The 87,308-nt window shown below is 46.6% G+C and carries 82 protein-coding genes and 1 riboswitch; of the genes, 7 read left to right on the forward strand and 75 right to left on the reverse strand.

Features of this window, described 5'->3' with window-relative positions:
- Window positions 1-358: 358 nt before the first annotated feature.
- The 15 genes from HP568_RS20340 to uvrB form a co-directional block, all read right to left on the reverse strand.
- Window positions 359-907 carry a GNAT family N-acetyltransferase gene (locus HP568_RS20340; RefSeq protein WP_309142231.1) on the reverse strand — a complete coding sequence of 183 codons (549 nt, stop codon included), beginning with the start codon at window positions 905-907 and terminating at the stop codon, window positions 359-361.
- 177 nt (window positions 908-1,084) lie between these two features.
- Window positions 1,085-1,729 (reverse strand): bifunctional phosphoribosyl-AMP cyclohydrolase/phosphoribosyl-ATP diphosphatase HisIE, encoded by a 645-nt coding sequence (gene hisIE / locus HP568_RS20345; protein ID WP_173630063.1) that lies wholly within the window; start codon window positions 1,727-1,729, stop codon window positions 1,085-1,087.
- The gene (gene hisF, locus HP568_RS20350; protein ID WP_173630064.1) at window positions 1,726-2,484 is read right to left on the reverse strand and encodes an imidazole glycerol phosphate synthase subunit HisF; all 759 of its coding nucleotides are present in this window, start codon (window positions 2,482-2,484) and stop codon (window positions 1,726-1,728) included. Before hisF ends, hisIE begins: the two co-directional genes overlap by 4 nt.
- A complete protein-coding gene (gene hisA, locus HP568_RS20355) occupies window positions 2,474-3,223 on the reverse strand; it encodes a 1-(5-phosphoribosyl)-5-[(5-phosphoribosylamino)methylideneamino]imidazole-4-carboxamide isomerase (RefSeq protein WP_173630065.1) in 750 nt (249 codons plus the stop codon). Before hisA ends, hisF begins: the two co-directional genes overlap by 11 nt.
- A complete protein-coding gene (hisH, locus tag HP568_RS20360; RefSeq protein ID WP_173630066.1) occupies window positions 3,220-3,834 on the reverse strand; it encodes an imidazole glycerol phosphate synthase subunit HisH in 615 nt (204 codons plus the stop codon). The genes hisA and hisH overlap by 4 nt, the downstream gene beginning before the upstream one ends.
- A 1-nt stretch (window position 3,835) precedes the next feature.
- Window positions 3,836-4,435 carry an imidazoleglycerol-phosphate dehydratase HisB gene (gene hisB / locus HP568_RS20365; protein WP_173630067.1) on the reverse strand — a complete coding sequence of 200 codons (600 nt, stop codon included), beginning with the start codon at window positions 4,433-4,435 and terminating at the stop codon, window positions 3,836-3,838.
- On the reverse strand, window positions 4,432-5,730 hold the full coding sequence (gene hisD, locus HP568_RS20370) for a histidinol dehydrogenase (protein ID WP_173630068.1): 1,299 nt from the start codon (window positions 5,728-5,730) through the stop codon (window positions 4,432-4,434). The genes hisB and hisD overlap by 4 nt, the downstream gene beginning before the upstream one ends.
- A 19-nt stretch (window positions 5,731-5,749) precedes the next feature.
- Window positions 5,750-6,397 carry an ATP phosphoribosyltransferase gene (gene hisG, locus HP568_RS20375; RefSeq protein WP_007718296.1) on the reverse strand — a complete coding sequence of 216 codons (648 nt, stop codon included), beginning with the start codon at window positions 6,395-6,397 and terminating at the stop codon, window positions 5,750-5,752.
- Between the two features lie 3 nt (window positions 6,398-6,400).
- A complete protein-coding gene (locus HP568_RS20380) occupies window positions 6,401-7,576 on the reverse strand; it encodes an ATP phosphoribosyltransferase regulatory subunit (RefSeq protein ID WP_048034977.1) in 1,176 nt (391 codons plus the stop codon).
- A 181-nt stretch (window positions 7,577-7,757) separates the two neighbouring features.
- Entirely contained in the window at window positions 7,758-8,261 is a 504-nt protein-coding gene (locus HP568_RS20385; protein ID WP_048034978.1) for an acyltransferase, read from the reverse strand.
- A 15-nt stretch (window positions 8,262-8,276) separates the two neighbouring features.
- Complete coding sequence (gene hprK / locus HP568_RS20390; RefSeq protein ID WP_007718288.1) at window positions 8,277-9,212, reverse strand: HPr(Ser) kinase/phosphatase; 936 nt, start codon at window positions 9,210-9,212, stop codon at window positions 8,277-8,279.
- Between the two features lie 155 nt (window positions 9,213-9,367).
- Window positions 9,368-9,736 (reverse strand): phage holin family protein, encoded by a 369-nt coding sequence (locus HP568_RS20395; RefSeq protein WP_047069714.1) that lies wholly within the window; start codon window positions 9,734-9,736, stop codon window positions 9,368-9,370.
- A gap of 39 nt (window positions 9,737-9,775) precedes the next feature.
- A complete protein-coding gene (locus HP568_RS20400; RefSeq protein ID WP_173630069.1) occupies window positions 9,776-10,405 on the reverse strand; it encodes an HD domain-containing protein in 630 nt (209 codons plus the stop codon).
- A gap of 66 nt (window positions 10,406-10,471) precedes the next feature.
- Window positions 10,472-13,339: an excinuclease ABC subunit UvrA gene (gene uvrA / locus HP568_RS20405; RefSeq protein ID WP_048034980.1), complete on the reverse strand. Its 2,868-nt coding sequence runs from the start codon at window positions 13,337-13,339 to the stop codon at window positions 10,472-10,474.
- A gap of 15 nt (window positions 13,340-13,354) precedes the next feature.
- Window positions 13,355-15,331 carry an excinuclease ABC subunit UvrB gene (uvrB, locus tag HP568_RS20410; protein ID WP_048034981.1) on the reverse strand — a complete coding sequence of 659 codons (1,977 nt, stop codon included), beginning with the start codon at window positions 15,329-15,331 and terminating at the stop codon, window positions 13,355-13,357.
- Window positions 15,332-15,511: 180 nt separating this feature from the next.
- On the opposite strand from uvrB, the gene HP568_RS20415 reads away from it, so the two are divergent.
- Window positions 15,512-16,444 carry a flagellar hook assembly protein FlgD gene (locus HP568_RS20415; RefSeq protein WP_173630070.1) on the forward strand — a complete coding sequence of 311 codons (933 nt, stop codon included), beginning with the start codon at window positions 15,512-15,514 and terminating at the stop codon, window positions 16,442-16,444.
- Between the two features lie 64 nt (window positions 16,445-16,508).
- Here HP568_RS20415 and HP568_RS20420 read toward each other — a convergent pair whose 3' ends face one another.
- The 6 genes from HP568_RS20420 to ftsE all read right to left on the reverse strand — a co-directional run bounded on the left by HP568_RS20420 (window position 16,509) and on the right by ftsE (window position 24,082).
- On the reverse strand, window positions 16,509-18,209 hold the full coding sequence (locus HP568_RS20420; RefSeq protein ID WP_309142232.1) for a hypothetical protein: 1,701 nt from the start codon (window positions 18,207-18,209) through the stop codon (window positions 16,509-16,511).
- Between the two features lie 131 nt (window positions 18,210-18,340).
- Window positions 18,341-19,702: a PDZ domain-containing protein gene (locus HP568_RS20425; RefSeq protein ID WP_173630072.1), complete on the reverse strand. Its 1,362-nt coding sequence runs from the start codon at window positions 19,700-19,702 to the stop codon at window positions 18,341-18,343.
- 15 nt (window positions 19,703-19,717) lie between these two features.
- Window positions 19,718-21,187, reverse strand: a complete 1,470-nt coding sequence (locus HP568_RS20430) for a S41 family peptidase (RefSeq protein ID WP_048034985.1) — start codon at window positions 21,185-21,187, stop codon at window positions 19,718-19,720.
- A gap of 92 nt (window positions 21,188-21,279) precedes the next feature.
- Window positions 21,280-22,482 (reverse strand): murein hydrolase activator EnvC family protein, encoded by a 1,203-nt coding sequence (locus tag HP568_RS20435; protein WP_048034986.1) that lies wholly within the window; start codon window positions 22,480-22,482, stop codon window positions 21,280-21,282.
- A gap of 27 nt (window positions 22,483-22,509) precedes the next feature.
- Window positions 22,510-23,406, reverse strand: a complete 897-nt coding sequence (gene ftsX, locus HP568_RS20440; RefSeq protein ID WP_048034987.1) for a permease-like cell division protein FtsX — start codon at window positions 23,404-23,406, stop codon at window positions 22,510-22,512.
- The gene (gene ftsE / locus HP568_RS20445; protein WP_007718270.1) at window positions 23,396-24,082 is read right to left on the reverse strand and encodes a cell division ATP-binding protein FtsE; all 687 of its coding nucleotides are present in this window, start codon (window positions 24,080-24,082) and stop codon (window positions 23,396-23,398) included. Before ftsE ends, ftsX begins: the two co-directional genes overlap by 11 nt.
- A gap of 332 nt (window positions 24,083-24,414) precedes the next feature.
- Here ftsE and HP568_RS20450 point away from each other — a divergent pair, with 332 nt between their 5' ends.
- The gene (locus HP568_RS20450; RefSeq protein ID WP_173630073.1) at window positions 24,415-25,572 is read left to right on the forward strand and encodes an iron-containing alcohol dehydrogenase; all 1,158 of its coding nucleotides are present in this window, start codon (window positions 24,415-24,417) and stop codon (window positions 25,570-25,572) included.
- A gap of 57 nt (window positions 25,573-25,629) precedes the next feature.
- Here HP568_RS20450 and HP568_RS20455 read toward each other — a convergent pair whose 3' ends face one another.
- Entirely contained in the window at window positions 25,630-26,730 is a 1,101-nt protein-coding gene (locus HP568_RS20455) for a GerAB/ArcD/ProY family transporter (protein ID WP_048034989.1), read from the reverse strand.
- 139 nt (window positions 26,731-26,869) lie between these two features.
- Between HP568_RS20455 and HP568_RS20460 the strand changes: the two genes are divergently transcribed.
- On the forward strand, window positions 26,870-27,781 hold the full coding sequence (locus HP568_RS20460) for an acetamidase/formamidase family protein (RefSeq protein WP_173630074.1): 912 nt from the start codon (window positions 26,870-26,872) through the stop codon (window positions 27,779-27,781).
- Window positions 27,782-27,845: 64 nt separating this feature from the next.
- Here the strand turns inward: HP568_RS20460 and argH are convergent, their stop codons facing one another.
- Window positions 27,846-29,291: an argininosuccinate lyase gene (gene argH / locus HP568_RS20465; protein WP_173630075.1), complete on the reverse strand. Its 1,446-nt coding sequence runs from the start codon at window positions 29,289-29,291 to the stop codon at window positions 27,846-27,848.
- Window positions 29,288-30,547, reverse strand: coding sequence for an argininosuccinate synthase (locus HP568_RS20470; protein ID WP_056487125.1), 1,260 nt, complete (start codon window positions 30,545-30,547; stop codon window positions 29,288-29,290). The genes argH and HP568_RS20470 overlap by 4 nt, the downstream gene beginning before the upstream one ends.
- A gap of 277 nt (window positions 30,548-30,824) precedes the next feature.
- On the opposite strand from HP568_RS20470, the gene HP568_RS20475 reads away from it, so the two are divergent.
- Window positions 30,825-31,364: a histidine phosphatase family protein gene (locus HP568_RS20475; RefSeq protein WP_048034993.1), complete on the forward strand. Its 540-nt coding sequence runs from the start codon at window positions 30,825-30,827 to the stop codon at window positions 31,362-31,364.
- A gap of 28 nt (window positions 31,365-31,392) precedes the next feature.
- On the opposite strand, the gene HP568_RS20480 is transcribed toward HP568_RS20475, so the two are convergent.
- From HP568_RS20480 to HP568_RS20525, 10 genes are all read right to left on the reverse strand, one after another.
- Window positions 31,393-32,730 carry an HD-GYP domain-containing protein gene (locus HP568_RS20480; protein ID WP_173630076.1) on the reverse strand — a complete coding sequence of 446 codons (1,338 nt, stop codon included), beginning with the start codon at window positions 32,728-32,730 and terminating at the stop codon, window positions 31,393-31,395.
- Window positions 32,714-33,265 (reverse strand): DUF5317 family protein, encoded by a 552-nt coding sequence (locus HP568_RS20485; protein ID WP_048034995.1) that lies wholly within the window; start codon window positions 33,263-33,265, stop codon window positions 32,714-32,716. Before HP568_RS20485 ends, HP568_RS20480 begins: the two co-directional genes overlap by 17 nt.
- Window positions 33,266-33,694: 429 nt before the next feature.
- Complete coding sequence (gene argF, locus HP568_RS20490) at window positions 33,695-34,666, reverse strand: ornithine carbamoyltransferase (RefSeq protein WP_048034996.1); 972 nt, start codon at window positions 34,664-34,666, stop codon at window positions 33,695-33,697.
- Window positions 34,611-37,853, reverse strand: a complete 3,243-nt coding sequence (gene carB / locus HP568_RS20495) for a carbamoyl-phosphate synthase (glutamine-hydrolyzing) large subunit (RefSeq protein WP_173630077.1) — start codon at window positions 37,851-37,853, stop codon at window positions 34,611-34,613. Before carB ends, argF begins: the two co-directional genes overlap by 56 nt.
- Complete coding sequence (locus tag HP568_RS20500; protein ID WP_173630078.1) at window positions 37,846-38,952, reverse strand: carbamoyl phosphate synthase small subunit; 1,107 nt, start codon at window positions 38,950-38,952, stop codon at window positions 37,846-37,848. The genes carB and HP568_RS20500 overlap by 8 nt, the downstream gene beginning before the upstream one ends.
- 148 nt (window positions 38,953-39,100) lie before the next feature.
- Window positions 39,101-40,282, reverse strand: a complete 1,182-nt coding sequence (locus HP568_RS20505) for an aspartate aminotransferase family protein (RefSeq protein ID WP_173630079.1) — start codon at window positions 40,280-40,282, stop codon at window positions 39,101-39,103.
- A gap of 17 nt (window positions 40,283-40,299) precedes the next feature.
- On the reverse strand, window positions 40,300-41,097 hold the full coding sequence (gene argB, locus HP568_RS20510; RefSeq protein WP_173630080.1) for an acetylglutamate kinase: 798 nt from the start codon (window positions 41,095-41,097) through the stop codon (window positions 40,300-40,302).
- A gap of 13 nt (window positions 41,098-41,110) precedes the next feature.
- On the reverse strand, window positions 41,111-42,151 hold the full coding sequence (gene argC, locus HP568_RS20515; RefSeq protein WP_173630081.1) for an N-acetyl-gamma-glutamyl-phosphate reductase: 1,041 nt from the start codon (window positions 42,149-42,151) through the stop codon (window positions 41,111-41,113).
- Between the two features lie 136 nt (window positions 42,152-42,287).
- Window positions 42,288-42,677: a c-type cytochrome gene (locus HP568_RS20520; protein ID WP_026043384.1), complete on the reverse strand. Its 390-nt coding sequence runs from the start codon at window positions 42,675-42,677 to the stop codon at window positions 42,288-42,290.
- 76 nt (window positions 42,678-42,753) lie between these two features.
- On the reverse strand, window positions 42,754-43,023 hold the full coding sequence (locus HP568_RS20525; RefSeq protein ID WP_047069739.1) for a YciI family protein: 270 nt from the start codon (window positions 43,021-43,023) through the stop codon (window positions 42,754-42,756).
- A gap of 143 nt (window positions 43,024-43,166) precedes the next feature.
- On the opposite strand from HP568_RS20525, the gene HP568_RS20530 reads away from it, so the two are divergent.
- The gene (locus HP568_RS20530; protein ID WP_048035002.1) at window positions 43,167-44,603 is read left to right on the forward strand and encodes a PAS domain-containing sensor histidine kinase; all 1,437 of its coding nucleotides are present in this window, start codon (window positions 43,167-43,169) and stop codon (window positions 44,601-44,603) included.
- On the opposite strand, the gene prfB is transcribed toward HP568_RS20530, so the two are convergent.
- From prfB to hpf, 4 genes are all read right to left on the reverse strand, one after another.
- Window positions 44,593-45,706, reverse strand: a protein-coding gene (gene prfB / locus HP568_RS20535; RefSeq protein WP_113732290.1) for a peptide chain release factor 2 whose coding sequence is annotated in 2 segments (ribosomal slippage) — window positions 44,593-45,624 and window positions 45,626-45,706 — 1,113 coding nt in all. Because the reading frame shifts where the segments join, the coding sequence is not laid out codon by codon here. The genes HP568_RS20530 and prfB overlap by 11 nt on opposite strands.
- 114 nt (window positions 45,707-45,820) lie before the next feature.
- On the reverse strand, window positions 45,821-46,282 hold the full coding sequence (locus HP568_RS20540; protein ID WP_048035004.1) for a hypothetical protein: 462 nt from the start codon (window positions 46,280-46,282) through the stop codon (window positions 45,821-45,823).
- A 245-nt stretch (window positions 46,283-46,527) separates the two neighbouring features.
- Window positions 46,528-49,047, reverse strand: a complete 2,520-nt coding sequence (gene secA / locus HP568_RS20545) for a preprotein translocase subunit SecA (protein ID WP_048035005.1) — start codon at window positions 49,045-49,047, stop codon at window positions 46,528-46,530.
- Window positions 49,048-49,245: 198 nt separating this feature from the next.
- A complete protein-coding gene (gene hpf / locus HP568_RS20550; protein ID WP_173630082.1) occupies window positions 49,246-49,809 on the reverse strand; it encodes a ribosome hibernation-promoting factor, HPF/YfiA family in 564 nt (187 codons plus the stop codon).
- A gap of 208 nt (window positions 49,810-50,017) precedes the next feature.
- Here hpf and HP568_RS20555 point away from each other — a divergent pair, with 208 nt between their 5' ends.
- A complete protein-coding gene (locus HP568_RS20555; protein WP_048035007.1) occupies window positions 50,018-51,070 on the forward strand; it encodes an HD-GYP domain-containing protein in 1,053 nt (350 codons plus the stop codon).
- 74 nt (window positions 51,071-51,144) lie between these two features.
- Here the strand turns inward: HP568_RS20555 and HP568_RS20560 are convergent, their stop codons facing one another.
- From HP568_RS20560 to HP568_RS20580, 5 genes are all read right to left on the reverse strand, one after another.
- The gene (locus tag HP568_RS20560; protein ID WP_048035986.1) at window positions 51,145-51,342 is read right to left on the reverse strand and encodes a cold shock domain-containing protein; all 198 of its coding nucleotides are present in this window, start codon (window positions 51,340-51,342) and stop codon (window positions 51,145-51,147) included.
- Between the two features lie 81 nt (window positions 51,343-51,423).
- Window positions 51,424-52,098, reverse strand: a complete 675-nt coding sequence (locus HP568_RS20565) for an amino acid ABC transporter permease (protein WP_047069746.1) — start codon at window positions 52,096-52,098, stop codon at window positions 51,424-51,426.
- 88 nt (window positions 52,099-52,186) lie between these two features.
- Window positions 52,187-52,978 carry a basic amino acid ABC transporter substrate-binding protein gene (locus tag HP568_RS20570; RefSeq protein WP_048035008.1) on the reverse strand — a complete coding sequence of 264 codons (792 nt, stop codon included), beginning with the start codon at window positions 52,976-52,978 and terminating at the stop codon, window positions 52,187-52,189.
- A 288-nt stretch (window positions 52,979-53,266) separates the two neighbouring features.
- Window positions 53,267-54,052, reverse strand: coding sequence for an OmpA family protein (locus HP568_RS20575; RefSeq protein ID WP_173630105.1), 786 nt, complete (start codon window positions 54,050-54,052; stop codon window positions 53,267-53,269).
- Window positions 54,045-54,854 carry a motility protein A gene (locus HP568_RS20580; RefSeq protein ID WP_048035010.1) on the reverse strand — a complete coding sequence of 270 codons (810 nt, stop codon included), beginning with the start codon at window positions 54,852-54,854 and terminating at the stop codon, window positions 54,045-54,047. Before HP568_RS20580 ends, HP568_RS20575 begins: the two co-directional genes overlap by 8 nt.
- A gap of 160 nt (window positions 54,855-55,014) precedes the next feature.
- On the opposite strand from HP568_RS20580, the gene HP568_RS20585 reads away from it, so the two are divergent.
- The gene (locus HP568_RS20585) at window positions 55,015-55,206 is read left to right on the forward strand and encodes a polyribonucleotide nucleotidyltransferase (RefSeq protein ID WP_106656826.1); all 192 of its coding nucleotides are present in this window, start codon (window positions 55,015-55,017) and stop codon (window positions 55,204-55,206) included.
- Between the two features lie 55 nt (window positions 55,207-55,261).
- Here the strand turns inward: HP568_RS20585 and fliT are convergent, their stop codons facing one another.
- From fliT to HP568_RS20745, 32 genes are all read right to left on the reverse strand, one after another.
- Complete coding sequence (gene fliT / locus HP568_RS20590; protein WP_173630083.1) at window positions 55,262-55,633, reverse strand: flagellar protein FliT; 372 nt, start codon at window positions 55,631-55,633, stop codon at window positions 55,262-55,264.
- An 8-nt stretch (window positions 55,634-55,641) separates the two neighbouring features.
- Window positions 55,642-56,019: a flagellar export chaperone FliS gene (fliS, locus tag HP568_RS20595; protein ID WP_173630084.1), complete on the reverse strand. Its 378-nt coding sequence runs from the start codon at window positions 56,017-56,019 to the stop codon at window positions 55,642-55,644.
- Between the two features lie 28 nt (window positions 56,020-56,047).
- Window positions 56,048-57,571, reverse strand: a complete 1,524-nt coding sequence (gene fliD / locus HP568_RS20600) for a flagellar filament capping protein FliD (RefSeq protein WP_173630085.1) — start codon at window positions 57,569-57,571, stop codon at window positions 56,048-56,050.
- Between the two features lie 12 nt (window positions 57,572-57,583).
- Entirely contained in the window at window positions 57,584-57,940 is a 357-nt protein-coding gene (gene flaG / locus HP568_RS20605) for a flagellar protein FlaG (protein WP_173630086.1), read from the reverse strand.
- Between the two features lie 112 nt (window positions 57,941-58,052).
- Window positions 58,053-59,159 (reverse strand): DegT/DnrJ/EryC1/StrS family aminotransferase, encoded by a 1,107-nt coding sequence (locus tag HP568_RS20610; protein ID WP_173630087.1) that lies wholly within the window; start codon window positions 59,157-59,159, stop codon window positions 58,053-58,055.
- Window positions 59,156-59,767, reverse strand: a complete 612-nt coding sequence (locus HP568_RS20615; protein ID WP_305852945.1) for an acyltransferase — start codon at window positions 59,765-59,767, stop codon at window positions 59,156-59,158. The genes HP568_RS20610 and HP568_RS20615 overlap by 4 nt, the downstream gene beginning before the upstream one ends.
- Window positions 59,742-60,722 (reverse strand): Gfo/Idh/MocA family protein, encoded by a 981-nt coding sequence (locus HP568_RS20620; protein WP_173630089.1) that lies wholly within the window; start codon window positions 60,720-60,722, stop codon window positions 59,742-59,744. The genes HP568_RS20615 and HP568_RS20620 overlap by 26 nt, the downstream gene beginning before the upstream one ends.
- 23 nt (window positions 60,723-60,745) lie before the next feature.
- Complete coding sequence (locus HP568_RS20625; protein ID WP_173630090.1) at window positions 60,746-62,086, reverse strand: nucleotide sugar dehydrogenase; 1,341 nt, start codon at window positions 62,084-62,086, stop codon at window positions 60,746-60,748.
- Window positions 62,087-62,121: 35 nt separating this feature from the next.
- On the reverse strand, window positions 62,122-62,775 hold the full coding sequence (locus tag HP568_RS20630) for a NeuD/PglB/VioB family sugar acetyltransferase (protein WP_173630091.1): 654 nt from the start codon (window positions 62,773-62,775) through the stop codon (window positions 62,122-62,124).
- Window positions 62,772-63,884 carry a DegT/DnrJ/EryC1/StrS family aminotransferase gene (locus HP568_RS20635; protein WP_173630092.1) on the reverse strand — a complete coding sequence of 371 codons (1,113 nt, stop codon included), beginning with the start codon at window positions 63,882-63,884 and terminating at the stop codon, window positions 62,772-62,774. Before HP568_RS20635 ends, HP568_RS20630 begins: the two co-directional genes overlap by 4 nt.
- Window positions 63,884-64,849 carry an NAD-dependent epimerase/dehydratase family protein gene (locus tag HP568_RS20640; protein WP_173630093.1) on the reverse strand — a complete coding sequence of 322 codons (966 nt, stop codon included), beginning with the start codon at window positions 64,847-64,849 and terminating at the stop codon, window positions 63,884-63,886. The genes HP568_RS20635 and HP568_RS20640 overlap by 1 nt, the downstream gene beginning before the upstream one ends.
- Window positions 64,850-64,860: 11 nt before the next feature.
- On the reverse strand, window positions 64,861-67,854 hold the full coding sequence (locus HP568_RS20645) for a glycosyltransferase (protein ID WP_173630094.1): 2,994 nt from the start codon (window positions 67,852-67,854) through the stop codon (window positions 64,861-64,863).
- Complete coding sequence (locus HP568_RS20650; RefSeq protein ID WP_173630095.1) at window positions 67,847-68,182, reverse strand: DUF8042 domain-containing protein; 336 nt, start codon at window positions 68,180-68,182, stop codon at window positions 67,847-67,849. The genes HP568_RS20645 and HP568_RS20650 overlap by 8 nt, the downstream gene beginning before the upstream one ends.
- Before the next feature lie 69 nt (window positions 68,183-68,251).
- A complete protein-coding gene (locus tag HP568_RS20655) occupies window positions 68,252-69,400 on the reverse strand; it encodes a flagellin N-terminal helical domain-containing protein (RefSeq protein WP_106656017.1) in 1,149 nt (382 codons plus the stop codon).
- Window positions 69,401-69,589: 189 nt separating this feature from the next.
- Complete coding sequence (csrA, locus tag HP568_RS20660; protein ID WP_106656018.1) at window positions 69,590-69,820, reverse strand: carbon storage regulator CsrA; 231 nt, start codon at window positions 69,818-69,820, stop codon at window positions 69,590-69,592.
- 35 nt (window positions 69,821-69,855) lie between these two features.
- Window positions 69,856-70,257 (reverse strand): flagellar assembly protein FliW, encoded by a 402-nt coding sequence (locus tag HP568_RS20665; RefSeq protein ID WP_173630096.1) that lies wholly within the window; start codon window positions 70,255-70,257, stop codon window positions 69,856-69,858.
- 17 nt (window positions 70,258-70,274) lie between these two features.
- A complete protein-coding gene (locus HP568_RS20670; RefSeq protein ID WP_173630097.1) occupies window positions 70,275-70,850 on the reverse strand; it encodes a DUF6470 family protein in 576 nt (191 codons plus the stop codon).
- Between the two features lie 27 nt (window positions 70,851-70,877).
- Window positions 70,878-71,765: a flagellar hook-associated protein FlgL gene (flgL, locus tag HP568_RS20675; protein WP_173630098.1), complete on the reverse strand. Its 888-nt coding sequence runs from the start codon at window positions 71,763-71,765 to the stop codon at window positions 70,878-70,880.
- A 32-nt stretch (window positions 71,766-71,797) separates the two neighbouring features.
- Window positions 71,798-73,360 carry a flagellar hook-associated protein FlgK gene (gene flgK, locus HP568_RS20680; RefSeq protein ID WP_173630099.1) on the reverse strand — a complete coding sequence of 521 codons (1,563 nt, stop codon included), beginning with the start codon at window positions 73,358-73,360 and terminating at the stop codon, window positions 71,798-71,800.
- A 12-nt stretch (window positions 73,361-73,372) separates the two neighbouring features.
- Complete coding sequence (locus HP568_RS20685) at window positions 73,373-73,864, reverse strand: flagellar protein FlgN (protein ID WP_026134183.1); 492 nt, start codon at window positions 73,862-73,864, stop codon at window positions 73,373-73,375.
- Between the two features lie 72 nt (window positions 73,865-73,936).
- The gene (gene flgM, locus HP568_RS20690) at window positions 73,937-74,212 is read right to left on the reverse strand and encodes a flagellar biosynthesis anti-sigma factor FlgM (protein WP_106838057.1); all 276 of its coding nucleotides are present in this window, start codon (window positions 74,210-74,212) and stop codon (window positions 73,937-73,939) included.
- 110 nt (window positions 74,213-74,322) lie between these two features.
- Window positions 74,323-74,751: a TIGR03826 family flagellar region protein gene (locus tag HP568_RS20695; RefSeq protein ID WP_048035033.1), complete on the reverse strand. Its 429-nt coding sequence runs from the start codon at window positions 74,749-74,751 to the stop codon at window positions 74,323-74,325.
- Between the two features lie 87 nt (window positions 74,752-74,838).
- Window positions 74,839-75,618, reverse strand: a complete 780-nt coding sequence (locus tag HP568_RS20700) for a ComF family protein (protein WP_173630100.1) — start codon at window positions 75,616-75,618, stop codon at window positions 74,839-74,841.
- A complete protein-coding gene (locus tag HP568_RS20705; protein WP_173630101.1) occupies window positions 75,615-77,603 on the reverse strand; it encodes an ATP-dependent helicase ComFA in 1,989 nt (662 codons plus the stop codon). The genes HP568_RS20700 and HP568_RS20705 overlap by 4 nt, the downstream gene beginning before the upstream one ends.
- 149 nt (window positions 77,604-77,752) lie before the next feature.
- Window positions 77,753-78,118, reverse strand: a complete 366-nt coding sequence (locus tag HP568_RS20710; protein WP_048035036.1) for a glycosyltransferase family A protein — start codon at window positions 78,116-78,118, stop codon at window positions 77,753-77,755.
- Window positions 78,119-78,188: 70 nt separating this feature from the next.
- Window positions 78,189-78,896 (reverse strand): response regulator, encoded by a 708-nt coding sequence (locus tag HP568_RS20715; RefSeq protein WP_017252297.1) that lies wholly within the window; start codon window positions 78,894-78,896, stop codon window positions 78,189-78,191.
- Between the two features lie 33 nt (window positions 78,897-78,929).
- Complete coding sequence (locus HP568_RS20720) at window positions 78,930-80,072, reverse strand: sensor histidine kinase (protein WP_048035037.1); 1,143 nt, start codon at window positions 80,070-80,072, stop codon at window positions 78,930-78,932.
- Window positions 80,069-81,085, reverse strand: a complete 1,017-nt coding sequence (locus tag HP568_RS20725) for a polysaccharide deacetylase family protein (RefSeq protein WP_173630102.1) — start codon at window positions 81,083-81,085, stop codon at window positions 80,069-80,071. The genes HP568_RS20720 and HP568_RS20725 overlap by 4 nt, the downstream gene beginning before the upstream one ends.
- 151 nt (window positions 81,086-81,236) lie before the next feature.
- Complete coding sequence (gene metK / locus HP568_RS20730; protein ID WP_048035039.1) at window positions 81,237-82,442, reverse strand: methionine adenosyltransferase; 1,206 nt, start codon at window positions 82,440-82,442, stop codon at window positions 81,237-81,239.
- A 132-nt stretch (window positions 82,443-82,574) separates the two neighbouring features.
- A riboswitch (SAM riboswitch) is annotated at window positions 82,575-82,676 on the reverse strand.
- A gap of 61 nt (window positions 82,677-82,737) precedes the next feature.
- Window positions 82,738-85,296 carry a S8 family peptidase gene (locus HP568_RS20735; RefSeq protein ID WP_375154943.1) on the reverse strand — a complete coding sequence of 853 codons (2,559 nt, stop codon included), beginning with the start codon at window positions 85,294-85,296 and terminating at the stop codon, window positions 82,738-82,740.
- A gap of 199 nt (window positions 85,297-85,495) precedes the next feature.
- Window positions 85,496-86,491, reverse strand: coding sequence for an SLAP domain-containing protein (locus tag HP568_RS20740; RefSeq protein ID WP_048035041.1), 996 nt, complete (start codon window positions 86,489-86,491; stop codon window positions 85,496-85,498).
- A 40-nt stretch (window positions 86,492-86,531) separates the two neighbouring features.
- On the reverse strand, window positions 86,532-87,308 hold a 777-nt coding region (locus tag HP568_RS20745), incomplete at its 5' end, for an SLAP domain-containing protein (protein WP_173630104.1).

Raw genomic sequence — 87,308 nt, forward strand, 5'->3', positions numbered from 1 at the left:
CAACGCTTTCGCTGTTCAGTTTTCAAAGAGCATTTTTTGTCGAACGTTTTATATCTTATCACGTTCGTTATTTGCGAGTCAAGAAGTTTTTTATCGAATCTCGTTTTCTTTTCTCGCATTTTGTCGTCGTTCTTGGCGACAAGAAATAATCTATCACATATAAAATTCTAAATCAAGAGTAATTTTAAAAGTTTTTTTATCGGCAAACGAGAAACAGCTAAAATATCGCGATACGAAAGGAAAAAGAGCGAGAATACTATCTCACTCTTTTTCAAATAGTAGGAGCCAGTCCTGCGCCCATCGCCAATCATTCCAGGAAGATGAGCAAGCTGCCGCTAGCGAAAAAGAAACAAGGGAACTATTCCTTTACTCGCTGGTAAAACTCTTCGCGCAGCAGTCCCATCATAATAGTGTCGTAATACTGCCCATCTACATATTCATTTTGGCGCAGTCGCCCTTCTATCACAAAGCCTGTTTTTTCATAGGCGCGAATGGCACGCATATTTCCGCTCCACGTATCCAACTGCACCCGATTCAAGTTCAGCTTGGAAAAGAGGAAGTCGAGCAAGAGGCGCAACGTATCTGTACCGTAGCCTTTGCTCCAATACTCTTTCGCCATGATCGCAATACCAATTGTGGCTGTCCGCGTAATCGGATTCACATCTCGGTAATCACAATTGCCGATGTGCTCTCCGTCCAACGTACAGACAGAGAATACAAAACTCTTAAATTTATCATCCGGCCGTGAAGCACGAACGTTTTCCTCATACATGGCTCGTAGTGATTCGAGCGAAACATAACTATAGGTTACCAGGCTTGAGCCCGCTGCCCATTTGGCCGCCTCTTCATCGTTGCGCCACTGGAACAGTCTCTCCATATCCTCAGCAATAACTGGTCGTAATTGCACTAAATTCCCTTTGATCATTAAGTATCCTACCCTTCGATTGGTGTTTGAAAATAGAGTCTCTTTGATTTGAAGTGAACTTGAATTTGTTCATGGTCACCACACCTTTCGAAGTAAGATACCGATTATTCTAACAAAATAACCACGCTCTGGAAACAGAGGTGGTTATTACTTTATGGGTTAACGACGCCTCTGGAGCTCCGTCAGCACTTCATCCAGCGGCAGCTTTTGCTCCCGTAACAAAACCATCAAGTGAAAGATCAGATCTGAGGCCTCATACCGCAGCTCCTCACGACTTCGATTTTTCGCTGCAATAATGACCTCGGCTGCCTCTTCTCCGACCTTTTTCAGGATTTTGTCTACGCCTTTTTCGAACAAGTAGGTGGTGTAGGAGCCTTCCGGACGCTCTGCCTCCCGCGCAGCAATCAGTTCTTCGAGCTCACTCAGGATCGCAAACCGATCTGTTTGTACTGACTCATTATCTGTATTGGAGAGAACTTCCTGCGAGAAACAGCTGTACACTCCCGTATGACAAGCAGGCCCATTCGGCTCGACCATCACAACCAGTGCATCTCCGTCGCAATCATACCGCATAGAGACGATCCGCTGTGTATGTCCCGAGGTCTCACCCTTGTGCCACAATTGTTGTCGGGAACGACTCCAAAACCATGTTTCTTTGGTCGCCAATGACTTTTGTAGCGATTCTTCATTCATATAGGCAAGCGTCAAGACTGCCTTGCTTCCGGCATCCTGCACGATGACAGGAATCAAACCCTTTTCATCAAAACGCAAATTTTCCAATGCAAACGCTTCTGCTCCTGTCATGGTCGTACGACAACTCCTTTGGTTTGCAAATACTCTTTCACCGATTGAATCGACGTCTCATCATAGTGAAAAATGGAAGCAGCCAACGCGGCATCTGCCTTTCCTTGCGTCAGCACATCGTAAAAATGCTCCCTCGAGCCCGCTCCACCAGAAGCAATGACCGGAATCCCGACCTCTTCTGATACCCACTTGGTCAATTCGAGTCCAAAGCCTTTCTTTTCCCCATCGTCGTCCATGCTGGTCAAAAGGATTTCGCCCGCTCCCAACGCTTCTGCCTCCTGTGCCCAACGGATGACGTCCCTCCCCGTCGCATTCCGTCCACCGTGAGTATACACTTCCCAGCGATCTTCCCCGACACTTCTCGCGTCAATCGCCACGACAATACATTGTGAACCGAAGACCGTCGCTCCCTCGCGGATTAATTCCGGACGCAAAACAGCCGCTGTATTCAACGAGATTTTGTCCGCGCCCGCACGCAATATCCTTTTCATATCGTCGACGCTGTTAATGCCACCACCGACCGTGAAAGGAATCGTAATGTTTGCAGCCGTTTTTTCGATGACATCCACCATCGTCTTGCGCCCTTCGTGGGACGCAGAAATATCGAGAAAAATCAGCTCGTCTGCTCTCTCCTCGCTATACTTTTTTGCCAGTTCAACCGGGTCTCCTGCATCGCGAAGTCCGACGAACTGCACACCTTTTACCACCCGTCCATCTTTTACATCGAGACACGGGATGATTCGTTTAGCCAGCATTCGCTTCACGCCCCTCCATACGCTGGAGCGCTTCTTCCAATGTAAAAGCGTCCGTGTAGAGTGCTTTTCCGACAATGGCGCCAGAGACTCCGCCCGAAGCATGGGCAGCCAACGTCAACAAATCGTCCAGTTGGCTGACGCCTCCCGAGGCAATCACCGATTTACCTGTAGCCATCGCCAACGCTGCAATTTCTTCTACATTAGGTCCTGTCATCGTGCCATCACGGGCGATATCGGTGTAAATAAACGTCTCAGCGCCATACGTAACCAACCGCTTGGCAAGCTCTGTCGCTTGCACATCTGTCGTGGTCAACCAGCCTCTGGTAGCCACCAGCCCATTCCGGCAGTCCAGACCGATCGCAATCTTGTCTCCATCGTTTTGAAGAATTCGCTTCGTAAAAGGCTCGTCTTCGATAGCAGCAGTCCCGACGATCACTCGCGCAACACCCGCTTCCAAATAGTCCGCGATCTGCTCTTCTGTTCGAATGCCGCCTCCAACCTGCACGGGTACAGGGATCGAGCGCGCTATTTCTTTGATGAGCGCTGCATTTGCAGGCTTGCCTTCCTTTGCTCCGTCCAAATCTACGAGATGAACCCAGGACGCTCCTTGCTCTACCCAGCGCTTCGCCATCGCTAGCGGTGAATCAGCGTACACTGTCTCTTGCCCGTAATCTCCTTGAAAAAGCCGAACACACTTGCCACCGCGAATATCGATCGCCGGATAAACGATAAAGCTCATGTCAAAACCCCCTCGCATTGAACGGCAAAGTTACGCAGCAGCAGCATTCCTGTCTCTCCGCTCTTTTCCGGATGAAACTGCATACCGTATACGTTGTCACGATTCACAATGGCTGTGACCTCCTGGTGATAGTCACTCGTCGCAAGCAAGACATCAGGCTCGCACAAGACATGATACGAATGGACAAAATAGACGTAATCGCCATCCTGCACACCGTTTAGTAACGGTTGCTTTTGCTTGATCATCAGTTGGTTCCACCCCATGTGCGGTACCTTGTAATCACCGCGAAAACGAATAACCTCACCACCGAGCAGCCCCAAGCCCGTATGCTCGCCATGCTCCGCACTTTTCTCAAATAAAAGCTGCATGCCGAGACAAATGCCCAAGATCGGACGACCTGATGCTGCGTATCCCTTAATCGCTTGCTCTAATCCAAGCTCACGTATGTTGGCGATAGCATCCCCGAACGCCCCGACTCCAGGCAAAATCACCCCGCTATATTCTTGCAGACGCTCTGCTTGAGAGACGAACTCGTACGAATAGCCCAGCCTTTCCAACGCCTTGCTCAAGCTGTACAGATTCCCCATGCCGTAATCGATGATGCCGATCATGTTACAAAACCCCTTTTGTGGACGGGACCCCTTTTACACGCGGATCGATCGTCGTCGCTTCATCCAGTGCCCGGCCCAGCGCTTTGAAAATCGCCTCGATCATGTGGTGTGTATTGTGACCGTAATGCAGGATCACATGCAGATTGATCCGCGCCTCCAGCGCAAGTTTCCATAAAAATTCATGTACCAGCTCCGTCGGAAACTGACCAACCATATTCGTAGGGTACGTAGCGCGATATTCCAGATGAGGACGGTTGCTGATATCAATAACGACCTGCGCGAGCGCGTCATCCATCGGGACAAACGCATTTCCATAACGCTTGATGCCTTTCTTGTCTCCCAAGGCTTCCCGCAGAGCATGCCCAAGACAAATCCCGATATCCTCCACTGTGTGATGATAGTCGATTTCGATATCTCCCTTTGCCTTGACAGTCAGGTCAAAATGTCCGTGTCGCGTAAACAGGTCTAGCATATGATCCAGAAATGGAACACACGAATTTTGCTTGCTCTCACCTGCGCCGTCTACACCAAAGGAAAGCGCGATCTGCGTCTCATTCGTATTACGCTCGATCTGTGCTGCACGTTGTTTCCCTTCACTCATCTCTTTTCACTCTCCTGCTCTTCGGTCTCAAAATCTCGCAATCGCGCAAGGATCGCTCGACCGTGCCCAGACAATCCTTCCTGCTCTGCCAGTGCCACAATTTTATGTCCATTTTCCCGCAAATCTCGCTTGCTGTAGGAAACAACACTCGACTTCTTGATAAAATCGTCGACGGATAATGGCGAGGAAAAACGCGCCGTTCCATTCGTAGGAATCACATGATTGGTACCGGCAAAATAATCGCCGACTGGCTCTGAGCTGTATGGGCCGAGGAAAATCGCACCTGCATTTTCTACTTTGCCGAGATGCTCAAACGGCTCCGCCAGCATGATTTCCAAATGCTCGGGTGCAATCCGGTTGATGACGGCAAATCCTTCGTTCAAATCATCGACGAGTAAAATAGCGCCGTAGTCGCGTATCGCCGCTTCCGCAATCGATTTGCGTGGGAGATCGGCAAGCTGCCGCTCAACTTCCTGTGACACCTGCTCCGCCAACGCTTGCGATGTCGTAACCAATATAGCGGCTGACATCGGATCATGCTCGGCTTGAGACAGCAGGTCTGCCGCAACATATCGCGGGTTGGCCGTCTCATCTGCGATCACCGCAATTTCACTAGGACCTGCCACCATGTCGATACTGACCAATCCGAAAACTTCTCGCTTTGCCAGTGCCACGAAAATATTACCGGGCCCAACGATCTTATCGACTGCTTTGATTTGCTCCGTTCCATAGGTCAATGCCGCGATCGCCTGGGCCCCACCTACCTTGTATATCTCGGTCACACCTGCAATTTGGGCAGCAACGAGTATCGCAGGGTTGATTTTCCCATCCGCTCCTGGTGGTGTCGTCATGACGACTTGTGGAACACCTGCGATTTTGGCAGGGATGGCATTCATCAATACACTGGAAGGATAAGCTGCCGTTCCGCCTGGTACATACAATCCAACTCGCTGCAATGGACGTATCAGTTGGCCCAGCAATGTGCCACTCTCTTTGGTGCTAAACCAGGACTGACGCACTTGTCGCTCGTGAAACGCCCGAATATTATCGGCTGCTTCCTTCAATGCCGCTTTGACTTGTGGAGAAACGAGATCACTTGCTTCTGCAAATTCGTCTTCGCTCACACGGAAATTTTGCAGAAACACACGATCAAATCGTTCCGTGTAATAGCGCAGCGCTTCGTCCCCTTGCTGGCGAACCGAGGTGAGGATCGCCTTCACTACGTCTTGTTGTTCTCTCGTCCCTGCGTCTACCGATCGTTTTCCGTCATACTGGCTGGCTGACATGATACGCATGGTTGTCTCCCCTTTTTCTCTAGTTCCCGCGAGGAATGACCTCTAAAAATTTTCCGGCGATCTCGTCCACCGCTTCACTTTTCATCCGATAGCTGGCTCGATTGGCAATCAGCCTCGTCGTTATTTCACAAATGCTCTCCAGTTCGACCAAGCCATTTTCCCGCAATGTCCTACCTGTCGAAACAATATCCACAATCCGATCAGCCAGCCCAATCATCGGGGCAAGCTCTACTGAACCATTCAGTTTGATTACCTCAACCTGCTGTCCCTGCTCACGAAAATAACGTGACGCAATCTTCGGATATTTCGTTGCAACACGCAGGGCTTCCGTCGGTTTCCAGTCTGGCAGACCCGCTACCATCATGCGACAATAGCCGATATGCAAATCCAACAGCTCGTAAACATCTCGTTCTTCTTCCAATAAAACATCCTTGCCGACCACGCCAACGTCAGCCACCCCATACTCGACATAAGTAGGAACATCGGTAGGCTTCGCCATAATGAATTCAAGCTTGGCATTTTCCACAGGGATGATCAGTTTACGAGAATCTTGCAGATCCGCAGTGACCTGCAAGCCAGCCTGCTGGAGGAAATGGACAGCCTCTTCAAAAATCCGTCCTTTTGGCATGGCGATCGTCAGCTTTTGGTCGTTTTTCGTGAGTGCCATCTCCTACTCCTCCTGTTGTGTCATGCAAATGACCTTGGTATATCCCGCTTCTTGTCCAACCTGTTCCTCATCTATTTTGGAAACGAGACGTGTCACCACCACGAGCCCGTTCTCACGTAATTGCTGTGCTTCTGCCAAAGCGGCGCCGCGGCAATCCTCGGTGTAAACAAGCAAAACTCGCGTAGGTGTATGCTCTTTTACGAAAGGAGTGACCTGAAGCAGTCGATCCATCTTGATCGCAAAGCCTGTAGCGGATGCCGCACGCCCAAATTGGGAGAGCAATTGATCGTAGCGTCCTCCGCCCAATAGCGGGGAGCCCAAATCTGCCGCGTACCCTTCGAAAACGACGCCTGTGTAGTAGTTCAAATTGATGATCAGATTGAAATCGATCAACAAATCTTCCGTCACCCCGTAGGCTTCTAACGACTGCCACAAGGAAGCAATCGTCTCGACTGCCCTCCCTGCTTTTCCGTTGCCAGCCAGTTCGCGAGCGGCCTCAATCTTCCCTTTTCCCCCTTGCAGGCGTAGCAAGGCTTCCAATCGGCTTTTCGCCTCCAGAGGGATGTCTACTGTCGCGAGTAGTTGCCGGAAGCCAACGAAGTCCCGTTCGTACAAAAACTGGCGGAATTGATTGCGAATAGGCTCATCCTCAATCTCTTCCTCCAAAAGACCGTCTACGAAGTCGACATGCCCAATCGCAATACGAAACGTCTCCACACCCGCTGCCCTCAAGCAAAACACAGCAAGCGCGATGGCTTCCGCATCCGCATCGACAGACGCATCTCCGATCAGCTCGATCCCGGTTTGGGAAAACTCCGCATTCCGTCCCGCTTCCTTTTCTTGTGCCCGAAACACATTTGCCTGGTAATACAACCGAATCGGCAATGGAACATCTTTATAAAGGGAGGAAACAACCCTTGCAATTGGCGTTGTCATATCCGGACGCAGGACTACGGTGTGGCCTTGTTTATCCAGGAGGCGAAACATCCGGTCTGTGAGTGTCGCACTTGCTGCTCCTACCGTATCGAAGTATTCCAGAGAGGGTGTGGATATTTCGTCATAACCCCATCTCTCGATACACTTACGCAGCTCCCGCTCCAAGCGCCGTTGTTTCGCCAGTGATTCCGGCAGTATGTCCCGCATCCCGAGCGGCTTTTCGAATCCCAAGGGTTTTGCCATCCTTGTTCCCTCCATCACATTCGCTTTACTATGCTAATATGGTAACAAACTAAAGTGTTATGAAGAAGATTACCACGTCGAGAATCTTAGGTCAACCAAGATGAGAATAGTCGGAAAATTTCACACAAAACAAAAAACCGCCAGGATAAACACCTGACGGCTGATTAAAAGGGAAGAGACGCTACATGCCTTCTTCTTCTGAAGCTTTCGTTCGAATGAGCTGCATGGGATTCCCACCTACAAAGGCGCCAGGCGGGACATCTTTATGAACAACTGTTCCCGCTGCGACAATGGCCCCTTTGCCAATCGTTACCCCAGGCAAAATGGTAGTGTTGGCCCCCACCAGGACTGCATCCTCAATAATCACTTCTCCCAAACGGTATTCATCTATCAAATATTCATGGGCGAGTATCGTCGTATTGTACCCGATCACGCAATTACGGCCGATCTTGATTTTCTCGGGAAACATGATATCCATCATCACCATCAACGCAACTGCACTATGCTGCCCTACTTCCATACGCAAAAATGTGCGGTACATCCAGTTCTTCCACGAAACGATCGGCGTATATCTGGAGAGCTGGATGACGATAAAATTTTTCATGACTTTCCAGAAGCTTACCGTTTGATACATGTGCCAAAGCGGGTTTACCCCATTTACGGGATAACGTGTTGTCTTCCTCATATGCGTCTCTTTCTCCTACAAGTCAGAATCGGCATCTTCTAAAATGGCATTCGACTGTTTTCGTGTGAAGTGCATCGCAGCGTTGTAGCCCATCCGTTTCAGACGGAAGTTCATCGCTGCAACCTCAATGATGACTGCCAAATTTCGTCCTGGTCGAACAGGAACGGTAATAATCGGAATTTCGGTATCCATGATCTTCAATGTTTCCTCATCGAGTCCCAACCGCTCGTACATTTTATGTGGCTCCCACAGCTCTAGCTGAACAACCATCTCGATGTTCTTTACATTGCGCACGGCACCTGCACCAAACATCGTCATAATGTTGATAATCCCCACTCCGCGGATTTCCAAGAGATGCTGAATCAGCTCAGGAGCGCTACCGCTTAGCTGCCCGCCCTGTGTCTGCTTAATCTCCACGGCGTCATCTGCTACGAGTCGGTGTCCGCGCTTTACAAGCTCAAGTGCAGCCTCACTCTTCCCGATCCCGCTCGATCCCATAATCAAAACGCCGACGCCGTAAATGTCTGTGAGTACCCCATGAATCGTCGTCGTTGGTGCAAGACGATTCTCCAGGAAGTTGGTCACTTTCCCGACTAGCGTCGTCGTTGCCAGCGGGGACTGAAGTACAGGTACCCCCAAGCGATTGGAAACATCAATCATCTCTTCAGGCACCATCTGATTACGGGTCACACAGAAGCAAGGAACCTGACTTTGCATGAGAAAATTCATCCGTTCCAGCCGTTCCTCTGGAGTAAGCGTTTGAAAAAAGTTGATTTCCGTCAAGCCGAACAATTGAATCCGCTCTTCCGCATAGTAAGAGTAGTAACCGGCTAACTGTAGGCCGGGACGACTCAAATCCGTTACGGTAATCTCACGCCCCAAGCCCTCTTCCCCGCTCAAGATCGTCATATTGAAATGATCCACTAAATGGCTCACATTCGTCTTACGCATGAAGCTTCCCCCTCACATGGGATTTTCCGTCCCTATGGTTGTGTCTCTATTGTATCGAAACCTTTGTACCTACGACAACCTAATAAGACCGACCATCCTGATTAGACAAAAACCCCGCGACTCGTTTGAGAGAATACGGGGCTTTTTCGAACATACTACCTCTTTTCTTTTTTCATCCCTACCACAACTTCAATGAGGTAGCCAAAAATACTCATCAGTGCTGCTGCCACGATGACAGTGCCAATGTTGTCAGGCCATGGCCCCACTTCAAAGCCGTCAATAAAGTAGGCAGTCAACGCAAACGTCACGGCATTAATGACAAACCAGAACAAGCCGATCGTCAATACTTGCAAGGGAAAAGTAAAAAACAGCAGAATCGGCCGAATCACTGTGTTCACCATCCCCAAAATCAACGTAGCCCATAGTGCTACAGTGAAATTCGCGACATAAATGGAATGGAACCAATTGCTGATCAAAAGCAGCGCAGCCCCATTTAAAAGCATTTTGATTATCCAGCGGCTCATGGTGCATTCCCCCTATACAGTCTAGCCTTCGCGCAACGACTATCGAACCCCCGTTACTTCCCATTCCCATTGCTCAAAAAACGTTGTCATGAATCGATGCCTGTCATCGGCGATTTTCTGGGCAGTCTTGGTGAAAAGCTTGTCTTTGATGCGCTGCAGCTTCCACGTGTATTCCTTATAAGGTGTATGCTGATTGGGGTCATCCGATTGTATGGGTTGCCCAATAACCCCAGTATAAGCAAAAACCCGGGCCACTCCAATAGCCCCAATCGAATCCAGCTTGTCGGCATCAAACAGGATCTTTTCTTCCAAGGTATGTGGAGGTCGTTCTTTGCGAAAACGATGGGCGAGAATTGCAGACTGTACACGTGAGATGAATGCTTCCGTCATACTGCGTTCGGCGAGCCATTCCCCTGCTAGTCTTGCACTGATTTCGGCATGGCACTCGCCTGTTTGCCGTTCTTCTGCTCTCCCGATGTCATGCAGCAATGCAGCGAGGCGCAGCACTTCCATATCTGCCCCTTCCTCGCGGCCAATTCGCTCACACATCGCCATGACACGCAAATTATGCTGCCAATCGTGAGCAGGATCTTGTCCATCAAAGCACTTCTGTGCTTCGCCCACCAGGTCGGCAGGTAGTACGGCAAGAGAAGCCTTCACGTAATCCATCTTTTCCTCCCCCTTTGCGTCCACCTAGCAAAGACGCCCCCCTGAATCAGGGAGGCTGTCTCTCGATTACTTCGAAACGAATTGCTCTAGCTTGGCATTCGTCCGTTCTCTATCACGTTCCAAAATCGGCTTCAAATAGATACCCGTATAAGAGCCTTCCATCTTCGCCACTTCTTCCGGTGTTCCCGTTCCGACAATTTCTCCGCCACGGGTACCACCCTCAGGCCCCAAATCTACGATGTAATCAACCGTTTTGATCACATCGAGATTGTGCTCGATGACCAGCACTGTATCGCCGTTTTCTACCAATCGTTGCAGCACCTTCAGCAAACGATCGATATCATCCGTATGCAGACCGGTTGTCGGCTCATCCAAAATGTACAAGGTACGTCCTGTGCTGCGTCGATACAGCTCGGAGGCAAGCTTGACGCGTTGTGCTTCCCCGCCAGAGAGCGTGGTAGCAGGCTGCCCAAGTTTCATATATCCCAGTCCTACGTCTACGATGGTCTGCAGCTTGCGCTCAATCTTCGGCAAATTGCGGAAAAACTCTACCCCGTCCTCGATCGTCATTTCCAAGACATCAGCAATGCTCTTGCCTTTGTATTTCACATCGAGCGTCTCGCGGTTGTAGCGCTTGCCGTGGCAAACTTCGCAAGGCACATACACATCCGGCAAGAAGTGCATCTCGATTTTAATAATCCCGTCACCGCTGCACGCTTCACAACGGCCGCCCTTGACGTTAAAGCTGAAGCGACCTTTTTTATAGCCGCGCACTTTGGCTTCGTTGGTGGAAGCAAACAGGTCGCGAATATCGTCAAAGACACCTGTATATGTCGCCGGATTGGAACGTGGTGTACGTCCAATTGGAGATTGGTCGATGTCGATTACCTTGTCCAAATGCTCCAATCCCAGGATGCGGCGATGCTCACCTGGCTTCACCTTTGCCTTATTTAAATCGCGAGCCAGTGTCTTTTGCAAAATTTCATTGATCAGCGTACTTTTTCCTGAACCAGATACACCTGTTACGGCAACAAAAACACCTAAAGGAAGCTTCGCAGTAACGTTTTTCAGGTTGTTTTCCTTCGCGCCCTCAATCTTGATCCATTTGTCCGAAGGCTTGCGACGCTCCATCGGAACAGGGATGAATTTGCGCCCGCTCAAATAAGCGCCGGTCAAGGAGTTAGGGTCCTCCATGACTTCTTCCGGAGTCCCTGCCGCTACGATTTGACCGCCATGTATGCCAGCTCCCGGTCCAATATCGATAATATAATCGCAGGCCATCATCGTATCCTCGTCATGCTCGACGACGATCAATGTATTCCCCAGCTTGGTCATATGCTCCAACGTCTTGATCAGACGCGCGTTATCCCGCTGGTGCAGTCCGATACTCGGCTCATCCAAAATGTAGAGAACGCCCATCAGACTAGAACCGATCTGCGTAGCCAGTCGAATCCGCTGCGCTTCTCCCCCGGACAGTGTTCCCGCCGCACGGCTCAGCGTCAAGTAATCCAGTCCGACATCAATCAAGAAGTTCAGTCGCGCCTTGATTTCTTTTACGATCAGGTTCGCGATCTTCGTTTCCCGCTCTGTCAGTTCCAGCCCATCGACAAACTGATGTGCATCGAGAATCGACAGCGTAGTCAGCTCGGAAATGCTGCGCTCTCCGACCTTTACCGCCAAGCTCTCCTGACGCAAACGTTGGCCTTTGCAGACAGGACAAGCCTTTTGGCTCATAAATCCTTCGATTTGCTCGCGGATGTAATCCGAGCTCGTCTCCAGATGACGTCGTTGCAGGTTGATGACGACACCTTCAAACGGTACGACCGCCTCGCGCACTTGCCCGAACTCGTTCTCATAGCGGAAGTGAATTTTTTCGCCCTCACTGCCGTACATCAGGATTTGTCGGTGCGCTGCAGTAAGCTCCTCATATGGCACATCCATCCGAATGTTAAAGTGGCGGCAAGCTGATTCCAACAATTGTTGATAGTACGTCGAAGTCTTCGGCTCCCATGCGCCAATCGCCCCGTCATCAAGCGTCTTCGTCACATCGGGCACGACCATATCCGGATCTACCTCTAGCTTGACACCCAGTCCATCACACTCCGAGCAAGCACCAAACGGGCTGTTAAAGGAGAAAATCCGCGGCTCCAGCTCCCCGATGGAGAATCCGCATACCGGGCAAGCATGTTTTTCACTGAACAGCAGCTCCTCTTGCTCCATCACATCGACGATGACCTTGCCATCTGCTAAACGAAGTGCCGTTTCCAAGGAGTCTGCGAGACGCGCCTGTACATCCGGCTTCACAACGACCCGGTCCACAACAACTTCGATGTTATGCTTCTTGTTCTTTTCCAGTTTGATGTCTTCGGACAGATCGGTAATTTCACCATTGACCCGCACACGGACGAAGCCTTGCTTGCGGATGTCCTCGAGCAGCTTGACGTGCTCTCCCTTGCGTCCTTGCACCATGGGAGCTAGAATCTGCATTTTCGTGCGCTCAGGATACTCCAATAGGCGATCGACCATTTGTTCAATGGTCTGGGACTGGATCTCGATGCCATGCTCCGGGCAAACCGCTCTACCGACACGCGCATACAAAAGGCGCAAATAGTCGTAGATTTCCGTAACCGTACCTACCGTGGAGCGAGGGTTGCGGCTCGTCGTTTTCTGGTCAATCGAGATCGCAGGGGACAGTCCCTCAATCGAATCCACGTCCGGCTTGTCCATTTGCCCGAGAAATTGACGGGCGTATGCAGACAGAGACTCGACATAGCGTCGTTGTCCCTCTGCGTAAATCGTGTCAAAAGCAAGCGAGGATTTACCCGAGCCAGACAAACCCGTCAGAACGACGAATTTGTCCCTCGGAATGACTACATCAACATTTTTCAGGTTATGGGCACGTGCACCCTTTACGACAATATGTTCTAATGGCATGAAAAAAACCTCTCCTTAGAGTTCCGCCTTCAGCTCAAGAATCAAATCACGCAATTCTGCCGCACGCTCGAACATGAGGTTGCGTGCCGCTTCCTTCATTTCTTCTTCCATACGTTCTATAACAGCCACGCGATCCTTCTTCGGCATTTTCTTGAAGTCTGCATGTGGCAAGTAATCCGCTTTTTCCTCCGCTACCTTGGTCGCCTCGATCACTTCGCGGACGGACTTTTTCACGGTTTGCGGCGTGATGCCGTGCTCTTCATTGTAAGCCATCTGAATGGAACGACGACGCTCTGTCTCCCGGATCGCAGAGGTCATCGAATCTGTCATTTTATCCGCGTACATGATAACGCGTCCCTCTGCGTTCCGCGCAGCCCGACCAATCGTCTGAATCAGCGAGCGCTCATTACGCAGGAAGCCTTCCTTGTCCGCATCCAATATCGCTACGAGCGATACTTCCGGCAAGTCCAAGCCTTCCCGCAAGAGGTTGATCCCGACCAGCACGTCAAACTCACCCAAACGCAACGAACGTAAAATTTGCATCCGCTCAATCGTTTTAATATCCGAGTGAAGATAGCGGACCTTGATTCCGATTTCTTTCAGATAGTCCGTCAAATCCTCAGACATTTTCTTCGTCAGAGTCGTGACGAGAACCCGCTCATTTTTCGCAATCGTGGCTTGAATTTCGCCAATCAAATCGTCAATCTGTCCCTTGATCGGACGTACCGTTACCGTCGGGTCAATCAAGCCTGTCGGACGAATCACCTGCTGCACCATTTCCGGGCTGTGCTCCAGCTCATAAGGTCCAGGTGTAGCTGAAATGTAAATCGCTTGTTTCAGCTTTCCTTCAAACTCTTCGAACTTGAGTGGGCGGTTATCGCGAGCAGAAGGCAGACGGAATCCGTGCTCGACCAGTACATCCTTCCGTGCGCGGTCACCGTTATACATCCCCCGAACCTGCGGCAAGGTCATATGCGACTCATCCATCATGACGATAAAATCCTCTGGGAAGTAATCCAGCAAGGTATATGGAGCATGCCCGGCAGGCAGTCCTGTCAGATGGCGCGAGTAGTTCTCAATACCGGAGCAAAAGCCCATCTCCATCATCATCTCAATATCGTACCGTGTGCGTTGCTCCAGTCGCTGTGCTTCCAGGAGCTTGCCCGCATCACGGAATTCTTTCAGTCTTTCTTCCAGCTCGGCCTCAATGCTTTGGACAGCCAGCTTCATTTTCTCCTCACGCGTCACATAGTGAGATTTAGGGAAGATGGCAATGTGATCACGCTGTCCCAAAATCTCGCCGGTCAGTACGTCAATCGAAGTAATCCGCTCAATTTCATCTCCAAAAAACTCAACGCGAATCGCCTGCTCACTCTCCGAGGCAGGGAAAATCTCCACGACGTCACCCCGCACACGGAAGGTACCGCGCGTGAAGTTGATGTCGTTGCGTGTGTACTGGATATCGACCAGACGATGCAAAATCTCGTCCCGTCCTGTTTCCATGCCAACACGTAAAGACAAGAGCAGCTCCCGATACTCCTCGGGCGAACCCAATCCGTAAATACAGGAGACGGAGGCAACGATGATCACATCTCGGCGTTCAAACAACGCACTGGTAGCGGAGTGACGGAGCTTGTCGATCTCGTCGTTAATGCTCGAGTCTTTTTCAATAAACGTATCCGATTGGGGAATGTATGCTTCGGGTTGATAGTAATCGTAGTAGCTGACGAAGTATTCCACCGCGTTGTTCGGGAAAAACTCCTTAAACTCTGCACAAAGCTGCGCGGCCAGAGTTTTGTTGTGTGCCATCACGAGTGTTGGCCTGTTCACCTGAGCAATTACCTGGGCAGCCGTAAAAGTCTTTCCCGTTCCCGTCGCACCCAGCAATGTCTGGTGTCGCTTGCCAGCCTTTAACCCTGCCACCAGCTCGGCAATGGCGGTCGGCTGGTCACCGGATGGTTGAAACTCCGATACCAATTCAAAACGCTCCATTCCCTCGTTCATCTCCTCATAGCATGACTGTTTCTACTTCCATTATAACACAATTTCGGCTAGTTTAAGCCCAAAATTCGAACAAACGTTTGTCTTCATCTTTTCGCTGATTTTTCCGATATAAGATGAAAGAAGTGCAAACATGCGCAGATAGACTCGCCACCTTCAGGGAGGATTGACATGTCAGATACCGGAACAACCGTTAAAAATAACCCTTATATACAACCGCACATGAGCTATAAAGGCAAAAAAGAATTCACCACCGAGCTCGACCAAAATGCCTTTATGAAGCTCATGCTGGAGCAGTTAAAGCATCAAGACCCTATGTCCCCAATGGACAACTCTCAGTTCATCCAGCAAACAAGTATGCTGACCATGGTAGAAAAAATCACAAAAATGACCACGCTGATGGAACAATCGAACAACAGCATGGTTACTTTGGAAAAGTATGAAAAGCTGGTAGGTCGTACAGCCTCGTATTCCCTTACTACAAAAGACGAGATGACGGGAGAAACTAAGACGGAGAAGAAAGAAGGCGTCCTTGATGCCGTCTACATGGATCAAGGCAAAATCTACTTCCGTGTCGCAGGCGAATCGACACCGATTCCACTGGCAGACGTCTCCGGACTGGAATCGCAAGGTCTGGCTGGCAATACGCTCGATAATAGCGTGAAGTACATGGAAATGATCGGTCGAGAGATTTCCTATAAAGTAACCAAGGATGTCGACCGGGATGGCAATCCAGCTACCACACACGACGTTTCCAAGGTGGATGAAATCTTGAATGGCGTCATCACTGGCTTTACTACCAAAAACGGTACCGCACAATTCCAGCTGGATAATGGATCAACCGTAAAAGCCGAAGAAATCGTAGGCATGACGGTAAAACCTGAAAACAGAACAATGGGCAACTCCCTTGCCTACGCGCAAATGATCGGCTACAACATCATGTACAACCAGTCTCAAACAAATCCAGACGGCACCTCTACCAATACGCCTCTTACCGGAGTGGTCAAAGCTGTCAGCATGAAAAACGGAGTAGTCGAATTCGTCCTCCAGGATGATAAGAAAGTCGGTCTCAATCAAATCACAGGATTCGAAGCAACTGCCTAGAATCCTATACAAAAAGCCGCACATCTTCGAAATCGGAGAAGGCGGCTTTTTCACATACAGAGTTCTATTCGTTTACGATCACTTTTCCGGTTATCGCATCCACATAAAACGTATCATCTACTTTAAATTCTCCCCCACAGAAGCAATGCGAGCGAGTTTGGCGAAACGAAAGGTCATAGCCGAGCTTCCAGGTAATCGTGTCTTTCTCGTAATCTGGCTTGTGGATGTAGGTCAGCTCAAGTGGAAAGGTTTGCAGTAAACGGGTCATGGCCACTTGTTCTTTAAGCGCTTGGGAACGGGCCGGGTATTTGACACTGACCGGTTTGTTTATGCTCACCTGCTCCCATGTACCCGTCCATGAATCGATTCGAATCGTATACATCCCGTCCTCCACACTCTGATTGATCCCATAAACCGGAATGCCGTTCACAAGAGGATCAGCTACGATCGAGGTGTACCTTTCATCTCCATCCTCCGTTACTAGTATCTGATTACTTCCAGACGGAGTTAGTCTTTTCAAAAGCTTATCCGCTTCCATCCGATCCCGCTTCTTATCCGTTTTCACGTTTGACCATTGCGGATTGTTCTCCTTTGTGGAAAATTCGAGCAGTTGACCTGTCTTTGCATCCGTCACGAGGAGATGATGCTGCTCGCCGTTACTGCTTCCCTCAGGAAAGGTAGCCAATCTAGATATCTTGTCAGCATCGGATAACCCCTCACCAAAATTTCCCCATATGAAATACCGACGGGCTGAACCATCGTCGTAACTCGCCTCGTAGACGGACAGCGGCAGCTTTTCTGTTTCAACGCTAAACAACAAGCGTAACAAATCTCGCGCTTGCGTCTCGGTTTGCGCTACCCACTTCTCACCTGTTCCAGTCACATTGATGGTCTGAGACGGCGGGGTTGTCGCTCGGTTATTCTTTGTTATCAATTGTTTGCCACTAAAAGCATCCAATGCACTACCTGTATGTTGTTGCGTTATGATTCCATTTTTCAGGACATAAGCGAGCTTTGCATCTACCTGATCACTTTGATTATGAATGGGCAATAAATAAACAAGTTCCAATGGACGGCTTTCTTGCCACTTTCGTACAGCTTGTTCGGCTGAGATGACGCGCTGAGGAGATGGGAGTGAAGAGGGACTTACTTTTTCATATAATCTGCCATCAAACGTAGAAAACCAAACGATTCTTCCCGATGCATCAAAACTGACGAGACAATCATAATCGTCATCGAGTACCACATTATTCAGAACTCGCACCAGTCGAACCGTCAACAAGTCCTTATTTTTATAAACCTCCCTCGCTTGATAGGTGTTGCCTGTACCTGTTCCCTGCAAACCAGCAACAAAAGCCAACGCACGTGTTTTGGCTTGCTGCTCAGTTGGGTAGGCAGGCTTTGTTGTTGCTTTCGGGGTAAGATTCAGTCTGAGCAGCTCCCCTGTCTGTCCGTCAAAAATCGCATTATCCATGGACGATTCGGCCTCAGAAGCAGATTGTGCAAACGTGACCACCACCCCGCTAACACCGGGTCCATCTACATCGCCACCGTAAACGACATAGCGCGAAGATAGTTCCGGTAAAAGCTTGACTAGCTTTTGGACACCTTTCGTCACATGCATCGGCACAGCCACAACCGCTTGAGCCTGCGCTACGCTCACAGGACTCGTTGCACCTGCTCCTGATAAGGGGGCAGCAAAAACCGTGGCGGCAGCTAATGCACCCGACAAAAACCACGAGACCGTTCTTTTCACTTTGAACACCGAACCCACTCCCTCTTTTTTCCTCCTACATAGAGACGTGACAGCCACCCGTAAGTTTCCGAATGGACAAGCTTTTCTCGAAAAAAAAGAAGATATGCACGTTTGACTGCATACCTTCTCCCCAACTATCCTTATGCTCCTACATTCAGCTTCTCCAGCTTTTGCTTGATCAGCTCGACGACACTGGCGCGTTTCAAATCAACAAATGCACGGGTATTTGCATCCGGAACCACAATGATCCCCAGTTGGTGATGATTGCCCGCATAGACCGCACACTGTACGAACTTCAGCTCGCCTTCACGGGTGAGTACTTCCATTTTGCAAAAGGCAGGATTGGCTTGTAGTGCTGGATATAAATCTTCTTTTTCCCGCACCGAAATGCCATTTACTTTCACGATAATCTCACCAGGCGTGATACCGATCTCCTCTGCTCTCGTCCCCGGAATGACACCCATTACCTTTACACCACGCGAAGACTGGATGAAATAAGGCGAACGCTTTCTTTCTTGATACTGACTCCAGAAAAACAGCGCCTCATGACCGAATAGTGCAAAGATCGCGGCCAGCAGGATCAACGGATAAAACCATACTACCAGAGCGCACAAACCCAACAAAATGAGCGCATACAGCGTCAAATTTTTCGCAATCTGTGTTGCTTTTCTATACGGAGTCATCGTTTGCGTCATATCAGAGAATCCGGTCACTGTCGGCAGAAGCATCAGTCCGAATGAAGCGGCTTCTGGCGAAAAGAACGGCCACCCTGGATACAACGCACCGCTGATCGCACCTGGCTCCATCTGTACGAACAGCACGGCTGGCGTCAGCCAAAAAGAATGAAGCAAATAGGCACCCACGATCCGACCACGTTGCCCTTCTACGAACAGCGGTGAAGCATCTCGCCCGCCATTCCAGCGTACGAGCATCGCTTCAATCAGATGCATGATCGCAACTAACGCAAGCAAAGGCAAAGGTTTCGCCTGACGAATCATTTCCCAGACATAGCTCAATCCAGGAACATCCGTGACCGGTGGAATGACCTGTGTGATCGCGTGTAAAATCGCCAAAATTCCTGCAGCATATGCGAAACAGAGAAACCGTAAACGAATCAACGCCAAGATGAGCGCCAATCCCCATAGTATCCACAAATCTTGTGCTTGCACGACCACGCCGAGTCCTGCACTAAGAAGAGAAATTAACAAGCCTCCCACCAAGCCCATCCCTACAGCACGTATCGTCGAGAGCAAGGGGGACTGAATGCGCGCAGAAAAAAGCTGTCTTTCTAGGTTCATCTGTCTGCGGTAATGCAAATAAATAAAAACTAGAAAGAGATAGAAGACAGGATTGATAAAAAATGCGGCAAAGCCATATGCAATGGTAAGCATATCTGCCTGTATCGCCAATTGCCTCACCTCATCTAAAAGAAAGAAAAACCACGGCATTTGATTTGCCGTGGTTATCATTTCTACGGAAAGCAGGGAATTACCTGCTTCCATTTTCTTGATTATTCATTACTTGCCCGTGACTACATCCAGAGCTTTTTGCAATTGCAGGTCATTCTCTGGCTTCGTCATCGTTTTACGGAGACTTTCTTCCAGTGAAGAGCGTGTCTTCGCGTCTACTTTACCAGTTACCTCAAGCTTGTTGGAGGTTTGGAACTGCTTGATTGCGTCTTCTGTCTTTTCATCAAAATAGCCATCTTCTCGTCCTGGGGAAAGATTCAAGCCCTTCAGGATGAGTTGCAGGTTTTTCACGTCAGTGCCAGCCATATCGCGCTGCAACACTTTATCTGCCGGTAGCAGAGTTGCGTTGAAATAGTCTGGTTGCTTGACTGCAAAGTCTGGCGTAATGCCTTTTTTATGGACCCATTCACCCTTCGGTGTGACCCACTTGGCAATCGTCAGCTTCAATTGGCTCTTGTCGTTCATTTCCATTGTACTCTGAACGGTTCCTTTACCAAAGGTCTTCTCACCGACAAGCTTGTAATTGCCGCTATCCCGCAGGGCACCCGCTAGAATCTCCGAGGCACTAGCGCTTCCGCCATTAATCAGTACCGAGATTGGGTAAGGCTTAGCAGCTTCTGTAGTCGAGAAATACTCTTCTTTTTGCTGTCCGCCATTTCCATACTCGATTTGCACGATCTTACCTTTTTTCGGTACGAGGATTTCTCCGATTTCTTTCACAGCTAACAAATACCCGCCCGGATTGCCTCGAACGTCAATTACCAAACCGCCAATCCCCTTCTGCTCAAGAGCAGCCAGCTGATCTTTGAAGTGCTTAGCTGTTTCTGTAGAGAATTGGGTAATGTTGATCACGCCTACCTTAACACCGTTCTTCTCAAGTATCTGACTGTTTACCGTCTCAATCGGAATATCGTCCCGCACACACACGATAGTAAGAGGCTCTGGCACTCCTGCCCTCACTACTTTGAGAACCGCCTTTGTACCTTTAGGCCCGCGAATCTTCGTCACTGCCTGATGCAGGTCCAATCCTTCAAGGGATTCGTCGTTTACGCTCAAAATTTGGTCGTTTGGCCGTAGCCCTGCACGCTCCGCTGGAGAGTTTTTGAACGGCGAAACAACTGTTACCCGACCATTTTGCATCGTTACCTCTGTCCCGATCCCTTGGAAAGTCGAGTGCAGGGTAGATGTGAACTCCTCAGCAGAACGAGGGTCCATGTAATCACTGTACGGATCTTCAAGCGACCCGACCATTCCGCCAATTGCACCCTCTACTAACTGCTCATTGGTGACATTTTGGATGTAATCTTTCTTGATTGCTGAAAACGCCTCGTACAGCTTCTGGAACTCTTTCGGATAATCTCCGCTCCCAGAAAACAGCGCCATACTCGATGCTGTTAAAGCCCCACCTTGACTCGAACTGGCGCTAGCCGATGTCTTCATGATTGCCATCGTAATAAAACTACTGGCTACCATCGAGATGAGTACAAGCGCGATTACGGTACGTCCTTTCCATCTCACTGTTACGTCACCATCCTTTGTGCTACCGGAAAAAGATATGCTGCTAGTGTATGCATGTTCCGTTAACAATATTTGTCTGGTCGCACGAGGGTCTACTTCAAGTACGGCATTGGGTTAACTGCTACGTCATTTTTATAGACGGTAAAGTGTACGTGATTTCCGGTTGAGCGACCTGTTGATCCTACCTCTGCGATCTTTTGACCTCTCGATACAGCTTGCCCAACAGAAACCTTGATACCTCCCTCGCGAATATGACCGTACAGAGTGGTATATTCCGCGTTATGCTTGATCATTACTGTATTCCCGTAGCCGCCGTTATATCCTGCAAAGAGAACGATTCCGTCAGCCGCTGCCATAATTGGCGTACCCTTCCGTGCTGCCATATCTAAACCATTATGCCCAGCCGAGCGGCCTGTAAACGGGTCTGACCGCATTCCGAAGCCTGAAGTGAAGCGGAATTGTCCACTTGCGACAGGCAAGGCAAACTTTCCACCCTTGTAGCCTGTACTAGATGCGCTCATCGCACGTACTCGCTCTGCATATTTAGCTGATTCCTGTTTGGTGATAGCCAAAAGCTCCTGTCCATACTGCTCCAAATCCACTTCAAGAGCAGATTCTTTCTTATCCAGTTCAGCCTTGACCACTAGACTTTGCTTGTACTGCTTGTCCAATTCGACTTTGAGCTCCTCAGCCTCATCGAACATCCCGGCGTACACAGTCAGTTGATGATCAATTTCTTTCTTTTTTGTCTCGATGGTGTCCTTATCGCGAATGTTATCCTCTAAAATACGCGTGTCCTGCTCTAAAATAAGCTGCAAGGCCTGCATACGCGTCAAAAAGTCCCCAAAGTCAGAGGAGCCGAGAAGTACATCCAAGTAAGAGATCGTGCCGCGTTCATACATTGCTGTCACACGTGTTCTGAGCAAGGCATCCCTTTTCGCCACGCGGTCTTTTGCCTCATCCAGTTGATCCTGCGCATGTGCTGCTTTTTCCTTGGTATCATCCATTTGCTGCTCAAGCTTGTCCAGCTTTTTCTGTGTATCGTTGCGTCGCAAATCGATTTGCATCAATTGCGTTTCCAAGCCCTTTTTCTCTTTTTGCACGACATTGATCTGTTCTTCGGTCTTCTTCAATTGCTGCTGCTGGCTTTTCTTCTTCTTTTGGATTTCTTTTAGCTCTCGATTAATCTTGTCCAAAGAAGCCTTACTAGGCGCTGCCAAGCTCACATTTGTCGGGATCACAGTACCGACTACAAGCCCAGTGATTACGAGTGCTAGCAGGATTCTCTTTCTCATGATACTCCTCCCACGCTCTTCAAATTATTAAACTCGCAAGAAGCGACGTACGGACACCAAACTTCCCCAAATCCCGATGAATGCACCAATCGCCAGCAAAGCCAACGCAACTTGATACACGAGCGGGAATAGCGGCAACAGTTTAAACAGTTGGGAAGCTTCAAAACTGGAGTGAATTGCATCCAGAAGGTAGTAATATCCAACCGTTAACATAATGGTCGGAATCAATGCCCCTGCCACACCCATCATGAGCCCTTCCACAAAGAATGGCCAACGGATAAACCAGTTCGTGGCACCAACCAGCTTCATGATTTCAATCTCTCTGCGACGTGCCACAATTGTCAGCTTAATCGTGTTGGCAATCAAGAACATCGCTGTAAAGCCAAGTCCAATAATAAAGGCAATCCCGACATTACGGACTGCTCCTGTCAAGGAAAACAGCTTTTCCACAGTGCCTTCCCCATAGGTCAGGCTTTTGACATACTGGAGATTTTTAATTTGAGCGGCAACAGCAGCAGTATCTTGCGGTTGCTTCGTTTTTACGACAAACGCATCCGGCAGAGGATTGCTTTCCTCCAATCCTTCAAACAAATACGCTTTTTCTCCAAGGCTCTCTTTAAATTGCTTCAGCCCTTCGTCTTTCGGTATAAATGAAACGGACTCCACTTGCGGAAGTTTCTTGATGTTATTCTCAACCTGTGTGATGTTTTCTTTCGTCGCCAGCAAGTCCATGAAGACGCGAATTTCTACTTGCTTTTCCACGGTTTGCGCAAAGTAATTGACATTCATCGCCAGAATGAGGAAAACGCCCAAGATAAAGAGGGTAATGGTCACGGCACTAATTGAAGCGAACGACATCCAGCCGTTCCGCCCGAGGTTTTTGACCCCTTCACGGACATGGCGCCCCAGCGTCCTAATCTTCATAACCGTATTCCCCTCTCTGCTCATCACGGGCAATCTGGCCTGCTTCGATCGCAATCACCCGTTTTCTCATGGTGTTGACAATTTCTCTATTGTGGGTAGCCATGACGACTGTCGTTCCACGCTGATTGATTTCTTCAAACAGCTTCATGATTTCCCAAGAGGTCTCAGGGTCCAAGTTCCCCGTCGGCTCGTCCGCGATAATAATTCCCGGACTATTTACCAGTGCTCGTGCCAAGGCAACACGTTGCTGCTCACCACCGGACAGCTCGTTTGGCAGCATTTTGGCTTTATGCTTGAGCTTTACGAGTCCTAAAACATCCATCACGCGCGGCTTGATTTGTTTAGGATTGCTCTCGATTACTTCCATCGCAAAGGCGACGTTTTCAAACACAGTCAACGTCGGCAGCAGCTTGAAGTCCTGGAACACGACACCGATACTGCGGCGGACCAATGGAATTTGACGCTCTTTGATTCTACTGACATTAAAGCCACCCAAGAAGATTTGTCCTTTTGTTGGCTTCTCTTCACGATACATCAATTTGATAAACGTAGATTTACCCGCACCACTGGGGCCTACTACGTACACAAATTCACCTTTCTCAATCCGAATGTTGATACCTTTCAAAGCATTCGTTCCATTCGGGTATGTTTTCCACACATCGAACATTTCGATCAAGCCAATCACATCCTACTTCGTCAGATCCTTGTCTATGTATCTTGATCCTGAATTTTAAAGTGAAAATCGACAAAACCCCTCTACCCTCTAGCAACCGCTGCCATACCTTGTTGAAAAACAGCGGGATTTCCCATCTTATCCATTATACCACCACGTTTCACGGATGGTATCCACTAAATCTCTCATTTCTTGTCGAAACAGCTTCGATTGTTAACAACTGTCACGAATTAGGGAGAAAATAAGATTGCACATTCCCAACTAGCATCATGGAAAACAGTTGGCTACAATGAGTGTGACAAGAGGGGCATCATAAAAAAGGAGCTGGTTATCTCGTGGAAAATTTTGCTTACCATAACCCGACACAACTGATTTTTGGACGGGGTCAATTGGCCCAGCTCGAGGAAAAAGCAAGACAACTAGGTCCCACTGTTCTTTTGGTATATGGTGGTGGCAGTATAAAGCGAACTGGTCTCTACGACAAAGTGATTTCTCTCCTCCAGTCTGCGGGCTGCCGCGTGCATGAGTTGGCAGGAGTGGAGCCAAATCCGCGTCTGAGTACCGTGAACAAAGGAATTGAGCTATGCCGCCAAGAGGGCGTAAATTGGATTCTCGCGGTAGGTGGAGGTAGTGTAATCGACGCGGCCAAAGCAGTCGCGATTGGTGTGCCTTACGAGGGAGATGTATGGGATTTTTATACGCGCAAAGCGGTCGCACAAGCGGCTCTACCCCTCGGTACCGTACTGACACTTGCGGCTACTGGTTCGGAAATGAACCGGGGAAGTGTCGTCACCAACTGGGAGACACAAGAAAAGCATGGAGCTGGTACGACGTTTCCGGCGTTTTCGATTCTGGACCCTGAGCATACATTTAGCGTACCTCGCGACCAAACGATCTACGGAATCAGCGACATTTTGTCCCATGTATTTGAGCAGTATTTCACGCATACAACCGAAATTCCATTGCAAACACGTTTTGCTGAGTCGATCATGAAGACCGTTATCGAAAATGCAGAACGTGTCCTCACCAATCCGGAAGACTACGATGCCCGCGCCAACATCCTGTATTGCGGAACAATGGCATTGAACGGCACTCTCCCGGTTGGCGTCACAACAGACTGGGCAACCCACTCCATTGAGCATGCTGTCAGCGCTGTTTACGACATCCCGCACGGTGGCGGTCTGGCGATCATCTTCCCGAAATGGATGCGCTATGTGTACCGTGAAAACGTTACTCGCTTCGTGCGCTTCGCAACAGAGGTATGGAATGTCGATCCTGCCAGCAAGACAGATGATGAGATCGCCTTGGAAGGGATTGCCGCTACAGAAGCATTCTTTGCGCGTATCGGTGCCCCTACTCGCTTGGCTGATTACGGTATCACCGACGAGCACTTGCAGCTCATGGCCGAAAAAGCCACTCCGTTTGGCCCGATCGGTCAGTTTAAGACGTTGACGAGTGACGATGTGGCACAGATTCTTCGCATGTCTTTGTAAAACACAAACAAACGCCGCCTTCCAGAAATGGGAGTACGGCGTTTGTTACTTTAGTCGTCAGTCTTGATTCAGCCATTTTTTCCGAATAAGATTTCCGCATAACAGCAACAACGGTACACCGATGCTGTAGGTAAAATCATAGAATGGCCAGTACTTCGAAATGATGTCGCCAAAGACGACGATATTGGGCGAGAAAATCGTGGACATCACCATGAGCAAAACGATGTACGGCAAGATCAAAACCTTAAAGTTGTCGATTCGAAAAACATGACGGATTCCCAAATGAAAAAACAGACAATACAGCGTAATTTTGACGCTCACCGCGATAAACCAGATCACCGCGATAATCGCCTCTAGCCGCTGAATGAAATTTCCGAGCTTCAGTTGTTTGATGAGAACATAGGTCGGATAAAAATGCCGCGAAGTCTGATCTGCCCCCAAAACAAGGATACACATCAGCATGATGATGAACAGCACAATTCCCCCAAGCAACGTCCCCAAGAAAAACGATCTCATCCGTTTCTGGATGGGCGAGACAAACGGAAGAACCGCCATAAAAATGACCAGTTCTGAATAAGGAAAGGCAATTGCCGCCGTAGATCCCTGCAAAATAGGCTTCCACCCATTTTCAAATACAGGTTGAATTCTCGATATTTCCGCCTGTGGCAGTAGAGTAATCATGAGTAAACCAAAAAAGAAAAAGAACCAGACAAAATAGATTTCTGCCGATTCTGCGACTGTTTGCAGCCCCAAACTCACACCAAACATAATCACTATGACAAACAACAGCTGTATCGCGAATCTTGGAGTCGCGACTAATAGATGCGTGCCAACAAAGTCGCCAATTTCCATCACATGCGCCCCTGCTGAAAAAAGAGTATAGCTAATAAACGAGAGTGTAATGATCGTTCCCAACACTCTTCCAACGGTTTGATCAACGAAGGTGAAAAAGCTTTGATTCGGATAAAGCTTCCCCACAGCTATGAGTAAGACAATATTGAGCAGTCCCACCCCAAGCCCAACCAGGACGGATATCCATGCATCTTGTTTAGCGAGTGCAGCCGTCATGCCTGGCAGGACGAGAACGGAGTCCCCAATGGTAACAAGGGTGACGAGCATCAATAGTTGACGGGGACTGATCTTGTAGCTCTCTTGCATGATTGCTCCCTGCTCTCTTTAGGCCTTCGATCCCTTTGTACAATTATTTCCTCCATGATTCGGCGCTAAACACGTGGGCATTTCATGCTATGATAAAGAAATATAGGTAAATTTGGAAATGGACTGGAGGACTACAACCATGTACAGAGTAAAAAAGCAGGACGTGATTTATGCCATGTCTCCTGAGAATCGGCCGGTCTTGAGGGTAGAAGCAGGCAGTATCGTAACATTTGAAACCTGCGATTGCTTCGAGGACCAAATCCAATCGGCTGACACCGTGTTTCAAGAGCTTGATTGGAATCGGATCAACCCTGCTTCCGGCCCTATTTTTATAGAAGGAACAGATCCAGGCGATATTTTGGTTGTTCATATTCAGAAAATTGAGATTAAAACTCAAGGCGTAATGGTTACCGGACCAGAACTAGGTGTAATGGGATTCGACCTGCAAGAAAATGTGATCAAAATGATTCCGATACATGATGGAAAAGCTGTCTTGTCAGACAAGCTTCAGGTTCCGATCAATCCCATGATTGGCGTAATTGGAACAGCTCCTGCCAATGAAGCCATTTCATGCGGTACGCCAGGCGATCACGGCGGCAACATGGACTGCAAGCAAATGCGTGAAGGTACTACATTGCTTTTACCCGTAAATGTTCCCGGCGCATTATTTGCCCTGGGTGACCTTCATGCTGCAATGGCTGACGGCGAAGTAGCTGTTTGTGGTGTGGAAATTGCGGGGGAAGTAACCGTAAAGCTCGATGTGATCAAAGGAAAGCAGTGGCCGTTACCGATGGCAGTCAACCAAGAGCACCTGATCACGATTGCGTCGGAAAAAGAGTTGGACAAGGCTGCCGATCGAGCGGTAATCAACATGGTACAATTTCTACACGAAGAGCTGGGGGTAGAAAAGGCCGAAGCCACCTTCCTGCTCTCCGCTGCGGGAGATTTGCGTATCTGTCAAGTCGTCGATCCTTTAAAGACAGCCCGCATGGAGTTGCCTCTAGCGTACACAACCGCGTTAGGCTTTGATTCGAAAATAGTCGGTAGATAAGGATGGATAGAACGCAAAAAAACCCCAAAGCTTTGGGGTTTTTGCTTTTCCTGCATGTACGTTTTTATGCAGGTGAACCGACATCGATCAGGGATTCAATCATGACCTTTTGACTGTTTTTGTCCACCCAAGCATGTGTTTCTACCAGTTGCTTGCGGTACCAATCAATTTGTACTTCTACCTGATTACGCGCAGTCCCACCCAGCACGTTGCGTGCATTGACAACGGTCTCAACAGCTAGCGCGTCATAAACATCCGCCCCAATATCCTCTGAGAAGCTCTGGAATTCTTCCAGGGTCAGATCGAGAAGATACTTTTGCTGCTCGATGCAGTACAAGACAGTTCTCCCCACGACTTCATGCGCCTGACGGAACGGCATGTCTTTGCGAACCAAATAATCTGCCAAGTCTGTCGCATTGGAAAAATCGTTGGTAACTGCTTGACGCATGCGATCTGCCTTGACTTGCATTGTCTTAATCATCGGAGTGAGCAACGCTAGTGCCCCATGAATGGTCGCTACCGTATCGAACATACCTTCCTTATCTTCTTGCATGTCCTTGTTGTACGCCAGCGGCAAACCTTTCAATACGGTCAACAATCCAAACAGATTGCCGTAAACACGCCCTGTTTTTCCGCGAACCAGCTCTGCTACATCAGGATTTTTCTTTTGCGGCATGATACTGGACCCCGTACAAAACGCATCGTCTAGCTCCACAAAAGAGAATTCCTGACTGCTCCAAATGACGAGCTCTTCGCACAGACGGGAAAGATGGGTCATGACCAAAGAAGCGTCTGCCAAAAATTCGACGATGAAGTCACGGTCACTCACCGCATCCATGCTGTTTTGATAGATACCGTCAAATTGCAACAATTCTGCTACAAACGAGCGGTCGATTGGGAATGTCGTACCTGCTAGGGCACCTGCTCCAAGCGGCAGTACGTTCACACGCTTCCACGTCTCGGTCATCCGCTCGATATCGCGTTGCAGCATGGACACATACGCCATCAGGTGATAGCCGAACAATACCGGTTGCGCACGTTGCAAATGTGTATAGCCTGGCATGACGGTATCGAGATGCTGGCTCGCTTGCTCAAGCAATGCCTCTTGCAAATACATCGCCAATTGGATAATCTCCATCAGCTTTTCTCTGAGGTACAGGTGCATATCCAACGCAACCTGATCATTACGGCTGCGGCCGGTGTGGAGTTTGCCCCCCACCGGACCGATCTCTTCAATCAGCATCTTTTCAATATTCATATGCACATCTTCGTGCGCTACGAGAAACTCAGCTTGCCCGCGCTCAATTTTCTCTTTAACCTTTTTCAAGCCAGCGATGATCTGTCTTACTTCCTCCATCGGCAGGATGCCGCACTTGCCCAACATGGCAACATGAGCCAGGCTTCCGACGATGTCCTGTCGCCACATTTTCTGGTCGAAAGAAATAGAAGCAGTATACTCTTCTACGAGTTGATTCGTCGGCTTCGTGAAGCGTCCTCCCCAGAGTTTCATTGCTTGATCGCATCCTTTTCATCCAAAATCTTAATGGCCGTGTTTTTATTCTCGTGCAGTACACCCTCGTTTACCTGTGCGTACACCTTTGTAGGCAGACCCCACAGCTTGATGAAACCAAGTGCTGCTTTGTGGTCGAATTGGTCACCTGCATTGTAAGTCGCCAGCTCATGGCTGTAGAGAGACGATGCAGAGGTACGGCCTACAACGATCGCATGTCCTTTGTGCAGCTTCACGCGTACAACACCCGTTACGTGTTTTTGCGTTTCTTCAATGAACGCCTGGACAGCATTGCGAATTGGTGAATACCAGAGACCCTCGTAAATCACTTGCGCCAGTTTTTGCTCAACAATCGGTTTGAACTGAGCGACCTCACGAGGTTGCGTCAAAAATTCCAGCTCACGGTGAGCCAAAATCAAAGTAGTCGCAGCCGGTGTCTCATAAACTTCACGAGATTTGATGCCCACCAAACGGTTTTCCACATGGTCGATACGGCCTACGCCATGGTTTCCAGCGATTTTGTTCAGCTTGAGGATCAGCTCAGCAAGTGGGAGCTCTTCGCCGTTCAATGCAGTTGGCTTCCCTTGCACGAAAGTAATTTCGATTTCTTCTGCCTCGTCTGGAGCATCCGTGATCGACTTCGTCAGATCGTATGCACCTTCTGGAGGAGCTGCCCATGGATCTTCCAGAACACCGCACTCGCAGCTTCTGCCCCACAGGTTTTGGTCAATGCTGTATGGATTGTCCAGATCGATTGGGATCGGGATATTGTTCTTTTTCGCATATTCAATCTCTTCGTCGCGCGTCCATCCCCATTCACGAACTGGAGCCACGATTTTGATATCCGGGTTCAGCGCTGTAAAGGAAACATCGAAACGCACCTGGTCGTTTCCTTTTCCTGTGCAACCGTGTGCGACAGCTACTGCGCCTTCTTTTTCCGCGATCTCAACCAGCACGCGCGAAATCAGATAACGCGACAGTGCAGACACTAACGGATACTTCCCTTCGTACATCGCGTTTGCCTTCAGAGCTGGCAATACAAATTCCTCTGCGAATGCATCTTTTGCATCCACTACGATGGATTTCAATGCTCCTACCTGCAATGCTTTTTTCTGTACGAAATCGAGATCTTTCCCTTCCCCTACATCCAATGCAACTGCAATGACATCGTAGTTATACGTATCTTGCAGCCATTTAATTGCTACTGATGTATCTAAACCGCCTGAATAGGCCAACACAATTTTTTCTTTTGCCATCATTCTCTCTCCCCGTTTCGAAGTTTCTCTTATGCGAGTAATTATACAAACGAACTAATAAAAATACAACTATTTTTCTTGTATATTTCTTGTGAATTCGCAGAAAAAAACGGAGATGCAGAGGAATTATACATTTTCCGCATAAAGAGTTTCTTGTTTTTATGCATACTCATCATCTGTTTATGCATAAACGTTTGCGTAACCAAAAGGGAAACTTATCCAGGGTAGAGAATGAGTGAAAGGAGGAATTCCATAGAAGAAGTCTGTTGGAGGGACTATGAAAACAATTTATTTGGTACGTCATTGTCAGGCTGCTGGCCAAGAACCCGAAGCCCTGCTCACGGAAAAGGGAGAAGTACAAGCTCAGGAGCTTGCCTCCTTCTTCGCTGGTTCTCCCATTGATCGAATCATTTCTAGTCCGTACCATCGGGCGATTGCCACCATCCAGCCTCTTGCACAGGAGCGTGGAATCGTGGTTGAAGAAGACACACGTTTGGTCGAGCGCGTCCTTAGCGGAGTACCACGTGAAGATTGGTTTGAGCGACTGCGCGATACGTTCGATGACATGACGCTTGAATTCGAAGGGGGAGAATCCAGTCTTGCTGCTATAAACCGGGCAAATTCGTTACTCACTGAGATTTTAGCAGATGCGCATAAAGAAATCGTGCTTGTTAGTCACGGATGCCTGCTAGCCTTGCTCATGAAATCAATGGATGACCGCTTTGGCTTTCACGATTGGGAGAAATTAAGCAATCCAGATGTATTCAAGCTTACCTGTCATTTCGAAACCAGAGAGCTCATCCGCATATGGTCGTAAACGAATAAAAACAGTTACAAGGGGCAGCTCATCTGATTGCCTCCTGTAACTGTTTTTGTGGGATGGACTCCATTCCGATAATGCTCTGCAACTCTTCGTACGGCAGTCGCTGAACGATTCTGATAAAATGCTCCGCCAATATCGGATCAAATTGGGTACCGGAGCCCCGTCTGATTTCTTGAAGCGCTTCCTCCACAGGCAAACCTTTTCGATAAGGCCTGTCCGCGACCATCGCATCGAAAGCGTCTGAAATAGCTAAAATTCTCGCCATCAGTGGAATCTCATCCCCGGCTAAACCATCCGGGTATCCCCTTCCGTCTATTCGCTCATGATGGGAGCGGATCGCAGGGAGCAATTCATTGAACATCCCTGCTTGCAAAATAATTTCGTAGCCAATGACCGTATGCTGCTTGATCTTGTCGTACTCTTCCGGGGTCAGCTTTCCTTTTTTATTGAGAATTTCGTCTTCGATGCCGATTTTTCCAATGTCGTGCAGGATTCCCCCGATATAAACATCCTCCACTTTTCTTTCGGACAACCCAATATCTCTCGCAATTTCTCTTCCCCAGTAAGCTACACGCTGAGAATGCCCACTTGTGTATCGATCTCGTGCGTCAATGGAAGCAGCCATTGTCGTTAAGAAGTTGTGATTGAATGACTTGACCTCTTCTACTTTTTGCTGAAGCCTTTGAAGGTTGTCATAGTAATGATGAAATACGTAGCTGATCGTAATAAAGGCAATCATCATAGGAATTAGTGTGAGCGGTCCATATGACTCTACTAACCGCGAACCTACTCCGGCTAGAATTAAAAGCAGCAAGTAAGTCGAGGTAAAGCCTTTTGCCATCATCTTTACGGTTCGCGCCCAAGTCATTTGATGAAAATAGGAGATACCCAATCCACATAAAATCAGGTTCACAAACCAATACACAACAGCCAAAAACAAATCGCTAATAATGGGAGAAACAGTTCCGAAGCCCTCGATCCAATCCTTCAAAAACGCTACTGTCCATATAGTCATTAACAATTGCCCAATATTAATGATGGCTTTTAGTGGATTAAACCTTACCAGGAATGCAATGATTAAAGATTCAATAACAGCAGCCCATACTCCGACCCATACTCCGTACAACAAGATACCCGAAAAGATTACAGCATTGTTCACTGTTAAAATCGTATTCGATATGCGCACGGGAGCAAAACAGGAAAAAATGGTCAGGAGGGTATAGGTAGATAATACCCCCCAATGCTCACGAAGAGCCCATTCAGATGAAGATGTGTAAAAAATATAGATTGCTGCAATGACAAATCCAATCTGTACAACAATCCCCTTTATCCAAACCGCATAATTAGTTTTTTGTCGCATAACTTTTACCTTCGCGAAGTTGTAGTAATGAAATAGGTTTATTCATCAATCGCTGAACAAGTAAAAAGGCGCCTAACATAATAAAAATATCGCCGATGCTAATAATCCGAGGAATGATAGATGGCATGTAGATGACATCCGTCAAAAATGGGAAATTTGAACTTTCCGTCAATACACTATGCTTGAAATTGGTTCCGTTAATCACTGGTTCCAAATCATAAGGAAGCTTTGCTGCTTGGACTAAATCAATTGGCATTTTTCCATTGTTAGACCAAATTGCAATCGCATTCAGAAACCAGCCGATTAAAAATATCCGCATATCTTCAAATTCTCGATTAAAAACGAGGAAAGCCAAAATAAACACATACGCGATCGATATGAAAAGGCCACCGATCGTAGGGAAGAAGACTGCACAAGCCTGCAGCAATATGGTAACGATAAGAAGTTTTATTTGATTGAATTTAGGGAATTCCTTGATTCTCCCCCCTCGCAGCAATGCTACGAGAAAAGATAGGGCAATGACATCCAATAGCATGTTGTTTCCTCCAAGCTTGAAGAAAAAACACCACTCAGCCAAGCGGTGTTTGTTTCTCCAATACGCTTATTATCCAATATGGAAGTTTGCAGAAGTAGCTGCTACGATTGCTACCACCATCATAATTGCCGCGAACCATTTTTTCATTTTCTTTTCCCCCCTTCAGGCATAGTGGAGAAAGCTGGCTTCGCTACTGTCCGTGATGCAGAGGCCAAGCGACCAAGTACAGCCCCTGCTCCCTTTCCTTTTCCATTACGGAAAAGGTTGGATTCGCTACTGGCTCCATACGGACCAAGCGACCAGATACAGTCCGTACTTCCTTGCTTCTTTCCTACCTTTATTTTACACATAAGTGACAAAATTCGGCAATCATAGATTCATAGTCTATTCGATTTAATTACGGCTAGTTCTATTTAACTAGAACTATGTTCACACCAGCGCCGCCAATATCGCCTTTTGTGCGTGCAATCTATTTTCAGCCTGATCAAAAATGACAGAGCGAGATCCGTCGATGACCCCGGTTGTCACTTCTTCCCCACGATGTGCTGGCAAGCAGTGCAAGAAGAGATAATCACGATCTGCCGCTGCTACCAGTTTTTCGTTCACTTGATAGTCGGCAAATGCTTTCAATCGTACCTCATTTTCTTCTTCAAAACCCATACTAGTCCAAACGTCCGTGTATACAGCATCTGCCCCCATGACAGCCTCTATCGGATCAGTGGTTACCATCATTTTTCCACCGCTTTGATTCGCGTATTCTGTAGCCTTTGCGACAATTGTTGCATCCATTTCATAGCCTGCCGGAGTCGCCACCCGCACGTCCAAACCTAGCAGAGCTGCGCCCAGCACCAGTGAGTTCGCCACGTTGTTTCCGTCTCCTACATAGGCGAGCTTGACTCCTTTCAGCTTGCCTTTATGCTCCCAGATTGTCAGCAGATCAGCCAACGCCTGACACGGATGGTACAGATCGGTCAAACCATTGATAATAGGGATCGACGCGTGCAGAGCAAGCTCTTCTACATAAGAGTGGGAAAAGGTGCGAATCATGATGGCATCCACGTACCGAGAGAGAACTTTCGCAGTGTCGCTGATCGGTTCCCCGCGTCCGAGCTGTAGCTCTTTTCCGCTCATGAACATCCCTAGGCCACCCAACTGATGCATCCCTACTTCAAAGGAGACGCGCGTGCGGGTCGAAGCCTTGTCAAAGATCATCCCTAACGTCTTGCCTTGCAAAGGCTGGAATGGCTGTCCCAGCTTTTGCAATTGCTTGACGTGAGCAGACAGATGGAGCAGCTCCATCAATTCTTCCCCGTTGAATTCATCGACGCGCAGGAAATCTTTCCCTTTATGCTTTTGTAACGGCAAGTTTTGAAAGTGTTCCAATATCTTCACTGGCTGCATGCAAGCCACCTCTTTTCTTCATAATAGACTTCACGTATAACTCGAACGTATCGACAGCGGAGAACAACGGCACACCTTGTTGTACCATACGACTTCGCAGAGCAAATCCTGTCCGGCCCTGACGATTGCCTTTCGTCGCAGTTACAAGTGCGAAGGCCGCTTCTTCCTTTTGCAACAGCTCGATCCACGCCTCTTCATCTGCCACGACATGCTTCACGACAATTCCATCGGCTGCAAGCCACTCGGCCGTTCCCGGAGTTGCCGCCAGATTGGCACCATCTGCTTGAATTTGTCGAATCGACTCTCTTATGCCGTCCTGCTTATCTCCATCTGCCAGAGAAATCATGACCAACTGACCTTTTTGCCAGTCGCCGTACAAATTGTCCTTGAAAGCAAAGGCTTTGCCTGCTGCCTCTTCGAAAGAATGCCCCAAGCCGAGAACTTCGCCTGTCGATTTCATCTCTGGACCTAATACCGGGTCTACACCGTTCAGCTTGATCGTGGAGAAAACTGGCGCTTTGACGACTGCAAAAGGAATCTCTGGCAAAAGCCCTGTGCCGTAGCCCATCTCCGACAGCTTTTCACCCAATTGTGCGCGAACCGCCAATTGAACCATCGGGATGCCAGTCACTTTGCTCGTAATCGGTACTGTCCGTGAAGCACGAGGATTTACTTCCAGTACATAAACTGTTTCGCCATCAATGACGAACTGGATATTGATTAACCCGACCGCTTCCATTTCCCTCGCGATTGCTTCTGTATACCTCGCGATTTTGTGCTTGATGTCATCCGTCAGCTGAGGAGCCGGGAACAAGGCTACACTGTCGCCTGAGTGGATACCCGCTCTCTCCACATGCTGGAAAATCCCTGGGATAATGACAGATTGTCCGTCGCATACCGCGTCTACTTCTGCTTCCTTGCCTGGAACGTATTTATCCACGAGGAGTGGGAAAAACATGCTCATGTCCGGATGGTTTAACCAGTCTTGAATGGTTGCTTGCAGTTCGTCGATATTGTGGACTACTACCATACCTTGCCCGCCGATGACGTACGAAGGCCGCATCAAAACTGGGAAGCCGATTTCCTCCGCTATTGCGGTCGCATCCTCCAAAGACGATACTCCTTTACCGGGGATATGCGGAATATCCAGCTTGCGCAGCATGGCGTAGAACAGCTCGCGATCCTCCGCACGTTCAATGGCTGTAAGCGACGTACCCATTACTTTCAGCCCCGCATGCTCCAGCTTGGCTGCCAGATTGATCGCGGTTTGACCGCCGAACTGAACCATGACGCCCTCAACCTGTTCGCGTTCTGCGATATGCAGCACGTCTTCTACGTGAAGCGGTTCAAAATAAAGGTGGTCGGCTGTTTCATAATCAGTGCTGACCGTCTCTGGGTTGTTGTTCACAACGACAGCCGCAATACCGCTTGCCTGAAGCGCTTTGGCCGCATGCACGGAGCAGTAGTCAAACTCGATACCCTGACCGATGCGAATGGGGCCTGAGCCAAGTACCAGTACTTTGCGGCCAGACAATGACTCCACCTCATCTATTCCTTGCCAATCTGAATAGTAGTAAGGGGTTTGGGCATCAAATTCTGCTGCACACGTGTCCACGATTTTATAAGTAGGCGTAATGCCTGATTCTTGACGAATTGATTTGATTTCGGCAGGTGTAGCATCAACCAGTGAAGCGATGGTTTCATCAGCAAACCCGCGACGCTTTGCTTCCAGCAACAGCTCTGGGGTCAGTGTTGTCCTGTCGTGGCAAGATAGCTCTACTTCCAAGTCCACGATTTTACGCAAGCTCCGCAAGAAAAACGGATCGACACCAGTCAGACTGTGCAGCTCACTTTCTGTAAAGCCTTTGCGGATCGCCTCGGCAAAAACAAACAGTCTGATATCAGTCGCTTCCTGCAAGGAATGTGCAAGCTCCTCACGTGTCCATGATGCCAGCTCTGGTCGAGTCAAATGTGTGCAACCCTGTTCCAGGGAACGAACTGCCTTCAAAAGTCCTGCTTCCAGATTGCGGGCAATCGACATGACCTCGCCAGTCGCTTTCATTTGCGTCCCCAGCTTCCGGTCTGCCAGTGGGAATTTGTCAAACGGAAAGCGCGGGATTTTGACAACGATGTAGTCCAACGCTGGTTCAAAGCTAGCGTACGTGTATCCCGTGATTGGATTGAGTACCTCATCCAGTCCGTAGCCTAATGCGAGCTTGGCGGCGATCCGCGCGATTGGATACCCAGTTGCTTTGGACGCCAACGCACTCGAACGGCTTACACGAGGATTTACTTCGATCAGCACATACCGATCGGAATTCGGATCAAGCGCAAATTGAATATTGCAACCGCCTACTACCCCAAGCGAACGAATCACTTTCGTTGATACGCTGCGCAGCATTTGGTACTGGCGATCTGTCAGCGTCTGAGAGGGCGCGACGACAATACTGTCTCCCGTATGAATACCTACTGGGTCCAAATTTTCCATATTGCACACGATGATGCAGGTATCATTTGCGTCCCGCATGACCTCGTATTCAATCTCTTTCCAGCCTTTTACACTGCGCTCAATCAGTACCTGACCAATTGGGCTAGCTGCAATGCCACCGGCTGCAACCTTTCGCAAGGACGCTTCATCCCCCGCGATCCCGCCACCTGCTCCACCGAGTGTATAAGCAGGACGGACAATAACGGGATAGCCTATCGCGTTCGCAAACTCGATTGCTGCTTCTACAGATTCGACTGTATCGCTCTCAGGAACTGGCTCTCCGATTTGTTGCATCAATTGCTTGAACAGCTCACGGTCTTCCCCGTTTTGAATGGCAGCCAGCGGCGTACCCAACAGTTGGACGCTGTACTTTTCCAGCACGCCCGCTTCTGCCAGCGAAACAGCAAGATTAAGTCCCGTTTGGCCGCCTAACGTAGGCAAGAGGCCATCGGGACGCTCTTTTGCGATAATAGCTGTCACGGATTCCACCGTGAGCGGCTCCAGATATACTTTGTCGGCTACTTGTTCATCTGTCATGATTGTCGCCGGATTGTTGTTCACCAGCACGACCTGCACGCCAGCTTCTTTTAGGGAAAGGCAAGCCTGTGCACCTGCATAATCGAACTCCGCTGCCTGCCCAATGACGATCGGGCCAGAACCAATAACCAATACTTTATGAATGTGTGGCAATTTAGGCATATCTCTTCGCTCCTACTACGCGCATCGACTGCAAGAATTGGTGGAAAATGTGGGATGTATCATTAGGGCCCGGATGTGCTTCCGGATGGAACTGCACACTGAAAACAGGCAGACTGACGTGACGCAATCCTTCGACTGAACCGTCATTGACATTGCGGTAGGAAACCGTTAACTGACGTTTGTCCAGAGACTCTTCCTTGACCACGTACCCGTGATTTTGTGAACTCATATATACTTTGCCAGTCATCAGATCCTTGACCGGATGATTGCTGCCGCGGTGACCGTATGCGAGCTTTTCTGTCTTGCCGCCGTACATCAATGCCAATACTTGATGCCCCAAACAAATGCCCAATGTCGGGTACTGCTCCACGGCTTTGCGCCACTCGCTGCAATACGCAAGCAAGTGCTCCGGATCGCCAGGCCCATTGGAAAACAACAAGCCGTCTGGTGCGAGCGCATTGATTTGGGCAAAACTCGTATCAAAAGGAACGACCGTGACACGGCAGCCCTGTTCGAGAAGGGCATCCAAAATCGATTGCTTCATGCCGAGGTCAATCAAGACGACATGCTCCCCTGTTCCCGGATACCGCTCCACTTGTTGTCTGGATACATTGGCAACTAATGATTTCTTGGCGTGCTTGTAGCGTAGGGACACAACTTCCTCTACCTGCATAGGCTGATCGGAAATGACACCGAATACGGTACCGTCTTGACGAACGCGCTTTGTAATCGTTCGCGTATCAATCCCTGCAAGGATCGGGAAACCAAATGCTTCTGCCGCTTGGGCCAAAGTCATGTTTGATTCGTAATGGCTTGGCTCCGTGCATAGCTCGCTGACAATCATCCCTGTCAACGCTGGCTTGGCTGCCTCATAATCCTTTTCGTTAATCCCGTAGTTTCCGATCAAGGGATACGTGAAGGTAACGATTTGCCCTGCAAAAGAAGGGTCTGTCATCACCTCTTGGTATCCCGTCATTCCTGTATGAAAAACCACTTCTCCGAATCCGTTAATTGGAGCGCCATACAGCTTCCCTGTAAAAACCTCGCCGCTCTCCAGCGTTAAATACCCTGTTCCTAACGATTGCTTCTCTCTATTCATCTATAAAGCCACTCCTCTCCAATGGGCACCGGCCTGATCGCTCTTAACGAAAATTTATGCAACCTTTTGTATTAATATACATTTGAGATTATAAAAATGCAACGAGTTTTTTGGCCACTTCCACCCGTTGCATTCTTTTCTTTTTCATCTAAACCTGAGATAGTGCCTCGCTTAATACAGCAATAGCCTGCTTTACTTCCTCATCGGTCGTTACAAACGATGGCAAGAGTCTCACTACTTGTGGGCCAGCCATCAGCAGAATGACTCCTTTTTCCCGTGCATACGCAACCGGCTCACCAGCAGGAATCGTTAGCTCCACACCGAGAAGCAATCCTTTTCCCCGAACCGTAACCACTTTGTCTGGATGCTCTGCCTTGAGCTTCTCTAGCTCTTTGATCAATACGTCATGGATATGGGCTACCCGCTCCAAAGTCTGCTCCTCTTCCATCGTCGAAAGCGTCGCAATTCCAGCAGTTGCTGCCAATGGATTCCCTCCAAAAGTAGTACCATGCGTACCCGGAGCAAACGCTTCTGCTACTTCTTTGGTCGCGACGACCGCTCCAATCGGGAACCCACTTCCCAAGCCTTTTGCCAATGAAATCGCATCTGGCTTCACGTCATATTGCTGGAAGGCAAACCATGTACCCGTGCGACCAATCCCAGTCTGAATCTCATCGATTAACAGGAGCAATCCGTGCGCATCGCACAATTCACGCAGCGACTTCACCCACGCTTCTTCTGCCGGATGTACACCGCCTTCTCCCTGAACCAGCTCCAGCATGATCGCGCATGTTTTGTCTGTAATGGCTGACTTGACTGCATCGAGGTCGTTGTAAGGAACGGTGACAAATCCTTGCGGCAATGGTGCGAATCCGTCCTTCACCTTTTCCTGTCCAGTAGCCGTCAGGGTAGCCAATGTCCGTCCATGAAAAGACTGTTCAAAGCTGATGATTTCGTAACGATCGGTCCCTTTTACTTTTTGTGCATAGCGGCGGGCGAGCTTGATCAAGCCTTCATTCGCCTCCGCTCCACTGTTACAGAAAAAAGCCTGATCCAGCCCAGACAGACGGCTCAGCTTTTCCGCCAAAATCTCTTGTTGGGGAACATGCACCAGATTCGAGCAATGCCACAACGTATCGAGCTGTTCGTGCAGCTTTGCCGTTACTTTTGGCGGGACATGCCCTAACGAGGTCACAGCAATTCCTGACGTAAAATCGAGATATTGCTTGCCTTGATCATCCCACACCTGGTTTCCTTGTCCTTTTACCAAACTGATTGGCCATCTCGCATAGTTATTCATGAGATGCACAGGCGCTGTTGTTGTATGCATTTTCATTTCCCTCCTACCTAAACGTAATTAACATTCATACGAACGGTTGTCCCAACTGTTTGCCCCGCACAAACACCGAGCAGATCTTCAGCGGTTCCCCGGCAGATGACAACCTGCTCCACGCCCTGTCCGAGAGCGTCGAGAGCTGCCTGAACCTTCGGAATCATTCCACCAGTAATAATCTCTGCCTGAATCATTTCCTGTATCCCTTCTGCACTTGTAGCTGGCACTACTGCCTTGGTTCCATCTGGCTGTGGCTGCATGATGCCCGGAACGTCTGTCACCATGATCAGTTTTTCGGCGCTGAGTGCTGCTGCAATCGCGCCTGCGGCTACATCAGCATTGACGTTAAATGTCTCTTTCCCATCTTCACTAACGGAAAGGGGTGCGATCACCGGGACGTAATTCTGCCCAAGAATCGCTTTCGGAATGGTCGTATCAGCCTTTTTGATTTCTCCTACCCACCCGAGTGGCTTTGGCGTTTTAGTTGCCAAAAGAGTCTGACCATCGATGCCACTAACTCCCCATGCCTTGGCTCCTGCCTGCGTTAGCCTTTTTACGAGCGCCTTGTTGATACTGCCGCACAAGACCATCTCTACAACTCGCAGCGTGTCCTCGCAGGTAACACGAAGCCCATCGACAAATTGCGGTGTGATCTGAACTTGATCGAGCATACTGTTAATAGCAGGTCCGCCCCCATGGACAATGACGATCTTTTGTCCTTGTGCCTGCAGTCCAGCAATCGCCTGAAAGAAGGAGTCCGGTAGCTGATCCATGGTACTTCCGCCACATTTGATCACGACAATTCCTTGCATCTGCTCTCCTCCTCTACGGGTATACGGGTACAAGCGGCAAGCCCGTTTTCTCAGGCAAATCAAACATGACATTCATGTTTTGTACGGCTTGACCGGCTGCGCCCTTCATCATATTGTCGATTACCGACAGCAAGATAACACGCTTCGTGCGCTGATCAACATGAATAGCGATATCGCAGTAATTAGAGCCATAGACTTCTTTTGTATGTGGATGACTGCCTGCAAGACGTACACGCACAAAAGGCTTATCCGCATAAGCAGCTTCGTATAGCTCCTGGATTTGTGCTTGTGTGACATCAGTCGTTAGTTGTCCATAAGCCGTGACTAAAATCCCTCGGGTCATCGGCACCAGATGCGGCGTAAATTGAACAAGTGTATCTTCCCCGCTTTGTTTTTGCAGCTCCTGTTCAATCTCTGGTGTATGCTGATGACTCGCAACTTTATAGGCATGAATGCTTTCATTAATCTCGCTGTAATGAACACCGAGCGATACTCCACGTCCAGCGCCGGACACACCTGATTTGGCATCGATGATCCAACTGTTAGGTTGCACCCAGCCTGTCTTCACCAGCGGAAGCAGGGCGAGGAGCGTAGCAGTTGGATAGCAGCCTGGATTTGCTATGAGACTGGCACCCGCCACTTTCTCTTGATTCCACTCGGTTAAACCGTAAACGGCTGTTTCTACCCATTGGGAAGGGGCCGGCTCATGTTTGTACCACTTTTCGTAAACCGCACCATTTTCCAGACGAAAATCCCCGGATAAATCAATGACCTTTACGCCTTTTTCGACCAGCTTTGGACTCAGCCCGCTACTTACTCCCGCAGGCGTAGCAAGGAAGATCAAATCGTTCACACCGCTCATGCTGTCTGCATCAATTGGTGATAATGTGGGCAACCCGAGCCCCGCTGCATGTGGAAACGATTTTTCCAAGCTCTCTCCTTCTGATGAACTTGAATATAAATTGGCAATCTCAACATGCGGATGCCCAGCCAAAAGACGGATCAACTCCGCGCCACCATACCCCGTTGCTCCAACAATCCCGACCCGAACCATGCTCTCTCCCCTTTATTCCATTCTGTATTTTTATACATGAATAATAATAAAAATCCACATAGAATACAACAGAAAAACTTTTTTACGTCCAAAGAAAAAAGCGCCCGATTGCTCGAGCGCTGGTTTGTTGCCCTGTTTACTTTTTGTCCGCTAACCATGCAGCGATGTTTTCTGCATCTTTTCCTTTGACGAGACCCGGAGGCATTGATCCTTTTCCTTTTTCCAAAATGCCCAGAATCTGCTCCTTGTTCAACTGACTACCGATCTTTTGCAAGTTCGGTCCAACTGCCCCTTCCAACGTCTGTCCGTGGCAGCCTGCACAGGTATTTTTGAACATAGTTTCTGCAGTTGCTGCATCATAGCTGCCAGATGGCGTCGTCGAAGGTGTTTCTGTTGCTGGTTTTTCAGCTGCCGGCGTTTCTGTTGCTGGTTGTTGTGCTGGTGGCTGTGTTTGCTTGCTGGTACCACAGGCACTTAGCGAGAATGCGAGTACAGCCGCTGTTAAAACGAGTGGAATGCGTTTCAAGGCTGTTCCCTCCTTTTTTCGGATTTCTTCGCTAAGTATGCCTCCGACTACCACTTCTCATTCTTGCTATAGCCATTTAGGATAAAGGAAACTCTAACGGGCTCCATTCACGTAGCTCCAACGTCCGTGCGCCTTCCACGACAACTGGATCAGCTTCAGCCAATTTTCGAGCTTCTTCCAGAGAATCCGCTTTGTAAATAACCAATCCGCCAAGCTTATCTGTGAAGGGTCCTGCCATGAACACTTTTCCCTGCTTGTACAAATCATTGATATACGTAAGATGCGCAGGTCTTACTTGAGCATTCAGCTCTTGATTGACGATTGGCAAAAATGCGGCATATAACATGGACGGTTTCTCTCCTTTTTCATGACCTTGTTCTTTCATGAAGTATAACATAATTATGAATACGGACTTTGGTCTGGTAGGATTTTTCCTTTCTACAGCGAACGATTCAAAGGTAGCAAGTAGCAACAGAGAGGCGGATAGGTATGGGCACGCAGATACAGTTATATACATCTCTCTTCCACAACAATCCTGACGCTGTTTTCATGTTCGACATGCAGGGCAGATTCACAGGAGTAAACGCTGCTGGTGAAGCATTGGTAGGATATACCTCTCAAGAATTGCTGCGGATGAAAATTTGGGAAATTCTCGCTTCTACAGAAGGTCTCGACAGTAAGAAACAACAACAAATCCTTTCTACAGGAATCAGAAAAAATAAGCATTATCAGTTGCTCCATAAAAGCGGGCAGGTTGTGGAAATTATCGCTTCCAGCTTTCCCATTTTTCAAAACGGCGAAATCATCAGTCGCTATTCCATTGCAAAAAACGTCACGCAGCAAAAGAAAATGGAAGAGGCTCTTCACCAGATGCAAGAGAACTTTCGGTTAATCTCCGAAAACATTATGGATTTGATTTTTATTGTAAATGTGGATGGAATTATTACCTACGCTTCCCCTTCTGTTCAGGCGGTTACTGGTCTCACGATTGATCAAGTGATCAACCAGCATTTTTCGATCTTGATTCATCCTGAGCAAGTAACCAACGCCAAGAGCGATTTTGCTCGAATGATGAAGCAGAAGATCACACTCGACGCCGAGTACCATTACCTGCACCCAGACGGTAGAATGTTGCTGTTCGATGTGAAAGGAACACCTGACATTTGTTCGAACGGTAATATTCTCAGCACGGTTTTTGTAGCACGTGATATTACAGAACGTCGGCAATCAGAGGAATTGCTTCGTTACTCTGACAAGCTGTCTGTTCTAGGGGAGCTTGCCGCAGGAATCGCCCATGAAATTCGCAATCCACTTACGGCTTTGAAAGGGTTTATTCAACTCATGGAAGGGGACGAGTTCGCCAATCAGCAATACTTGCAAATTATGCGATCGGAAATCGAGCGGATCACTTCGATTACCAGTGAGCTTTTGATTATGGCCAAGCCGCAAGCGTTGCGATTTGCTCCCAACGGCCTTTTGCCATTGCTTTCGTCTGTCATTAAGCTTTTGGAACCACAAGCACTTCTAAAAAATGTATCCATTCTTACTGATTTTCCGCAAGTTACGTCCCTCATATTGTGTGAGGAATATCAAATCAAGCAAGTCTTCATAAACATCATAAAAAACGGCATGGAAGCCATGCCGTTAGGTGGAAATCTCACAATCAAGGTTGTAGAGCGCTCTTCCGATGTTGTCATCCGAATTAGCGATCAAGGACAAGGCATCCCTGCCGAGCTACTTCCCCGATTAGGAGAGCTTTTTTATAGTACAAAAGAAACAGGAACTGGCCTGGGGTTAATGGTAAGCACAAAAATTATTCGCGATCACGGCGGTACAATCAACATCGCAAGCGATGTCGGCAAAGGAACCACCGTATCGATTTCCATACCAAAAGCCTTGAAGCCTTCTGTTTCGTTTAACGATTAATCTGCGCGCGCAGATAGGCATCGATAAACGAATCAATATCACCATCCATGACTGCTTGAACGTTTCCTACCTCCATATTCGTCCGGTGGTCTTTTACCAGACTGTATGGGTGGAAGACATAGGAACGAATTTGGCTGCCCCATGCAATATCTTTTTGTTCACCTTGAATCGCGGCCAACGTTTTCTCTTGTTCTTCCCGTTTTTTCTCAAACAGTCGTGCCGTCAGCATTTTCATCGCACGCTCCCGGTTTTTAATCTGGGAGCGTTCTGTTTGACACGTCACCACAATTCCAGAAGGCAAGTGAGTAATCCGTACAGCGGAGTCAGTCGTGTTGATATGCTGACCACCCGCACCACTGGAACGATACGTATCGATTTTCAGGTCTTCTGTACGTATGTCTACCGCATTATCGTCTTCGATCTCCGGCAGGACGTTGCAAGACACAAACGATGTGTGACGACGTCCAGAGGCATCAAACGGAGATATCCGCACAAGACGATGAACCCCTTTTTCTGATTTGAGGTAGCCATACGCATTGTAGCCCTTAATGAGTAGAGTAACACTTTTTACACCGGCTTCATCCCCAGGCAAATAGTCCAATGTTTCAACCTTGAAGCCCTTGGCATCCCCCCAACGTGTATACATACGTAGAAGCATGGACGCCCAATCCTGGGACTCTGTACCACCCGCTCCCGGATGCAGCTCCAGAATGGCGTTGTTTTTGTCGTATTCATCACTCAAAAGCAATTCCAGCTCAAAGCTCTCAAATGACTTCCGCAGCTCCTGCGTACTGTCATACAAATCTGGAATGAGGGACGTATCCCCTTCTTCGATAACGAGCTCCAGCATTACCTGGAGATCCTCGTACTGAGAATCCAGCTTGGTCATCGTCTCTACCAGGCTTTTGATTGCATTCAGTTCACTGATTGTCTTCTGCGCTGCATCATTGTCATCCCAAAAATCGGGTGCCAGCATGCGCTCTTCCAGTTCACCGATTCGTTCCTGTTTTACTGGGAGGTCAAAGAGACCCCCTAATATCCGCTAAACGCTTAGCCATGCTAGACATCTCTTGTTTGATGTCCGCAATATCGATTAATGCCATGTTGCGAATCACCTTCTCTTTACGTAAGCTATGTTTTATTGTAACGTAATTTGCCAGATGCGCAAATACGGCAGCTTGTCACGTTTAGAAAAGGGACTTCGCCGCTACACTTTGTCACGTTGCCACCGGTGGTGATGGCGAGGATCTGAGGTCTCGGATTTCATGTGGTTGTTTATTTTCCGCCTGTGGTGCGGTAACCAAATAGAGATGCGTACGCCGAGCTTGGCTTGTTTTCAGCTGGTAGGCTTTCTTGATGAGGGCTTGTCGCTTCCAGTTGTGTGTTTTTCGATATTTTTTGGCTAGCGGACTTTCACGCGTCCGATCCACCATTCCATTCGGCGGTGCAATCAAGGCCTCATTCCAATTCGGCTCCGGAATTTCCTCTATCAGTCGCTTGTCCTCAAAGACCGGATCTTGCGCTGAGATGACTCTCGGTAATTCAAATCCCTCCTCCTTTTCAATCAGCTGTACTTTTTTATTTTCTTTTCCTGTCTTTAGCACTGCTTTTAAAGTAACGGAAATGCGCTCCATAATATTCTTCGTTTGTATCCCCATCACGTTCACTGACGTTCTCATTTGTTCATTCCCCCGTCTTCGTGAATTTTTGGTAAAAGTGTTGTACTTACGATTCTATTTATTTTTCAGATAATTACCACTTGAATCGTTCGATCACATCTACCAGTGTTAGACAAATAGATCGTTAATATCAGACGAGGAAGAATAGATGAGGACGAATACTGTCAAGGCATTAGGAATGGGCAAGAAAAAAACATTCCCCTCGTACCGAATTTGCCGATACGAGAAGAATGTTCTGTTCTTGCTTATTGTTTCTTATTTTGACGTTTGCGTTCCTGCTCCTGAGCGCGACGCTGTGCACGGTTTTTCGGATCAGCATCACCGGAGGTCTCCGGATCTGGACGATCAGATGGACCGGATGTTTGCAAGTTGTCCGGGTCGATTCCTTGACCGCGAATGACATCCTGACGCTCCAGGTTTTGGCTGACTTCGGCTTTCATGATATACATAGCGACTTCTTCCTGAACAGCAGCCAGCATACCTTGATACATTTCGTATCCTTCGAACTGGTACTCACGAAGCGGGTCGTTTTGTGCGTAAGCGCGCAGGTGAATACCTTGACGCAACTGATCCATCGCATCGATGTGATCCATCCACTTGCTGTCGACAGCACGCAGAATGACGACTTTTTCAAACTCGCGAATCGATTCGCCGATTTCTTCTTCACGCTGTTTGTACTGCTTATCAACTTCTGCTTTTAACAGCTCGAGAATTTCTTCTGCTTCCATGCCTTTCAGCATTTTAGCTGTAATCGTTTCTTCATGGAGGAACCCATTATTGGCAGCATCGGCCAATGCTTGCAGATCCCAATCCTCTGGTACCTCTTCTTTTGGACAATGCAGAGATACTGCACGCTCCATCACTGCGTAGATCATATTCAAAGCAACATCGCTGAGATTTTCCTGTTCCAGGATGTCTTTACGCTGTTTGTAGACAACCAGACGCTGCTGATTCATCACGTCGTCGTACTGGAGAACGCCTTTACGTGCATCGAAGTTCGATCCCTCTACACGCTTCTGCGCGGATTCTACCGCACGAGTAACCAGGCGGCTCTCGATCGGCATATCCTCTTCCATACCCAGGCGATCCATCATATTCATGATATTGTCCGCACCGAAACGACGCATCAGCTCATCTTGCATCGAGAGGAAGAACTGGGATGAACCCGGGTCCCCCTGACGACCGGCACGACCGCGCAGCTGATTGTCAATCCGACGGCTCTCGTGACGTTCTGTACCGATAATATGGAGACCGCCTATATCCGCAACACCTTCGCCGAGCTGAATGTCCGTACCACGACCCGCCATGTTTGTCGCAATGGTAACCGCTCCGTACACACCTGCACGTGCAACGATTTCCGCCTCGCGCTCATGCTGCTTCGCGTTCAATACGTTATGCGGTACGCCTTTTTGCTTCAGCATTTGGGACAAGCGCTCCGAGTTTTCGATAGAGATGGTACCTACCAGGATCGGCTGGCCCTTTTTGTGTCGCTCGACAATGTCGTTTACAACTGCACGATATTTAGCTGCCTCTGTTTTGAAAACAAGGTCAGGTGAATCGACACGCTGTACGGGTTTATTCGTTGGAATAACCACAACGTCGAGACCGTAAATCTTTTTGAACTCTTCTTCTTCCGTCTTCGCTGTACCTGTCATACCCGCCAGCTTCTCGTACATACGGAAGTAGTTTTGCAAGGTAATGGTCGCCAGTGTCATGCTCTCGCTTTGGACACGCAGACCTTCTTTGGCTTCAATGGCTTGATGCAAGCCATCACTGTAACGACGTCCAACCATCAGACGGCCGGTGAACTCGTCAACGATCACAACTTCGCCTTCCTGTACCACATAATCGACATCGCGCTTGAATAGCACTTGTGCTTTCAACGCCGCCGTAATGTGGTGGTTCAACGTGATATGTGCCGTATCGTACAGGTTGTCGATGTTGAATGCCTGTTCAACCTTGCTTACACCTTCATCTGAGAGATTGACGATTTTCAGCTTCTCATCGATGGTGAAATCCTTTTCTTCTTCCAGGCGCTTCACAAAATGCGAGCAGATGTAGTACAGCTCTGTCGATTTGTTAGCAGAACCGGAGATGATCAACGGCGTACGTGCTTCGTCAATCAAAATGCTGTCCACCTCGTCAATGATAGCGAAGAAGAGCGGACGTTGTACCATTTGTTCCTTGTACAGAACCATATTGTCACGCAGGTAATCGAAACCAAACTCGTTGTTCGTACCATACGTAATGTCACACGCGTATGCTTCGCGTTTTTCTTCAGGGCTCAGTCCATTCTTGTTCAAACCGACTGTCAGTCCGAGGAAGTTATACAGCCTACCCATGATGGTCGAGTCACGCTCAGCCAAGTATTCGTTCACGGTAACGACGTGGACGCCTTTGCCCATCAAGGCATTCAGGTATGTCGCCAGTGTCGCAACCAGCGTTTTACCTTCACCCGTCTTCATCTCGGAGATACGGCCTTCCTGAAGAACCATACCACCAATCATCTGGACGTCGAAGTGACGCATGCCCAGAACACGGATCGATGCTTCACGTACAACGGCAAACGCTTCATTCAAGATTTTGTCCAGTTCTTCTCCATTTGCCAAGCGAGCCTTAAACTCAGCTGTCTTCTCCCGCAGTTGGTCATCCGAGAGTGCCTTAATCGTTGGTTCCAGCGCATTGATACTTTCTACGCGCTTAAACATTTTCTTTACTTCACGTTCATTGCTATCGCCGAATATCTTTTTAACGAGTCCTAACATGAGGACACCCCTTCCATATACTGCCAAACAAAATGCACAAGCCGGCATGAGTCCAGATAATAAAAAAGGATACCGATTCTACGAAAATAATACTTTCTAAAAAGATATTTTATCAAATAGAGCATCCTCTACACAAGTAAAGGGAGTTGCCAATAGCAACTCCCTAGTCTTATACGAATGAGAATGTGTAAAGTTTCGTTATTTTGGTTCAATCAATCCGTAACGCCCATCATTGCGGCGATACACCACACTGACGTCATTGGTGTCACTGTTTTGGAAAACGAAGAAGCTGTGTCCCAGCATATCCATCTGCATGACCGCTTCCTGTGCATCCATCGGCTTCAGATCGAAGCGTTTGGTTCGAACAATATCGATGTCTATGTCGATATCATCCTCATCCACATCCGGGATCATGACTGCTACTGGCTGACTCTCACGCTGTGCGATTCTTCCTGTCGAATCAACCCGAAGCTTCCTCATCAGCTTCGTTTTGTGTTTCCGAATCTGACGTTCCAGCTTTTCTACTATCAGATCGATAGCAGCATACATATCTTCGTGTGTTTCCTCCGCTCGGATAATGACCCCACTCAGTGGGATAGTTACCTCGATCGTGCCTTCTCCGCGATGTACATGCATGGTGACTTGTACTTCTGTAGGCTGTGGAGTTTCAAAATATTTTTCCAGACGGCCGACTTTCTTTTCGACATATTCTCTAAGTGCACCGGTGACTTGAATGTTTTCTCCACGAATGTTAAATTTCATGGTTCCAACCTCCTTCCGTCTATACATACGTATTCGCCACTTCTGTAAATAATCCTTCCACTCAGCTTAAAAAAATCTTTGCAAATCTTTTACAAACCATCAATATCCGACATTATTTTACCAATACTTACTAGATTCCCTATGCTATAATAGGACAGGTAGTCATCCAATCCTATATCGCGGTCGTCATCGCACTGGAGGAATCCTCATGGCCGAGGTTAAACCTTCCCATTCACTTATCGGAACAACGCTCGCTCAAGACGTCTACAATGAGTACGGTCTGCTTTTACTACCCGCTGGTGCAAGCCTTCACCTAAGTGATATACGACTGCTAGAGGCTCATCAGGTGGAAGCCGTACACGTTACTACTGACTCGGAAGCACCCGAAATGCCTTTTCCGCTCCTTCATTGGAGTGAGACAGAGGCTGCAAAGGCCTATATGATGGCCGTACAAAAAACCGAGTATTTATTTAACCAGCTCGCAAATGGGGATACCCCCCGACTGCAACAATTTAGCGATGCTGTTCATCCTATGCTCGATCAAGTTCTTCATCACATGAGATTTCTGCGCTTCATTTATTTGAGTGAAGGAACAGAAGGTTATACGTATCGCCATTCTCTGCATGTAGGTATCGTGGCAGCTTTAATCGGAAAAATCATAGGATTGCCGCAACGTGATGTTCATTTTTTAGGCCTTGCAGGTCTTCTCCATGACGTCGGCAAGATGAAAATCCCCGATGAGCTGCTGTCCAAACCAGGACGCCTGACAGACGAAGAGTATACGATTATGAAAAAGCATACCGTATACGGCTACGAGCTCCTGCGCACCATGGACGATGCCGACAATTTGCTGGCACAATGCGCTCTCATGCACCACGAACGTTGGGATGGAAGTGGATATCCCCTCGGACGAAAAAAAGATGGCATCCCTTTTGAATGCCAAATCATCAGTGTCGCAGACGTGTTTGATGCGATATGCGCAGATCGCGTGTATCGGAAGGGAACCTCTCCCTTTGAAGCAGCGAATGTTCTGTGGGAGCTAGCTTGTTCAGGCCAGTTAAATCCGATGATTGTATCTCGTTTTATTCATTACATTATCTTGCTTTACGTCGGCTCCCATGCGCTTTTGAGCAATGGCGACCACGTCGAAATCATTATGATTCATACAGATGAGCCTATGCGCCCTCTCGTTCGTAGAGGTAATGATTTTATTGACCTGAGACTGCAGCGCTCCCTACACATTCAAAAAATGATCAGTTAAACGCGTTGAAAAGTTGAAAAAACGAATCCCCCTGTCCTACTCAAGGAACCAGGGGGATTTTGCTATTGTTTCGTTTATAACTTCACGACGTTCGCCGCTTGTGGACCGCGGTCCCCTTCTACAATGTCGAATTCTACAGCCTGTCCCTCATCTAACGAACGAAACCCTTCCGACTGAATCGCCGAAAAGTGGACGAATACATCATCACCGTCTTCTCGTTCAATAAATCCAAACCCTTTTTCTGCATTAAACCATTTTACTTTGCCTTGCATGAAACAGCACAACCCTTTCTTTTGTGAAAATAAAATCAAGTCTAGCTTCCCCCAATTCAGGCGAATCATTCTACACGCTCATTACCGTGTGGAATATTTTTTCTCAAGTCCTCGCACGACTACACGGGACAAGAACAACGTAAGTACCAGGTAAACCGCCGCTTCTGTTAAATACGGGGGGTAGCGCTCAAATGTACTTTTCGCTACGTTCATGGCTGCGTAGTTTAATTCCGGTGTCGCGATTACTGCCAGAAGAGACGAATCCTTTAAGAGAGCAATAAACTCATTTCCGATTGCGGGCAGCATTCGTGTAAACGCTTGCGGAAGGATAATTTGGCGCATCGCAAGGCCCTTGTTCATGCCAAGTGATCGTGCCGCTTCCATCTGTCCCGGATCAATGGATTGGATGCCAGCCCGAAAGATTTCCGCCATATAAGCAGCTGCATTGAGTGAAAGCGCGACGAAGCCTGAATAAATTGCTTCCGGGCTGCTCGCTCCCGGATACAGAATACCCCAAATCGACGGAATCACCGCAAAATGAATCAGCAAAATTTGGACCAGCATCGGAGTTCCCCGAAACAGCTCTACGTAAATCGAACAGGTCCAACGCAAGATTCTCTTGGAGGACATTTTGCCCAAGCTGATGAACAACCCCAAAAATGTTCCGCAAACCGTAGCCACTGCTGTTAGTAAAATCGTATTAATAATGCCTCGGATAAACAATTCACGGTAGTCGTAGATGACACTCCAGTCCAATGGCTAATCCTCCCTTCTTCATGTCAGCAATCCAAGTTGCGAACAAACGCCGGCTACGTCGTAGGGACGCACCCGGCCATTTTGCTGCCTACTTATTGCCAAAGTACTGGGTGTAAATTTCCTGCAGCTTTCCATTTTCTTTTATCTTTTTCAATCCGTCGTTGATTTTGTTCATCGCATCGGCATTGCCCTTTTTCACGATAATTCCGTAAAATTCCTTTTCAAAGGAATCATCCTTAATCAGCTTAAACTTCTTGTCTTTTACTTTATTCACGTAGTATGACAAAACGCCATTGTCGCCAATCACTGCATCGACCCGACCATTAAAGAAGTCATCGACGGAGGATGGCATGTCATCATAACCTTTCAAGCCTTCGTACGTATCTCCAAACGCCTTTTTGACCACTTCTTCACCCGTGGTCGCAGCTTGAACCCCGATCTTCTTGCCTTTCAAATCTGCCAGCTTCGTCACTGGAGAATCTTCCGCTACCAGAATGAGTTGATTCGCTTCAAAGTATGAGTCCGAAAAATCGTATTTCTCCTTGCGCTTCTCCGTGATCGTGATGGACGAGATCCCAATATCAACCGTCCCTTTGTCCAATCCATCAAAAAGCGGGTCCCACCCGGTGTTTTTCCACTCGATCTTGAATCCGCCAGCTTCCGCGATCGCGTTCATTACATCGATGTCATGGCCACTAATCTTGTCAGCCTCAAGCATTTGGAACGGTGGATATGCCGCATCTGTACCGACTACGTACACCTTGTCACCCGAACCACCACTGCCAGACGTTTGCTGACCACCCGATCCACAGCCAGCGAGGAGTACCCCCACACCGACGACCAACGCGAGCGATTTGAACCAATTTGTCCCGATACGCATTTCGAAATCCCCCTTGTGTCTCTCTATCTGCCCATTTTGTCCCCAGTAATGTCCACATGAAAATCACGGATTTTTTGCGTTCTCCACAGAGTTATCCACATTATCCACATGACCTTGTGCACAAGCTGGGTATAACTGTTTCCTGTATATTCTGCCACTTTAGCACGAAAGTAAGGGGAACGAATGAGGAGAATAAGTGGGTCTAGCAGCAAAAAAACAGGATTCATATATACGGGATATAGTTCTATCCTGCATATAAAAATCCTGCTTTTATCTGAAAATAATGAATTATTCTTTTTCCCCCAAAATCACGATCTCTACCCGGCGGTTCTTCGCACGGTTCTCCGCGTTGGAGTTGTCCACAAGCGGCTTGTATTCGCCCAAGCCTGCCACTGTAAAGCGAGACGCTGGTAGGGAGTGAGCATCGACCATTTCACGCATGACAGAGATCGCGCGCGCCGAGGATAGCTCCCAGTTGGATTGGTAGGAACTGCGAGATATCGGCACATCATCTGTATAACCCTCGATTCGCACCTTGTGCTCAAAGCGTTTCAAAACCCCAGCTACCGTCCCGACAACTTGCTTGCCTTGGGCTTGTAGGTCTGCCGAACCACTCGTAAACAAGATCGTTTCCGGCAAACGGATACGCAGGCCTTCGTCGGTCTCCTCGTAGTCGAGATTCAGTTCAGCCAAAGCGGAGGATAGCTGGTTGCGTACCGTCTCCATATCGCGCTCACTCGAGTCAGTCATGCCCATTGGTGGCTTCGGCACGTTTACGGTGTCCTCGGAGCCTTCTTCTTCTTTTTCACCTTTGAGCTCCTTCTGGCGAGCCTCCAATTGGTAGACCTCTCGCTGCAGCTCCAGCTTTTGCAGGTTGAGCAGGTCGAGACTCTCATGCACCTGCTCCAAGCTCGCTTTTTCCTTTTGCACCTCTTCTTTTTGTGCCTGAATGCTCTTCGTTTGCGTCGCCGCGATAATAATCACGATCACGAATAACAGCGTAATCAGGTCACTGTAACTGAGCAGCCAGCTTTTCTCTAGCTCTTTTTCGTCGTATAACCGTTCGTCATGCATAGCGGTCCTGCCTTTCAATCGTGCCCTTCATGCTGCCTGCTTCTTTAATCAGCACCAGCTTTTGGTCACCTGGCAAGAATGAGTTCAGCTTTTCAAACAACAAGCGTGGTGTCTCCATGCGTTGGAGACCGATACACCCTTCGATAAAAAGACGCTTTTCAAACATTTCCCGGTCGTACAGATCCATCAGGCGGTAGTAGCATGGTAGCGCGAACAAGTTCGCCAAGAGCGCGCCATACAGCGTCGCTACGACCGCTGCGCTCAGACTGTGTCCGGTCAAGGCCATGTCTTCGAGCGACTTCAATACGCCCGTCATCCCCAGAAGCGTACCGACTAGCCCCATCCCCGGTGCTAACAAGCTGATGAGGCGGAAGAAGCCAGCTGATTGTTGGTAACGATACTGCTCGCCCTTGAGCTCATTCTCCAGGATCAGGCGCAGCTCTTCTTCTGGAACACCCTCGATCGCCAGCAGGCTACCACGTTGGACAAAAGAATCGGGTTCCTGTTGCAGCTCCTTTTCGAGCGCGATATAGCCCTGTTCCTTCTGGACGAGCGCGTAGTAGTAGAAGCGCTTGATTGTTTCTTCGACGTTGCTTTGCCGGCCATGGATGAGCAGGCGCCAGATTTTTTTCAAGTCGAGATGCTTGCGTTTGACTGCGTAGGACATGACTACGGAGAGCGCGACTAGCTCGATGGCGGTTACGTTGAGGAGGTCCGATAGGGTTCCGTTTAGGTAGACCGCGTGTATGAAGATGAGGAGGACGGCTCCGATTAAGACGAGTGAGCGGCGTTTTGTGGACACAAGTGATTCACCTTCCTGGTTTTCTTCCTTTGAAACTGTTAGCCGTGAAATTGGTTTTCTCTTGGTATATCGGCTGTTTTGAATTTTAATATTATAGCAAAGGTTTTCCAATCCGATAATAGTAATGAAATAGTCCCTATAGAAAGGAGAGATATAAACTATGGACATCAATTCAATCATGAGCGGGCAGTTGAGCCAGCTCCAGCACACCGTTAGCCTTAGTATCATGAACATGGCTCAAGCATCACAAGCAGCTGGAGCTACCGTGATGCTGGATGATTTTTCAAAAGCCCAAGCCACAGTACAGGCTTCTCATCCTACATTAGGAAAGCAAATAGATATTAGTGTATAGTACGATCAAAGGCCTGTAAAAAACTGAAGTTCAGTTTTTACAGGCCTTTGAACCTTTAGTTCCTTTTATCGAAGTAAGCCCCATATGGATTTATATTTCCGTAAGATCCATATTTTGCTCCTACCATAATACTCTTTTGGATGTTCTTCGATTGTCTATCCAGATTATCATACTTTTTCTCTAGCAAAGGAAAAACTTGCAAATCGATCTCATACACTTTTTGGAGATAACGTTCCTTATCCTCATCTGTTACTATGGCACCCTGATTTTGGAACTCGGAAATCTGTTTAATAATTTCCTCTCTTTGATCAATCAAGCCTGTCCATTCTTCAATATCATCATCGTCTGCAAATATTTTGCTGCGAAGTTCTTCCGATGCTGAAAGCAATTGCTCCAATAGAGATGAGACTTCCGCCCATGCCTTCATATCATCTCTCATCCTTTATTCTTGCTCAAAGCAATCGCTTGCTTCCAAGTATCACGAAATTGAGTAAAGAAATCCTCAACTTCATCAAAAATTTCAGCATCTTTTTTCATATTGGCTTCAATAGTCCTATGCAACATATATTCATACATAGCCGCCATTTGCTCACCAACCGGATAGGAAAGATTGAGAGTGCTAGAGAGTTCTCCCAAAATGGCTTGGACTTTCATTGCATTCTCATGCGTCTTATCCAGTTTTTTTTCTTGAAGCGCTACCTTCGCCAAACGAAGGAATTTAATACCGCCGTTGTATAGCATTAAGGTTAGTTCTTCAGGCGGAGCTGTTGTAACTTGATTCGTTTGATATGCTTGCGCTGCATTAATACTCATATCATTACCGCCCCTTTACTGTCATCTGTCATCCACCAAGTTGCTGTGCGAGCCACGCACTTTGAGAGTTCATTTTGTTCATCGCATTTTCAAGTGCAGTAAACTTTCTCCAGTAGCGATCCTCTATTTTATCCATGCGTCTTTCCCATTGCTTAATTTGATCTTTTAAATTCTTCATGTCTTTTCCCATTGTAAAATATTCCGATTCATCTGTCATGCCAACTGAACCGGCTTTTTTCGTGATCTTCGTTGTAATTTCGCCTAATGTACTATATAGTCTCTGAGCGATTCCACTTTCCTCAAACTTGGTTTTAGGATCGGTCGAAGAGCTGGTTTTCGTGAAGAGATCCATTACATCTGTACCGTTTTCACGGATTGCTTTACGCAATTTTGTTTCGTCTATATACAATTTCCCCTTGTCCAGATAGTTAGTTGCAGAACCTTCGGCACCTGGACGGGTAGTAGAAACCCCCACCTCTGTTAGCAAGTCAAACTTTTTATTTACATCCGAAACAGGGTTAAAGATAGCCCCACGCATTTGATTAAGCGCTTCTGTAATCATGGGATCACGACGAAGTAAACCACTTTTCGCTTTTTCTTCCCATTTCTCAATTACTTTCTCATCCATTGCCGCTTTTTCTTCATCAGAAAGTGGATGATAGTCTTTATAACGAGCTTGCGATGTTTTTTTGTTAAGCTTATCAATTAGGGTATTGTAATCTTCAACAAACTTCGTAATGGATTTAAATATTGCATCCTCATCAGGATTAGAAGTAATGGTGTAACTCTGTCCAGGTGCTGTGCTTTGCTTAAAATTAAATTCCATCCCGTCATATGTAAAATTGTTGCTTGGGATACTAAGTTCAGTTCCATTTATGGTGGCTTTTCCTGGTATGTCTGCTACTCCGCTTTTGCCTTGGTAGTCCACCAAACCAATTGTGTTCTTTCCACCATTTGTAGTGTCTACTGTTAACTTCATATTTGTCTCGCCAGTCTTTGTAGCAGTAAACACCAATTTTTTGTCAGTAGGATTGAAACTCGCAACGACTCCCGTGTCTTTGGAAACACTATTAATCTTACTAATAATGCTATTCATAGAATCGGTTGATCCCACTTGAATCGTCTTTTCTACACCTGAGTCACCAGCAATTTTAAGCTCAAATTTATTTCCTAATGAGGCCTCAGGATTACTTACTCCAGTAGCATCAAATGTTTTTGCATGAGGTTTCCCAGCTATTGCTAGTTGAACATTTTCGACGACATAAGATGGCAAGCTAGGATTTCCTTTTTGCTTTGCTGTCACAATGGCATCGTTAGTAGAACTGACAGTCTTTTTCAAGTACGTAGATTGCATCCGCATATCGCGCATCGTCGTGTCACGAAACGTAGCAAGCAACAAATTCATATCACGATAGTCATCGCGCTTCCATTCATCCAATTGTTTTTTTCGTAATAAATTGTCTAAGGGCTTTCGTTCAGCTTTCATCAGGTCTTTAACCATTTTTTCCGTATCCATACCACTGGCCATACCTGAAATACGATTAATTGTCACTTTTTCTCACCTCTATCTTTTTTCGTCAACCAATATTCCTACCATTTCATACATTTTGGCTACAACGTCCAACATTTTCTTTGAAGGTATTTCTCTGACAACCTCATTGGACTGGTCATTGACCACCTGTACGTAATACTCACCCAGCTTTTCATGCAGCTTAAACTTTAGATGTGTCGTGCTTCCCTTCAAAAAATCATTGAGAGAATCTACTTCTTTCTCCAGTTCCTTTTTTGAGTACTTCTTTTCATTCCCGTACGTATCTGCCGAATCAGCTGTTTTATTTTCCTTTGTACTCTGTTCTCCTGCATTTTTCAACTCTAAACCAACTGCACCTCTTCCAGGATCATTTATCCCTTTTATATCCATTCCCTTTCTCCCCCCAGCGGAATATCTTTACTATTGATATCGGCATACGTGTAGGAAAGGTTTACTGGTTCGATAACAAAAAAATTAGCCCTATATCAATAGGGCTAATTTCTCATCGTTTGAAAAAGTTCTTAATTGCTGTAATTACTTGATCTTGAACTTCAGTTTGAATATTTGGCCATATAGGAAGGCTCAGCACTTCTGCAGCAGCTTGCTCAGACTCAGAGTAAGACTCATGAATCTCGCTAAAAATCGGAAGTTTATGCACTGGTGTAGGGTAATAGACCATTGTGCTAATTCCTTGCTCCTCTAAGTAAGTCTTTAGCAATTCTCTTTGATCATCGGAAACCCGAATCGTATATTGATGAAAAACATGAGTGCATTGAGGACTCTCTTCTGGTGTTGCAATTCCGGGCACGTCCTTTAACGCAGCTGTATAATACGAAGCTGCCTTTCTTCTTTTTCCGTTCCACTCCTGAATGTACGGCAATTTTACACGAAGGATTGCCGCTTGCATTTCATCGAGTCGCGAGTTATACCCCACCAGTTCATTGTAATATTTCTTTTTCGAGCCATGAGATCGGAGCATTTTCGCGACTTCAGCTACTTTGTCATCATTTGTAGTGAGCAATCCTCCGTCACCATAGGCTCCGAGATTTTTGGAAGGAAAGAAAGAGAAGCACCCAACATCGCCTATAGTCCCTAGCATGGAATCGCCAAAGGTACCTCCAAATGCTTGGGCCACATCCTCTATGATTTTCAAATCATACTTTTTAGCTAAGCCCATAAGCGCATCCATTTGTACAGCTTGTCCAAACAAATGAACCGGTATGATTGCTTTCGTTTTATTTGTTATTTTTTCTTCCAAACTGTCTACGTTAATATTGAAGGTGACAGGATCGATATCTGCAAAAACTGTGCTAGCACCGACATGTTGAATCGCTTCTGCCGTTGCATAAAACGTGAAGGGTGTCGTTATCACTTCATCCCTTTCTCCAATCCCTAGTGCCCTCAATGCTATAACCAATGCATCTGTACCAGAATTAAGTGTAATCGCATGCTTAACACCTAAAAACTCTGCTAGTTCAGACTCCAATGCTTTTACTTGTGGTCCCATAATGAACTGCCCTGATTGCAGAACATCTTCAAATGCTGTGAACAACTTTTCGCGAAGGAATTGTATTTCTTGCTGTAAGTCAAGAATAGGAATTTTGCTCATTGTCCCACTTCCGCTTCATCATGATAGATATCCAATGCTCCACTTTCCGCTTTTCGATAGGTCCGATTGCAACTAGCACACTTTGAAGTCTCCGAATCATCAGTAACCGCCAAAGCATCACCACACTGGCATACCCAGCCAATAATTCTTGCAGGTACCCCTGCTACTAAAGCATAATCAGGTACATTTTTTGTAACAACCGCACCAGCTGCTACGAACACCCATTTCCCAATTGTTACGCCGCATACAATAGTTGCATTGGCTCCAATTGAAGCTCCGTACTTGATTGTTGTTTCATAATAATCGTCGCTCGTGTTGCGAGGAAAAGCCGAACGTGGTGTTTTGACGTTTGTAAAAACCATGCTTGGACCACAAAACACATAGTCCTCCAAAATTACCCCTTCATATAATGAAACGTTATTCTGGATTTTAACATGGTTTCCTACTCGTGCATGATTCGCAACAAAGACATTTTGTCCAAGATTACATCCTTCACCAATTTCTGCTTTACCCATAACATGAGAGAAATGCCAAATCCGTGTTCCTTTTCCGACCTTAGCCCCTTCATCGACGTACGCTGACTCATGCTTGAAGAACTCGTCGCTCAATGCCATTCTCCTCCTTTTCAAGGAGTCTGGATGCTTGCTCCAAAATACGAACAACTTCCATTCCATTCATTCCATTTGATAGAGGCAGTGCTCGACTTTGTATGCAAGCTAGAAAATGCTCACATTCGTTTTTCAGCGGATTTTCCGTACCACCCTGGTAAACGATTTCCTCTCCGGTTGACCAGTTTTGTAAATCGCTTCCTACACCCTTTTTGTATAAGGTAACGATTTGCTTATCTTCTTCATATACCAGAAACCCTTCCGTTCCGGTAATAACCATTGATCTCTTCTGTATTGGCCAGAGCCAAGATGTACGTAAATGTGCTTGGATACCATTCGCAAAGTTCAAATGAAGATGCGTATCGTCTTCGACAGTCGGTTGAACGATGCTTTGGCCGTTTACTTGTATAGAAACTGGCTCTTTTCCAATTAAGTACAAGAGAACAGCAATGTCATGGACACCGAAGCTCCACAATACATTTTCCACAGAACGAACTCTTCCAAGCTTCATGCGCTCTTGATGAATGGAGCAAACTTTGCCGATTGCATTTTGGTCCAGAAGCTCTTTCATTTTCTGAATAGCCGGTTGATACAACAAGAGATGTCCGACCATTAGAATTCGATCTGTATTTTTTGCGACCTCAACCAGTGATTCAGCCTCTTTCATAGAAAGTGTCATAGGCTTTTCTACCAGTACATCTTTGCCAGCGAGCATAGCCTGTGCCGCTAATGTATAATGAGTAGACGCAGGTGTTGCAATCACAACCCCATTGGCCTCAACTGCAAGCCCTTCCTCAAGTGAAGAGAATATTGATACACCAGGATATGCCTTTATCAACTCTACATGTGAACTAACATTAGTTTCTACTACACCAGCAAGCGCACCTAGTTCGTAAAATGTTTTCACATGATTAATCCCCCAATGCCCTGCCCCTACAACAATAACTTTTTCCATTTTTTTACACTTCCCAGAATTTTTTATAACCGGAAATAGTGGTTTTTATGTTCAATGGCCTGCATTGCATTTCGCGTATCAAACAACACTTCCGCATATTCTCCAATTAGCTTGTAATCATAATCGGAGTGATCCGTAGTTAAAACCACAATATCAGCAGATCGTAGATTTTCTTCTGATACTTCTATTCCCTCGTAATCTGTACCTTTGTAACTAAAATGCGGAATTTTAGGGTCACTAAACACAACATGAGCCCCTTTTTGCTTAAGTATCTCAATGATTTTTATTACTGGAGACTCCCTGTAATCATCGATGTCTTTTTTATATGCGATCCCTAGCAAATATACTGTTGAACCATTAATCGGCTTGCAAAATTGGTTCAATATGCCTCCGATTCTTTCTACAACAAATTCTGGCATGCTATTGTTAATTTCCCCTGCGACTTCGATAAGCCGGGTGTGATAGTTGAATTCTCTTGCTTTCCATGTCAGGTACCAAGGATCTACCGGAATGCAGTGTCCTCCGAGACCTGGTCCTGGATAAAAGGGCATAAAACCATAGGGTTTTGTGCTAGCCGCATCAATTACTTCCCAAATGTCTATGCCCATTCGATTGCATAGAATTGCCATCTCGTTTACTAGAGCAATGTTGATATTACGGAACGTATTCTCCAGAATTTTTTCCATCTCTGCTACTGCAGGGCTGGATACCTGGTGAACCTTCCCCTCTAAAACTTGTTCATAGAGCATGGCGGCAACTTGCGTGCAATCCTTTGTAATGCCTCCGACTACTTTTGGAGTATTTTTCGTATTATATACGCGGTTTCCTGGATCTACCCTTTCAGGTGAGTACGCCAAATAAAAATCTACACCGCATTTTAAACCAGTTTCTTCGAGAATCGGTAAAACGATTTCCTCTGTCGTTCCAGGATATGTGGTGCTTTCTAGTACAACGAGCATTCCAGGATGCAAGTGCGCAGCTACTGCCTCAGCAGAAGCTTTAACATATGTAATGTCAGGCTGTTGATATGAATCTAACGGGGTAGGCACGCAAATCGAAATGACATCCAGATCGCGAATGAAAGAGTAATCAGTCGTTGCGGTTATCATGCCTGTCTGGACCAATTCTCTTAATTCGTTTTCGACAACATCCCCAATATAATTGATGCCTTGATTGACCATATCTACTCTTTTTTGTTGAATGTCGAACCCTATTACTCGGTATCCAGCTTTTGCTTTTTCCACAGCTAAGGGGAGGCCGACGTATCCTAGACCGATGACACCTAAAGATGCTTTTCGCAATTTTATTTTGTCTATTAAAATATCTGTTAAGTTATCTGTTAAAATCTCTGTGAAAGGAGACATACTCTATCACCCTTGTCGATCAAATTAGATTAACATTAAGTTCCTTTTAATATTCTCGCAGGGTTTCCCGCAACTACCGTTTTCGTTGCCACATTATCCAATACATTACTTCCCATACCGACTAAACAGTAGTCTTCCAATGTAAGTTCACCTTTAATTTGGCTTCCCATTCCCAAATAACAACTTCTTCCGACTGTGACCTCTCCTGCAATGCTTACATTTCCTGCGATAATTGTAAAATCGCCAATTTCCACTCCATGATTAACAGTTACGTGTGGAGAAACAATCACACAACAATTTAGGTGAGCACCTGGCCCAATAATAGAATACGGCATAATGAGGCAGCCTTTATCAATTCTTGCTAATCGAGATACTACAGCACTTGGGTGAATAATCGTTTCCAACTGGAATTGACCAATCCCAATTTTTTCAAATATCTCTTCCCTCTTGTAATAATTGTTCGGACTACCTAAAGCAAACACAAAAACTGAGTCTCTGAATTTGTTAGCTTCCGCTATCGGTCCTAAAATAGGAATCTCAAGTATACTCGTATTCCACTTTTCCTTGTCATCATCTAAGAAGCCTTGGCAAATGTATACTTGCTTCCCAGAGAGGACGTTAATAAGGTTAATTGTTTCTAACACTTCTATTCCAAGAGGACCTGCTCCGATAATAATAATTTTCTTCACCTAAGCACCTCTCGTAATGTGTGAGAAATATATGTGATCTCTTCTTCCGTTAATAATGGATGTAATGGTAGGGCCAAGCCTTTTTCATAGAACAATTTAGCATTTGGAAACTGATTCAAGCCGAAGTGATATTTTTCCTTATAGTAAGACATCATATGAATGGCTTGAGCGCCTAAATTGGCTTCAATTCCTTTTTCTGCTAGACATTTTATCACTTTTGCTCGATCATGCTGAGTGTTTAGAACGATCATGAAAGTCTGCCAAGAGTGACCATCTATCATTTCTGGTAGGGTAATATACTCTACACTTTCCAGCTCTCTTTTATAAACTTTCACAAGCTGCTTTCTTTTCTCAAGGTTATACTGAAATCTTTGTAACTGAAGATTTCCCAAAACAGCTTGAAATTCTGTCAATCTATAGTTGAATCCTGGGACTATAAAATCAATTGATCCATCTTCAAGCCTTTGGATTCCATGATTTCTAAGTATGTTTATTTTTTGATGAAGAGATTCACTTTTCGCAACGATAGCTCCACCTTCGCCCGTTGTGATAGACTTTCGTGGATGCCAAGAAAAACATCCGATATCCCCTAAGCACCCTACGTGTTTGCCATTGCTAATTGAACCTAAAGCACATGCTGCGTCTTCAATAACATACAAATCATGCTCTTTAGCAATATTCATGATGATTTCCATATCAGCGGGTGCACCAAATTCATGAACTACTATAATTGCTTTTAATTTTTCTGGACCATTCCAAGTCTTTATTGTGTCCTTTAACTGTTTGGGGTCTATGTTAAAACTTCCACTTGTGACATCTACGAGAACTGGTCTTGCTCCCTGTAATTCGACAACATTTACGGTAGCTGGAAAAGTAAAGGATGGGGCAATAATAGCATCGCCTCGTCCCAATTCTAATGCAGCTAAGGCAAGATGCAACGCAGCAGTTCCACTGGAAACAACAGACACATAATTAACCTGCATGTATGTCGCTAAATTTTGTTCGAATTCCTGGACTCGTCGCCCTTGGACAAGCATTCCAGATTGTAATACCTCAGTCATTGCATGAATTTCATCTGAACTAATATAGGGTTGTGTTAACCTTATCATCAGTAATTCCCCTTATAATAGTCTGCTGTGTATTGAATCCCTTCCTCTAGATCCACCATTGCTTCGAAATCTAGCAGTTCTTTTGCTTTGTTTACTTTAGGTACACGAAGTTCGATATCTGCATGTTCTTGTTTTACAAATTGAATAGTTGATTTTGAATTTAAAACTCGAATAATCGTGTTTGCCAAACCATAAATCGTTGTAACTGCTCTTTCATTTCCAATATTAAACGACTCTCCTTTCGCTTTAGGAGAAGTCATGCATCTTAATATTCCTTCTACCATATCGTCTACATAGCACCATGCCCTAATTTGTGTCCCATCTCCGTGAATATACAATGTTTCATCTCTCAGAGCTCTGACAATAAAGTTACGAATAGCCCCTTCACCCACTTGTCCAGGTCCATAAATATTAAAAGGCCGGACCGTTACGGTTGGAAGTCCCTGTTCTTTATAATACGAATATGCCAAGTGCTCTTCCGCTAATTTACTAACCGCATATGTCCACCGTGCTTCACCCACAGCTCCTAATACAGTAGAACTGGTTTCTTCTGAACGAAAAGCAATTTGGCCAAATACTTCACTCGTGCTAAAACAAACGACACGCTTGCAAGCAGATAAGGTAGCTGCTGCCTCTAACACGTTTGCTGATCCAATCATATTCACTTTCATGGTTGTGATAGGACTTTTAATTACAGTATCAATACCTGCGATTCCAGCAGCATGAATTACATACGTTGAGCCTTGAATGCATTGTTTCAATGATTCTAAATCTAGAACGTCACCTTTGATTACTGTAAGATTTGGGTGATTATAAAAATCCTTTGATTCTAACGCATTTCTGGCAAAATTATCGTAGACAATCACTTGGTTGTTTTGAACAAGTCTTCCAATCAGTGTCGATCCAATAAATCCAGCCCCACCTGTTACAAAAATCGTTTCTCCTTGAATGTCATGAGAATACATGGTGTCCCCTCTTATCCTTCATTTAGATATAAATCTATTAACTCAGCACTCACTTTATTTAAATCATGATAAGTCTCTACATACTTTCTGCCACTCATTCCAAGTTCTTTTCTTAGTTCAAAATCTTTCAACAGCATTTCTATTTTTTCGGTAATCGTTTCTGGATTGGCTGAGATAATCGGAAGTTCCTTAGGATAAAACTCTTTCATGAAATCAGCAATATAACAAATCACCGGTTTCCCCATCGCCATGGCCTCCAATGACAATAAACCATGACTTCCACCAAGTATTTGATCCAGAATAATATCGGCATCCTGATAAATTTTCTTCGCTTCTTCGTGAGAGGTATTTTGAATCAATGTAAAATTAAAATCATACTTGCTCTTTAAATTCTCAATTGCTTGCATGATGTATTTCGTACCTTTATATTCAGGTGAAGTAGGTGCATGCACAATTGTTGGCTTATTTTTTCTCGGTTCATATTCTTCTGCTGGTCGATAAACTGTTGTATCAATCGCTTGGCGAATAAAAGATACTTTCTTATAGTAACCTTTTACGTATTCATACAGTTCCGCATCGGCAACAATGCAATGATCTATATGTTGTCCGAGGTAAGATAGCTGTCTCTTTATTTGCTCTTCATCTTGGTCTTTTACTTTTATGAACGGATTCAACTTTGTTGCGATTGATTTCATACGTACATCTGATCCCCAATGATGCATGAATACTTTCTTCCCAGCCTGCTTTAATAGCGGCAAGTCTGAAAGATTAGGCAGCATCGAGGTTCCAAAGTGAAAATGAAAAACGTTGAAGTGTTGTACAGATTTTCTAAGTATTTCCAAAGTGTTTTTTTGTATTTCTTCGGTATCGTTTATCTTAGATAAATCCAACGTATAGTCACATTGATAACCAAGATAGCTCGGAGAAAAGTTCAAAGACCGTGCATACACGTTATTATTTTTCAGACCCGTTACTAAATGATTCATTTGATTTGCAATTTCCATTGTTCCATGCAACACAGATAAAGATGCCAGACTGCCACTATTAACAAAGTCATGTTTTTCTGCATCTACCTCAATGGAGTGAATGATGCCTTCTTTCTGAACCCTCACATTTAATAGATTGGTTTTATATTTCAAAAATGGACTCATAACTGGGTAAACACTCGTGGCTTCACTAATATATTTTATAGCTACCTTCATATTGTTTGTTTCAATTGCTTGTTTATATAAATACATAAGTATAAAAAACTGCTCTTCTTCATTTTCAAGTGTCTTATAGATTAGACGAATTCGATCCATCTGATAGTAAAATTGAATGCAGTTCAATCCATGTTCAATGTAGCCACTAAAAAGTTGGTCCTTATCAGGTCTTACTTCAGTATCGTCCTCTAGTGCCACAATAAGCAAAACGTATGAAACGCATATATATATTCGATTCCCTTGATAATCGTCTTGTCTTAATTTGACTTCCGACAGCAATTTTCTAAGGGCAACTTTGCTTTCTACATTTAGGTCAATCAACTCTTTAATGACTTTTCTTACTGTTGTACTCTTTAATTTTTTTACCTCTTGCCAAAAAGTCGTGCTATTTTGCATTAACGGCTCGAATACCTCTGCATAGAACAAAGGAATTTCGTTCATATCGTATTTGGCTAAAAACGCTTTAGCTTCTACCCACGCTTTATCTGTACTAGCTGCACGAACATTGTTAAATTGGTAATATCGCCCTTCACCTTCCTTGAAAGCGAGTGACAATTGAATTTGTTCCTCTTTATCTAGGGTTTTGCGGTGTGTTTCTAAATCTGTAATAAATCTATTCTTAAACTCTTCTGGTAAAGAGTCATAGTATTCACGTAAACGAGTAAATTGTTTTCCATCTAGAAGTACTTTTGTATACAACCGGATTTTGGCTTCGTTATCAATAACTTTTTGTAGATGCTCTTCAGCCTTCACATAATCTTTCTGATTGTAGTGAAAATGGGCGATTTTAAACAAAATCTCATACTTGGAATTATCATCCAATTTATACAACTCAATCAATCCATTGTCTTCGAATCCATCTTCAGTAAATTTTTTATGGAGCTGCAAAAACTTAGTACGAGATTCGTAAGCCGCTTCTTCATCACGGAGCTTTTCGTGACAATATCCCAAATAATATTGAAGATCAATATAATTTTCGTTAATATTCAATCCTTCATAACAAACCTCTCTTGCCTCTTCATACTTACCTAAAAGACAAGCCATTCTAACAAATTCATTAAAGACGTAAATGTATTTTGCTTGTGTATTAGTATCTTTTTCTTTTAATAAGGAATAAGCAACCTTCCCTTGGTCATATGCCTTCTGTAAATCGTCATGCATGGAATACGTTCTACACAGTTGGAAGTGATAGTAGATGTTTTGTGGATCTTTCTTTAATTCATTAATAAGCAGGGTACTTGTTCTTTGAAACTTTTTTTCCATCAGTTCTGCATCTTCACTGTTATAACCGTAATGGTTTAAAAATACATCCGTGATAGATAAGATCGGCCCTTGAAATTGTGGTTGATTATGCACAGAACCTTGGTAACAGAATCCATCATTTCGGAACAGACGTTCTGATTTATTCACTATAAAAATACTATAGTCAGAAGAAATGAAATTTTTAACTTTAATTACAATGGTATTAAATTGAAAGAGTTCGGGTCGATCAAGCAATAAGCTCAGCTTCTCGGGATCTTGCAATTCTTCATCTGCATCAATGATGAATAGCCATTCCCCCGTTGCATAAGAGATAGAGATGTTACGCATTTCAGAAAAGTTTCCGTTCCAAGCATGAAAGTAAACTTTTTGCGTATAACGCTGGGCAATTTCAACCGTTTTGTCAGTTGAACCTGTATCAACAACTACTAGTTCCACATCTGATCGGGCCATCAAAGGCTGCAAGCTGACTAAACATCTATCCAGGTTTTTTTCTTCGTCTTTTACGATCATGCAAATGCTGAGCTTAATTTTCTTATCCATCGTTAATCGTCCCACTCCAGAGGTCTAATAATGGTTGTAGTTCGTAATGTAATAGATCAGCAACAAAGAGGTAATCGTTACTTTCCATCTGTTCAAGTACTTGAGTTAGTTTTTCATTTAGCTCTTCAATCGAAATAGCTGGATAGGTGGAGCTAATGTGAGGTAATGCTTCCAACAATGTATTTACATCCTCCAAGAAGAATAACAGTCGTTCATTACCTTCTTGAACTTCACCTTTTCTAAACAGGTCGGCAATGGTCAAACATCTTTCTTTCAGATTGTTTATCAATTCTTTTGAGGTACGTGCAAGTAAATAAATATTTTCCATTTTTCCTCCCAAAAGGTAGTAAAAGCCAACATCACGTTGGCTTTTACTATAAATATTCAAGACGTAAAATTAACGGAGAAGTTGCAATACGCCTTGTGGTTGTTGGTTAGCTTGAGCCAGCATCGCTTGAGCAGCTTGCGTCAGAATGTTGTTCTTCGTGAAGCCCATCATTTCTTTCGCCATGTCTACATCGCGGATACGGGATTCAGCAGCGCTCAAGTTCTCAGAAGCTGCACCCAGGTTGTTAATTGTGTGCTCCAAACGGTTTTGGAATGCACCCAATTTTGCACGTTGAGTCGATACATCTTCGATAGCCTTGTTAATAGCAGAGATGGATGCTTCAGCAGCGGAAGTCGTTTTTACAGAGATACCGTCAATGTTCAATGCTTTAGCTCTCATGTCTTCAATGCTAACACGCATAGTTTGAGAAGAGTTAGCACCAATTTGGTAAGTCAAAGAAGAATCAGAAATGTCATTTACAGCCGCACGGGAAGTAACAGTTGCTTCCTTACCAATGCTCAAAGTAGACAACGTCGCCAAGGAGAGTTTTACACCCAAAGTGGCTCCACCAATTGCGAACGAAGTCGCTGCAGCACCATTAATAATGGTAGATGCAGTTTTTCCTCTTTGATCAGTCCATTCAATTTTGAAGGAAGAAGTACCTTGTTTCTCGGAAATACGAATATTGTAAGAAGAGTCAGCTACTGTCGAAGCGCCACCAGCAGCTTTAACACTTTTGAAGACATCAGATGTTTTTTCGTTAATTACAACAGTGCTAGCCTCAGTGTTAATACCGCTCTTAGCACCGTTCAACAGTTTTTGCGTGTTGAACTCAGTTGTGTTAGCAATACGATCGACTTCTTCGATCAATTGGTCGATCTCTTTTTGCAGTTCTGCACGGTCAGAGTCTGTGTTAGTATCGTTGGAAGATTGAACAGCCAGTTCACGCATACGTTGCAGAATGCTGTGAGTTTCAGTCAACGCACCCTCAGCTGTTTGGATCAGGGAGATACCATCTTGGGAGTTCTTTTGAGCCATGTCCAAACCGCGGATTTGACCACGCATTTTTTCAGAGATTGCGAGACCCGCAGCATCGTCACCAGCACGGTTGATACGCAGACCGGAAGACAATTTCTCCAAAGATTTAGCAGAGTTAGCTGTGTTTGCAGACAGAGCACGGTGAGTGTTCATTGCAGAAATGTTGTGATTAATACGCATGTGTTTTTCCTCCTTGATAATTAAGGCCACGTCCATGTGGCTCTTTTAATTAGGGATACCACCCAATCGCGCGCTTGTGTGATTTCCCTCTCACTATATATATCGGCTAAGCATGAGCAGCAGTTTAGCAGTTTTATTACTAGAAATAAAAAAATCTGACGAAATTTGTAGGTTCGCCAGATTTATGAGTTAGCTTTTCTCTTCTATCCACTTTTTCATCGTCTCCCAGTCTACTTTGGACTGGGAGGCAAGCTCATTTTCTTCTTTGATTCCTATATATATCTCTTTGCGGTGAACACTGATTTCTCTTGGGGCACTAATTCCTAAACGTATCGCATCCCCATCTACTGATACTACCTTCACTTCGATTTGATCCCCGATCATAATCGACTCGCCCATTTTTCGAGACAATACCAACATCAATAATCACCTGCCCCTTTAACCGGTTTATCCTGCTATGTAAACAGGGGATGACGCAATGAGTATTTCTCTTCATTTAGAATAACCTGTTTGGCCATCCGATTATTACGGTTAATTACAATAGGTGCCTTCAGATTGATGGTTACCTGCCCTTTTTCCCGAAGCGTAATAATGTTGAGGACAGCAACGGATATGTCCTCTTCGTCCAAACGCAAAGCCGCTTTTGCATAATCTGGCAGATCAAATTGATAATCTGGTACAAAAACAAATGGATCTGCTAGCCAAAAGCCTATAGACTCATCTTCTGTCGACTGCATTTGAAAAAACGGTACATTTGCATCCTCTTTGCTAATTTGAAAAAATTGCATCTCGGGGAAACCCGGTAGCCCATCTTCAAAAAAAAGCTTACCAACGGAGATTTCTTGGATTCCTGACATTTACATGTCTCCTTTATTTATATCCTTTGATCCACGTGTAAGCCGGCAACTTCAATTTGCAAGCTATTCCAACGGAGTATATACGGTTCCACTTTGCCAGGCGTGTAGTTATGAATAGGCTTCTTAATCTCCGGATCCATTGTGGCTCCACGTTCCTGTACTTGAATATCAAGTGGTTGCAAGTCATATCGCATCTCGATACCATCCCCAACCAAAGAACCTGCAGCTATGATCTCCGAATCTCTCGGCATTGATTCCTGTTGAGAAATTGCCACAACAGCATCCGTTTTATTTTCTATGGCTCTTAATTGGTCGCCTTCTTGACTAATGTTCGCAATCGCTTCCATAGCCATACGATATCCATAGTCTGCATTATCTCTCGTTCGTCTGAGCGGTCCGCGCATATCGATATTTTCACGAGCTTCACTTGAATCTATCGTTAGTGAGCCCTTCGCTTGACGTATTTCGATAATCGCTGCCTCTTGGCGCAAATTAAGTTCTGCTTGTGGCTGTTGAATATCCTGCACTGGTCTATTAATATTCAACCCTAACTGAGCATACGTCTGTTGCATCTGAATCTGAGGAATACGCATCAACCATACGCTCCTTTCCCCCAAATACTATCGCAGAAAATCAAGCAAGGTTGGTTGGATGATTCTCGAACCAGCTCCCAGAGCTGCACGATGGACATTTTCTTGAGTTTTCAAGTTTGTAATCACTTCAGCAACATCAGCGTCTTCGTTGGTACTCATCAGGCCACTCACATTGACTTCCTCGGTTGCCAAACGAGCGTGCACCAATTCAATCCGGTTTACTCGAGCTCCCAGTGCCGCTCTTTCCGCCATTAAATTATCCATTTGAAAATCCATTTTTTCCAGCATATCATTCGCCGGAGCTCCAGTAGACAATTTTGAAGCAACAGCATCCAGAAGCTTGAATACGTTATCTCCGTCGGCATCTTTCTTATTGAAAATAGTCTGACCATTCACGTTGATTGGAACGTAAACCTGTTTACTAACTTCCAACCGAATCTCCGATGAGTTTTGATTTACGAAATCTCCACCCTGGTAAGGTGCAGTCAGAGTATCCGTTCCCGCAAATATGTAACGCCCACCAACCGTTGCGTTCGCAATGCTTCCAAGTTGGTTCTTCAATTGTTTAATCTCTTCTCCCATGGCGATCAACGAATCATCCGCCAAGCTAGCATCCCCGGACTGTACTAGAAGCTCCCGAACACGTTGCAATACATCGGTCGCCTGATCCATCGAATCATCTGACAGTTCCAGCCATGATTGGGCTTCTGTTGCGTTGCGTTGGTATTGATTATTTTCCATAAGCGACGAGCGATAGAGCATCCCCCTAGCTGCCACCACCGGATCGTCAGATGGCTTGGCGATTTTACGTCCAGAAGAAAGCTGCTCTTGATATTTATCCATGATGCCCATGGAGTTATTTAGATTCCTCATCATGTTATTATTGAGCATATTTTGCGTAACACGAATTGCCATATTCCTCACCTCTTCTTTTATCTACAGTAATTTTACAGTCCTACCCGTCCCATTCCGTTAATGATCTTGTCTAATACCTCATCACAGCTCGTCATTGCACGTGCAGCAGCACTATATGCATGCTGGTATTTTACTAGATCAGACATTTCTTCATCGATGGACACACCTGAAACTGATTGTCTCTGAGTATCAACTTGCCCTAACAACAATTCCGAGTTCTTTTCCATACGTTGCGCTTCTTGACTATCTACACCTAGTTGAGCGATAGCATAGCGGTAAAAGTCATCTAATGTAGTAGTCTCCGGCTGAGTAGCAGAGCCAATGGAAAGAGAAAGGGATTTGTATTTAATCCCTGCAATAGCCAACGCATTGGAACCATCACCTTGGAATGAAGTTCCCGCTGACGTTCCTGTTGTTTCGACTGATGCCGCAGCAAGCGAATTTAGAGTTGCCATAATGGCCGGATTTACTTGTAATTTAGCAGAGCTCGTAGGATAAGTTTTTGTATTTGGATCTGCTTTTACAGCGTCAGCATCTACAAAAAACGGTAAATCTGCAAGAGGCCCACCAGGATTTGTTTTTCTGTTTTCAATATCATTCAGGTTCATACCCTTGCGATGCAAATCGTTTATTTCTTTTGTCATATTCACCGCAAGAATATTTAACCGGTCAAGCATATTTGCAACTGGTCCACTTATTTTTGATTGACCAGTGATAGGATCGACTACTGGTAGCCCGCGTGCTTCCATCGTACCCAAAAGTCCGCCAGATTGCGGCACAAAAGCTTCGCCACCAAGTGTTACATCAAATAAGTTTGTCGTTGGATTCCTCACTACCCCCATGGCAACAGCTTGTGAACCATTGACTAGTTCCCTTCCATCAACAGTTACATTAATCATCCCGCTTCCAGCATCGGTAACTCTTACATTAACCAGTTTGCCTAATTTGTCTAACAACAAATCACGCTGATCATACAAATCATTGGGCTGGTAGCCATGGGGCACCAAGTCTCCAATTTGTCTATTCAAATTAGCTATTTGATTTGATATTGAATTAATATCTATTACTTTCGTAGAGACCACATTATCCAAATCTGTCTGCAAATCAGTCAGAGAAGTAGTAAGTGCCGTGAATGTCTCTGCAACCGCAACGGCTCTTTGCCTTACTACCGCACGTGCAGACAGGCTCTCTGGCTCTTTGGATAAATCCTGCCAGGATTTCCACAATTCATCCATAACCTTTTGCAAGCCCGTATCTGAGGGTTCATTCATGATTCCTTCAATTTTACCCAAAGCATCTCTTTGAGCTTCCCAATAACCAAAATCTTTATTTTGGTTACGGAATTGCAGGTCCAGATAGTTTTCTCTCATACGTTGGATACCAACGACATTCACACCTGTCCCTAATAATCCCGCTTCAATATTTGTTTGTAATCCCACATAAGGCAACCCAGTCGTAGCTTGCATATTCACGCGCTGGCGACTGTAACCTTCCGTATTCGCATTGGAGATATTGTGTCCCGTTGTATTTAGCGCGGACTGTTGAGCGAACAAGCCGCGTTTGCTGACTTCAATTCCATGAAAAGTAGAGCGCATTTCGACACCTCTTTACGCTTTTTTATTGAAAAAAGTTCGATTAGCCTGACGATACGTATCCGAGGTCGGTCTTCCGTAGATGAAGTCGTCCTCGGGCGTATCCGTGATCAGGTCGAGCGTCATGTTTACAAAAGAAAGGGATTGCTCCAGTAACTGCTGATTCAGGTCGTTAGCATCGCGCAGTTCGGTCACAATCCGGCTTAGCTCATTACGACAGGAAGTGAGTCGCATCTTCTCTTCCGCACTGGTCGTCAACTTGATCAATTCAGCCAGTGTGCCTTCTTGCAGCGCAAAGCCCTTCTGTGCTGTCAGTTCTTTTACAACTTGCTGGCGGGCTGCTTCAGCTTCTGTGACGCCCTTGATCAGTTTTTGCTCCTGGCGTGTAATGGCTATCAATTCATCCACATTCCCTTTTACCAGCACCTCTTTTTTGTGCATGGCTAAGGTGTACAAGGCTTTGTGCAACTGGATCAAGTTGTCGAGCAGATCGTAGAGTCTGTTCATTCCTTGCTTCTCCTCATCTTCCATCGAAAACTATTTAAAGAGGCTGTTCAAAAAGCCCTCTTTAGATCTGTGTTACAGCTTTTTCCAAAAGGACAGGAGCTTATCAGCGATTCGCTCACTTGAGACGTGATATTTTCCTTCCTCCACTTGCTTCTTCAACTGCTCCACTTTTTCCCGACGTTGTGGAGAGTTGACATCCTCTACTTGCCTTTGCATTTCCAGCGCTTCTGTGGAAATGTTCACTTCATCCTTGCCCATCGGGATTTTGCCGCTTTTGCCTACCTGGTTGTTACCTGTCTTGTTGTAAGCATTGATCATCCCGACACGGTTAGGTTCATTAATCCGCATCTGATTACCATCCTCTCATACCAACGGTCTTTTCATAGAAAAAACCGATGACACCTCTTAGTAGTATCATCGGCAATTTCATCATGTACGATTAGTTTTTTTGCACAAAACTATTCGTCACTATTCTGCTTTCTTCGATAAGCTGCCTGAGCCAGATCGGCGCGTTGGAGATCCTCCAAACGTTGCTCTACCTCGAGTTGTTGCGTGATTTCGTGCTTCAAGCCTTTTAGACAAGATTCGCAAATGTTGCCTGCTCGAATCAAAAAACCGCAGCGCTCACATGGATAGCCAAGGTTGGGATTTCCAGCAACTGAAATGCGCCCTTCTTTGATAAACTTCGTGATTTGCTTCACGCTCACGCCTGTAGCTTCGCTTACTTGGTGAATATTCGATCCGCGATTTTCGCGCTTACGCAAAAACTGGGCGCATGCTTCATATTCTTGTTCCACTTCTTTATGACATTTGGGGCAAATGTCACGGACTGCTTGTACAAATACAGCATCACACCGCGAGCAGTTTGCCAACTTGCCCATAGACATATCGGACAACCCCTTTTCCGTTCAGAAAGTTCATACGGTTCCATATCCGTTGTATGCCTACATAATAGCTTAATTTTTCCAAACTGGCTATCGGTATATTGTCAAGGAATATATTTCACAGCTTGGCCCCAAATGTTCTCTGATTGTCCTCGCGCACGAACGCAACGTCGAACCAGTCGTATAAATATCGTCCATGAGCAGGATTTTAGCAGCAGAGGGCATATCCTCGCTATCCCATACAAAAGCTTCGCGCATGCTTTCGTGACGTGCTGCGCGCCCTCTCTGTTTGCTTAGCTTCGGAGTGTCCTTCGCTCGTCGTAGCAATGGTCTCACGGGAATCTTGATCGCTGCTCCTAAATGGCGGGCCAGCAAATCCACCTGATTAAAGCCGCGTTCCCGCAAACGTTGCGGATGTAAAGGAACCGTCGTGATACAGGTAAAACTCATGGCCCTGTAATAACGCTGAACCGTAATGGCGAGAAGCGTACCGTAGTATAAAGCTAGCCGCTCGTCACCGCGGTATTTAAACATTCCGAGCAAATCCTTCTCTCCTTTTTCATAGCGAAGCAAGCTTCGATTTGCCACCAATATCTGCTCATCTTCTCCATAAACACAATCCCTGCATAGCCCTTCGTTGCCGATACTAACCTGAATCACCATATCCCGCCCGCACCGCTGGCAAATATCACGCCCAATCACAGGTAAAGCATCAAGACAAGCTCCACACAACATAAGCCCTTTTAACATCCGGTAGATGACTGGATAGCTCGCCTGATTGGATAGCTGTCGGGCCTTTTCACGAACGACCGTTTCCTTTTGGAGAGCTGCGATATGTCCACCACAACCTACACACATCCCACTGGTCATGAAAGGCCTCTTTGTTCCGTGAGCTTTTGAGCCAAGCTGTTCATCTGTGAAATCTGTCTGACGGCCCGCTTTGGAGAAGTAGCGCGTTCTGCTTGTAAAAATAGAACATTACCTGTCGTATCATCAACGGATCGTCCTACTCGTCCTGCTATCTGCACCAATGACGCCTCGTCAAATACTGGCGCCTCCGCGCCTACCACTACTACGTCACTCTTGGGTATGGTCACACCCCGCTCCAGAATCGTAGTCGTCACCATGACGGTATAACGCTTTTCTCGAAATGCAAGTACCTTCTCCTCCCGCATAGGATCTGCCGCATGAACACCGGCCATCTCCCCCGCGTGAGCAGGAAGCCACTTTTGAAGGTACGATAGCACCTTGTCAATTTCATCAACTCGCGGGACAAACACAAAAGCTTGTCGGCATTCATTCAGGGAAGTACTCACCGCTTCTATAAACGGTGCCACGAATCGATTCGTCTGAACACGCTTATGTAAGCCTTGTACCGTGAGAATCTTGGGGACAGGAAGCGCAGCACCATGATAGCGCCCAGGCAACAGAACATGCGTATCAGAAAATAGCGGTATCGCGCCAGACGAGCCTAGGAATGAGCGCCCTTTTCTAACGAGCCGCTTTTGCAAATATCCCGGAGGTGTCGCGCTTAAATAGAGGAGCTTCCCATTCTTTTTCACCGCTCTGGATAGAGCGCGATACAAAATAGGATCATTATGATAGGGGAACGCGTCAGCCTCGTCGAGAACGACCAGCAAAAAACGCTGATGGAAGCGCATGACCTGATGCGTGGTCGCAATCGTGATGTCACTCTCTTCCCACTTCTCTGAGCTCGAACCGTGGACGGCTATCACTTTAGCCCCGGGAAAGACTCGCTGAATCCTCGGAGCCAGCTCCAACACGACGTCTTTTCGAGGTGTCGCAATCAAAACGCGACCGCCAGCAGCAAGTGCCTCTGTAACAGAAGGGAATAACAACTCTGTTTTGCCCGCTCCACAAACTGCCCAGATCAAAAACTCCGACAGCCCCGGCCTCGGATTGGCTACAAAGCAACGCGCTCGCTCAGCCGCCCGCGATTGATCTGCCGAATACTTCCCCGCCCACTCCAATCTCGCCACGTTCTGTATGTGATCTGCGCTACGGATAAGGGATGCCCCTGCATCCATTAAAAAATACGGTGTACAACACTTACTCCTGCCCATCCCTAAACAAGCTGTGCAATAAGCGCAGCCTTGCTCACACGTATGACAATAAGTAAACTCCACCTTCGCCCCTGCACTTCCGCAGCGTTCACAGACCAACTCCAGCCGATTGCGCCACCATCCTTTTGTAACCGCAAACCGAATGCCCGGTCGCCACTGCACTTTATTTGCGAGCACGAAAGAATGCAAAACGGCTGACAAATCATGCACGTCCACCCCTCGCTTTTTCAGCAAGGACTCCACTTCATCCCAAAGGAGTGCACGCCCGTCTAAAATCTCGCTCAAAACAGCTTCTTGTGGTTTCTCGACCGATGAGCTCCTTCGAAAAAGTTCGCGACCACCCAAAAAGCCCAACTGAGCACCCGGCAATTTCCCCGATACTTTGCTACCTCGATACGAGACTTTCACACTCTCCTCAACCGACTCCCAAGAAAACCATCCCTGCTCCCGGCGGTCCTGTATACTCACTGCTTCCCGTCCATATAAGTTGCTCGCCTCGCACACGCTACTTACCGCCAGCGCTCTCAACTCTTTTACATATCCATCAGTCAGCATCCGCCCTTTACCGACTTGTTCCATCACATACCCGTTCACCTTCGCACGCAAGGAAAAAGCCAGAGCAAGCGAAGACGTCTTTCCGATGACATGCAGGACACACCCTTCTCTCTCCTGCCAAAAAGAACGATCTACAGAAAAGCTCGGCGTAACATAAGTCTGCACCTGTGGTGTTGATCCGCCGCAAGCCTTGATATACAGCAAATACTCACGCATACGCTCACACCCCCGCCCTCATGCCCTTAGTGTGCAAAAAGACAGACAGGTCCGGCAAATAAATTTCGGAACCAAAATCAGGTCGTAGAAAAATAAAAAAGCCGCCGATCTATTGTCGACAGCTCGTAATATTTACACTCACCAAACTTTTATGCTCCCTCTTTTGTCTCCCGCAGATCAATGACGATGGTTCCAGCCGTCATCTCCTCCTGTCCGTCTCCCAAACAATGTCCGTACGGATAACGATTCAAGACGGCTGTCATCTTTTTCGTATCATCGTCTGATCCATCATCTATCAAGGTAATTCGGATAGGTCTGCCACTCCAATACGAGCGAAACAGCAGACTCCGTACTACACGTTCCAGCACCTGTTCCGAATTGCGCACCAGCAATCGATAATGCTCATGCGGGAGCTCGCTCGCGCTATCCGTCCGATTAGTCCAGCGCTCCGCGATCATTACCAACAAAGAGGAGCAGCCAAATGCTGCCAAAAGCCATACAATCAGCTCTTCCATCACGGTCATACCTCCTCCTATACCAAGGTATGCCGCACGGCTTGAACAGAGTGCAAATAGGAAGCGCTTCCTACAGTTTCACCCAGCCGTTTTTAATGGAGATGACAACAGCTTGTGTTCGGTCTTGAACATTGAGCTTTTGCAAAATGCTGCTAACGTGATTTTTAACCGTCTTTTCACTAATAAACAAGAATTCCCCAATGGCACGATTGCTTTTCCCTTCTGCCATCAGTTGCAATACTTCTCGCTCGCGACGGGTAAGCGATTCGATCACTTTTGGATCGATGGCTTGCGATTCATCTACGGAGAAGCTACGCTCTGCCGTCCCTTCCTGCTCGCTCAGACGACGGAATTCTTCAATGAGCTTGCCCGTCACCTTTGGATGTATGTACGCACCACCACTCGCTACTACACGCACAGCGTCAACGAGGTCTGTCGTTCCCATTTCCTTTAGCAAGTAGCCCGACGCTCCAGCGCGGAGTGTACGATACACATACCCCTCATCATCATGAATCGAAAGCATAATCACGCGAGTAGAAGGGCTTACAGAAATCACATTTTCTGCAGCAGAAACGCCATTTATGTTTGGCATATTAATATCCATCAACAAGACATCCGGCTTGTGCTCTTCCGCCAATACGGTGGCTTCTCCTCCGTCCGCACCTTCCCCGACGACCTTGAAATCTTCTTCCATTTCCAATATTCGCTTTACGCCTTCACGAAATAATTGATGGTCATCCACAATCACAATGCGGAGTTCTTGCTGTCTCTTATCCATGGTTCATCCCCCAGTACTTATTTACGTATCATGTCACAATTTTATCGGTATTTGGAATATAACCTTGGTTCCCTCTCCCGGAGTGGATTGCAGCTCGACACTGCCTTCTAAGAGCTGTACACGCTCACGCATTCCCAAGAGTCCAAAAGAGTTGCCATTCGCCATGCGTTTTTCCAGATCGAATCCGACCCCATCGTCTTTGACGACAAGGCTTAACGAATCTTGTACAAATTCCAGCTTCACTTGAACGGTCGTAGCGCCTGCGTGCTTCTCCACATTGTTCAGACATTCCTGAACCAAACGGAAGATCGCAGCCTTTACTGAACTTCGCAAAGGAGGCTCCACACCAAATACTACCAGATCGATGGAAGACTGAATACGCTCTTCGCACGTTTGAATATATTTTTGCAAGGTAGGTACTAGCCCTAAGTCATCTAATGCCATTGGACGCAAATCAAAAATAATACGTCGAACATCCGCCAAGCTCAAGCGTACCATTTCCTTCAGCTCGTGAAGTTCCATTTGCGCTTCTAAAATGCGCTCGTTTTTCAACATGCGCTCTACAATTTCCGAGCGCAACACGACATTCGCCATCGATTGAGCTGGACCGTCGTGAATTTCGCGCGCGACACGCTTGCGTTCTTCTTCCTGAGCCTGGATTACCTTTAGGCCCATCAACTGATGCTGCTTAGCCGATTCCAGCGCCTCGCCTATCTTGCTTAAGTCACCCGTCAAGTAACCAAGCACGACGCCCATTTGAGAAACCAGCTTTTCTGCACGGACGATGGTTTCTTCCAAAGTACGCAGTTGACGCTCCAAATCATTTCTTCTGCGCTTCAAATTGTTTTCCCGCTCGCGGTAAATGGACAGCTCTACCTGAATACGGCTCGCCTCTTCATACGCAACCCGGATATCTTCCTCCGTGTACATATGAAAATTACGACTGACCAACACGAGCTTGTTGCGCGATTTGCGATACGCGAGTTCAAGCGCATCGACTTTTTGAATCACTTTGGAAATCTCTTGTCGAAGTTCATGTAAATCGAACTTCAATGAGTTGCCATGCTGTCTGGCGTTTTCTGCTATATCAAATATTTGGGTTTTACTCGTTTCTACGGTTTCAATCGTTCGTTTGATCACCCCGTCCAGCACGCTGATGTCTATCGCTTTGTTCATGATTGCTCTCCTTCAAACTCATTTTTAGCCTTCGTGAACAACTGTTGGAGGTGCTCTTCTTCTACATCTCGCAGTCCCATGTCATTGCGTGGAATGGCAAACGGATCTGTTCCCTGTTTTACGAATCCACGATTGGATGTAAACACATAGCGGTAGCCAGCTTGACGTGCTGTCTCCAGTACGATTGGACTTGTGAATCCAAACGGCAACGAGATGACTTTGATCTCTTGCTTCATCCATTCGCTTAAGCTGACGCGAGATATACTGAAATCCACATAGAGGCGGTCCCTGTACTCTTTCTCGTCCTCTAAACGCTGCAAGTCTTTCAGATAGACCGGAGCTGTTTCTGGGCCAAGATCGCCCCACTCATTTCGTTCTTCCTCTTCATGCAGACTGTACGTGTGGGACCCGATCATAACCAGTCCCGTATGAATCATTTCGTTAACCTGTTGACGCGTAAGTGGTGGCGTCATATTCTCCCGTTTTCGGTCGGCTACATCTCTTAAGCGCCCCGCAATTGCGAAGTTCACTGAAGGGTAGCCGTATGTACGTAAGATCGGAAATGCTTCTTTGTAATAACTCTCATACCCATCGTCAAACGTAATCAAAACAGCATTCTCAGTCGGTAAGGTACCCGTCTCCATAAATCGCAGGAACTCATCCAACGAAATCGGATTCAGGTCGTTATCATGCAAAAATTTCATGTGTCGGGCAAATTGGTCAGGAGCTATGACATACCGCTGATTCGATTGATCCGTAACATGATGGTACGTCAAAACCACAACCTGATTGTTATACCACTTTTTCGTTTGAACCGCTGCTTCTTCAATTGGTGTGACGTTTGGCTCAGCATTTTTTGTCTCACTTATGCTTATAGACGTATCCACTTGGGGAAAAGGTTGCACTTCTTGTTTATTCTTTTTTTCCAGAAAAGATTCGCCTAACAACCCAATAGCCACTGCAAAAAACAAAAAAGTAAGAAACACGATCAGGAAGAGCCTTCTGTTCGGCAAAAAAACCCCTCCTCTACTTCCTCACTAGGAGATTCGACACAGTCCTACAAATTCCTGTGCAACAATCGACCCAATAATTGGATGACTTTGCTCCTAAAACGAAAAAGAGCCCAGTAGCAATACCAGGCTCTTTTTATGTCATTCAGCAATATTACAGTTGAGCAGCCTCTTGCTTCAGAACTTCTGCTTTGTCTGTTTGCTCCCAAGGAACATTCAGGTCATTGCGTCCGAAGTGGCCATATGCAGCTGTTTGTTTGTAGATAGGACGACGCAGGTCGAGCTGCTTGATGATACCAGCAGGACGCAGGTCGAAGTGTTTGCGAACCAATTTCACCAGAGCTTCTTCGGAAATGGTACCTGTACCGAATGTATCAACTGCGATGGAAACTGGTTGTGCTACACCAATCGCGTAAGCAACTTGTACTTCGCATTTGTCTGCGAGGCCAGCAGCCACGATGTTTTTCGCTACATAACGAGCTGCGTAAGCACCGGAACGGTCAACTTTTGTCGGATCTTTACCGGAGAACGCACCGCCGCCATGACGAGCATAACCGCCGTAAGTATCTACGATGATTTTGCGGCCAGTCAAGCCAGCATCCCCTTGTGGTCCGCCAATTACGAAACGGCCAGTTGGGTTGATGAAGTATTTGGTTTCAGCGTCCAACAGTTCAGCTGGAACAACTGGTTTGATTACGTGTTCTACCAGATCTTGCTTGATTTGCTCCAGTGTTGTTTCAGGAGCATGTTGGGTAGAAATAACGATTGTATCGATACGAACTGGTTTGTCGCCATCGTACTCAACAGTTACTTGTGTTTTTCCGTCAGGACGGAGGTAAGCAAGTGTTCCGTTTTTACGTACTTCCGTCAGACGACGAGCCAATTGGTGGGACATGCTGATCGGAAGTGGCATCAGTTCAGGTGTTTCATTGCATGCAAAACCAAACATCAAACCTTGGTCACCAGCACCAATTGCTTCAATCTCAGCGTCAGTCATTTGGCCTTCGCGTGCTTCCAATGCTTGGTCTACACCAAGTGCAATGTCAGCGGACTGCTCGCCAATTGCAGTAATAACACCGCAAGTATCAGCGTCAAAACCGAATTTCGCACGGTCATAACCGATTTCACGAATGGTTTCACGAACGAGCTTTTGGATATCCACATAAGTGTTTGTAGTGATTTCACCTGCTACGAGAACCAAACCAGTAGTTACGGAAGTTTCGCAAGCTACGCGAGCGTTTGGATCTTTGGACAGGATCGCATCCAAGATGGAGTCGGAAATTTGGTCACAAATTTTATCCGGATGTCCTTCAGTTACAGATTCGGATGTAAACAGACGACGACCTTTTTGCAAAGCCATGAGAAAATACCTCCTTTGACCTCATACAAATAGTGTGGTAGCCGAGTCAGGATTTTATCTACGTAAACGCAAATAAAAAACCTTTTCCATTTTTAGGAGGAAAAGGTTTGAGCGTTTTTTGCTTCCTTCATCCTCTTATCGGCCAGAACAGATGTCCGTTCTGCTGGTTAGCACCGCTCTAGATCGGTTGCCGGGCTTCATAGGGCCAGTCCCTCCGCCTGCTCTGGATAAGAGTATCCATTACGGATAATAGAATAATTGTTTTTTTCAGAGATGTCAATAGGAATAATTTTACTTATAATTGATAGGCTTTGGAAAGTACCACCACTACCTCGGCGCGCGTTGCCCTTCCGTTCGGTTTAAAGGAAGATCCGTACCCACTGAGCCAGTTTCTAGATGTCAAAGCTTCAATGGCAGGAGAAGCCCAATGACTCGCTGGCACATCCTGATATTTCGAGGTACCGCGGTTATACATCAAAACATCACGTGCCCGCGCGATCATTACTGCCATCTCTGCACGCGATATCGGCTGATCCGGCTTCATTTCACTCTTCGGGTACCCTTTCAAAATTCCTAACTGGTAGGCTACACCTAAGTTGTGATACGCCCAGTGCCGCTTTGGCATATCTCGGAAGGTCGTTTTTCCTGTGTAGGTAGTCGCTACCTTGGAACCGGTCGCACGCATCGACTTAAGCAGCATCGTCGCAAACTCTGCACGGGTCACTGCCTGATTCGGCTTGAACGACGCATCATTAAATCCATTTACAATATCGCGAGAGCTAAGTCTGACGATCTCTGAGCGTGCCCAGTGGTCGGAAATATCGCGATAGCCCGCTATCAATTTCTGCTGCGTCACCGTGAGTCGGTACGATTCATATTTGAATGCAGTACCGCTATTGAGGCGTACATAGTATTTTCCTGGCTGCAAGCGCAACCCGATAATGTCATTCCCACTATTGGAAAGCTCGGCTACCTCATTCGTCGAAGCAAGCGCATAGTTCATGTTTCGATCGCTGTAAAGTGCGAAACGAAAGCCACTCTCCACAGGAATATACGGCGCCCGGAATGTCACATATGATTCGCTATTCACAGTAAATTGGAACCAGTCGGAATCAGTTGCTGTCGGAATTGTTCCTGACATCACTGTCCCACCGCTTAACGGAGACGCCTTTTGATAGGTATCATTCGGCTCATTGAAATCCTTTTTAACTGGCGTGTACCCCAAATCCAGCTGGTATTCGCCATTGACTGCATTCCGCGAATACTCGCTCACACGGATGTAATATTTACCCGGGGACACCTCTTTACTGACCCGCTCTGTCGGATTGTCCTTTGTCCCATTATCGTACAGAGGATCCCAGACTACTGATTTTTGACCGGGCGCTTGTTTACCAAGACCCAGCAACAGATCCACTCGTTTGTTGTCAGGGCTAACAGAAACATCTAAATGCCCGTACTCACGAACGTAGTAGGAGAACCAATCCTGATCGCCTTCATCATGAAAATTGCCTGTCACACTAATTTGGTTCCCTACGAGCGGTCTTGCCGTTTCTTGTGTATCGTTCGGTTCATTTCGGTCAGGGTTGATCGAAAATTTACTCGTCAACACGTATGTAAAAGCGTTGTTGACGCCTCCACTGCGCATTAAGCGGATGTTCATTCTTCCTGCCTTGGCCGGGACTGTTATCGTATCGCCATTCCCGAAGTACTGTGTAATCGGTTGACGATTCTCAGGGTAAAAGGTAGCAGCCATCGCTGAAGAAATACCCGATGTCACTGTAGCCGTAAAGCTGACCTTTCCATCGTAAGGAATGTCCATCTTCAGCCAATCTACGGTATCTTTTGGACCCAAATTGCCGCGTATTTGTGACTCAATCGGAAACGCCTTCGCTTTGGAAGAAGAATCATTCGGCTCTAAAAAGTCGTAAGAAAGTGCCGTTTTTACTGCTTTGTTGACATCTAACAAGCCGTATCCAGTCTTCCGATCCCATCCTTTCTCCCCCAAGTCAGTAGCCGTTTGATAAAGCAATTGCCTCACATCAAATGGACTAAGATTAGGGTGCCGAGCGAGAATGAGCGCAGCTGCACCAGCTACTTGCGGTGCCGCTGCTGAAGTACCACTAAACGAGCCGTATTTTCCCCCAAGCTTCGTTGTGTATACATTCAACCCAGGAGCAACCATATTCAATTCAGGCCCCGTATTTGCCTGAGACAAGACTTCATTGTTACTTCTCACAGCCCCTACCGCTACGACTGTTGGATACGCAGCCGGATACGCCACACGGCTACTTTCATTACCACTTGCTGCAACCAAAACGGCTCCACTTCTCTCCGCGCGTTGTACAGCAGCTGCCAACGATTTGGAGTAAGCCATACTGCTAAAGGACATCACAATGACTTTAGCACCACGATCCAAAGCTACATTGATGCCCTTCGCAATCAGCTCTACATCCGATGACGCCTTGCTATTCAAGACTTTAATCGGTAAAATCCTGGCATTCCAAAGAACACCTGAAACACCGATATTATTATTTCCACTAGCAGCAAGAACACCGGCTACTTCTGTGCCGTGCCCGTTGTCGTCCTGTGCTGACTTCCCGGGATTGACGAGATTCACACCCGGCAAAAGATTGCCCTTTAAATCAGGGTGTTTATAATCTGCCCCAGAATCCAATACAGCAATAATAATCTGCTCATTGCTATTTACCGCTGGCCAAGCTTTATCTGCTTTAATTTGACTGAGATGCAGCTGGTTGGTCAAATAGTAGTCATTGGATGCGGGAGGTGCTGCTGCGAAGACTGATTGGTTGTTTGCCATAATGAGCGTGACCATTAATGTAACAGTCACTGACATGTTCACTGATCTTTTCATGTAAAACAGTCCTTCCTTCTCTCCCCTGCAAAAGTAGCAGTCTAAAAGGAATTCAGGTATTTGTCATCTGGTCTTTAGCATAGCGGATGAAAAGGGGGACACGCAACCCTCATTCTCCAATATTTGGAACGTTTTCACAGAAGAAAACCCTTTTCACCATCGGCAAAAAGGGTTTTTCTCCTTACTGTAACAAACCTTTATTGTCTTCTACTTCAGGTGCTACCTGAGCTTTTTCTTTTTTTCGTTGTTGCGCTTTCGGAATAAAGGCAGTGAGTTCAGCAATATTTACCGTTTCTTTTTTAAAGGAAGAGGAAGGAATATCGAACGCCCACACGCGATGGCTGTTCGCTTCCACCTTCATGTTTTCCAATGTGAAGTGTACACGTGCTACCGTATCGCCCGCTTTATCATGAACAATAATTGGTACTTCGGTAAACTCCAGACGTTTTCCTAATCCGTTACGGAAAGCAACGATAACTTTCAAGCCATTATCTTCACCAGGCTTGATATCGAGGACTTGCAAATCTACTTCGCCCTCTACAATCGGATTCTTCTCTTCAGCCTGTTGCAAATACTGCTCCGACTCATTTGCACTCAGACCCCAATTATAATTTTGGTTATCCTCTACTTCGTGCTTTTTAGGCTTGATAAAAGTCAGCATCAGAGGTATCTCTTTTTCAGGGATACGGTCGAACTCATCCCAACGGAACATAAATTCCATCGGGCGACTGGACATCTCTCCTACTGGTCCCGAAGCAACCAGGTCAAACGTTTTTCTCGCGACCTCTTCTCCGTCCTCCGTAACCAAAGACAACGGGAGCTTTTGAAGCAAAACGCTGCGCTCTGTCGCATTGCGAATGTAGGTAAGAACCAGATAACCATCATTGGTAACCTGCGTGAAGAACGGAATGATACCCACTTCGTTACGAACCACTGGAGGCATTTCATCATGCGCGTATTGCAATAGCTCCTGCTCAGCGTCATCCAATTGATTTTCCCAGGGACCGTTCATCACCAAAAACAGTTCCTTCGAGTCCACACGGTTCGCAGATTGTTGCGGATTATCCAGTCCGGATACACCCAAATAAAACTCTCTATGAAGATTCTCATGAATATCTTCGCGTACTTGCTCCAAGCTCTCTTTGGAACCAAACCAATTTTCCAATAACCAACTCATATAGCAACCTCCTCTTTCCCATCCTGAAAAAATGTGCGTTCTACTCTACAGTAAGCGCCCATCTTTTCAGGTCGGCATCAGGCTTTTTCACAAATTTAGGTGGGAATACAATCAGCCACGGACGGCTGTTTCCAGGCTTCACCCGAATGGTGCTTGCATCCAGAGAACCTGTCGCAACTACATCTCCATCTGAATCCGAAATCGTCAATTTGAGTTTTTCCGGACGGTAATCATGGCTGAGTCCATTTCGGAAAAGCATGGCTACCACCAGGTTTCCTTCCTCGGTTTTCCGGATGTCAAAACCCGTTACTTCCACCGTATTAATAGGAACCAACGGCAAAGACTGTGTCAAAGCTTCCAGACGATCCTTTTGACGATCAGTCATGCGCTTCTCCATTTCAGGATCAAGCTCCAGTGTACGAGGCCAAACATGTGTACTTCTGCTGGCCTTCATTACCACTTTCCAACGGCTAAAGGTGAAATTGTCATGCAAATAGCTTTCTTCCGGGAACAAAACCTCCCATGGACGGCTGGAATGCGGTGGAATAGCCTCCATATCTGACAAATCCACTCTGATCCGCGCAAAAGGCTTGTCGTCCAGATAAATCGCTAATCCTACATTTTTAATACGCACAGGTTTATTTGTGGCGTTGCGGAAAAACATAGCGACAGTCATTCCGTTTGGCTGCGGAATCATACTGAAGCCTGTTACGCTAATCATGCCTGGTACCATCTCAGGCAACTCTGCTTGCAAAAAGCGGAGAGTGTACTTTTTCTCCGAATCCAGCTCACTTTCCCATATCGGGCTCAAGGATAG

Source organism: Brevibacillus sp. MS2.2 (genome assembly GCF_013284345.1).
GTDB classification, from domain to species: domain Bacteria; phylum Bacillota; class Bacilli; order Brevibacillales; family Brevibacillaceae; genus Brevibacillus; species Brevibacillus brevis_C.

Bases quoted from the DNA above. Each gene is read 5' to 3' on its own strand.
- hisA (WP_173630065.1), bottom strand. From the start codon at position 3,223: ATGAGCTTTATCGTTTATCCGGCGATCGATATTCGCGGTGGCAAGTGT.
- csrA (WP_106656018.1), bottom strand. From the start codon at position 69,820: ATGTTGGTATTGTCTCGAAAAATGGGCGAGTCGATTATGATCGGGGAT.
- HP568_RS20705 (WP_173630101.1), bottom strand. From the start codon at position 77,603: ATGCGTGAGTATTTGCTGTATATCAAGGCTTGCGGCGGATCAACACCA.
- HP568_RS20555 (WP_048035007.1), top strand. From the start codon at position 50,018: ATGGCCGAGGTTAAACCTTCCCATTCACTTATCGGAACAACGCTCGCT.
- HP568_RS20645 (WP_173630094.1), bottom strand. From the start codon at position 67,854: ATGGATAAGAAAATTAAGCTCAGCATTTGCATGATCGTAAAAGACGAA.
- HP568_RS20570 (WP_048035008.1), bottom strand. From the start codon at position 52,978: ATGCGTATCGGGACAAATTGGTTCAAATCGCTCGCGTTGGTCGTCGGT.
- HP568_RS20700 (WP_173630100.1), bottom strand. From the start codon at position 75,618: ATGACCAGTGGGATGTGTGTAGGTTGTGGTGGACATATCGCAGCTCTC.
- HP568_RS20710 (WP_048035036.1), bottom strand. From the start codon at position 78,118: ATGGAAGAGCTGATTGTATGGCTTTTGGCAGCATTTGGCTGCTCCTCT.
- secA (WP_048035005.1), bottom strand. From the start codon at position 49,047: ATGTTAGGACTCGTTAAAAAGATATTCGGCGATAGCAATGAACGTGAA.
- HP568_RS20500 (WP_173630078.1), bottom strand. From the start codon at position 38,952: ATGAATAGAGAGAAGCAATCGTTAGGAACAGGGTATTTAACGCTGGAG.
- HP568_RS20525 (WP_047069739.1), bottom strand. From the start codon at position 43,023: ATGTTATATGCCGCATTTTTGCCAATCGTCAATCAAGAGCTGAATGCT.
- HP568_RS20425 (WP_173630072.1), bottom strand. From the start codon at position 19,702: ATGGAAGCAGGTAATTCCCTGCTTTCCGTAGAAATGATAACCACGGCA.
- HP568_RS20625 (WP_173630090.1), bottom strand. From the start codon at position 62,086: ATGTCTCCTTTCACAGAGATTTTAACAGATAACTTAACAGATATTTTA.
- HP568_RS20720 (WP_048035037.1), bottom strand. From the start codon at position 80,072: ATGAACAAAGCGATAGACATCAGCGTGCTGGACGGGGTGATCAAACGA.
- HP568_RS20735 (WP_375154943.1), bottom strand. From the start codon at position 85,296: ATGTCAGTGACTGTTACATTAATGGTCACGCTCATTATGGCAAACAAC.
- HP568_RS20695 (WP_048035033.1), bottom strand. From the start codon at position 74,751: ATGTCTATGGGCAAGTTGGCAAACTGCTCGCGGTGTGATGCTGTATTT.
- HP568_RS20415 (WP_173630070.1), top strand. From the start codon at position 15,512: ATGTCAGATACCGGAACAACCGTTAAAAATAACCCTTATATACAACCG.
- HP568_RS20585 (WP_106656826.1), top strand. From the start codon at position 55,015: ATGGACATCAATTCAATCATGAGCGGGCAGTTGAGCCAGCTCCAGCAC.
- HP568_RS20715 (WP_017252297.1), bottom strand. From the start codon at position 78,896: ATGGATAAGAGACAGCAAGAACTCCGCATTGTGATTGTGGATGACCAT.
- argF (WP_048034996.1), bottom strand. From the start codon at position 34,666: ATGCAGCCAGTGAAGATATTGGAACACTTTCAAAACTTGCCGTTACAA.
- hisD (WP_173630068.1), bottom strand. From the start codon at position 5,730: ATGCGTATCATGTCAGCCAGCCAGTATGACGGAAAACGATCGGTAGAC.
- argB (WP_173630080.1), bottom strand. From the start codon at position 41,097: ATGCAAGGAATTGTCGTGATCAAATGTGGCGGAAGTACCATGGATCAG.
- HP568_RS20470 (WP_056487125.1), bottom strand. From the start codon at position 30,547: ATGGCAAAAGAAAAAATTGTGTTGGCCTATTCAGGCGGTTTAGATACA.
- flaG (WP_173630086.1), bottom strand. From the start codon at position 57,940: ATGGATATAAAAGGGATAAATGATCCTGGAAGAGGTGCAGTTGGTTTA.
- HP568_RS20740 (WP_048035041.1), bottom strand. From the start codon at position 86,491: ATGAGTTGGTTATTGGAAAATTGGTTTGGTTCCAAAGAGAGCTTGGAG.
- hprK (WP_007718288.1), bottom strand. From the start codon at position 9,212: ATGCGTAAGACGAATGTGAGCCATTTAGTGGATCATTTCAATATGACG.
- HP568_RS20455 (WP_048034989.1), bottom strand. From the start codon at position 26,730: ATGCAAGAGAGCTACAAGATCAGTCCCCGTCAACTATTGATGCTCGTC.
- HP568_RS20650 (WP_173630095.1), bottom strand. From the start codon at position 68,182: ATGGAAAATATTTATTTACTTGCACGTACCTCAAAAGAATTGATAAAC.
- HP568_RS20400 (WP_173630069.1), bottom strand. From the start codon at position 10,405: ATGGATTACGTGAAGGCTTCTCTTGCCGTACTACCTGCCGACCTGGTG.
- flgL (WP_173630098.1), bottom strand. From the start codon at position 71,765: ATGGCAATTCGTGTTACGCAAAATATGCTCAATAATAACATGATGAGG.
- HP568_RS20385 (WP_048034978.1), bottom strand. From the start codon at position 8,261: ATGAGGAAGACAACACGTTATCCCGTAAATGGGGTAAACCCGCTTTGG.
- HP568_RS20540 (WP_048035004.1), bottom strand. From the start codon at position 46,282: ATGAGAACGTCAGTGAACGTGATGGGGATACAAACGAAGAATATTATG.
- HP568_RS20485 (WP_048034995.1), bottom strand. From the start codon at position 33,265: ATGCTATTGGATGTCATTGCCCTATCTTTTCTCGTAGCATTGCTGCGA.
- HP568_RS20670 (WP_173630097.1), bottom strand. From the start codon at position 70,850: ATGCGTATTCCTCAGATTCAGATGCAACAGACGTATGCTCAGTTAGGG.
- HP568_RS20395 (WP_047069714.1), bottom strand. From the start codon at position 9,736: ATGAGCCGCTGGATAATCAAAATGCTTTTAAATGGGGCTGCGCTGCTT.
- HP568_RS20560 (WP_048035986.1), bottom strand. From the start codon at position 51,342: ATGCAAGGCAAAGTAAAATGGTTTAATGCAGAAAAAGGGTTTGGATTT.
- HP568_RS20655 (WP_106656017.1), bottom strand. From the start codon at position 69,400: ATGCGTATTAATCACAACATTTCTGCAATGAACACTCACCGTGCTCTG.
- hisIE (WP_173630063.1), bottom strand. From the start codon at position 1,729: ATGACAGGAGCAGAAGCGTTTGCATTGGAAAATTTGCGTTTTGATGAA.
- HP568_RS20475 (WP_048034993.1), top strand. From the start codon at position 30,825: ATGAAAACAATTTATTTGGTACGTCATTGTCAGGCTGCTGGCCAAGAA.
- hisB (WP_173630067.1), bottom strand. From the start codon at position 4,435: ATGAGTGAAGGGAAACAACGTGCAGCACAGATCGAGCGTAATACGAAT.
- hisG (WP_007718296.1), bottom strand. From the start codon at position 6,397: ATGGCACTCACGAAAAACGACCAAAAGCTGACGATCGCCATGCCAAAA.
- fliS (WP_173630084.1), bottom strand. From the start codon at position 56,019: ATGAGTATTAATGCAGCGCAAGCATATCAAACGAATCAAGTTACAACA.
- uvrB (WP_048034981.1), bottom strand. From the start codon at position 15,331: ATGGAGCGTTTTGAATTGGTATCGGAGTTTCAACCATCCGGTGACCAG.
- argH (WP_173630075.1), bottom strand. From the start codon at position 29,291: ATGAAACTCTGGGGAGGACGCTTCACGAAGCCGACGAATCAACTCGTA.
- HP568_RS20380 (WP_048034977.1), bottom strand. From the start codon at position 7,576: ATGGCAAAACCCTTGGGATTCGAAAAGCCGCTCGGGATGCGGGACATA.
- uvrA (WP_048034980.1), bottom strand. From the start codon at position 13,339: ATGCCATTAGAACATATTGTCGTAAAGGGTGCACGTGCCCATAACCTG.
- hisH (WP_173630066.1), bottom strand. From the start codon at position 3,834: ATGATCGGCATCATCGATTACGGCATGGGGAATCTGTACAGCTTGAGC.
- flgM (WP_106838057.1), bottom strand. From the start codon at position 74,212: ATGCGGATTAATGAACCTAACCGTGTCGGGATGATCAATGCTTACAAC.
- HP568_RS20505 (WP_173630079.1), bottom strand. From the start codon at position 40,282: ATGCATACAACAACAGCGCCTGTGCATCTCATGAATAACTATGCGAGA.
- hpf (WP_173630082.1), bottom strand. From the start codon at position 49,809: ATGAAATTTAACATTCGTGGAGAAAACATTCAAGTCACCGGTGCACTT.
- ftsX (WP_048034987.1), bottom strand. From the start codon at position 23,406: ATGAAGATTAGGACGCTGGGGCGCCATGTCCGTGAAGGGGTCAAAAAC.
- HP568_RS20610 (WP_173630087.1), bottom strand. From the start codon at position 59,159: ATGAGCAAAATTCCTATTCTTGACTTACAGCAAGAAATACAATTCCTT.
- metK (WP_048035039.1), bottom strand. From the start codon at position 82,442: ATGGCTTTGCAAAAAGGTCGTCGTCTGTTTACATCCGAATCTGTAACT.
- HP568_RS20635 (WP_173630092.1), bottom strand. From the start codon at position 63,884: ATGATAAGGTTAACACAACCCTATATTAGTTCAGATGAAATTCATGCA.
- HP568_RS20620 (WP_173630089.1), bottom strand. From the start codon at position 60,722: ATGGAAAAAGTTATTGTTGTAGGGGCAGGGCATTGGGGGATTAATCAT.
- HP568_RS20480 (WP_173630076.1), bottom strand. From the start codon at position 32,730: ATGCGACAAAAAACTAATTATGCGGTTTGGATAAAGGGGATTGTTGTA.
- HP568_RS20460 (WP_173630074.1), top strand. From the start codon at position 26,870: ATGTACAGAGTAAAAAAGCAGGACGTGATTTATGCCATGTCTCCTGAG.
- carB (WP_173630077.1), bottom strand. From the start codon at position 37,853: ATGCCTAAATTGCCACACATTCATAAAGTATTGGTTATTGGTTCTGGC.
- HP568_RS20435 (WP_048034986.1), bottom strand. From the start codon at position 22,482: ATGAGAAAGAGAATCCTGCTAGCACTCGTAATCACTGGGCTTGTAGTC.
- HP568_RS20665 (WP_173630096.1), bottom strand. From the start codon at position 70,257: ATGTCAGGAATCCAAGAAATCTCCGTTGGTAAGCTTTTTTTTGAAGAT.
- hisF (WP_173630064.1), bottom strand. From the start codon at position 2,484: ATGCTGGCTAAACGAATCATCCCGTGTCTCGATGTAAAAGATGGACGG.
- fliT (WP_173630083.1), bottom strand. From the start codon at position 55,633: ATGAAGGCATGGGCGGAAGTCTCATCTCTATTGGAGCAATTGCTTTCA.
- argC (WP_173630081.1), bottom strand. From the start codon at position 42,151: ATGGTTCGGGTCGGGATTGTTGGAGCAACGGGGTATGGTGGCGCGGAG.
- HP568_RS20640 (WP_173630093.1), bottom strand. From the start codon at position 64,849: ATGTATTCTCATGACATTCAAGGAGAAACGATTTTTGTAACAGGTGGG.
- flgK (WP_173630099.1), bottom strand. From the start codon at position 73,360: ATGCGCTCTACTTTTCATGGAATTGAAGTCAGCAAACGCGGCTTGTTC.
- HP568_RS20530 (WP_048035002.1), top strand. From the start codon at position 43,167: ATGGGCACGCAGATACAGTTATATACATCTCTCTTCCACAACAATCCT.
- HP568_RS20575 (WP_173630105.1), bottom strand. From the start codon at position 54,052: ATGCATGACGAACGGTTATACGACGAAAAAGAGCTAGAGAAAAGCTGG.
- HP568_RS20685 (WP_026134183.1), bottom strand. From the start codon at position 73,864: ATGAACAGACTCTACGATCTGCTCGACAACTTGATCCAGTTGCACAAA.